The sequence below is a fragment of the Arthrobacter sp. 01N444 genome, assembly GCF_056399305.1.
Genome location: NZ_JBFTRB010000011.1, coordinates 56778 through 141296, shown reverse-complemented (window position 1 = coordinate 141296; position 84519 = coordinate 56778). Strand labels below are relative to the sequence as shown.

75 protein-coding genes, 3 tRNA genes and 2 riboswitches (1 of these 80 cut by a window edge) are annotated in these 84519 nt (G+C 67.9%); of the genes, 51 read left to right on the top strand and 27 right to left on the bottom strand.

From position 1 onward, the window contains the following. Positions 1–573 (top strand): HNH endonuclease (locus AC1DKN_RS13965; RefSeq protein ID WP_476871596.1); only part of this gene is annotated, 573 nt, incomplete at its 5' end. Positions 574–675: 102 nt separating this feature from the next. Here AC1DKN_RS13965 and AC1DKN_RS13960 read toward each other — a convergent pair. The 3 genes from AC1DKN_RS13960 to AC1DKN_RS13950 all read right to left on the bottom strand — a co-directional run bounded on the left by AC1DKN_RS13960 (position 676) and on the right by AC1DKN_RS13950 (position 4398). After that, entirely contained in the window at positions 676–3222 is a 2547-nt protein-coding gene (locus tag AC1DKN_RS13960; RefSeq protein ID WP_476871595.1) for an MMPL family transporter, read from the bottom strand. 1 nt (position 3223) lies between these two features. Beyond that, positions 3224–3925, bottom strand: coding sequence for a TetR/AcrR family transcriptional regulator (locus AC1DKN_RS13955; RefSeq protein ID WP_476871594.1), 702 nt, complete (start codon positions 3923–3925; stop codon positions 3224–3226). 74 nt (positions 3926–3999) lie between these two features. Beyond that, the gene (locus AC1DKN_RS13950; protein ID WP_476871593.1) at positions 4000–4398 is read right to left on the bottom strand and encodes a YbjQ family protein; all 399 of its coding nucleotides are present in this window, start codon (positions 4396–4398) and stop codon (positions 4000–4002) included. A gap of 205 nt (positions 4399–4603) precedes the next feature. Here AC1DKN_RS13950 and AC1DKN_RS13945 point away from each other — a divergent pair, with 205 nt between their 5' ends. Beyond that, positions 4604–5158, top strand: a complete 555-nt coding sequence (locus AC1DKN_RS13945) for a Clp protease N-terminal domain-containing protein (RefSeq protein WP_230008431.1) — start codon at positions 4604–4606, stop codon at positions 5156–5158. A gap of 103 nt (positions 5159–5261) precedes the next feature. Here the strand turns inward: AC1DKN_RS13945 and AC1DKN_RS13940 are convergent, their stop codons facing one another. The 4 genes from AC1DKN_RS13940 to AC1DKN_RS13925 all read right to left on the bottom strand — a co-directional run bounded on the left by AC1DKN_RS13940 (position 5262) and on the right by AC1DKN_RS13925 (position 10696). Beyond that, the gene (locus tag AC1DKN_RS13940) at positions 5262–6716 is read right to left on the bottom strand and encodes a dicarboxylate/amino acid:cation symporter (protein ID WP_476871592.1); all 1455 of its coding nucleotides are present in this window, start codon (positions 6714–6716) and stop codon (positions 5262–5264) included. Between the two features lie 264 nt (positions 6717–6980). Then, positions 6981–8681, bottom strand: coding sequence for a DUF885 domain-containing protein (locus AC1DKN_RS13935; protein ID WP_476849348.1), 1701 nt, complete (start codon positions 8679–8681; stop codon positions 6981–6983). A 120-nt stretch (positions 8682–8801) separates the two neighbouring features. Then, entirely contained in the window at positions 8802–9035 is a 234-nt protein-coding gene (locus AC1DKN_RS13930) for an acyl-CoA carboxylase subunit epsilon (protein WP_459385969.1), read from the bottom strand. Positions 9036–9112: 77 nt separating this feature from the next. Continuing rightward, the gene (locus tag AC1DKN_RS13925) at positions 9113–10696 is read right to left on the bottom strand and encodes an acyl-CoA carboxylase subunit beta (RefSeq protein ID WP_079551557.1); all 1584 of its coding nucleotides are present in this window, start codon (positions 10694–10696) and stop codon (positions 9113–9115) included. Positions 10697–10900: 204 nt separating this feature from the next. Between AC1DKN_RS13925 and AC1DKN_RS13920 the strand changes: the two genes are divergently transcribed. The 11 genes from AC1DKN_RS13920 to AC1DKN_RS13870 all read left to right on the top strand — a co-directional run bounded on the left by AC1DKN_RS13920 (position 10901) and on the right by AC1DKN_RS13870 (position 23118). Further along, entirely contained in the window at positions 10901–11791 is an 891-nt protein-coding gene (locus AC1DKN_RS13920) for an SDR family oxidoreductase (protein WP_476871591.1), read from the top strand. Positions 11792–11976: 185 nt separating this feature from the next. Further along, positions 11977–12915: a biotin--[acetyl-CoA-carboxylase] ligase gene (locus AC1DKN_RS13915; RefSeq protein ID WP_476859096.1), complete on the top strand. Its 939-nt coding sequence runs from the start codon at positions 11977–11979 to the stop codon at positions 12913–12915. Next, entirely contained in the window at positions 12908–13507 is a 600-nt protein-coding gene (locus tag AC1DKN_RS13910) for a PH domain-containing protein (protein ID WP_230007961.1), read from the top strand. The genes AC1DKN_RS13915 and AC1DKN_RS13910 overlap by 8 nt, the downstream gene beginning before the upstream one ends. Then, entirely contained in the window at positions 13497–14807 is a 1311-nt protein-coding gene (locus AC1DKN_RS13905) for an adenylate/guanylate cyclase domain-containing protein (protein ID WP_476871590.1), read from the top strand. The genes AC1DKN_RS13910 and AC1DKN_RS13905 overlap by 11 nt, the downstream gene beginning before the upstream one ends. 154 nt (positions 14808–14961) lie before the next feature. Then, positions 14962–15750, top strand: a complete 789-nt coding sequence (locus AC1DKN_RS13900) for a PP2C family protein-serine/threonine phosphatase (protein WP_476859093.1) — start codon at positions 14962–14964, stop codon at positions 15748–15750. Positions 15751–15803: 53 nt separating this feature from the next. Next, positions 15804–16985 carry an MFS transporter gene (locus AC1DKN_RS13895; RefSeq protein WP_476871589.1) on the top strand — a complete coding sequence of 394 codons (1182 nt, stop codon included), beginning with the start codon at positions 15804–15806 and terminating at the stop codon, positions 16983–16985. Between the two features lie 132 nt (positions 16986–17117). Then, positions 17118–19373, top strand: coding sequence for an NAD-dependent DNA ligase LigA (gene ligA, locus AC1DKN_RS13890; RefSeq protein WP_476871588.1), 2256 nt, complete (start codon positions 17118–17120; stop codon positions 19371–19373). After that, a complete protein-coding gene (locus AC1DKN_RS13885) occupies positions 19370–20206 on the top strand; it encodes an inositol monophosphatase family protein (RefSeq protein WP_476849357.1) in 837 nt (278 codons plus the stop codon). Before ligA ends, AC1DKN_RS13885 begins: the two co-directional genes overlap by 4 nt. Before the next feature lie 112 nt (positions 20207–20318). Beyond that, a complete protein-coding gene (locus tag AC1DKN_RS13880) occupies positions 20319–20822 on the top strand; it encodes a GNAT family N-acetyltransferase (RefSeq protein ID WP_223914089.1) in 504 nt (167 codons plus the stop codon). A 114-nt stretch (positions 20823–20936) separates the two neighbouring features. Beyond that, positions 20937–21320 (top strand): RidA family protein, encoded by a 384-nt coding sequence (locus tag AC1DKN_RS13875; protein ID WP_476849359.1) that lies wholly within the window; start codon positions 20937–20939, stop codon positions 21318–21320. 82 nt (positions 21321–21402) lie between these two features. After that, positions 21403–23118: a SulP family inorganic anion transporter gene (locus AC1DKN_RS13870; protein WP_476871587.1), complete on the top strand. Its 1716-nt coding sequence runs from the start codon at positions 21403–21405 to the stop codon at positions 23116–23118. Here the strand turns inward: AC1DKN_RS13870 and AC1DKN_RS13865 are convergent. Continuing rightward, a complete protein-coding gene (locus tag AC1DKN_RS13865) occupies positions 23115–23786 on the bottom strand; it encodes a response regulator (protein WP_223914086.1) in 672 nt (223 codons plus the stop codon). The two genes, AC1DKN_RS13870 and AC1DKN_RS13865, sit on opposite strands and share 4 nt — an antisense overlap. Further along, entirely contained in the window at positions 23779–25533 is a 1755-nt protein-coding gene (locus AC1DKN_RS13860) for a sensor histidine kinase (protein WP_476871586.1), read from the bottom strand. Before AC1DKN_RS13860 ends, AC1DKN_RS13865 begins: the two co-directional genes overlap by 8 nt. A 169-nt stretch (positions 25534–25702) precedes the next feature. Between AC1DKN_RS13860 and AC1DKN_RS13855 the strand changes: the two genes are divergently transcribed. The 4 genes from AC1DKN_RS13855 to gatB all read left to right on the top strand — a co-directional run bounded on the left by AC1DKN_RS13855 (position 25703) and on the right by gatB (position 30731). Further along, positions 25703–27184 (top strand): CitMHS family transporter, encoded by a 1482-nt coding sequence (locus AC1DKN_RS13855; RefSeq protein WP_476871585.1) that lies wholly within the window; start codon positions 25703–25705, stop codon positions 27182–27184. 175 nt (positions 27185–27359) lie between these two features. Beyond that, positions 27360–27656 carry an Asp-tRNA(Asn)/Glu-tRNA(Gln) amidotransferase subunit GatC gene (gene gatC, locus AC1DKN_RS13850; protein ID WP_026537696.1) on the top strand — a complete coding sequence of 99 codons (297 nt, stop codon included), beginning with the start codon at positions 27360–27362 and terminating at the stop codon, positions 27654–27656. 4 nt (positions 27657–27660) lie between these two features. After that, positions 27661–29226 carry an Asp-tRNA(Asn)/Glu-tRNA(Gln) amidotransferase subunit GatA gene (gene gatA, locus AC1DKN_RS13845; RefSeq protein WP_476859089.1) on the top strand — a complete coding sequence of 522 codons (1566 nt, stop codon included), beginning with the start codon at positions 27661–27663 and terminating at the stop codon, positions 29224–29226. Continuing rightward, positions 29226–30731, top strand: coding sequence for an Asp-tRNA(Asn)/Glu-tRNA(Gln) amidotransferase subunit GatB (gene gatB / locus AC1DKN_RS13840; protein ID WP_476871584.1), 1506 nt, complete (start codon positions 29226–29228; stop codon positions 30729–30731). The genes gatA and gatB overlap by 1 nt, the downstream gene beginning before the upstream one ends. A 3-nt stretch (positions 30732–30734) precedes the next feature. On the opposite strand, the gene AC1DKN_RS13835 is transcribed toward gatB, so the two are convergent. After that, positions 30735–31643, bottom strand: coding sequence for a LysR family transcriptional regulator (locus tag AC1DKN_RS13835; RefSeq protein WP_018774590.1), 909 nt, complete (start codon positions 31641–31643; stop codon positions 30735–30737). 180 nt (positions 31644–31823) lie between these two features. Here AC1DKN_RS13835 and tdh point away from each other — a divergent pair, with 180 nt between their 5' ends. From tdh to AC1DKN_RS13815, 4 genes are all read left to right on the top strand, one after another. After that, positions 31824–32870 carry an L-threonine 3-dehydrogenase gene (gene tdh, locus AC1DKN_RS13830; RefSeq protein WP_476871583.1) on the top strand — a complete coding sequence of 349 codons (1047 nt, stop codon included), beginning with the start codon at positions 31824–31826 and terminating at the stop codon, positions 32868–32870. 97 nt (positions 32871–32967) lie between these two features. Continuing rightward, entirely contained in the window at positions 32968–34179 is a 1212-nt protein-coding gene (locus AC1DKN_RS13825; protein ID WP_230008568.1) for a glycine C-acetyltransferase, read from the top strand. Positions 34180–34942: 763 nt separating this feature from the next. Continuing rightward, positions 34943–36091: an NAD(P)/FAD-dependent oxidoreductase gene (locus tag AC1DKN_RS13820; protein ID WP_476871582.1), complete on the top strand. Its 1149-nt coding sequence runs from the start codon at positions 34943–34945 to the stop codon at positions 36089–36091. 11 nt (positions 36092–36102) lie between these two features. After that, the gene (locus AC1DKN_RS13815; RefSeq protein WP_476871581.1) at positions 36103–37335 is read left to right on the top strand and encodes an amidohydrolase family protein; all 1233 of its coding nucleotides are present in this window, start codon (positions 36103–36105) and stop codon (positions 37333–37335) included. A 47-nt stretch (positions 37336–37382) separates the two neighbouring features. Here the strand turns inward: AC1DKN_RS13815 and AC1DKN_RS13810 are convergent, their stop codons facing one another. After that, a complete protein-coding gene (locus AC1DKN_RS13810; RefSeq protein WP_028278302.1) occupies positions 37383–38063 on the bottom strand; it encodes a histidine phosphatase family protein in 681 nt (226 codons plus the stop codon). Between the two features lie 100 nt (positions 38064–38163). On the opposite strand from AC1DKN_RS13810, the gene AC1DKN_RS13805 reads away from it, so the two are divergent. After that, positions 38164–38931 carry a CPBP family intramembrane glutamic endopeptidase gene (locus AC1DKN_RS13805; protein WP_028278301.1) on the top strand — a complete coding sequence of 256 codons (768 nt, stop codon included), beginning with the start codon at positions 38164–38166 and terminating at the stop codon, positions 38929–38931. Positions 38932–39105: 174 nt separating this feature from the next. Here AC1DKN_RS13805 and AC1DKN_RS13800 read toward each other — a convergent pair whose 3' ends face one another. After that, a complete protein-coding gene (locus AC1DKN_RS13800) occupies positions 39106–39744 on the bottom strand; it encodes a VOC family protein (RefSeq protein ID WP_223914077.1) in 639 nt (212 codons plus the stop codon). 169 nt (positions 39745–39913) lie between these two features. Then, positions 39914–40029: riboswitch (SAM riboswitch) on the top strand. 61 nt (positions 40030–40090) lie between these two features. On the opposite strand from AC1DKN_RS13800, the gene AC1DKN_RS13795 reads away from it, so the two are divergent. The 3 genes from AC1DKN_RS13795 (at position 40091) to AC1DKN_RS13785 (ending at position 44406) form a co-directional block, all read left to right on the top strand. Beyond that, entirely contained in the window at positions 40091–41407 is a 1317-nt protein-coding gene (locus tag AC1DKN_RS13795; protein WP_476871580.1) for a bifunctional o-acetylhomoserine/o-acetylserine sulfhydrylase, read from the top strand. Positions 41408–41590: 183 nt separating this feature from the next. Then, a riboswitch (SAM riboswitch) is annotated at positions 41591–41706 on the top strand. A gap of 11 nt (positions 41707–41717) precedes the next feature. Beyond that, positions 41718–42857 (top strand): homoserine O-acetyltransferase MetX, encoded by a 1140-nt coding sequence (gene metX / locus AC1DKN_RS13790; protein ID WP_476871579.1) that lies wholly within the window; start codon positions 41718–41720, stop codon positions 42855–42857. Between the two features lie 166 nt (positions 42858–43023). Next, a complete protein-coding gene (locus AC1DKN_RS13785) occupies positions 43024–44406 on the top strand; it encodes an MFS transporter (protein WP_476849373.1) in 1383 nt (460 codons plus the stop codon). Positions 44407–44545: 139 nt separating this feature from the next. Here AC1DKN_RS13785 and AC1DKN_RS13780 read toward each other — a convergent pair whose 3' ends face one another. After that, positions 44546–45445: a LysR family transcriptional regulator gene (locus AC1DKN_RS13780; RefSeq protein WP_476871599.1), complete on the bottom strand. Its 900-nt coding sequence runs from the start codon at positions 45443–45445 to the stop codon at positions 44546–44548. A 201-nt stretch (positions 45446–45646) separates the two neighbouring features. On the opposite strand from AC1DKN_RS13780, the gene mmsB reads away from it, so the two are divergent. From mmsB to AC1DKN_RS13765, 3 genes are all read left to right on the top strand, one after another. After that, entirely contained in the window at positions 45647–46549 is a 903-nt protein-coding gene (gene mmsB / locus AC1DKN_RS13775; RefSeq protein WP_243179644.1) for a 3-hydroxyisobutyrate dehydrogenase, read from the top strand. A 53-nt stretch (positions 46550–46602) separates the two neighbouring features. Then, on the top strand, positions 46603–48087 hold the full coding sequence (locus tag AC1DKN_RS13770; RefSeq protein ID WP_476871578.1) for a CoA-acylating methylmalonate-semialdehyde dehydrogenase: 1485 nt from the start codon (positions 46603–46605) through the stop codon (positions 48085–48087). Positions 48088–48222: 135 nt separating this feature from the next. Further along, on the top strand, positions 48223–48789 hold the full coding sequence (locus tag AC1DKN_RS13765; RefSeq protein ID WP_476856486.1) for an isochorismatase family protein: 567 nt from the start codon (positions 48223–48225) through the stop codon (positions 48787–48789). Here AC1DKN_RS13765 and AC1DKN_RS13760 read toward each other — a convergent pair. Beyond that, the gene (locus tag AC1DKN_RS13760; protein WP_476871598.1) at positions 48786–49412 is read right to left on the bottom strand and encodes a hypothetical protein; all 627 of its coding nucleotides are present in this window, start codon (positions 49410–49412) and stop codon (positions 48786–48788) included. The genes AC1DKN_RS13765 and AC1DKN_RS13760 overlap by 4 nt on opposite strands. Positions 49413–49525: 113 nt before the next feature. Further along, positions 49526–50398: an SGNH/GDSL hydrolase family protein gene (locus AC1DKN_RS13755; RefSeq protein WP_476871597.1), complete on the bottom strand. Its 873-nt coding sequence runs from the start codon at positions 50396–50398 to the stop codon at positions 49526–49528. 94 nt (positions 50399–50492) lie between these two features. Here AC1DKN_RS13755 and AC1DKN_RS13750 point away from each other — a divergent pair, with 94 nt between their 5' ends. After that, positions 50493–51149, top strand: a complete 657-nt coding sequence (locus AC1DKN_RS13750) for an alpha/beta hydrolase (protein WP_476871577.1) — start codon at positions 50493–50495, stop codon at positions 51147–51149. 47 nt (positions 51150–51196) lie between these two features. On the opposite strand, the gene AC1DKN_RS13745 is transcribed toward AC1DKN_RS13750, so the two are convergent. Further along, positions 51197–51433 carry an RNA-binding S4 domain-containing protein gene (locus tag AC1DKN_RS13745; protein WP_018774572.1) on the bottom strand — a complete coding sequence of 79 codons (237 nt, stop codon included), beginning with the start codon at positions 51431–51433 and terminating at the stop codon, positions 51197–51199. Positions 51434–51466: 33 nt separating this feature from the next. On the opposite strand from AC1DKN_RS13745, the gene AC1DKN_RS13740 reads away from it, so the two are divergent. From AC1DKN_RS13740 to AC1DKN_RS13730, 3 genes are all read left to right on the top strand, one after another. Continuing rightward, positions 51467–52432 (top strand): DMT family transporter, encoded by a 966-nt coding sequence (locus AC1DKN_RS13740; RefSeq protein WP_476871576.1) that lies wholly within the window; start codon positions 51467–51469, stop codon positions 52430–52432. Between the two features lie 136 nt (positions 52433–52568). Continuing rightward, on the top strand, positions 52569–53954 hold the full coding sequence (locus tag AC1DKN_RS13735) for a glycine--tRNA ligase (RefSeq protein ID WP_028278290.1): 1386 nt from the start codon (positions 52569–52571) through the stop codon (positions 53952–53954). Between the two features lie 2 nt (positions 53955–53956). Further along, positions 53957–54964, top strand: a complete 1008-nt coding sequence (locus tag AC1DKN_RS13730; protein WP_476871575.1) for a GNAT family N-acetyltransferase — start codon at positions 53957–53959, stop codon at positions 54962–54964. A gap of 82 nt (positions 54965–55046) precedes the next feature. On the opposite strand, the gene AC1DKN_RS13725 is transcribed toward AC1DKN_RS13730, so the two are convergent. The 4 genes from AC1DKN_RS13725 to AC1DKN_RS13710 all read right to left on the bottom strand — a co-directional run bounded on the left by AC1DKN_RS13725 (position 55047) and on the right by AC1DKN_RS13710 (position 59037). Beyond that, the gene (locus AC1DKN_RS13725; protein WP_476871574.1) at positions 55047–56486 is read right to left on the bottom strand and encodes a short-chain fatty acid transporter; all 1440 of its coding nucleotides are present in this window, start codon (positions 56484–56486) and stop codon (positions 55047–55049) included. 70 nt (positions 56487–56556) lie between these two features. Then, the gene (locus AC1DKN_RS13720; RefSeq protein WP_476871573.1) at positions 56557–57414 is read right to left on the bottom strand and encodes a lysophospholipid acyltransferase family protein; all 858 of its coding nucleotides are present in this window, start codon (positions 57412–57414) and stop codon (positions 56557–56559) included. Positions 57415–57460: 46 nt separating this feature from the next. Next, positions 57461–58273, bottom strand: a complete 813-nt coding sequence (locus AC1DKN_RS13715; RefSeq protein ID WP_230008912.1) for a DUF1295 domain-containing protein — start codon at positions 58271–58273, stop codon at positions 57461–57463. Continuing rightward, a complete protein-coding gene (locus AC1DKN_RS13710; protein WP_476856520.1) occupies positions 58273–59037 on the bottom strand; it encodes an alpha/beta hydrolase in 765 nt (254 codons plus the stop codon). Before AC1DKN_RS13710 ends, AC1DKN_RS13715 begins: the two co-directional genes overlap by 1 nt. Before the next feature lie 269 nt (positions 59038–59306). Here AC1DKN_RS13710 and AC1DKN_RS13705 point away from each other — a divergent pair, with 269 nt between their 5' ends. The 7 genes from AC1DKN_RS13705 (at position 59307) to AC1DKN_RS13675 (ending at position 67132) form a co-directional block, all read left to right on the top strand. Then, positions 59307–60680 (top strand): FAD-binding oxidoreductase, encoded by a 1374-nt coding sequence (locus tag AC1DKN_RS13705; protein ID WP_476849383.1) that lies wholly within the window; start codon positions 59307–59309, stop codon positions 60678–60680. A 123-nt stretch (positions 60681–60803) separates the two neighbouring features. Continuing rightward, positions 60804–62225, top strand: a complete 1422-nt coding sequence (locus tag AC1DKN_RS13700) for a YibE/F family protein (RefSeq protein ID WP_476871572.1) — start codon at positions 60804–60806, stop codon at positions 62223–62225. A 101-nt stretch (positions 62226–62326) separates the two neighbouring features. Then, positions 62327–63505 carry a tRNA dihydrouridine synthase DusB gene (gene dusB / locus AC1DKN_RS13695; protein WP_018774562.1) on the top strand — a complete coding sequence of 393 codons (1179 nt, stop codon included), beginning with the start codon at positions 62327–62329 and terminating at the stop codon, positions 63503–63505. Next, the gene (locus AC1DKN_RS13690; RefSeq protein ID WP_476871571.1) at positions 63489–64790 is read left to right on the top strand and encodes a deoxyguanosinetriphosphate triphosphohydrolase; all 1302 of its coding nucleotides are present in this window, start codon (positions 63489–63491) and stop codon (positions 64788–64790) included. Before dusB ends, AC1DKN_RS13690 begins: the two co-directional genes overlap by 17 nt. Positions 64791–64842: 52 nt before the next feature. After that, positions 64843–66798 carry a DNA primase gene (dnaG, locus tag AC1DKN_RS13685; RefSeq protein WP_476871570.1) on the top strand — a complete coding sequence of 652 codons (1956 nt, stop codon included), beginning with the start codon at positions 64843–64845 and terminating at the stop codon, positions 66796–66798. 53 nt (positions 66799–66851) lie between these two features. Continuing rightward, positions 66852–66924, top strand: a tRNA-Asn gene (locus tag AC1DKN_RS13680). A gap of 135 nt (positions 66925–67059) precedes the next feature. Beyond that, a tRNA-Asn gene (locus tag AC1DKN_RS13675) sits at positions 67060–67132 on the top strand. Between the two features lie 126 nt (positions 67133–67258). Here AC1DKN_RS13675 and AC1DKN_RS13670 read toward each other — a convergent pair. Both AC1DKN_RS13670 and AC1DKN_RS13665 read right to left on the bottom strand, forming a co-directional pair. Beyond that, positions 67259–67666, bottom strand: a complete 408-nt coding sequence (locus tag AC1DKN_RS13670) for a hypothetical protein (RefSeq protein WP_476849386.1) — start codon at positions 67664–67666, stop codon at positions 67259–67261. A 613-nt stretch (positions 67667–68279) separates the two neighbouring features. Continuing rightward, positions 68280–69503 carry a multidrug effflux MFS transporter gene (locus AC1DKN_RS13665; RefSeq protein ID WP_476871569.1) on the bottom strand — a complete coding sequence of 408 codons (1224 nt, stop codon included), beginning with the start codon at positions 69501–69503 and terminating at the stop codon, positions 68280–68282. 184 nt (positions 69504–69687) lie between these two features. Between AC1DKN_RS13665 and AC1DKN_RS13660 the strand changes: the two genes are divergently transcribed. The 6 genes from AC1DKN_RS13660 to AC1DKN_RS13635 all read left to right on the top strand — a co-directional run bounded on the left by AC1DKN_RS13660 (position 69688) and on the right by AC1DKN_RS13635 (position 75119). Then, on the top strand, positions 69688–70566 hold the full coding sequence (locus AC1DKN_RS13660) for a phage holin family protein (RefSeq protein ID WP_476856480.1): 879 nt from the start codon (positions 69688–69690) through the stop codon (positions 70564–70566). Positions 70567–70621: 55 nt separating this feature from the next. Next, a complete protein-coding gene (locus tag AC1DKN_RS13655; protein WP_476871568.1) occupies positions 70622–71245 on the top strand; it encodes a CDP-alcohol phosphatidyltransferase family protein in 624 nt (207 codons plus the stop codon). Further along, on the top strand, positions 71245–72147 hold the full coding sequence (locus AC1DKN_RS13650; RefSeq protein WP_223914060.1) for a DMT family transporter: 903 nt from the start codon (positions 71245–71247) through the stop codon (positions 72145–72147). Before AC1DKN_RS13655 ends, AC1DKN_RS13650 begins: the two co-directional genes overlap by 1 nt. A 105-nt stretch (positions 72148–72252) precedes the next feature. Further along, positions 72253–73449 carry a glycosyltransferase gene (locus AC1DKN_RS13645; RefSeq protein WP_476849390.1) on the top strand — a complete coding sequence of 399 codons (1197 nt, stop codon included), beginning with the start codon at positions 72253–72255 and terminating at the stop codon, positions 73447–73449. A 194-nt stretch (positions 73450–73643) separates the two neighbouring features. Then, a tRNA-Ile gene (locus AC1DKN_RS13640) sits at positions 73644–73717 on the top strand. Positions 73718–73928: 211 nt separating this feature from the next. Next, complete coding sequence (locus AC1DKN_RS13635; protein ID WP_476871567.1) at positions 73929–75119, top strand: acyl-CoA dehydrogenase family protein; 1191 nt, start codon at positions 73929–73931, stop codon at positions 75117–75119. A gap of 79 nt (positions 75120–75198) precedes the next feature. On the opposite strand, the gene AC1DKN_RS13630 is transcribed toward AC1DKN_RS13635, so the two are convergent. Continuing rightward, positions 75199–75852 (bottom strand): M23 family metallopeptidase, encoded by a 654-nt coding sequence (locus AC1DKN_RS13630; RefSeq protein WP_476871566.1) that lies wholly within the window; start codon positions 75850–75852, stop codon positions 75199–75201. A gap of 475 nt (positions 75853–76327) precedes the next feature. Here AC1DKN_RS13630 and rpsB point away from each other — a divergent pair, with 475 nt between their 5' ends. The 6 genes from rpsB to AC1DKN_RS13600 all read left to right on the top strand — a co-directional run bounded on the left by rpsB (position 76328) and on the right by AC1DKN_RS13600 (position 81379). Beyond that, positions 76328–77227, top strand: a complete 900-nt coding sequence (rpsB, locus tag AC1DKN_RS13625; RefSeq protein WP_476849393.1) for a 30S ribosomal protein S2 — start codon at positions 76328–76330, stop codon at positions 77225–77227. Positions 77228–77360: 133 nt separating this feature from the next. Next, positions 77361–78197 (top strand): translation elongation factor Ts, encoded by an 837-nt coding sequence (gene tsf / locus AC1DKN_RS13620; protein WP_476871565.1) that lies wholly within the window; start codon positions 77361–77363, stop codon positions 78195–78197. A 174-nt stretch (positions 78198–78371) separates the two neighbouring features. Further along, positions 78372–79109: a UMP kinase gene (pyrH, locus tag AC1DKN_RS13615; protein WP_018774549.1), complete on the top strand. Its 738-nt coding sequence runs from the start codon at positions 78372–78374 to the stop codon at positions 79107–79109. Positions 79110–79243: 134 nt separating this feature from the next. Next, positions 79244–79801, top strand: a complete 558-nt coding sequence (gene frr / locus AC1DKN_RS13610) for a ribosome recycling factor (RefSeq protein ID WP_018774548.1) — start codon at positions 79244–79246, stop codon at positions 79799–79801. Continuing rightward, complete coding sequence (locus AC1DKN_RS13605; protein ID WP_079551459.1) at positions 79801–80721, top strand: phosphatidate cytidylyltransferase; 921 nt, start codon at positions 79801–79803, stop codon at positions 80719–80721. The genes frr and AC1DKN_RS13605 overlap by 1 nt, the downstream gene beginning before the upstream one ends. A gap of 31 nt (positions 80722–80752) precedes the next feature. Further along, a complete protein-coding gene (locus tag AC1DKN_RS13600) occupies positions 80753–81379 on the top strand; it encodes a DivIVA domain-containing protein (protein ID WP_476849395.1) in 627 nt (208 codons plus the stop codon). Positions 81380–81407: 28 nt separating this feature from the next. Here AC1DKN_RS13600 and AC1DKN_RS13595 read toward each other — a convergent pair whose 3' ends face one another. From AC1DKN_RS13595 to AC1DKN_RS13580, 4 genes are all read right to left on the bottom strand, one after another. Next, a complete protein-coding gene (locus AC1DKN_RS13595) occupies positions 81408–82874 on the bottom strand; it encodes a sodium/solute symporter (protein ID WP_476871564.1) in 1467 nt (488 codons plus the stop codon). 91 nt (positions 82875–82965) lie between these two features. Then, positions 82966–83388 (bottom strand): DUF485 domain-containing protein, encoded by a 423-nt coding sequence (locus tag AC1DKN_RS13590; RefSeq protein ID WP_476871563.1) that lies wholly within the window; start codon positions 83386–83388, stop codon positions 82966–82968. Then, the gene (locus AC1DKN_RS13585; protein WP_476871562.1) at positions 83385–84104 is read right to left on the bottom strand and encodes a LytR/AlgR family response regulator transcription factor; all 720 of its coding nucleotides are present in this window, start codon (positions 84102–84104) and stop codon (positions 83385–83387) included. Before AC1DKN_RS13585 ends, AC1DKN_RS13590 begins: the two co-directional genes overlap by 4 nt. Positions 84105–84145: 41 nt before the next feature. Then, a protein-coding gene (locus AC1DKN_RS13580) for a sensor histidine kinase (protein WP_476871561.1) crosses the window boundary here: on the bottom strand, positions 84146–84519 show its 3' end. 844 nt of this gene lie beyond the right edge of the window; the window shows 374 of its 1218 coding nt (coding positions 845–1218); its start codon lies off the right edge, out of view; it ends in the stop codon at positions 84146–84148.

Genomic DNA, 84519 nt, shown 5'->3' with positions numbered 1-84519 from the left:
GTCCTGCCCGGCTACGGCACCGTCCCCGCCGGCTGGGCCCGGGAACGCATCGGCGCCGGGACGAACGCCGAGGACCGGAACTTCAACCTCTGGCTCCGCCGGGTCTACACCCACCCCGGCGCCGGCGAGCTCGTCGCCATGGACTCCCGCGCCCGGCTCTTCCCGCCCGGGCACCGCCGCTTCATCCAGGCCCGCGACGATACCTGCCGCACCCCGTACTGCGACGCGCCCATCCGCCACCTGGACCACATCATTCCCTGGCACACCGGCGGCCCGACCACCACGGACAACGCCGCCGGACTTTGCGAAGCCTGCAACCACACCAAAGAAAACCCCGGCTGGAAAGCACGCCCCAGCCCTGAAGCCGCACCCGGATCCGCCTTGAGCATCGGCGCGAGGCACACCCTCGAACTCACCACCCCCACCGGCCACACGTACCGTTCCACAGCGCCGCCCCTGCCCGGAACGCCTGCCGGCGAAGCGAGCGCGGATTCCCGCCGCCAGCGCCGCGACGAGCGGCATCGCGCGAAGACGCTCAAGCGTATGCGGCACTCAGGCTCACTGGCGGCCTGAGCGTCGAACGGATCTCAAGCTGTCCAGGCTTGCACGTACAAAAAAGCCGCCCGCCGATCAGAATGATCAGCGGGCGGCTTTAGGGCAACTCGTCGGCGGGCTTTAGCGCGCGCCGATCTCCTCCGGCTCGGGCTCGCTGTCGGCCGAAGCTGAGGCTGAAGCCGCGGGCCGGAGCTTGGCGCCCTCGACATCGACGTCCGGCAGGATCCGGTCCAGCCAGCGGGGCAGCCACCACGCCTTCTCGCCGAGCAGGTACATCACGGCAGGAACAATCGTCATGCGGACCACAAACGCGTCCACCAGGACACCGAAGGCCATCGCGAAGCCAAGCGGCCGGACCATGTTCAGGTGCGAGAAGATGAAGCCGGCGAACACGCTGACCATGATGATGGCGGCGGCGGTGACTACGGACGCGGCATGGCTGAAGCCGGTGCGGACCGCATGCCGGGCCGATTCCCCGTGCATGAAGGACTCACGCATGCCCGAGGTGATGAACACCTGGTAGTCCATGGCCAGCCCGAACAGCACGCCGATCAGGATGATTGGCAGGAAGCTCAGCACGGCGCCCGGGTTTTCGACGCCGAACACCGTTCCCAGCCAGCCCCACTGGTAGACCGCGACGACGGCTCCGAAGGCGGCCGCGAGCGAGAGCAGGAAACCGCCCGTGGCCAGCAGCGGCACCACGATGGAGCGGAACACGAGCAACAGCAGGATCAGGGACAGCCCGACGACGATGGCCAGGTACGGGGGCAGGGCATCGCCGAGTTTGGCGGAGACGTCGACGTTGCCGGCGGTCTGGCCCGTGAGGCCGATGCTGACCCCGGTGGAATCCTTGATGCGGTCCTTTTCGGCGCGCAGCTCGGAGACAACCTGGACAGTGCTCGCGCTGGCCGGGCCCTCCCGCGGGATGACCTGGAACACCGCGGTGCGGCGGTCCTCGCTCAGCGCCACAGGAATGGCGGCGGTGACGTTGCCAGTGCCGCGGAGGATGTCGGCGACGTCGAGCTGCTTGGCGGTGGCTTCCTCCGCGCTCAGGCCGGCCGGGAAGTCGCCCACCACCACGATCGGGCCTGTCATGCCTTCGCCGAAGCTGCGGCCGGTGACGTCATAGGCCTTGAACGCCTGCGACTCCACAGGCTCGGACCCGCCGTCGGGCAGGGCCAGCCGCAACTGGCTGGCCGGCAGCGCCACGATGCCCAGCAGCAGGACGCCGGCCAGCAGTGCCAGGACCGGGTGCCGGGTGACGAGTCCGCCCCAGCCCTGTTTGCTGCGGCGTTCGTCGCGGGCACGGTCCGCGCTCTCGTGGCCGGGGGCGGCGTTGTGCTTTTCCGCCTTGGCCCAGACCCGGCGGGAGATGAGCCGGGGCCCGATCAGGGACAGCACGGCGGGGGTGAGGGTCAGGGCGACAACGACGGCGACTGCCACCGTTGCGGCGGCGGACAGGCCCATCACGGCCAGGAAGGGAAGGCCCGGGATCACGAGGGCCGCGAGGGCGATGATGACGGTCAGGCCCGCGAACAGCACCGCGTTGCCCGAGGTGCCGGTGGCGAGGGCGACGGATTCCTCGCCGTCCATGCCGGCCAGGAGCTGGCCGCGGTGACGATTGACGATGAACAGGGAGTAGTCGATGCCGACGGCGAGGCCCAGCATAAGCGCCAACATCGGGGAGATGGAACTCATGTTGACGGCGCCGCTGAGGGCAAAGGTGCCGCCGACGCCCACCGCCACACCGACCAGGGCCATCAGCAGGGGGAGCCCGGCGGCGATCAGGGTTCCCAGCATGACGATGAGCACCAGCGCCGCGATGGCGATGCCGAGGATCTCCGAGATGCCGAACAACTCCGAAACATCCTCCGTAATTTCCTTGCTGGCCAGGGCGGTCACGCCGGCGGAGGAGACTTCGTGGGCGATGTCCTGGACCTGCTGGCGCACGGCGGGGGCCAGCCCGTTGATCGAGGTCTTGAACTGGACCTGGGCGATTGCCGCAGTGCCGTCCTCGGACACGAACCGCATGCCCTGCGAGGCCTCCAACTGGCGTTTGGCCAGGGCCAGCTTGGCCGCGCCGGCCTCGAGTTCCTTGGTCCCGGCGTCGAGCTTCTCCTGGCCCGCGGCGAGGGCAGCCTTCTGCTGGCCAAGCTGGGCGTCGATGGCCCCGGCGGACATGCCGGCCGCGGTCATCTGCTGCTCGGCGGCGGCCAGCTGGGCCTTGCCGGCGGCCAGTCGGGCGGCCGATGCGTCCAGCTGCGCCTGTCCAGCGGATGCCTGCTGCTCGCCGGCGGCAAGGTCCGTGACGGCCTTGTCCAGCTGGGCCTGGGTGACGAACGGGTCCACGGTGCCCTGAACATCGGGGAGGGCTTTCAGCTTGGTCAGCGCAGCCGAGACCGCGTCCTTGCCGGCCTGCGTGAACTGGCCGTTCTGCGACTCGAACACGATGCCGGCCGAGCCGCCGGAGGACTTGGGCAGCTCCTGCTTCAGCTTGTCCGCCATCTGCTGGGTTTCAGTGCCGGGGATCTGGAAGTTGTTGGACATGGTGCCGTGGAAGGCCGCAGCCGCGCCGCCGACGGCCATCAGGACGGCGAGCCAGAGGGAGATGACGAGCCAGCGGTGGCGGTAGGAGAACTTGCCGAGACGGTAGAGCAACAGGGCCATGTCAGTGCCGATCTGGGGAAGGGGTGGCGGGGGAGTGGGACGCGAATCCGGAGCCGAGGAGGCCCATGGAATCGATCAGGAGCTGGCGCAGGACGGACAGGGACTCGGGGGCCAGGTCGCCGCCGCAGCGGGCAAACCAGACATCCATGGCGGCTTTTCCGCACGAGATGACGGAGCCGGCGAGGGCGCGGAGGTAGAGCTCGTCGACGTCGCCGGCCGCCGTCAGCGCAAAGCGTTCGCGGGCGGCGTCGATGATCTGTTCGGTGCAGTGGTCCCAGGCTTCCAGCTCGGAGCGGCTGAGCTGGGGGTTGGTCTGGCCCAGGCTGTAGAGCTCGGCCACCGGTGCGACGGTCATGGGATCGGCCAGTTCAACGAGGGCAGCGCGGGCCGATTCCAGGATGGGCTCGCCTGCCGGGCGGAGCCGGAACTGCTGAAGTGCCGTGTCCAGGAAGCCGAACGTCACCGAGGCGAGCGCCGCCTCGGTGCTGCCGAAGTAGTTGAAGAACGTGCGCCGGGAGATCCCGGCGGCGTCAGCGATGTCCTCCACCGTGAAGTTTCCGGGTCCCCGCGTGCGGAGCAGGTCCATGGCGGCGTCCGTGATGGCCTGCCGGGTAGCGGCCTTGTTCAGTTCGCGGCGCGAGGGGACACCGAGGTCGCCGGATGCGGCGGCGTGGGCGGCGGAGGGGGAGGGCGATGGGGACACGCGCTTACACTACGTGCATGTTTGCACTCTGGGCAAGTATTTTCCAGGGGCGGTGGGGCTGGCAGGATCGGCGCTCAAGGCTTGAGCTGGGCTGCCGCGTCGCCGGAATTGGTCAGGTAGATCGACTGGCCCGTTGCCCCGGGCTCATTCTGCGAGAGCGGCATGGCAAAAACGGCTGTGCCGTAAGCGCAGATCTCCGTCCAGTTCTGCCCGATCGCCGATGTATCGAAGCGCATGGCAACGATGGCGTTCGCGCCGCGCTGCTCGGCCTCGGCCACCATCCGGGCCATGACATCCTGCCGGCTGTCGTAGAGGGCCCTCGTCATTTCCAGCACCTCGCCGCCGCCCAGGGAACGGAAGCCCGCCATGAGCTGGGCCGTGATGTCCCGGGAGCGGACGGTCAGGCCCATGACTTCGCCGAAGACGGCGTCGATCCGGTGGCCCGGGATGTCATTCGAAGTGACGATCAGCATGCCCAGAGCCTATCCACCTTTGCCGCCATTTTGCCCTCTTTTTGCCCTCTGAGCGTCCCTGCCGGATTCACAGGAAAGTGAAAGCTGGGAAACAGCTATCTCTGCTGGGTCAGGTGCAGACTGAAGATGCTCGTGGAGCAGCCTTCCCCGGACGAACCATCAGCTTCAAGCGCCGTCACCGCGCGGCAGATCCAGGAGACAGCAGATGTCACGCACAACGAAAATCGCGCTCGGCCTCGGGGCGGCGGCCGTGGCACTGGGCGCAGGGCTCGGAGTCGCCGGGATGGCCTCCGCCACCACGACGCCGACGCCCGCCCCGACACCCAGCTCGAGTGCTCCCGGGAACAACTTCGCCGACGGCTACGGCATGCGCGGTGGACATCGCGGCCACGGCGGTGCGGAGTTCGGCTCCCGCGCCAAAGAACTCGCCGCCAAGCTCGGCGTCGACGAGGCGAAGGTCACCGACGCCCTGAAGACTTTCCGCGAAGCCAACAGGCCGGCCACCCCGCCGGCCCCAGGGCAGAAGCCGGACCGCGCCGCGATGGAGAAGGCCCTGGCCGCGTCCCTGGCGAAGTCGCTCGGCATCGATGAAGCCAAGGTCACCGCTGCCCTGGAGGAATTGCGTACCGCGGAACAGGCCAATCACGCCGCGGCACTGAAGCCCCGGCTGGACCAGGCCGTCAAGGACGGCACCCTGACCCAGGCAGAAGCGGACGCAGTCACCAAGGCCGCCGAAAAGGGAGTGATCGGCGGACACTAGGTCCGGGCGGACTCGGGCCGAGGCCGATTAAAGCCGAAGCCGGTAAACCAGAGAAGTCCCCGGGGATTCCCGGGGACTTCTCTGGTGAACACTCGTTCTGTTGTTACGCCCTGGCGTCAGCCAGTTCCCGCTCGTCCCGTCCTGCCGCGGGAGTGGCGGCGGCGGAGGGGTCGACGGCCGCGGTGCCATCGACGTCGTCGACGTCGTCGCTAAACGGATCGCCGTTCCGCGGCGCGTTGTACAGCGTTTCGTCCAGGATGCCCTGGCGCTTGGCCACGATCGCCGGGATCAATGCCTGCCCGGCCACGTTGACGGCGGTGCGTCCCATGTCCAGGATCGGGTCGATGGCCAGCAGCAGGCCGACGCCGGCCAGCGGCAGTCCCAGCGTGGAGAGCGTCAGCGTCAGCATCACGACGGCGCCCGTAGTGCCGGCGGTCGCGGCAGAGCCGAGCACGGACACCAGTGCGATCAGCAGGTACTGGGTGAAGTCGAGCTGGATGCCGAAGAACTGGGCCACGAAAATCGCCGCCACGGCCGGGTAGATCGCCGCGCAGCCGTCCATCTTGGTGGTCGCGCCGAGCGGCACGGCGAAGGAGGCGTAGGCGCGGGGGACACCCAGGCTTCGTTCGGTCACGCGCTGGGTCAGCGGCAGGGTGCCGATCGAGGAGCGGGAGACGAAGGCCAGCTGCACGGCCGGCCACACGCCGGAGTAGTACTGCTTGATGGACAGTCCGTGGCTGCGGATCAGCACGGGGTAGACCACGAACAGCACGAGCGCCAGGCCGATGTAGATCGCCACGGTGAACTTGCCGAGCGAGCCGATGGTGTCCCAGCCGTAGACGGCCACGGCGTTGCCGATCAGGCCGATCGTGCCCAGCGGCGCGATCCGGATGATCCACCAGAGGACCTTCTGGATGACGGCGAGGGCGGAGGCGTTCAGGGCCAGGAACGGCTCGGCCGCCTTGCCCACTTTCAGCGCGGCGATGCCGACGGCGATCGCGATTACCAGGATCTGGAGGACGTTGAAGCTCACGGCGGTGGTGGCGACGCCGTCAGTGACGGTGGTGGTCGCGCCGAGGCCCAGGAAGTTCTTCGGGAACAGCCCGGTCAGGAAGGCCCACCAGTCACCGGACTTGCCGGCGTACTTCGCTTCCTGGCTGATGCCGGTTCCGGCGCCGGGCTGCAGCAGCACGCCCAGGCCGATGCCGATCAGCACGGCGATTAGCGAGGTGATCGCGAACCAGAGCAGCGTGTTCCAAGCCAGCCGGGCCGCGTTGGAAACGGCGCGCAGGTTGGAAATTGAGCTGACGACGGCGGTGAAGATCAGGGGGACCACGGCGGTCTGCAGCAGCGAGACGTAGCTCGAGCCGATGGTCTGCAGCGTGGTGCCGAGGGCGTTGGGGTTGGCCTTGGTGCTGCCGGTGTACTTGGCCAGCAGGCCAAGGCCCAGGCCGACGATCAGGGCGGCAATGATCTGGAAGCCGAACGAGCCGGCCCATTTGGGCAGCTGGAACCCGGTCTTTCCAGCGGGTGCGGGGGTGCTTGTCTGAGTGGTCACCGGAACACGCTAGGACCGTTGCCAATAGCATGACGAACGGATGTTGAGAAATGTTACGGCGCCACGGGTGGCCCCGCGCCGCGGAATGCCCGGGCTTGCCGCGCCGGCAGGGGCTTTTGTGAAGTTATTCCGGCAAGCGGTGTGGTGATTGTCTCGTCGCCGGGCGGCCCGGGCCGCCCGGTGAGGCGCGAGATGACGGTTCGCGGCAGTGCTCTGGAGACACACTGCCGCGAACTGCCATCCCGACAGCCCCCGGAATCCGGCTTACCCCAGGAGCGCGCGCTTGAGAGTGTCCAAGCCCACCGAACCGATGTTCAGGGCCTTCGTGTGGAAGGCCTTGAGGTCGAAGCCGGGGCGGGATTCCAGCTCTTCCCGGATCTGCTCCCACAGCCGCTGGCCCACCTTGTAGGACGGGGCCTGTCCCGGCCAGCCCAGGTAGCGGGTGAACTCGAACTTCAGCTGCCCCTCGCTGATCGGCAGGTTGGCGCGGAGGAAGTCAAAGCCCTTCTCCGAGGTCCAGATGCCGCTGCCCCAGCGCTCGGGGACTTCGAGTTCCAGGTGCACGCCGATGTCGAACACCACGCGGGCCGCACGCATGCGCTGCATGTCCAGCATGCCCATGTGGTCGCCGGGATCATTGAGGTAGCCGAGCTCCTGCATGAGCTTCTCCGCGTAGAGTGCCCAGCCTTCGCCATGGCCCGAGGTCCAGCACACGCTGCGGCGCCACTTGTTCAGCAGCTCCCGGCGGTAGGTGGCGGTGGCGACCTGGAGGTGGTGGCCGGGCACGCCCTCGTGGTACACGGTGGTGGTTTCGGCCCACGTGGTGAAGGTGTCTTCACCGGCCGGCACGGACCACCACATGCGGCCCGGGCGGCTGAAGTCCTCCGAGGGTCCCGTGTAGTAGATGCCGCCTTCATCGGTGGGCGCGATCCGGCACTCCAGCGTTTTCATGACGTCCGGGATCTCGAAGTGGACGCCGGCGAGCTCCGCGACGGCTTTGTCGGACAGTTCCTGCATCCAGGCCTGGAGGGCGTCAGTGCCCTTGAGCTGGCGGGCGGGATCGTTGTTGAGGATCTCTTTCGCTTCCTCCACCGTGGCGCCGGACCGGATTTCGCCTGCCACCCGTTCCTGTTCGGCGATGAGGCGGTCGAGTTCCTGGACGCCCCATGCGTAGGTTTCCTCCAGGTCCACGGTGGCGCCGAGGAAGTCCCGGGAGGCCAGGGCGTAGCGGGTGCGGCCCACAGCGTCCTTGGCCGGGGCGACGGGCAGGAGCTCGGACTCGAGGAAACCTGCGAGCCGGGAGTACGCCACCCGGGCAGCTGCCGCGCCGGCGTCGAGCCGGGACTGCAGTTCCGCCGGGAGTGGGCCGTCCGCGGTCTTGGCGCCGGCGGCGAGCTTGGCGAAGAAGCCGTCGTCCGCGGCGTGCTTGGTGGCCTGCTCGATCACGATCGAAACCTGGCGGGCCGCGGCCACTTTGCCGTCCTGCATCGCCGAACGCAGCGACTCGATGTAGCCGTCGATGGCGGCGGTGACATTGTGGGCCCGGCCCGCGATGTGCTCCCACTGCCCGGCGGTATCCGTCGGCATGAGGTCAAAGATTGCGCGGATGTCCTGGGACGGGGAGGCGATGTTGTTCAGATCGGCCGTGGCCCAGCCCGATTCGTGGATTTCCAGCTGCAGGCCCAGCCGCTCGCGCATGGCGTCGAGCGTGACGGCGTCGACGTCGTCAACCGGCTCCAGCCCGTCCAGCGCCGCAAGTGCCTCGCGGGCGGCGGCCGCGAATTCCTCGTGGCCGGCGGGGGAGAAGTCCTGGTACTCCGTCTCGTGCCCGGGCAGGCCGAGTTCGGTGGCGAAGCTCGGGTTAAGCCGGATCAGGGTGTCCGTGTAGGCGTCGGCGACGGCGTCAATGGCCGTCTGCTGGCGCGCGGGGGCAGTGTTGTCTGAGGCGATGATTTCGGTAGTCACCCGACGAGACTAGCCCGGCCGCCGCGGTTATGAAAGAGTCACTGAACTTTTTCGCGCGCAACTCTCCCGTGCAGATTTCGGCTGCGGGCAGGCCTTGCCAGGACGCTGAACCGCGTCGGCTCAGCCCAGGCTGCGGCGCCAGGCCTGCGGACCGGGCCTCGGCGCCAGCCGAAGCTGCTGCCGGCGGACCCAGTGCCGGACGCCGGGGCTTTCCGGTGCCGCCTGCTGGGTCTGCCCCAGGGACAGCACGACGGCGGTCAGCGCCGCCAGCTCTTCCGGCGTCGGTTCGCCCTTCACGACTGAGAGAAGCGGCGAGTCGAGGCTGTCGGCGGGTCCTTCTGGCCGTGGGCCCACGCCGGCGAGGGACCCGGCCTGAGCTTGCGAAGGCTGGGAGCCGGTGGGGACTTGCGAGGTTAGGGGGCGGGTGGGGATCACAGCGGGATGTTCCCGTGCTTCTTGGCGGGCAGGGCTGCCCGCTTGTCCCGGAGGGCGCGCAGGCCCTTGATGATCTGCAGCCGGGTCTCGGACGGTGCGATGACGGCGTCCACGTAGCCGAGCTGGGCGGCCTGGTAGGGGTTGAGCAGCTCTTCCTCGTACTGGCGGATCACCTCGGCGCGCTTGGCCTCGACGTCGCCGCCGTCCTCGGCCACCGCGGCGAGTTCGCGGCGGTACAGGATGTTCACGGCACCCTGGGCGCCCATGACGCCGATCTGGGCGGTGGGCCAGGCCAGGTTGAGGTCCGCGCCGAGCTTCTTGGAGCCCATCACGATGTAGGCCCCGCCGTAGGCCTTGCGGGTGATCACGGTCAGCTTGGGCACGGTGGCCTCGGCATACGCGTAGAGCAGCTTGGCGCCGCGGCGGATGATGCCCTGGAACTCCTGGTCCTTGCCCGGCAGGAAGCCCGGCACGTCCACGAGCGTGATGATGGGGATGTTGAAGGCATCGCAGTGCCGGACGAAGCGGGCGGCCTTTTCCGAGGCCGCAATGTCCAGGGTGCCGGCGAACTGCATGGGCTGGTTGGCCACGATGCCCACCGTGTGGCCCTCGACCCGGCCGTAGCCGATGATCACGTTCGGGGCATAGAGGGACTGCATCTCGAGGAAGTGGGCGTCGTCGACAATTTGCTCGATGACCTTGCGCATGTCGTACGGTTGGTTGGCCGAGTCCGGGATCAGCGCGTCCAGGGCGAGGTCGTCGTCGTCGACCTCCAGTTCCTGCTGGTGCTCCAGCACCGGGGCCTCGGCGAGGTTGTTGGAGGGCAGGAAGTCGAGCAGTTCGCGGACGAACTCGACGGCGTCGGCCTCGTCGGAGGCCAGGTAAGTCGAGGTGCCGGTGTTGGCGTTGTGCTGCCGGGCGCCGCCGAGGGTTTCCATGTCCACGTCTTCGCCGGTGACGGTCTTGATGACGTCCGGGCCGGTGATGAACATGTGCGAGGTCTTGTCCACCATGACCACATAGTCGGTCAGGGCGGGGGAGTAGGCCGCGCCGCCGGCGGAGGGGCCCATGATCAGCGAGATCTGCGGGACGACGCCGGAGGCGTGGACGTTGTTGCGGAAGATGTCCGCGAACATCGCCAGGGAGGCGACACCCTCCTGGATGCGGGCACCGCCGCCGTCGAGGATGCCCACCACGGGGCAGCCGTTGCGCAGCGCGAACTCCTGGACCTTGACGATCTTTTCGCCGTTGACCTGGCTCAGCGAGCCGCCGTAGACGGAGAAATCCTGGCTGTAGACCGCAACCGGGCGGCCGTCCACCGTGCCGTAGCCGGAGACGAGGCCGTCGCCGAGGGGCTTCTTCTTCTCCATGCCGAACGCGGTGGAGCGGTGCACGGCCAGCGCATCGAATTCGACGAAGGAGCCGGCGTCCAGCAACAGGTCGATGCGCTCGCGGGCGGTGTTCTTGCCGCGCGCGTGCTGCTTGGCGATCGCTTCCGGGCCGGAGGGCTGTTCGGCACGGGCCTGGCGGTCGCGGAAATCTGCAATCTTTCCCGCAGTCGTGGTCAGATCGTGGCTCATCAAGTTTCTCCGGCTCTGTCGCAAGGTTGTACGGCGCCCGTCGCGTGGGGTCCTTTGGCTGGAATCCACAAAAGCAGGGCTCTGCTGGCAAGTCTAGTGACGGTATTGGCCCGTGCCGCTGTAGGGAACCTACAATTTTCCCGCCGCGAAACTCCCTCACCGCTTTGTTACCCGCCAGTAACATTGGTCGGCTAGAGTGTGGGCATGACTTCAAGCAACGATGCTTCGGGCACCGCCGCAGGGCCGTACCAGGCCGCCGGTTCCCTCCAGGGCCGCACTGTCCTCATCTCCGGGGGCAGCCGTGGCATCGGCCTGGCCATCGCGCTCCGCGCGGCCCGGGACGGCGCCAACATCGTCCTGATGGCCAAGACCGGTCAGCCCCACGCCAGGCTGGAGGGCACCGTGTATACCGCCGCCGAACAGATCGAGGCCGCCGGCGGCCAGGCCCTGCCGCTGGTCGGCGACGTGCGCAACGACGCCGACGTCGCCGGTGCAGTCGGCGCCGCCGTGGACCACTTTGGCGGGATCGACGTCGTCATCAACAATGCGTCGGCGATCGACCTCTCCACCACCGACGATGTGGACATGAAACGCTACGACCTCATGCAGGACATCAACGTGCGCGGGACGTTCCTGCTCTCGAAGATGGCGCTGCCGGCCCTGCGCGCCTCCGGGGCCGGGCACATCCTCACGCTCTCCCCGCCCTTGAACCTGGATCCGAAGTGGGCCGGCCTGCACCTGGCCTACACCATGGCCAAGTACGGCATGAGCCTGACCACGCTGGGGCTGGCCGAGGAGCTCAAGGCCGACGGCGTCGCCGTGAACTCACTCTGGCCGTGTACCTTGATCGACACCGCGGCGATCCGCAACATGCCCGGCGGCGACATGATCGTTAAGGGCGCCCGCAGCCCCGAAATCATGGCCGACGCCGCCCACGCCGTGCTGACCGGCGGCAACGCTGTCCCCGCCCACGGCAGCCGGAGCGGTAACTTCTACACCGATGAACAGGTTCTCGCGGCGGCAGGGGTGACGGACTTCAGCCCGTACAGCCTCGGCGCGCCGGAGGCCCTGCTGGTCCCGGACATCTTCCTCTGAACTTGCTGGGTGTTTTGCGGCCGTCTGCCCCGCGGAATTTCCCCTCATTTCGCGGCCGGGCGCCGGAATCAGCGGTGTGTCCGGCCGACACGCCGGACATCCCGGCCAAAGGTGGGGAGTTTCGGCGGAGGCATGTGAGGCAGACGGCCGGGGCCCCGGTGCGCTTTCCTCGGTAGGATTCAAGGATGGAAACCGCGCAGGAAACCCCGGACCGTCCGCCCCTGGACCTGAGTGCCCTCAGCGATGAGGCGTTCCTGTCCGCGAACGGAATTCCGCGCCTGACGGTGCTTGAGTCCACCGGCTCCACCAACGCTGATCTCCTCCGCGGGGTGACCGAGGATCCCGGCGCGTGGCCGGACCTGTCAGTGCTGACCGCCGAGTACCAGAGCGACGCGCGCGGCCGGCTCGACCGCCGGTGGGAGGCGCCGGCCCGCAGTTCGGTCTCCGTCTCCCTGGTGCTCCTGCCAGTCAACGCGGCCGGCCGGCCGCTGCCGACCCACAGGTACTCCTGGCTCTCCCTCCTGGCCGCCCTCGCCCTGCGTGAGGCCCTGACGGAAACGGCAGGCCTTCCGGCGGAACTCAAATGGCCCAACGACGTCCTGGTCCGGGGCCGGAAAATCGCCGGCATCCTGGCCCAGCTCGGCCCGCTCGGCGCCGGCGGCGCGCCGCCGGTCATCCTCGGCACCGGCCTGAACGTCACGCTGACGGAGCCCGAACTCCCGGTTCCCACCGCCACCTCCGTGCTGCTGGAGAATCCCGACACAGTGGACCGGACGGAGCTCCTGAAGAGCTACCTGTCCCGCTTCGCCACCCTGTACCGGAGTTTCTGCAACGCCGACGGCGACCCCACCGCCGGCATGGCCGGTGGCCCGTCGCTGCACAAACGCGTGGAGCACCTCCTCTCAACCCTCGGCAAGCAGGTCCGGGCCCAACTCCCGGGCGACCACGAGATCATTGGCCACGCCACGCGCCTGGACGAATACGGCTCACTCCTGGTGGTCGATGCCGCGGGCCATGAACATGTGGTGACCGCCGGCGACGTCGTGCACCTGAGGCCGTGGAACCCGGCCGGGACCGGCGGCCAGGGCACCGGCAGCGGCGGAGCAGAAAGCGGCTATGCGTAGAGTGCTCCTGCCGGGAGAGCAAGTGATTGTGGTGACCCGGCCCCAGCCCAGGATGCTCATTGTCCCGGCGCTGATGTTCATTGTTGTTCCGGCCTTGGCCGCGTACGCCTGCGCCTGGGTTGTCAAAGGCGGTCCGGCGCGGCTCGTCCCCCTCGTCCCGAAAGAGTGGACGCCCTGGCTCCTCGCCGTGTGCCTGGCGTTGGCGGCGTGGGTGCTGCTGGGCTATTGCCTCCCGCGGGTCATTGCGTGGCACGCCACCCGCTACATCCTCACCAGCCAGCGCATAGTTGCCCGATACGGCATGTTACGGCGGCGCGATGAACAGATACCCCTCGCCGCCGTCCGGCATGTGGCCATTGAGCAATCCTTGTTGCAGCGCCTATTGCACTCCGGGAATATATCCTTGGAGACCGGGTACCCCCTTGGAACGGTGGTCCCCGATGTCCCGGAGGTCGCGACATTCCGTAATTTCCTGCTGGACGCCATCGACGACCTCCCGCAGGGCGAGGCGTCCGGCGCCGATGGCATGACCTACAACCCGGGCGAGGCCTGGCCGTGGGAGACGAGAGAAGGTGGAAGAGATGAACGCTGAGAACGTCCACCAGGACATCGATCTCGCTGCCCCGGATTTGCCCCGGGAGCCCGAGGACGCCGCCGGTTCGGCTGCCGCCGACAGCGACGCCGGGACCGCCTTCGGCGCCCAAGCCGGCGCGCTCATCGAACCCGCCGCCGAACCCGAACTCGAACCCGACGAAGTCGAGCCCAACGAACCCGCCGCCGAACCTGAACCCGACGAAGTCGAGCCCGACGAACCCGCCGCCGAACCCGTGGCACCGCCCACCGGCACGATGTCCGCTGAACGGCTTGCTGCCAAGGCCCTGGAAGCGCGGCTGCTGGGCGGAGAACGCAAGCTTCGGCGTCGTGAAGTCGCCGCCGGTGCGGGGCTCTCGCTGCTCTCTGCCCGGAAACTTTGGCGCGCCCTGGGTTTTCCCAACCTCGGGGATGAAGATGTCGCCTTCACCGAGCGTGACCAGGCCGCCCTGTCCACCATCGTGGACCTGGTGCGCGACGGCAAGCTCACCGAGGAAGCCGCAATCTCCATCACCCGGGCCATCGGCCAGATGACCGACCGGATGGTGGTGTGGCAGATCGAGGCCCTCGTGGAGGACATGGTCCAGGAACATGGCGTGACTGACGCCGTCGCCCGCAAGCGGCTCGTCAGCGAGTTGCCGAACCTGATCGACCCCCTCGAGGAGATGCTCGCCTACTCCTGGCGCCGCCAGCTCAACGCCGGTGTGCAGCGCCTGGCCGTCCGGGCCGAAGCCGGGCTGCAGTCCAGCGAAGAGGGCCGCGAAGGCGACGAGGACGATGCGCCCCTGCCGTTGGCCCGGGCGGTCGGCTTCGCCGACCTTGTCTCGTACACCAGCCTGTCCCGCCGGATGAACGAGAAGACGCTCGCCCAGCTGGTGCAGCGCTTCGAGAACAAGTGCGCCGAAATCATCTCGGTCGGCGGCGGCCGGCTGGTCAAGACCGTCGGCGACGAGGTCCTGTACATTGCCGAGACTCCGGCGGCCGGCGCCGAGATTTCCCTGGCCCTGTCCCGCGCCTTCACCGACGACGAGATCCTGCCCCAGGCCCGCGTGGCCATGGTCTGGGGCCGCATCCTCTCCCGCCTCGGCGACATCTACGGACCCACCGTCAACCTCGCCGCCCGCCTGACGGCTCTCGCGGACCCTGGAACCGTGCTGGTGGATTCGATGACCGCGGCCGCGCTGGAGCAGGACGAACGCTTCGTCCTGGTGCCCCGGCCGGCCGAGGACGTCCGCGGGTTCGGTGAAATCCACCCGGTGCAGCTGCAGCCCGGCAGCGGCCGGGGCCTGATCCTGGACTGAACGCCGGATCAGCCCGGCGGCAGGCCGTGGCGGGCTTCTCAGCTGAGCGGCGCATATGCAATAGTCGGACCGGCAGTTGCGATCCGGCCGGGTTGTGAACGCCGTCAACCCCCGCGCACCAGTGAAGCCGCGCACCACTGTATTGAGGACCGCCATGAACCCATCGCCAGACGCCCCCATCCCGCCCTCGGACGGAAAACAGGGACCGCTACTGCGCTGCGGGTACGGCACGGACCGGGGACTGCGCCGCGAGGCGAACGAGGACTCCTTCATTGCCGCGGACCCCGTCTTCGCCGTGGCGGATGGCATGGGCGGGCACGAGGCCGGCGAAGTTGCCAGCAGCATCTGCGTGCGCACCCTGGCCGAGCTGCCACAGTCCAAGACCGGCAGCCGGGATGCGACGGCGGACATCCTGCAGGAGTACCTGCTCATGGCCGATGCGGGCATCCGTCACGCCACCGGATCGCGTGCCGGAACCACACTGTCCGGCGTCGTGGTGGTGGAACAACAGGACGTTCCGTACTGGCTTGTCCTCAACATCGGAGACTCCCGCACGTACCGGTACAGCCACGGCCAGCTCGCACAGATCAGCGTGGACCATTCCGAAGTCCAGGAACTCCTCGACACCGGCCAGATCACCGAGGCCGAGGCCGCCGTGTACCCCCGCAGGCACGTGGTGACACGGGCGCTGGGAACCGGGGATGACTCCGAGGCCGACTTCTGGCTGGTTCCCCTTGAAGACGGCGACCGGATGCTGGTCTGCTCCGACGGCCTCAACGGCGAACTCAGCGATGAGAAGATCGCCGGCATCCTCGCGGCCGAGGCCGACCCCCAGGCGGCCGTGGACGAACTGATCCAGGCGGCCTTGCGCAGCGGCGGCCGGGACAACATCACGGCGATCGTGGTCGACGCCCGGACTGCAAACGTGGACGAGCCAGCCTGACCTCGCGGTCAGCGTCAGACCGAATTCGCGGTTCGTCCCTTAGGATCGCGGGCATGGGGACTAAGCCGGATCGAAGGAAAGCAGCGGGCACTGCCGCAACCCTGATTGGAGGGTCCGCGGAAATAATGGACTTCCTGATCCCGCTCTGGGGCGGCATTGAACTCGGCATCGGGCCAAGCGCGATCGGAGCCCTCGTCGCCGTCGAGCTCGTCGTCTCGGTGATCGCACGTCCGATTTCCGGCTGGCTGGTGGACACCCGGGTGCGAACGACAGCGGCTGCGGCCGGAGCCGTGCTCTACGCGGTGAGCTGCGTCGGCTACGCCGTCGCGACGTCGCTGCCGCTCGCCTTCGCCGCTGCAATTGTTGGCGGTATCGGCGGCGCGTTCTTTTGGATTGCGGTCCGGGCCATCGCGGCCGAGTTCCTCGATCGCGACTCCGGCTCGCTGGCCGGGCTGCTGTCCTCCGAAGCACTAGGATCGTGGTTCTTCTGGATTCCAGCGATGGTTCTGCTGCCTCTGACCGGCTTCAGCGGGGTCTTCGGGACCCTCGCCGTTGCCTGTATTATCGCGGCGGTCCTGCTGCTCCGCGTGCCAAAGTTCCTGGCGCCACCGCAGGAGGAGCCGTTGGACGGGTTCCGGGGCGGCGGCAGGCGCCTCGCCCCGCTGCTGCTGATCGCGCTGATGACCGCAGTCGCCGAGGCCGGTGTGTCGCTGCTCCTGCTGCTTCACCTGCAGAAGGCGCTTGAGCTGGAGGTCTACCAGATTGCACTCATCTACCTGCCGGGCGGCATCGTGCTTACGGTTATGCCACGAGCGCTGCACCGGTTCGTTGAACGGCGGGGCCGGCGTACGGGATACGTCCTCGCGTCCGTCGCGTCGGCACTGACTGCGGCCGGCCTCGCGTTCACGCCCAGCCCGCTCGTGATCGCCGCGCTCTGGGTGCTCACGAGTGCCTCATGGGCGATCTTGCAGCCGATCCAGCGGGCAGTCGTAGCTGAGGTCAACCGGCACCGCGTGGGCCGCGGCATGAGCCTGCTGACCAACTCCGAGATGCTCGGGGCAGCAGCCGGGTCGCTGCTGGCGGGTCTGCTGTACGACGGTGGATCGTGGCAGCTCTCATGCCTGATCTTCGCGGGCATCATCCTCAGCGGAACCGTCCTTGGCCCACTCGCGCTCACGAAACTGGGCGTTCGCGACCGCCCGGCCGCCGATCTGGCCGCCGTCAACAGCGGCTAGCACGGCTCTCCACCGGCGCAGAATTCGTCCCCGGGCCGGGCGAGGTGTTCACCCGTTCGATCTGTGGCCGGACCGGACCCCGAACCGGACCCTGGACCGGACAATGTCGGGGATCTAGGGCAGGATAGGTCTGTGAGCACAGGGAAGACCGCAGCAGAGACCGCAGCAGGGACTGAAGAAGCAGCCGAAGCAGCCCCCGGGCACGTCACGGACCCTCAAGGCCCCGACGGGCAGGTCCCGTCCGGGGACATCCGCGCGGAGTATGAAGACCTTGTGGAGCAGGTCCGCAAGCACCGCTTTGCGTACTACCAGCAGGACGCGCCGATCATCTCCGACGCCGAGTTCGACGAGCTCTACCGTCGGCTGGAAACGCTCGAAGCCATGCATCCGGAACTGGTGGCCAACGATTCGCCCACGCAGGAAGTCGGCGGCGAGGTGTCAGCGGCGTTTGCCGCCGTGCAGCATTTGCAGCGCATGTACAGCCTGGAGGATGTCTTCTCGCTCGAGGAGCTGGAGGCCTGGATGGTCAAGGCCGAGGCGGGCGTCGCCAAGCTCGGCAACGGCGGGAACCCGCCGTCGTGGCTCACCGAACTGAAGATCGACGGCCTGGCCGTCAACCTGCTCTACCGCGACGGCGCCCTGGTCCGGGCCGCAACCCGCGGGGACGGCACCACCGGCGAGGACATCACGCACAACGTCCTGACCATCAAGGAAATCCCGCAGCAGCTCAGCGGCACCGGCTTCCCGGCGGAGGTGGAAGTCCGCGGCGAAGTCTTCATCCCGTCGCAGGCCTTCGCGGAATTCAACGAAGCCCTGATCGAGGCCGGCAAGGCGCCGCTGGCCAACCCGCGCAACGCCGCCGCGGGTTCGCTGCGGCAGAAGGACCCCGCGGAAACCGCCAAGCGGCCGCTGCGGATGTACGTCCACGGCATCGGCGCCCGCGAGGGTCTCGACACCGCCAGCCAGTCCGAGACCTACCGCAAGCTGGCCGAGTGGGGACTGCCGACGAGCCCGTATTTCGAGGTCCTGGCCGGGCTGTCCGACGTCCTCGAATTCATCAAGCGCTACGGCGACAAGCGGCACAGCCTCACCCACGAGATCGACGGCATTGTGATCAAGGTGGACGACTTCGCCACCCAGCGGGCCCTGGGCTACACCACCCGGGTGCCGCGCTGGGCCGTGGCCTACAAGTACCCGCCCGAAGAGGTCCACACCAAGCTGCTCGACATCGCCGTCAACGTCGGCCGCACCGGCCGGGTCACCCCGTACGGCGTGATGGAACCGGTCAAGGTTGCCGGCTCCACCGTGGAAATGGCCACCCTGCACAACCAGGAAGTGGTCAAGGCCAAGGGCGTGAAGATCGGCGACATTGTGGTGCTGCGCAAGGCCGGAGACGTGATACCGGAAATTGTGGGCCCGGTGCTGGCGCTGCGGGACCAGCAGGACCCTCCCGTCCGCGACTTCATCATGCCCACCGAATGCCCCGCGTGCGGCACGCCGTTGGCCCCCGGGAAGGAAGGGGACGTGGACATCCGCTGCCCCAACTCCCGGTCCTGCCCGGCGCAGCTGCGCGAACGCGTCTTCCACCTTGCCGGCCGCGGCGCCTTCGACATCGAGGCCCTCGGTTGGGAAGCCGCCATCGCACTGACCCAGCCGGCCGAGCCCGCGGAGCCGCCGCTGACCACCGAGGCGACATTGTTCGACCTCACTCCGGAGCAGCTCGCGGACGTCCGTGTCCGCCGGGAGAAGCGCTCCAAGGGCGCCGGCACAGGGGAATTCGAGCTGGTGCCCTACTTCTTCACCAAGGCCACCACCAAGACCCCGTCCAAGCCCACGGCCACGACGGACAAGCTCTTCCGGGAGCTGGAAAAAGCGAAATCCCAGCCGCTGTGGCGGATCCTGGTGGCTTTGTCCATCCGGCACGTCGGCCCGCGGGCCTCACGCGCCCTCGCCACCGCGTTCGGCAGCATGGACGCCATCCGGCAGGCCTCCGAGGAGGAGCTCGCCCACGTGGACGGCGTGGGCCCGGTCATCGCCCAGGCGCTGACTGAATGGTTCGCCGAGGACTGGCACCGCGACATCGTGGACCGCTGGGCGGACGCCGGCGTCCGGATGGCGGACGAACGCGACGAGTCGACGCCCAGGACGCTGGAGGGGCTGACCGTGGTGGTGACCGGGAGCCTCGAGGGCTTCAGCCGCGATGAGGCCAAGGAAGCCATCCTGATTCGCGGCGGCAAGGCGGCCGGATCGGTGTCGAAGAACACCAGTTACGTGGTGGCGGGCGAGAACGCCGGCACCAAACTGGACAAGGCCGAACAGCTTGGCGTCCCGGTCCTGGATGAGGACGGCTTCCGTGCCCTGCTGGCGAACGGGCCGGCCGGCGAATGAGTTCCCACTCCGCGGGTCCTCCCGCACCTGGCGTTCCGGGGCTGCTCGAACTGGCCAAATCGGCCGCCGCGGCGGGGGCCGCCGTCCTGGCCACCCGGAAGACTGCGGCCCTGGACGTCAGCAACAAGGGCGACTCAGGAGACTGGGTGACCGCCTTCGACCTCGCCGCCGAAGCCGCCGTCCGGGACGTCATCACCGCCGCCCGGCCGTGGGACATCATCACGGGGGAGGAGGGCGGCACCGTCCTGCCGGCGGAGCCCAGCGGCTACCGCTGGTCCATCGACCCGCTCGATGGCACCACCAATTTCATCCGCAACATCGTCTACTACGCCACCTCCGTGGCGGTGGCCGACGCCGACGGCGTCTGGCTGGCCGGCGTCGTCAGCGCACCGGCGCTGGGACGCACCTACTACGCGTCCCGCGGCGAGGGCGCCTGGCTCCAGGAACAGGGCCAGGTGACCGCCCTGTTCGGCCCGGTCCCCGGACGGACCGGCCAGATCCTGGCCACGGGTTTCAACTACGATCCCGGCGTGCGGGCGGAACAGGCCGCAGGCCTCGGCAGCCTGATGGACGGCTTCGCCGACATGCGCCGGCTCGGGTCCGCGGCGCTGGACCTGTGCCTCGTGGCGGACGGCACGCACGACGCCTACGGTGAGCGCGGGCTCAACGAACACGACTTCGCCGCCGGAGCCCTGATCGCCGAGGAGGCAGGCTGCTGGGTGCGCCGGCCGCGGCTCACCAGCCCCCTGGCCGGCGGCCCCTCCGACGACGAGCGCCTGGCCGCATGGACGTGCGCCGGTCCGCTGGAACTCTCCGGCAAATTCCCGCTCTAACGTCGTCCCGCTGGGCCGGCTCTACGCCTGTCAGATGCGCCTGAGTGATAGTTCAGTCACGGAAACGGCCTTTCCGGGCATGGCCCGGGGCGGGCGCCCGTACCATTGACAGGTGCCTTCGCAGATCCTCATTCGCCCCGCCGTTCCGGCCGACTTCGACGCCATAGCGCGCATCACCCGGGACGCCTACCTGGCGGCGGGCTACTTTGAGAGCGCCGACCACCCCTACATGCAGCAGATCCAGAACGTCGGGCAGCGCGCGGCGGCCGCGACGGTTTGGGTCGCCGAGCGTGAGGGCCGGATCCTCGGCTCCGTGACGCTGGCGGTCGCCGGCGAGCCCTACGCGGACATCGCCTTCAGCGACGAGCTCGAGTTCAGGATGCTCGTGGTGGACCCCTCCGTGCAGCGCAGCGGCGCCGGCAAGGCCATGGTCCAGGCCATCATGGAGCACGCCAGGGCCCTGCCCGGTATTCACGCCGTGGCCCTCACCACGGGCGAGAGCTGGGAAAGCGCCCACGGCCTTTACCTGAAGACCGGCTTCGTCCGGGCGCCGGAGCGCGACTGGCTCGTGCCGGGCACGGACATCAAACTGCTCGTTTACCGCCAGGAACTCTAGCCGGGGCGGTGGCCCCGCGCAGGTCCGCCGACACAAAGCAACCCGGTTTGGCGGCCCGGCCGTCCGGCGCCCTACAGTTGTGCCGATCCCTGCGGCAACTGCGAAAGGCCCACCATGCGCAAGACCTTCGGTACCGGCTCCACCTGGGAACAGACCCTCGGCTATTCCCGGGCTGTCCAGGTGGACAACACCCTCTACATCTCCGCGACCGCCGCCAGCGGCGAGGACGGAATCGTGGGCGAAGACTTCTATACCCAGACCAGCTACATCCTGCAGAAGCTCGGCGCCGTGCTGGCCGACGCCGGCTTCGGCTTCGAGGACGTGGTGCAGTCCAAGCTGTACCTGACGGACATCAGCCAGTGGGAAGAGGCCGGCCGGGCCCACGGCGAGGTCTTCGGCGACATCCGCCCCACGCTCTCCCTCGTTCACGTGCTGCCGTTCCTGGATCCCAAGATGCTCGTCGAGATCGAACTCGTCGCCCAAAAGAGCGCCGCCTAGGGCCAAAGCGACGCTTGCCTGGGGCGTTGCGGGGGCCGGGGGGACTCTGGCGGAACCGCCGGACTTGGAGTATGAAGAGCGCATGACCAAGGCACCCGGGCAGGGGCCCACCAGGATCCCCCTCATCGGCCAGTTCCGCTCCTATGACCGCTCGTGGCTGCGCGGCGATCTGATTGCCGGGGTCACCGTCGCGGCCCTGATCGTTCCGAAGAACCTTGGGTACGCAGGCATCGCCGGGATTCCGCTGCAGAACGGGCTGTATGCCGCGGCCGCCGGCGCCATCGTGTACGCGATCTTCGGCACGTGCCGGCAGATCTCGATGGGCCCGAGCTCGGGCCTGGCGGCGGTGGCCGCGAGCGCCGTGCTCGCGGCAGGCATCACGGGCGAGCAGGATATCGCCTCGTTCGTTGCCGGAATCACCCTCGCCTCCGGGATCCTGTTCCTGATTCTTGCCGTCTTCAAGATGGGCTGGATCGCGCAGTTCCTCTCGAAGGCCGTGGTCACCGGCTTCCTTTTCGGCGCGGCGATCGACGTCGTGATCGGCGAGCTCCCCAAACTCACCGGGACCGAGGTCACCGGCTCCAACCCGCTCCAGGAGCTGTGGTCCTGGCTGGGCACCCTGGGCGAGGCGCAGCCGACCACCGTGGTGGTGGGGGCCATCGCGCTGGCTGTCGTCTTCGGGCTGAAAGCCATCGCTCCCCAAGTCCCCGGCGCCCTGGTCCTGGTGGTGGGCGGACTGGCGGCGGAGGCGCTCTTCGGTCTCGGGGCCAAAGGCGTGGCCCTGGTAGGCGACGTACCCAGCGGGCTGCCCTCGCTGCAGGTCCCGGACGGTCAGCTCATGTGGGACCACGTCGGCACCGTGGCGCTCGCGGCGGTGGCGCTGGTCCTGATCGGTTTCTCCCAGACCGCCGGGGATGCGAGGGCGTTCGCTGCCAAACACCGCTACCAGATCGACATCAACCAGGAATCCATTGCCCAGTCAATGGCCAACATCGCCTCGGGTCTCTTCAAGGGGATGCCCGTCTCGACGAGCCTGTCCGCGAGCTCGCTGAACGACCACTCGGGGGCGAAGACCGGACTGGCCTCCCTCACCTCGGGCATCACCGTGCTGCTCACGCTGCTCTTCCTGGCGCCGCTGTTCTCGATCCTCCCCAAACCGGTTTTGGCGGCGCTGATTATCGAGGCCGTCGTCATGGGCATGATGAACGTGCCCGAGCTGCGGCGGCTGGCCCGCGTGCAGAAGTTCGACTTCTGGATTGCGGTCGCGGCGATCATCGGGACCCTCATCTTCGGCGTGCTGGCGGGCGTCGTCATTGGAATCGGACTCTCGCTCATCTGGCTCGTCCGGGTGGCGACCCATCCGGAGATGCCCGACCTGGGCCGCGAGCCCGGCACTCAGGTCTTCCGCGACGCCGGTGAGCACCCCGGCGACGAGACCGTTCCCGGCATTGCCGTGATCCGGTTCGACGGCGGCCTGTTCTTCGCCACGGCCGATGCACTGGAGGACCGCCTGCGCGACGTCATCCAGTCGACGCCGGGGCTCACCGGGATCGTGCTCGACTGCGGCGGGATCAACTTCGTCGACTCGCAGGGGGCGGCAAAGGTGGCGGACATCGTCATCCTCGCCCGGGAGGCCGGGGTCAACCTGCGCCTGACCCGGCTGAAGCCCGCGGTCCGGGCGGTCCTGGAGCGCGACGGCGTGATCGAGCGCATCGGGGCGGACATGATCCACGGCAACATCCACAGGGCCGTGCAGGCGGAGCAGGCGGCGGCACAGAAGGAGCCCGACGGCGCCTAGTGGCCGGCCGGGGCGGGGATTCCGTAACGGTGCTCGGGCCGCCCGGTGGTGCCGTAGCGCAGCTGGATGTCGACGGCGCCGTCGTCCGCCAGCGCGGACAGATACCGCTGGGCGGTGGCCCGGGACACGCCGACCCGGGCGGCGACGTCGGCGGCCGAATACTGCTCGCCGGGCACCAGGGATTCCAGCACCGCGGCCTCGGTGGCGGAGCGGGGACGTGCCGAGGCGACGACGTCGCCCGGGATCAGGGCGCGCTTGGCGCGCTCCACCGTCTCCTGGCTGACGGAGCCCGGCTGGGCCAGGATCCGGCGGTAGCGTGCATAGGAGCGCAGCTGCTGCGAAAGGGATTCGGCCGTGAAGGGCTTGAGCAGGTAGCCCAGTGCCCCGCGGCGGAACGCGAGGCGCAGCGAGGCCGTGTCCGAGGCGGCGCTGAGGATCACGGTGTCGACGTCCAGCTGGTGCAGCAGGTCCAGGCCCGAAGCGTCCGGCAGGTAGACGTCCAGCAGCACCAGGTCCGGGCGGAGGCTGTGGATGGCCTGCAGCGCCTGGGACGCCGAGCCGGCCGGCGGCAGCGCCAGGAAGCCGGCCACCGAATCCACATAGGCGGCATGCAGCTTGGCGACGTGGAAATCATCGTCGACAATCAGCACCCTGAAATCTTCAGACATCGTTGTCCTCCCGGTTTGCTTCAGTGATTCCAGATTCGGTATTTCCCGGCAGCGTTGGCCCCGGTTCGGTGGTTCCCGGCAGCGTGGCGACGAAAACGGCGCCCGGGCCGCCGGGGGAGCCGGCTTCGAGCACCCGCACGTCTCCGCCGCGGCGGCGCGCGAGCTGCCGGGACAGCGCCAGCCCCAGGCCCTGCCCTCCGCCAGGGCGCGCTGGCCGGACCGAGGTCGTGTAGCCCTCCGCGAAGACGCCCTCGGCCTCGGCGGCTGTCATTCCAACGCCCAGGCCGTCGCCGGAATCGGCCACCACAATGTGGAGTGTGCCGGCGCCTCCGTTGATGCCCGGTTCGTCCAGCACTTCGACTTCCACCCAGCGCTCGGCCGCGGATCCGGCGACGGCGGCGTTCACGGCGTTGTCGATCAGGTTCCCCAGGACGGTGGTGACGTCCTGGGGTTCGGTGACGTGGCCGCGGACCACAGATTCCGGGCCGAGGCGGAGGCTCACGCCGCGCTCGTCCGCCTCGACGCCCTTGGCACCGAGGAAGGCCTGCAGGTAGGGGTCCTGGAGCAGCTCGGCCTGGTCCACCGGGAATGCCAGCGGCCCGGTGCCGGCCAGTTTGGCGAGATAGTCTTGGGCCTGCTGGGGCTCCCCGATGCTCATGAACCCGGCGATCGTGTGCAGCTGGTTGGCAAACTCGTGGCGCTGCGCCCGCAATGCCGCGGACATCGTGCCGACGGCGTCGAGCTGGCGGGTCAGCTGCTGCAGCTCGGTCCGGTCCCGCAGCATCACCACCCAGCCCAGGTCCTCGCGGCCGTGCAGGGCCTTGCGGGCGCTCACCACCAGCACCTGGCCGCCGGCCACGAGTTCCACCGCCTCGCCCTCGGCCGCATCGGCCCGGGTCAGGGCCTTGAGCTGCTCCGGGACCGGCGCGGCGGCCCAGGCCGTGCCCGCGAGGTCCGGGACACCGAGCAGCCGCTGGGCGGCGGCGTTGAAAACGCTGACCCTGCCGTCGGCCGAAACGCCGATCACGCCGTCGTCGACGCCCTGCAACACGGCCACCTGGTCGTGCACCAGGGTGCTGATCTCCTCGGGTTCCAGCCCGAGGGTCAGCCGGTGGAGCCGACGCCGCAGCAGGAAGGAGGCGAGCACGCCGGCCAGCAGCGCGCCGGCGGCCGTGACGGCGATGGGGATGATGTCCCGGGCCAGGCTTTGGCTGATCGTCTCGGTGGAGTAGCCCACGCTCACCTCGCCCACCACCGCCGTCGAGTCCGGGGCATACACCGGGACCTTGGCGCCGGCGGACGGGCCCAGCGTGCCCGTGTTCCGCGTGGTGACCTCCCGGCCCGCGAGGGCGTCCGAGGGGTCGGTACTGACCTTTTCGCCCAGCCGCTCCGCGTCGGGGTGCGCCAGCCGGATGCCGGTCTCGTCCGTAATGACCACGAACAGGGCCCCGGTGCGGGTGCGGGCACCCTCCGCGGCAGCCATCAACGGACCGGCCAACAGCTCGGCGGCCGGGGGAGCGGCGGGAAGAGCGCTGATGGACTGGACCTGAGCCCGTACGGAGGGGTCAGAGGCCACGGTCCGGGCCAGGGTCAGCGCCTGGTTCTCCGCCTCGCGGCCCAGCCGGTCATAGCTCAGCCAGGCGTGGACGGCGCTGCTCAGCAGCACCACCAGCGCAACGACGCCGAGCTGCAGCAGCAGCGTCTGGGTCGAAAAGCGCAGTGCCGGCAGAGCTGTGCGGCGCTTCATCGGGCTCCTGCCTGGGGTTGGTACGGACGTGAGCAAAATGCGCAAAATGCATCCAATAAGCAGTATGCCAATCAATTGAGCCAAAGGCCCAGTCGTGACGGGCGCCACTCTAACGTCTGTAGTGCGCATCACACCGGAGTGGTGTCATTCAACGAAGAAGGAGCCGGCCGTGCTGGTATTACTAGGATTCGCCATGATCGCGGTATTCATGGTGCTGATCATGACGAAGAAGTTGACGCCGGTGCTGGCGCTCATCATTGTTCCCACAGTCTTCGGGCTTTTCGCCGGCGCGGGCCTCGGGATCGGCCCGATGGTCATGGACTCCATGAAATCCATGACCTCCACCGCCGCGCTGCTGATGTTCGCGATCATCTACTTCGGGCTGATGATCGACGTCGGGCTCTTTGACCCCCTGGTCCGGTTCATCCTGCGCAAGCTCGGCAACGACCCCGCCAAGGTGGTCCTGGGCACGGCCATCCTCGCGGCAGCGGTCTCCCTCGACGGTGACGGCTCCACCACCTTCATCCTCACCACCGCGGCGATGCTGCCGGTCTACCTGCGGCTGAAGATGAGCCCCGTGGTCCTGACCTGCGTGGCCGGCCTGGCCAACGGCACCATGAACATCCTGCCCTGGGGCGGCCCGACCGCCCGCGCCGCCTCCGCGCTGAAGCTCGACGTCAATGATGTCTTCGTGCCCATGGTCCCGTCCCTCATCGCCGGGCTCATCGTCGTGCTGGTCTTCTCCTGGCTGCTCGGCCTGCAGGAACGCAACCGCCTCCGCGCCGTCGCCCCCGAGATCTGGGGTGTCCCGGATACAGCCGCAGCCTTCGACGGCGACGCAGACGGCGCAGCCGGCGGCAGCGCGGCCGGCGGTACCGGAATCCGCCGCGGCCGCAAGGGCCCCGGCGCCTCGCCCGCCGGGCTCTCCCCGGAAGGATCGTCCGTTGCAGTGCTGGAGCGCGCCGATTCCCTCGTTGACGACCGCGACTCCGCCATGGCCGACACCGCCCTGGACCCCAACCGCAAGACCCTCCGTCCCAAGCTGTTCTGGTTCAACCTCGGCCTCACGGTCGCGGTCATGGTGACGCTCGTCGCCAACGTCATTCCGCTCCCGTTCGTCTTCATGGTCGGCTCCGCCATCGCCCTGCTGGTCAACTTCCCCAAGGTCAAGGACCAGAGCGCCCAGCTGATCGCGCACGCTCCCTCGATCGTCGCCGTCGTCAGCATGGTCATGGCCGCCTCGGTCCTGACCGGCGTCCTCAACGGCACGGGCATGGTCAAGGCCATGTCGGAATGGCTGGTCCAGATCATCCCGTCCGACATGGGTCCGCTGATGGCCGTGATCACCGGCGTCCTGAGCATCCCGATGACGTTCTTCATGAGCAACGACGCCTTCTACTTCGGCGTCCTGCCGGTCCTGAGCGAAACGGCGGCCCACTACGGCGTCAGCGCTGCCGACATGGCCCGTGCTTCCATCACCGGCCAGCCCTTCCACCTCCAGAGCCCCCTGGTCCCGGCCATCCTGCTCCTGGTCTCCCTCGCGAAGGTGGACCTGGGCGACCACCACAAGAAGGTCCTGTGGCGCACGGCCGTGATCTCCCTGGTGATGCTCGGCGTCGGAGTGCTCACCGGAGCCATCGGCATCGGCTAACCACTCCCAACAACACCAACCAACGCGGGGTCACTTACGGCCCATTCGGGACCTCCGGATGGACCGTAAGTGACCCCGCGTTGTTTGTGGTCGTCGTTCCAGGCGGCGGACAGTAACCACCGTCCAACCCACGTAGACTGGGACGGAAAATATCCATACCTTGCAGGGGAGATCCATGGCTGCGATCAACCGCGACGACGTCGCGCATCTCGCGCAACTCGCGCACATCGAGATGAGTGCTGAAGAGCTGGACAGGATGGCCGGCGAACTCGCTGTCATCGTGGATTCAGTGAAGTCCGTCAGTGAAGCCGCCGGTGATGACGTCCCGGCCACGTCCCACCCGATTCCGCTGACCAATGTGTTCCGCGAGGACGTCGTGGGCCACACGTTTACGGCCGAGCAATCCCTCTCCGGTGCCCCCGACGCGTACGAAGGCCGTTTCAAGGTCCCGGCAATCCTGGATGAGGACTAAGACCATGACTGAGAACAACGAACTGATCCGCCTCTCCGCCGCCGCGCTCGCCGAGAAGCTGGCCGCCCGCGAGATCACCGCCGTCGAGGTCACCCAGGCCTACCTGGACCGCATCGCCGCCGTCGACGGCAAGGTCCACGCCTTCCTCCACGTCAACACCGACGAGGCGCTCGCCGTCGCCGCCGAAGTGGATGCGATCCGCGCCGCCGGCGGTGCCGCCGCCGAAGAGCTCCACGTCCTCGCGGGCGTCCCGATCGCCGTCAAGGACCTCATCGTCACGATCGGCCAGCCCACCACGGCCGGCTCGAAGATCCTCGAAGGCTGGCACAGCCCCTACGACGCCACCGTCGTCGAGCGCCTGCGCGCCGCCAAGATGCCGATCCTGGGCAAGACGAACCTCGACGAATTCGCGATGGGCTCCTCCACCGAACACTCCGCCTACGGGCCCACGCACAACCCGTGGGACCTGGACCGCATCCCCGGCGGTTCCGGCGGCGGCTCCGCTGCCGCCGTCGCGGCCTTCGAAGCCCCGCTGGCACTCGGCACGGACACCGGCGGTTCCATCCGCCAGCCCGGCGCCGTCACCGGCACGGTCGGCGTCAAGCCCACCTACGGCGGCGTTTCCCGCTACGGCGCCATCGCCATGGCCTCCTCGCTGGACCAGATCGGCCCGGTCTCGCGCACGGTTCTCGACTCGGCCCTGCTGCACCAGGTGATTGGCGGGCACGATCCGCGCGACTCCACCTCGCTGCCGGACCCGCTCGAGGACCTCGTGGCCGCGGCCAGGACCGGCAACGTCGAGGGCATGAAGATCGGCATCATCAAGGAGCTCCACGGCGAGGGCTACCAGGCCGGCGTCGAGAACCGCTTCAACGAATCCCTCGAGCTGCTCAAGGGCGCGGGCGCCGAGATCGTCGAGGTCTCCTGCCCCAACTTCAAGTACGCCCTGGGCGCCTACTACCTGATCATGCCGTCGGAGGCGTCCTCCAACCTGGCCAAGTTCGACGGCGTCCGCTACGGCCTGCGGGTCCTGCCCAAGGACGGTCCCATGACCATCGAGCGGGTCATGGGCGCCACCCGCGCCGCCGGCTTCGGCGACGAGGTCAAGCGCCGCATCATCCTGGGCACCTACGCCCTGAGCGCCGGCTACTACGACGCCTACTACGGCTCGGCCCAGAAGGTGCGCACCCTGATCCAGCGCGACTTCGACGCCGCCTTCGAAAAGGCCGACGTGCTGATTTCCCCGACGGCGCCGACCACGGCGTTCAAGCTCGGCGAGAAGCTCAACGACCCGCTGGCGATGTACCTCAACGACGTCGCCACCATCCCGGCGAACATGGCAGGCGTCCCCGGCCTGTCCCTGCCCGGCGGCCTGGCCGACGAAGACGGACTGCCCGTGGGCATCCAGCTCCTGGCCCCGGCCCGCCAGGATGCCCGCCTGTACCGCGTCGGCGCGGTCCTGGAATCCCTGCTCGAGGCGCAGTGGGGCGGCCCGCTGCTGGAAAAGGCCCCCTCGCTCACTGCTACTTCTGCGGCTGCCGCCGCCTCAAGCCACGGAGGCTCACACTAATGACTGACGCAACCCTTAGCTTCGAAGAGGCGATGGACAAGTACGATCCCGTCCTGGGGTTCGAGGTCCACGTGGAGCTCAACACCAAGACCAAGATGTTCTCCTCCGCGCCGAACGTCTTCGGCGATGAGCCGAACACCAACGTCAACGAGGTGGATCTCGGCATGCCCGGCGTGCTGCCGGTGGTGAACAAGACCGCGATCGAGTCCTCGATCAAGATCGGCCTGGCGCTGAACTGCAAGATCGCCGAGAAGTGCCGCTTCGCCCGGAAGAACTACTTCTACCCGGACACCCCGAAGAACTTCCAGACCTCCCAGTACGACGAACCCATCGCTTACGACGGGTACCTGGACATCGAGCTCTCCGACGGCACCGTCTTCCGGGTCGAGATTGAACGCGCGCACATGGAGGAGGACGCCGGCAAGCTGACCCACATGGGCGGCGCCACCGGCCGCATCCAGGGCGCGGACTACTCCCTGGTGGACTACAACCGTTCCGGCGTGCCGCTGGTCGAGATCGTCACCAAGCCGATCGAGGGCGCCGGCAGCCGCGCCCCCGAACTCGCCAAGGCCTACGTGGCCGCCGTCCGCGAGATCGTCAAGAACCTCGGGGTTTCGGACGCGAAGATGGAGCGCGGCAACGTCCGCTGCGACGCCAACGTCTCGCTGCGCCCGCACGGCCGCGAACGTTTCGGCATCCGTTCGGAGACCAAGAACGTCAACTCGCTGCGCGCCGTCGAACACGCGGTCCGCTACGAGATCCAGCGGCACGCCGCCGTGCTGGACTCCGGCGAGCCGGTCATCCAGGAAACCCGCCACTGGCACGAGGACACGCGGACCACGACGTCGGGCCGGGCCAAGTCCGACGCCGACGACTACCGCTACTTCCCGGAACCTGACCTGGTCCCGATCACCGCGTCCCGCGAATGGGTCGAGGAGCTCCGGGCCACCCTGCCCGAGCCGCCGGCCGCGCGCCGCAAGCGGCTGCAGGCCGACTGGGGCTACTCGGACCTGGAGTTCCGCGACGTCGTCAACGCCGGCGTCATGGACGAGATCGAGGAAACCATCGCAGCCGGCGCCACCGCCACCGTGGCCCGCAAATGGTGGATGGGCGAGATCGTCGGCCGCGCCAAGAACGCCGACGTCGATCCCGGCCAGCTGGGCGTCAACCCGGCCACCATCGTGGAACTGAACAAGATGGTTGAGGACGGCAAGATCAACAACAAGATGGCCTCCGAGGTCCTGGACGGCGTGCTCGCCGGCGAAGGCACCCCGGCGGAAATCGTCGAGAAACGCGGCCTCGCCGTGGTCTCCGACGACGGCCCGCTTCTCGAAGCGATCGACGCGGCCCTCGCCGCGCAGCCCGGCGTCGCGGACAAGATCCGCGGCGGCAAGATCCAGGCGATCGGCGCGATCGTCGGCGGGGTCATGAAGGCCACCCGCGGGCAGGCCGACGCCGGCCGCGTGCGCGAGCTGATCCTCCAGCGCCTCGGCGTCGAGGGCTAGCCCCTAGCCACCCACTAGATCGGTCATGATGGTCTGCAGTGCTTCGCAGACCATCATGACCGATGTGCGTTTAAGGTTCTCCGGCCGGGCCAGGACGTCGATCCGGCGCCGGGTGCTGATGCCCTCCAGCGGCCGCAGCACAATGTCCGGGTTCAGCACAGGCCGCGCGGTGTGCCGCGGCAGCAGGCCGATCACGCCGCCGGCCGCCACGAGCGCCGCCACGGTCGAGTAGTCGTTGATGCGGTGCACGATGTTCAGCTCACGGCTGGAGACCGCCGCGACGGCGGAAAGCACGTCGGCGGGGGAGTAGCCGGCGCGGCTCGTCACCCACGGTTCGCCCACGACGTCGTCCGCCGTCACCGCCCGCTGGCCGGCCAGCCGGTGCCCGGCCGGCAGCGCCACGTCCAGCGGCTCATGCGCGAGCGGGATCACCGCGACGCGTTCCTCGGGCCAACGCGGGCTGTGGTCCATCCGGTGCGCCAGGACCAGGTCGTAGCGCGCCGTCAGGGCCGGGAAATCCTGTTGCGCGACGTCCTCGTCGGAGAGCAGGATCCGCGGTTGGCCGGGGCCGTCCAGCAGCCGGGCCAGCGGCGCGAACAATGCCTGCCCGGCGCTGTGGAAACCGCTGAGCGTCACCGGCGCCACCGGCGAGCCGTGGTAGGCGCCGATCGCCATCTTCGCATCCGCCATCGCGCTGACCACCGCGGCCCCGGCGTCCGCCAGCACCTGCCCGGCCTCCGTGAGCACCAGGTTCCGGCCCTCCTTGCGGGTCAGCGGCACCTCCACGGTCTTCTGCAGCGCGGCCAGCTGCTGGGACACGGCCGACGGCGTCACCAGGAGGGTTTCGGCGACGGCCTTGACGCTGCCCAGAGCTCCGAGTTCGCGCAACATCTCCAGCTGGTGGATTTCCATGCCAGCCATTCTATGCAACAGCAATTGCTAATTCGTCGATTGAGAAAAATTCGGTTGTGCTAATGCTTTCTGGTGGGTCTAATGGGGTGAGTTGACCCACACGCCCGCCCCGCATGCGGAACAGAACACGCGGAACAGAACGCGCGGAGCAGGACCCCAAAAGCACAGTTAGGAAGGCCCATGAAGGCTCTCTACAAAGCCGGCGCCCACGCAGGATTCGAGCTCGTCGACCGTCCCGAGCCGAAGACCGGCCCCGGCGACGTCAAGATCCGCGTCATGACCACCGGCATCTGCGGCACGGACCTGCACATCCAGGCCTGGGACGCCTGGGCGCAGGGCATCATCAACGCCCCCCTGATCGCTGGCCACGAGTTCTACGGCGAGGTCGTGGAGACCGGCGAGGACGTCCTGGACGTCAAGGTGGGGGACCGGGTCTCCGGCGAAGGCCACATTGTCTGCGGAATCTGCCGCAACTGCCGCGCCGGCCGCCGGCAGATGTGCATCAACACCGTCAGCGTCGGCGTCCAGCGCGACGGCGCCTTCGCCGAGTACGTGGTGATCCCCGAGACCAACGTCTGGGTCCACCAGGACCCCTCGGTCACCCCGGAACTCGGCGCCATCTTCGACCCCTTCGGCAACGCCGTCCACACCGCCCTGAGCTTCCCGCTGGTCGGCGAGGACGTGCTGATCACCGGCGCCGGACCCATCGGCCTGATGGCGATCGCCGTCGCCCGGCACGCGGGCGCCCGCAAGATCGCGATCACCGACGTCTCCGCGCCCCGGCTGGAACTGGCCCGCAGGCTCGGCGTCGACCTCGCGATCGATGTCTCGAAAATGCGGGTCAAGGACGCCCAGCGCGAACTCGGCATGCGCGAAGGCTTCGACATCGGCATGGAAATGTCGGGACACCCCACCGCGCTGCCTGAGATGATCGACAACATGAACCACGGCGGCCGGATCGCGATGCTGGGACTGCCCAGCCAGTCCATTGACATCAACTGGGGCAAGGTGGTCACGCACATGCTGACCATGAAGGGCATCTACGGCCGCGAAATGTTCGAGACCTGGTACGCGATGAGCGCCATGCTCTCCTCCAACCCTGCCCTGCACGCAAACATCTCGGCCGTGGTCACGGACACGCTGCCGGCCACCGACTGGGAAAAGGGTTTCGAGGTGGCCCGCGCCGGCGTCGGCGGCAAGGTGGTCCTCGACTGGACCGTTTTCTAGGCCCCTTTCCTGACCGCACGCTTCCGGGCCCCTGCCCGACACAGCATTCCACGCACAGCATTCCGCCCCCGCATCCAACCAGCCGAGGAGCCAACCCATGTATTCAGCCATCAAGGACCAGCTGCAGCACGAACTCGATGAGATCCGCAGCGCCGGTCTGTTCAAGACCGAGCGGCACATCGACTCGCCGCAGGCCAACCGCATCAAGGCCGGGCAGATCGGTGAGACCGGCGCCGACGTGCTGAACTTCTGCGCCAACAACTACCTGGGCCTCGCCGACCACCCGGACATCATCGCCGCGGCGAAGACCGCCATGGACGAGCGCGGCTTCGGCATGGCCAGCGTGCGCTTCATCTGCGGCACCCAGGACCTGCACCTGGCACTGGAAAAACGTGTCTCGGCGTTCCTCGGCACCGAGGACACCATCCTGTTCTCCAGCTGCTTCGACGCCAACGGCGGCGTGTTCGAGTCCCTCTTCGGCCCGGACGACGCCGTCATCTCGGACGCCCTGAACCACGCGTCCATCATTGACGGCATCCGGCTCTGCAAGGCCCAGCGCTTCCGCTACGCCAACCAGGACATGGCGGACCTCGAATCGAAGCTGATCGAGGCCACCACGCAGGAGAACCCGGCCCGCCGCAAGATCATCGTCACGGACGGCGTCTTCTCGATGGACGGCTTCCTGGCCCCGCTCGAAGCGATCTGCGACCTCGCCGACAAGTACGACGCCCTGGTCATGGTGGACGATTCACACGCGGTGGGCTTCATGGGAGCCACCGGTGCCGGCACGCCGGAACACGCCGGCGTCTCGGACCGCGTGGACATCTACACCGGCACGTTCGGCAAGGCCCTCGGCGGCGCCTCCGGCGGCTATGTCTCGGGCCGCGGTGAGGTGGTGGCGATGCTCCGCCAGAAGGCCCGCCCCTACCTGTTCTCCAACTCGCTGGCCCCGGCGATCGTCGCGGCCACGCTCAAGGCCCTGGACCTCGTGGAAAACTCCGGCGAACTGCGCGGCAAGCTCTTCGCCAACGCGGAGCTCTTCCGGAACCGCATGAGCGAGGAAGGCTTCGACCTGCTCCCCGGCGAGCACGCCATTGTCCCGGTGATGTTCGGCGACGCCGTCATGGCCGCCAAGGTGGCCGATGCCATGCTCCACAACGGCGTCTTCGTCACGGCGTTCAGCTACCCGGTGGTGCCCAAGGGCGCCGCCCGGATCCGCGTCCAGCTTTCGGCCGCACACAGCGCCGACGACGTCGAGGCCTGCGTCCAGGCGTTCGTGCGCAGCCGCGCGGCGGTGGCAGCAGCCTAGTCCGCCTGATCGCCGGGCCGGACCCCCGCTTTCAGCACGGGGTCCGGCCCCACCCCAGGGCCCGGCCCGGCCTTGCTCGTTCATCCCGGCTTCCTCCTCTGGCTTGTCCGCGGGACATGCCCAGCCCCGGCAGCGAGGACTGGACATAATGCCACTCTGTCCAACGGCCACGACCAACGAGGGGCATGTCCCGGGCCTGCCCGCCGCAACGGGGGGACATGTCCAGGCGCGCGGACCAGGGAAGTGCCTGTCCCGGGCCTGCACGCGGCAACGGGGGACATGTCCAGCTCCGGCAGCGAGGACTGGACATAATGCCACTCTGTCCAACGGCCACGACCAACGAAGGGCATGTCCCGTGCCGGTACGCCGCAACGGGGGACATGTCCAACTCGGGCAGCGAGGACTGGACATAATGCCACCATGTCCAACGGCCACGACCAACGAGGGGCATGTCCCGGGCCGGCCCGGGGCAACGAGGGACATGTCCAGTCGCGCGGACCATGGCAGGGCATGTCCCGGGGCGGTGTGCACAATTTGTCCAAGCAGCCGGGGTTCCAAGAAGGTTGCCGCCAAACTCGGAATCGTGGAGAGGGCATGTGCCGAGAACGCCGTGAGCCCTGGACATTTCAACGCCCTGGGACCCAACAACGGCGCAGGTGATGACTGTGGAACCGATTGACGCCGCTCGCCCGGGCGCAGGTTGCGGTAAACGCCGGATACCGGGACGTGATCACCTGACCCGACGATCTGCAAGGATGGGATCATGTCAGCTCATTACGATGTCGTAATTGTCGGCGGCGGGATCGCCGGCCTGTCCCTTGCCTCCGCCTTGGCCGGGCACTGCAGCGTGGCCCTGATCGAAGCCGAGCAGACCCTGGCCTACCACACCTCGGCCCGCTCCGCCCGGCAACTGATTCCCAGCTACGGCCCGCCCGTGGTCCAGGAGCTCACCGTCCGGACGCTCGACCTCATCGCGGCCCAGGACGCCGAACGTCCGGAACCGGTGCTCACCCCGCGCAGCTTCATGCTGATCGGGGACGACGCCACCGTCCGGGCGGAGGCAAGCGGACACATGCAGCGGATCACCCACGCCGAGGCACTGGATCTGTGCCCGGCCCTGGTCCCGGATTCGTTCAGCGCCGCCGGGCTGGACACCGGGTCCTTCGCCTGCAACGCCCCCGTGCTGCTCGAGGACCACCGGCGGCTCGCCGTGGCCGGCGGCGTGGACATCATTACCGGCGCCAGGGTCCATTCCGCCCAGCGGCTGGGCACCGGCTGGGAACTGGGCGCCGGGCAGGAAGGCTTCCAGTCCGCCGTCGTGGTCAATGCCGCCGGTGCCTGGGCCGACGAGCTCGCCGTCCTCAGCGGCGTCGAGAAGCTCGGCCTGCAGCCGTACCGGCGCACCGCGGCGATCGTCGACGTCGAGAATCCCCTCCCGGAAGCTAGCCCGATGGTGGCGGCGGCCGATGACAGCTTCTACTTCCGGCCGGACAACGGCCAGGTCCTGATCTCGCCCGCCGAACACGTGCCGAGCGGACCCGAGGACGCCCGGCCCTATCCCGGCGACGTCGAACGGGTCATCGCCCGGCTCAACGAGATCACGACGCTCGGGATCCGCAACGTCCGCACGGCCTGGACGGGGCTGCGGACGGAGGCGGCCGACGGCGTCCCGGTGGTGGGGTTCGACGCCGAGGCCACCGGATTCTTCTGGCTCGCCGGCCAGGGCGGGTACGGATTCCAGACCTCATCCGGCGTCGCGGAACTGGCCGCCGGGCTGATCCTCGCCGGCCAGGGCACCGCCCCGGCCCTGGCCCCGGCTGTGCCCCTGGCTGTGCCCCCGTCCACCGAGGCCAGTCCGGCATCCCGGACAGCGGAGGCGCTGGCCGCGACCCGCTGGTCCATCCGGCGCTGAAGAATGGATCCATGAGTACCCTCATCACCAATATCGCCGAACTGATGACCCAGGACGCGGAACACCGCGTCCTCCGCGACGCGGCGGTGGTAATAGAGGGGGAGCGGATTTCCTGGCTCGGGCCCGCGGCCGACGCCCCGGCCGCGGACGAACGGGTGGATGCCGGTGGCCGGGCGCTCCTCCCGGGCTGGGTCGACTCGCACACGCACCTGATCTTCGCGGGGGACCGCACTGCCGAGTTCGAGGCGCGGATGGCGGGAGAAAGCTACAGCGCCGGCGGGATCGCCGTCACCACCGGCGCCACCCGGAGCACGAGCGACTTCGACCTGACCCGGCTGGCGATGGGCCGCGTCGCTGAGGCCGTGTCGCAGGGCACCACCTACCTGGAGACCAAAACCGGCTACGGCCTGGACCTCGAGAACGAGGCCCGCAGCGCCCGCATCGCCTCCACCGTGGCGGACGAGGTGACTTACCTGGGGGCGCACCTTGTGCCCGCCGGGATGGATGCGGAGGAATACACGGAGCTGGTCTGCGGGCCGATGCTCACCGCGGTCCTGCCCTACGTCCGCTGGGCCGACGTCTTTTGCGAGCAGGGCGCGTTCAACGAGGACCAGTCCCGCCGGGTGCTGCTGGCCTGCAAGGCCGCCGGGCTGGGGCTGCGCGTCCACGGCAACCAGCTCGGCGAGGGCCCCGGCGTCAGGCTGGCCGTCGAAGTCGGCGCCGCGAGCGTGGACCACGTGAACTACCTTTCGGCCGCGGATGTCGATGCCCTTGCCGGCAGCTGGTCCGGCTGGGACGCCGCCGGCGGCAGCGGCACGCCCGGATCCGGGCAGCGCGGCACGGTCGCCACGTGCCTGCCGGCCTGCGATCTCTCCACCCGGCAGCCGCTGGCCCCCGGCCGTGAACTGCTCGACGCCGGTGTGCAGCTGGCGCTGGCCTCCAACTGCAACCCCGGCACGTCCTACACCAGCTCCATGGCGTTCTGCGTCACCACCGCCGTGCTGCAGATGCGGCTCAGCGTCCACGAGGCGGTGCGCGCCGCGACCTACGGCGGCGCGCTGGCCCTGGGCCGGGAGTCCGGGAACGACGCCGACGGCGAACGCGCGGTGGGCTCGATCGCCGTCGGACACCGCGCGGACCTGCACCTGCTCAACGCGCCTTCCGCCACGCATCTGGCCTACCGGCCAGGCATCCCCCTGACGCACGCGGTGTGGCGCGCCGGTGTGGCGCAGCCGGTCCGTTAGCGGGCCGGTCCGCTGACCTGGCTGGCTCCGGCTCCGGACGGGCCGCCCTAGAACATCATGGGCGGTGCGTCGAGGACGGTCTCGTCCACGCGCCTCTTCTCCCACTGCGTGAAGGGCTTGTCGAGCTCGTACTTGCCGTGCGAAGTGCGCAGCAGGGTGCGGACCTCGGCGTTCTCGGGGTTATTCAGGGACTCGAAATATTCCACCGACCAGTGGAACCAGCGCATGCAGAACAGCCGCATGGTCAATCCGTGCGTCACAAACAGCGCGTTCGGGGCATAGCCGGGCCGGGACCAGTGCCGGTGCAGGGTTTCCATGAAGGAAGAAATCCTGTCATACACATCGGAACCGGACTCGCCCTCGCGGAAGCGGTAGAAGAAGTGCCCGTAGGCGTTGCGGAGCTCCTTCTGGTCCTCGATGTCGCCGGCGATCTGAAAGTTGGCCCAGTCCTGTTCGCGCAGGCGCGGTTCCTCGATCACCCGCTCCACGAGCGGGCCGAGATTCAGCGCCTCGAGGGTCTGGTAGGCGCGCAGGTAGGGGGAGACGTAGACGCACACCGGGCGGCCGTCCAGCTGGCGCCGGACCTCCTCCCCGGCCGCGGTGGCCTGCTCCAGGCCCAGCGCGGTCAACGGGATCCGGTAGTCCGGAACACGGTTGTAGATCGAGGTGTCGGCATTGGCGGCAGACTGGCCGTGCCGGATCATGATGATTTTCCGGGGCGCACTCATAATCCCCAAGCATAGGGCTCCCAAAAAGCCGGGGGTGCCGGCGCGGCCGGCACCACGCGGGCACCAGCAAACTATCGGCAAGTGCAGGCAAGATAGAACCATGTTGGTTCCCTCCCGCCGTCGGTTGCGGTTCGAAGTGTTGATTGTCCTGGGGTTGTCGCTCGGGCAGTCCGCGATCTACTCCCTGGTGCAGTTGCTGGACAAGATGACCACGGCGCCGCTGGCCCAGGGGACATCCACCCTGAACCGCTCACAGAGCGCACGCGAATACTTCGACCTCACCTACCAGTTGCTGGACATCATCTTCGCCCTGGTCCCGGTGGCCCTCGTGATCTATTTCCTCACCGAACACTGGCCGGCCGGTGAGCGCGGAACCTCGGCGTTCCGAAGGATCGGCTTCGACTTCGCCCGGCCCGGCAAGGACCTCCTGCAGGGTCTCGGACTCGCCGCGCTCATCGGCATTCCGTCCCTGGGGCTCTACGCCGCCGGCCGGGCGCTGGGGATCACGACGGCGATCATCCCCAGTGCCCTGGACGCGTACTGGTGGACCGTGCCGGTGCTGGTCCTGTCCGCGATCCGGCACGCGGTGGTCGAGGAAGTGATTGTGGTGGCGTACCTGCTGGACCGGCTCGGGAAACTGGGCTGGAGCGTGCCGGCGGCCATCGCCGCCAGCGCCCTGCTCCGCGGCAGCTATCACCTGTACCAGGGGTTCGGGCCGTTCATCGGCAACGCGGTGATGGGCGTCGTCTTCGCGCTGGTCTACATCCGGACCAAACGGGTGATGCCGCTGGTGATCGCCCACGCCATCCTGGACACCGTGGCGTTCGTGGGGTTCAGCCTGTTCGGCAAGGCCGTGGGCTTGGGCTGAGTTCCCCGCAAAGCAAGGCGGGGTCCCTTCGGGCCCATCCGGAGCCCCCGGACGGGCGCGAAGTGGCCTCGCGTTGCTTTTAGGAGCAGGCCTTAAATGATCTCGGCCGCCGTCTCCTAGGTGACATCGTTGGCACCTAAGAGATGGCGGCCGAAGCGTGGGGCAGGTGGAGCGTTAGATCGTGACCGCTCCGGAGGCGGTCTCGAAGGTGACAGAGAGGATGCCGGGAGTACCGTGCGGCGCGATCCAGTTCACGGCGACGTCTTCGAGCGGCTTTTCAACCGGTTCGCCCAGCCACTCCGTGACGCGCTCGGCCGAACCGGCAATGGTCAGTGCGGACATCTTGACATCGCTCGCGTAGGCGTTGGACGGGTGCAACTCCGGGTCGCCCTCCCACTTGAGCATGTATGGCACCTGGGGGTCGGCGATGAGCCCCAGGATGCCGATCTGCTTCCAGACCAATTCGCGGCCGTCGGGAAACTTCCGGTTGCCGTTGACGGCGGCGCGGCCGAGCCGCTCCTCGAACGGGGCCAGGTCGTCAACCTCGACGCACCAGCCCATCCAGCCGCCGCCGGCCTCGGAGCGTGCCCGGACGGCCTGGCCGAACGGGGCCTTGTCGGAGGCCGGGTGGTTCAGGACCTCCACGACTTCCAGGTACTTGTGTCCCGCGAGCGGGATAATCATGTTGCGTGTCCCGAAACGGGGGTGCACTCCACCCTTCACGGCTTCAACGCCGAGGGCAGACGCAATACGTTCAGTGGTGGCTGCCAAGCCATCGTGTTCACAGGCGTAAGAGACGTGATCCATGCGCATGCCATCATCTTGGCACTTTGTGATGGACCTCTCAGCTTAGGCTCCCCTAACCGTCATGGGACGTCCTGGGGCGCGGAACGCGGCGCCCCGGATGCTCCGTCACGGCGGCCGTCTTCATCTTCGTCACAAAGCTATCCAGGGCTCCGCCGCCATTCCTACACTGAAGTCAGGTCATGAGTGCCAGTGCACAGCCCCGGCTTGCTGGCCGGCAACCCTCGTATCGCGGTGGGGTGCCCCGGGTGAAGACCTGGCCGTCCGGCGCCCGCCGGAGGGCAAGCGCGGCGCCTGTTCCGGTTCGGGCCGAAAGCCCAGGCCGGTGCTGTGCCCAGTGACTCGAGGAGCACCAATGTCCAACGCCTGGTCCTTTGAAACCCGCCAGATCCACGCCGGCCAGGAGCCGGACAGCGCCACCGGCGCGCGTTCCCTGCCTATCTACCAGACGACGTCGTTCGTGTTCCCCAGCGCCGAAAGCGCCGCGAACCGCTTTGCGCTCGCCGAGCTCGCGCCCATCTACACCCGGATCGGCAACCCGACCCAGGACGCCGTCGAACAGCGCGTCGCCAGCCTGGAAGGCGGTCTCGCGGCGCTGCTGCTCAGCTCCGGCCAGGCCGCCGAGACGTTCGCCATCCTCAATATCGCCGAGGCCGGGGACCATGTGGTGGCCAGCCCCAGCCTCTATGGCGGAACCTACAACCTGCTCGCGCACACGCTGAAGAAGTTCGGCATCTCCGTGACCTTCGTGGCGGACCCGGACAACCTGGACCAGTGGCGGGACGCCGTCCAGCCCAACACCAAGCTGTTCTTCGGCGAAGTGGTCTCCAACCCCCGCCAGGACGTCCTGGACATCGAGGGCGTCTCCCGGGTGGCGCACGAGGCCGGCGTGCCGCTGGTTGTCGACAACACGCTCTCCACCCCCTACCTGATCCGGCCGATCGAGTGGGGCGCGGACATCGTGGTCCATTCCGCCACCAAGTACCTGGGCGGGCACGGCGCCGCGATCGCCGGCGTGATCGTGGACTCCGGCAACTTCGACTTCGGGAAGGACCCGGAGCGGTTCCCCGGCTTCAACACCCCCGACCCCACCTACAACGGCCTGGTCTACGCCCGCGACCTCGGAGCGGGCGGCGCGCTGGGCGCGAATCTCTCCTACATCCTCAAGGCCCGGGTCCAGCTCCTGCGCGACCTCGGCTCCGCGGTGTCCCCGTTCAACGCGTTCCTCATCGCCCAGGGCATCGAAACGCTGAGCCTGCGCGTCGAGCGCCACGTGGCCAACGCCACGAAGGTGGCGCAATGGCTGGAGGGGCGGGACGACGTCGAATCGGTCGCCTACGCCGGGCTGCCGTCCAGCCCCTGGTACGAGCGCGGCCGCAAGTACGGGCCCAAGGGGACCGGCGCCGTCGTGGCGTTCAACATTGCCGGGGGAGCGGAGGCCGGCAAGCGGTTCGTCGATGCCCTCGAACTGCACTCGCACGTCGCGAACATCGGCGATGTCCGGTCGCTCGTGATCCATCCGGCGTCGACCACACACAGCCAGCTCTCGCCCGAACAGCAGGTGATCGCCGGGGTGAACCCCGGGCTGGTGAGGCTTTCGGTGGGACTGGAGCACATTGACGACATCCTCGCGGACCTCGACGCCGGATTCCGCGCGGCCAAGTCCGTCTAGGCCGAAGCCCACGCCGAATTTCCCCACCTTTGCGGGCATGACACCGGGAATCGCCGGCACTTCGGGGCGACCCGCCGGCCACGGCTGTCAAAGGTGGGGAGTCTGCGGTGCTGACGGGTCCGGCTGTCACATGGAAGTCATAATCTTCGTCATTTCCGCACCCCGTTTCGTAGACTCGTACCAGGTCATGAGTGCCAGCGACAGCCCCGGCTTGCTGGCCGGCAACCCTCCTTTTGCGGCGGGGTGCCCCGGGTGAAGACCTGGCCTGCCGGTCAGCTGACGGCGGGCAAGCGCGAAGATAGGTCCTCACATGACGATTGCCGTCACCCGCACGGGTGTTCCCGAAACCAAACCATCCCGGACCCCTGACGGGACCGTCCAGTTCGTCAGGATCGGTGATCTGCAGCTCGAATCCGGGACTCCGTTGCCGGATGTGGTGCTCGCCTACGAGACGTGGGGGACCCTGAACGCGGAGGCCTCCAACGCCGTGCTCATTGAACACGCCCTGACCGGCGATACACACGTGACCCGCGGCGAGAGCGGGGAGCCCGGCTGGTGGGAACAGCTCGCCGGACCCGGGGCTCCCGTGGACACGGACAAGTATTTCGTCGTTTCGATCAACATCCTGGGCGGCTGCTACGGATCCACCGGACCTTCCACCCCGGCCCCCGACGGGCGCCCTTGGGGATCGCGGTTCCCGCTGGTCACCCTGCGGGACACCGCCGCCGCCGAGGCGCGGCTGGCCGATGCCCTGGGCATCGGCAGCTGGTACGCGGTGCTGGGCGGCTCGCTCGGCGGCGCGCGCGCCCTTGAATGGGCCGTCACGTTTCCCGGCCGGGTCCGGCGCTGCGCCGTGATTTCCGTCGGCGCCAGCAGCACCGCCGAACAGATTGCCTTCGCGCAGGCGCAGACGCTGGCTATCCGCCAGGACCCCCACTTCAAGGGCGGGGACTACTACGGCGGCCCGGAACCCGAGGCAGGGCTCGCCCTCGCCCGGCGCATCGCGCACATCACCTACCGCTCAGCGGCCGAACTGGACGGCCGGTTTGGCCGCAACGCCCAGGAGTCCGAGACGCCCCTGGAAGCCGGATCGCTGGCCGGACGCGGGCGCTACCAGGTGGAAAGCTACCTGGACCACCAGGGCAGCAAACTGGCCCGGCGTTTCGACGCGAACAGCTACATCGCGATCACCGAAGCCCTCATGAGCCACGATGTGTGCCGGGGGCGCGGAAGCCTCGGGGAGGCACTGGCCCCGGCCACCGCCGAATTCCTGGTGGCGGCCGTGGACTCGGACCGCCTGTATTTCCCGGCCCAGTCCCGTCAACTGGCAGAGGCCCTGCCGGGCGGCCCGGAACTGCACATCATTGAAGCGCCGATCGGCCACGACGGCTTCCTGACCGAAATCGGCCAGCTCAGCGGGCAGCTCCGGGAGACCTTCTTCGGCCACTAGGCCGGCCCGCTTGTGCATTTTTGCAGATGCGCTCTGCACTAATGGCCGTTGAGGCTCAGGGCGGGAGCGTCCATACTCATGGGGAATGACGCCATGTGCCCTACATCACGGGCGTCCTCAGTCCAATGGTCCGCAGGGTGTCGAAGGCGACACCGAAGGAGTTCACATGAGCACGGAAAACGCCGCGACAACGCGCGCAGACGAGCCGGACGTCAAAACGTCCGGACTGAAGAAGGTAGTAACGGCCTCCATGGCCGGCACGGTGGTGGAGTGGTATGAATTCTTCCTCTACGCCTCCGCCGCCACGCTGGTCTTCGGCAAGACGTTCTTCCCCAATTCGGGCACGGAACTCGACGGCATTATCGCCGCGTTCCTGACCTACGCCGTCGGATTCGTCGCCCGCCCGATCGGCGGCATCGTCTTCGGCCACTTCGGCGACAAGTTCGGCCGCAAGCAGCTGCTCCAGGTCAGCATCCTCCTGGTGGGCGTTTCCACCTTCCTGATGGGCTGCCTGCCCACCTTCGCGCAGATCGGCTACTGGGCCCCGGCGCTGCTGGTCTTCCTGCGCTTCGCCCAGGGCTTCGCCGTCGGCGGCGAATGGGGCGGCGCCGTCCTCCTCGTCGCCGAGCACAGCCCCAGCAAGTCCCGCGGGTTCTGGGCCAGCTGGCCCCAGTCGGCCGTTCCGCTCGGCAACCTGCTCGCCACCGCCGTGCTGTTCACGCTGTCCTCCGTGCTGTCCTCCGCCGACTTCCTCAGCTGGGGCTGGCGCGTCGCCTTCTGGCTCTCCGCCGTGATCGTGCTGGTCGGCTACTACATCCGCACCAAGGTCCAGGACGCCCCCATCTTCCTGGAGGCCCAAAAAGAAGTCGAGGTTGAGAACAAGGGCTACGGCGTGGCCGAAGTCTTCCGCCGCTACCCGCGCGGCGTCTTCACCGCGATGGGCCTGCGCTTCGCCGAGAACATCCTCTACTACCTCGTGGTCACGTTCTCGATCACGTACCTGAAGGTCGTCGTCCAGACGGATACCTCGCGGATCCTGCTGCTGCTGCTCGTGGCGCACTTCGTCCACTTCGCCGTGATTCCGATGGTCGGCAGGCTCTCGGACAACGTCGGCCGCAAGCCCGTCTACATGGCCGGCGCCATCCTCGGCGGCACGTGGGGCTTCTTCGCCTTCCCGATGATGGATACCAAGAACGACTTCATCATCCTCGCCGCGATCACCATCGGCCTGCTGTTCCACTCCCTGATGTACGCCGGCCAGCCGGCGCTCATGGCTGAAATGTTCCCGACCCGGATGCGCTACTCCGGTGTCTCGCTGGGCTACCAGGTCACCTCGATTGTGGCCGGTTCGCTGGCTCCGATCATCGCCGTCGCGCTCCTGAGTCAGTACAAGTCCTCGGTCCCGGTCGCCATCTACCTCCTCGGCGCCTGTGTGGTCACTTTGGTTGCGGTGTTCTTCCTGAAGGAAACCCGCGGCATTTCGCTCCGCGACGTCGACGCCGCCGATGCCCGGGGCACGGCCGATCTCCTCGCCGCCAGCAAGCGGTAATCCTCACCGGCCTCACCAGACCCGGTGGGGGCAGACTGCCCGGATCCGCGCACCGCGCGGACCCGGGCAGTCTGCGTTAACGCGGCAGGTTAACGCGGCAGGCTAACGCCGCAGGCACCAGTCCGGCTGCGCTGGCGCCTCAGGCGGACAGCACATCCTGCCGCTCCCGGATTTCGCCGCGAATCGCCTCCAGCACGGCACGGACCGGGGCCGAACGCAGCGCCTCGGGCCGGGCCACAGCCCAGATGGGCAGCTGGCGCTGGAAGTCGTCCGGCAGGACGGGCAGAAATTCCGGCCGGCCCGCCACGAGGAAATTGGGGAGCAGGCCTATCCCGGCGCCCCGCCGGACGGCCTCCAGCTGGGCGAAGACGCTTGTGGCCTGGAAGCTGGACCGCGGCACCGGCAGCTGCGTTGAACGGTGGCCCAGCTCGGCGACCTGGAGCGCCGATTCCACGTAGGAGACAAAGCCGTGTTGCCGGACGTCGTCGAGCGTTGCCGGAAGCCCGTGCTCCTGCGCATAGCCGGGACTGGCGTACAGCCTGAGGAAATAGTTGCTCAGGAAGATCGCGCGGGCGGTGGTGGTGTCCATGTTGCCCACCACCACTTCCAGGTCCACACCGGAGCGGTTTTGGCTCACCTTGCGGGTGGCGCTGAGCAGTTCGACGTTGAGCAGCGGATTCGCCCGCTGCAGCCGGACGAGGGCCGGGGCCAGGAATTCGGCGCCGAAGCCGTCCGGGGTGCTGATCCGGACCAGGCCGGAGACCACGTCGCCGGAGCGGGCAATGCTGCTGGAGAGGGCACCGAGAGTGCCCTCGATAGCTTCCGCCGCCGCGACCGCCTGGCTGCCGAGCTCGGTCAGCTCCCAGCCGTGCGGGTTGCGTTCGAGCGTCCGGCCGCCGAGCTGTTTGTCGAGGGCCAGGACGCGGCGGGAAATGGTGGTGTGGGTGGTGCCGAGCGTCTCGGCCACGGCGTTGAACCGGCCCAGGCGTGCCACGGTCAGCAGGATCAGCAGGTCGTCGGGGCTCGGGAGCCGGCGCAAGTCCACTATTGTCCCCCTCTGCAGCGAGTGTGGCGGAGCCAGAGCCATGATTGTGCATCTGTGCACATGGCATCTGTGATTTTTTACCTTGATTGCACTCTAACAGGGTGTGATGGTGGACACCGGGGCGCCGGAGTTTCGGCTTTCACGCCGGAGCGCGTCGAGGCGCCCGGCAGCACATCAAGCAAAGGAGCTTAAGCCATGGCAGTCATCGCCTGGATCGGACTCGGAAACATGGGCGGATCCATGTCCGTCAACCTCTCAAACGCCGGACACGAAGTCCGTGGCTTCGACCTCAACAGCGCAGCCGTTGCCGCCGCCGAGGCCGGGGGAGTCAAGGCCGCCGGCAGCATCGCCGAGGCCGTCGCCGGCGCCGACGTCGTCTTCACCATGCTCCCCAAAGGTGAGCACGCCCGCGCCGTGTACCTCGGCCAGGACGGCGTCCTTGCCCACGCGGACACCCGGACCCTCCTGGTGGATTCCTCCACCATTGACATCGCCTCCGCGCAGGCCCTGCACGACGCCGCCGCTGCCGCCGGCTTCCGCTTCGTCGACGCACCCGTCTCCGGCGGCATGAGCGGCGCGAAGGCCGCCACGCTGACGTTCATGATCGGCGGCGAGGCCGGCGCCGTCGCCGACGCCACCGAATACATCCGCCCCATGGCCGCGAACATCATCCCCACCGGCGGCGCCACCACCGGCCAGGCCGCGAAGATCTGCAACAACCTCATGCTCTTCATCAACCTCGCCTCCACCGCCGAGGGCGCGGTCCTGGCCGAGCGGCTCGGCTTGGACAAGCAGGTCTTCTGGGACATTGCGTCGGTCTCCTCCGGCGACAGCTGGGCGCTGCGCACCTGGTACCCCGTGGCCGGCGTCGTGCCGACCGCCGCGTCCAACAACGACTTCGCCCCGACATTCACCACCGAACTGGCCAACAAGGACATCGGCCTGGCCATCAGCGCCGCGCGGGACACCGGCACCCCGCTGGAACTCGGCGAGCACGTCCAGCAGCTTTTCCAGCGCCTCATCGACTCCGGCCAGTCCGGCCAGGACTGCTCGATGATCGTCAAGCTCGTCGACGGCACCCTCGAGTCCGCCAACTAGCCCCCCACGGCCCTGCCCTTCACGGCCCTGCCCCTCACGAAAGAGACCCACCCATGGAACGCATCCCGCACTTCATCAACGGCGCCCTGATCTCCGACGCCGAGCGCTTCGGCCCCGTGTTCAACCCGGCCACCGGCGAGCAGGAGAAAGAGGTCGCCCTGGCCTCCGCCGCCCGCGTCGAGGAGGCCATCGAGGCCGCCCGCGCCGCCCTGCCCGGCTGGCGCGCCACGAGCCTGGCCAGGCGCACCGCCATCTTCTTCAAGGTCCGTGAACTGCTCATGCAGCGCCGGCCCGAACTCGCGGCCCTGCTCACCAGCGAGCACGGCAAGGTCCTCTCGGATGCGGAAGGTGAAATCACCCGCGGCCTGGAGAACATCGAATTCGCCACCGGGCTCTCCCACATGCTCAAAGGCGAACGCTCCGAGCAGGTCTCCGGCGGCGTCGATGTCCACTCGGTCCGCCAGCCGGTCGGCGTCGTCGCCTGCATCACGCCGTTCAACTTCCCCGCCATGGTGCCGCTGTGGATGATCGGCAGCGCCCTGGCCTGCGGGAACACCGTGCTGCTCAAGCCGAGTGAAAAGGACCCGTCCTCCGCCATCTTCATCGCCGGCGTCTTCGCCGAGGCCGGCCTGCCGGCAGGGGTGCTCAACGTGGTCCACGGGGACAAGGAAGCCGTGGATGTCCTGCTGGAACACCCGGCGGTCAAGGCCATCAGCTTTGTCGGCTCGACGCCGATCGCGCAGTCCATCTACAAGCGCGCCGCCGATCACGGCAAGCGCGTCCAGGCCCTGGGTGGGGCGAAGAACCACATGGTGGTCCTGCCGGACGCGGACCTCAACATGGCCGCGGACGCCGCCGTCTCGGCCGCCTACGGCTCCGCCGGGGAGCGCTGCATGGCAGTCAGCGTCCTCGTCGCGGTCGGCAGCATCGCCGACGACCTCGTGGAGGCGATCAGCACCCGCATGGCTGCCCTCACGATCGGCCCGGGCACAGACCCGGCCTCCCAGATGGGTCCGCTCATCACGGCCGAGCACCGCGACAAAGTGGCCTCCTACGTTGCCGGAGCGGCCAACGAGGGCGCCACCGTGGTGGTGGACGGCCGCGAACACGATTTCGACTCCAACGGCTTCTTCATCGGCGTCAGCCTGATCGACCACGTCAAGCCCGGAATGAAGGTCTACGACGACGAGATCTTCGGGCCCGTCCTCTCCGTGGTCCGCGTCGAGACCTACGCCGACGCCGTGAAGCTGGTCAACGACAACGAGTTCGGCAACGGCGTGGCCATCTTTACCCGCGACGGCGGCGCCGCCCGCCAGTTCGAGTTCGACGTCGAGGCCGGTATGGTGGGCGTCAACGTGCCCATCCCGGTGCCGGTGGGCACCTTCTCCTTCGGCGGCTGGAAGAATTCGCTGTTCGGCGACACCCACATGTACGGCCCGGAAAGCATCCGCTTCTACACCCGCGGCAAGGTGGTCACCACCCGCTGGCCGGACCCGTCCACCTCGGTGATCGACCTCGGCTTCCCCCAGGTCGACTGACGCCGCAACCCCCAACAAAGGCAACGCGGGGTCACTTATCGCCCATCCGGCACCGGATCATGGGCCGCAAGTGACCCCGCGTTGTTTGCTGCCTCGGGATTAGAGTGGGCAGACACCGGGAATGCAGGAGGCATTGTGACCACGCTCGTCAACCGTCCCAACACGGCATTGCTCGTCGTCGATATGCAGATCGGCGTCGTCGCCGAGGCATACCGCCGCGACGACGTCGTCGCAACAATCGCCGCGCTCGTGGACAAGGCCCGCGACGCCGGGGTGGACGTCGTCTGGGTGCAGCACAGCGGTGAGGAACTCCCGCGCGGCAGCGACGGCTGGCAGTACGTGCCGGAGCTCGCGCGCCGCAGTTCGGAGCCGCTCGTGGCCAAGGAGTACAGCGACGCCTTCGAGGCCACCGACCTCGAATCCGTGCTGGCCGGGCGCGGCATAGGGCGCTTCTTCCTGGCCGGTGCGCAGACCGACGAGTGCATCCGCTCGACCCTGCACGGCGCGATCACCCGCGGCTACGACGTCACGCTGGTCGCCGACGCCCACACCACCGAGGACCTGACCGAGTACGGCGCCCCGCCGCCGGCTCTGGTGGTCGCGCACACCAATCTGTACTGGCAGTACCACAAGGCGCCGGGGCGGACGGCAGGAACGGTCAACGCGGCCGACGTCGAGTTCGCCGGCCCAGCAGGGTCCTAGCCCTTCATGATTTCCGCGCGCTGGGCCATGTAGTCCTCCATGGACAGCTTGCCGTCGGTGTACTGCTGGTCGAGCTCGGCCAGCTTGCGGGCCCGGTAGCCCTGCCCGGCCGACGGCGGCGGCGGAGACTGCGGCGCCTGCGCCTGTCCCGCGCCCGGCGCCGGGAAAGTTTGCGATGCCTGCGGCCGTTGCGGTTGCGGCGGGTTGTTCAGGTACTCGGGGCTGTCCTCGTAGGGGACGGGCGACTGGTAGCCGACCGGGTTCGGGTACTGCTGGCCGGGGTACGGCTGGTTCGGGAACGGCTGGTCCGGAAACCGGGGACTGGGGTTCTGCGGGTTCGGGTACTCCGCGCTGGGGTACTCCGGGCTGGGGTATTGCGGGTTGGGATACGGCTCGTTGGCCGGACCCGACTGCTTCGGGGCGCCCAGCTGGCCAAAGCCGCCGAAGTAGTCCTGCTGGGTGTAACCATCACGCGGCTGGTTGCCCTGGCCGGGGTTGTTCTGGCTGCCCGGGAACCGGCCGAATTGTCCCGGAGTGCCCTGGTTCCGGCCGCGGGCAGACCTGCGGTAGAGGCGCATCGCCACGGGAACCAGGAAGGACAACACGATGATCCAGAAGAACATACTGCTCACGATACTGGGCCTTTCAGCTGCTGGGCCTTCTCATCTGCGGGCTCATCTGTAGGGCCGGAGAAGTGTCCCTCCAGCTTATGCCCCGCAGGCTCAGGCCCGAAGCCTCAGGACCGGACAGCGTCCTCGGCGCCGGGCGGGCCCTCGCCGGAACCAAGCGGAACGCCGGGACCGAACACCGGGCCTGCCAGCGGCCGCTTGGCCGTCATGCCGTCGCCGGAGGAGCGGTGCCGCAGCCGGCGGACCACCCAGGGGACAAAATACTCCCTGGCCCACACCAGGTCCCCGCTGCGCGCCTCGCGCCAACTGCGCTGCGGCAGCGGTTTGGGGGAGAGGGGCTGGAGCGTGTGCTCGACGTTCAGCGAGTCCAGCACCATGGCCGCGATCGTGTGGTGGCCCAGCGGTGAGAAATGCAGCCGGTCGACATTCCACATCTGCGGGTCATTGAGCTGGCGCAGCGACCACATGTCCGCGATCACGGCGTCGTGGCGCGCGGCGATCGTGCGCAGGTTCTCGTTGTAAATGGCCACCTTGCTGCGGATCCGGCCCAGCACCGTGGAGCCGGTATCCGGGCCGTTGAACAGGACGACGGTGGCGCCGCCCAGGCTCAGGATCTGCACCACCGAATCCAGCTTTTCGGCCAGCACGTCCGGATCGCCGCCCGGGCGGATGAGGTCGTTTCCGCCTGCGGAGAGCGTGATGAGGTCCGGTTTGAGGGACAGGCAGTGAGCCATTTGCTGGTCCACGATCTGCTGCAGGAGCCGGCCGCGGACGGCCAGGTTCGCGTAGGCGAAGTCGTTGTGCCCACGGCTGAGTTCCTCGGCCACGCGGTCCGCCCAGCCCCGATGGCCGCCCGGACTGGCCGGTTCCGGGTCGCCGATGCCCTCCGTGAATGAGTCGCCCATCGCCACATACCGGGTCCACGGGTGGGTGACGGTGTCAACGGTGGTCTCGGCTGGGGTGCCCGGTGAATTTTCCATGGGATCGGTATTGCTCACCCCCTTATCCTGCACTGTTCCCGTTTAGCTGCGCCACCGTAATTTGTTACCGCCGGGTAACTGTAAGAATAGTTCCATGACTCACGCTGACGCCTTCCCCGCCCCTGTCGTCCAATGGTCCCAGCCGGAGCAGGAACGGGCCGGCAAGCCGCTTCTTGTCCTGTTGCACGGCTACGGCGCCAACGAACAGGATCTGCTCAGCCTGGCCGGGATGCTGCCGCAGGAATTCGCGGTGGCCTCGTTGCGCGCCCCGATCGCCATGGGACCGGGCTTCACCTGGTTCCCGCTGACAGGGTCCATTGACTACTCGCTCGACGCCGTCAAGGTCGCGGCAGGCTACGTTCAGGACTGGCTCGACGGCGTCAAAGCCAACCACCCGTCGGTGACGCTGTTGGGGTTCTCGATGGGCATGGCCATGGCCACCACGCTGCTGCGGCAGCGGCCGGCGGACTTTGCCGCCGTCGTCGGGCTGTCAGGTTTTGTCGTCGATGCCGGCGATGACCCCAGCTTCCGCGACGGCGAACTGGACGGCACTGTGCCGCTGTTCTGGGGGCGGGACCAGCAGGACCCCGTGATCACCGAGGACAAGATCGACTACACCGTCGGCTGGGTGCGCAAGCACGTGTTGCTCACCAAGGTCCTCTACACGGGCATGTGGCACGGCATCAACCAGCAGGAGATCGGCCACGTCTCGGAGTTCCTCACGCACGTGGTGCTCAACGCCAAGAAGTAGGCGCGCCGGGGAAGTTGTGCGCCGGGAAGCGACGCCGGGACAGGCGGCTAGGCGGCCGGGGGCGCGCTGATCCGCACGGTCCGGCCGTTCACGGTGACGGTGTCGCCGTCGTGCAGCTGGCGGCCGCGGCGCTCGTCGATTTCGCCGTTGACCTTCACCAGCCCGTTCTTGATCAGTTCCGCGGCCTCCACCCCGTCCTCGACCAGATTCGCAAGTTTCAGCAGCTGGCCCAGCCGGATCATGCTGTCGCGGATAGTGATGTCTTCGAATTCCGGATTGCTCATACAAGCAATAATGCCTGACCTAAGGTGGCACCTATGACCCATCACCGCCGTCTTCCGCTGATCGTCGGCCTGCCCATGGCCGTCGCGACGGGACTTTTCATCCCGATCCAGGGCCGGATCAACGGCGCCCTCGGGGTGGCGCTGGGGGACGGAATCGGTGCCGCCGTCGTCAGCTTCAGCACCGGACTGCTGGTCATGACGGTCATTTCCCTGGCCTTGCCCCGGGGCCGGGCAGGGCTGGCGCGGATCCTGCCGGCCGTGCGCGAACGGCAGTTTCCGCCGTACTACGTCCTGGCCGGCTGCATCGGTGCCCTCTTCGTCTTCGCCCAGTCCTTCACCGTGGGACTGCTCGGCGTCGCCCTCTTCACGGTGGCCGCCGTGACGGGGCAGACCCTCAGCGGCCTGCTGGTGGACCGGATGGGGATCGGACCGGCGGGGAAGAGGCCCATTACCGGCATCCGGGTGATCGGCAGTGTGCTCACCGTCGCCGCCGTCGCCTGGGCGGTGTCGCCCAGGTTCAGCGCCGGGGAATCCGGGCTGCAGTTGCTGGTCCCAGTGATGCTTCCGCTCCTGGCCGGGTTCCTGATGAGTTTCCAGCAGGCCATGAACGGCACAGCCACCGTGCACTACGGCACCCCCATCGCCGCGACACTCGTGAACTTCATCGCCGGAGCGGCCCTGCTGTGGGTGGCATGGCTGATCAAACTCGCCGTGGCCGGGGCCGGCAGCCCCCTCCCGGCGCAGTGGTGGTACTACCTTGGCGGCCCGCTCGGCTGCATCTTCATCGGCATCGGCGCCCTCCTGGTCCGCAGCCTGGGCGTGCTGGTCACCGGCCTCGGCATGATCGCCGGCCAGCTTCTGGGGTCCCTCGGACTGGACCTCATATTGCCGGTGCCCGGAACGGTGATCGCCCTCCCGACGGTCCTCGGCACCATCCTGACGCTCGGCGCCATCGTCCTGGCCACCCTGCCCTGGCCCAAGGGCGCGCTGAAGCGGTAGCGGGCCGGTAGGCTTGGAGTTTGCATTGCACTGTTCGTATCGCTTTGTTCGTATTGTCCCGGCCGGCAACCAGCCGGCGTCCCGGGGCCAACACCACGGACCGCACCCAGCGGCCCTGTAGAAAATTGGAGTTCCCATGGCAGCAAAATCCGTCCTCGACCAGATCATTTCCCTCGCCAAGCGCCGGGGATTCGTTTTCCAGGCCGGTGAAATCTATGGTGGCTCCCGTTCTGCGTGGGACTACGGCCCGCTCGGCGCCGAGCTCAAGGAAAACATCAAGCGCCAGTGGTGGCAGTCCGTGGTCCGCGGCCGCGACGACGTCGTAGGCCTGGATTCCTCCGTCATCCTGCCCCGTCAGGTGTGGGAGGCCTCCGGCCACGTCGACGTGTTCTCCGATCCGCTGGTGGAGTGCCTGTCCTGCCATAAGCGCTACCGCGCGGACCACCTCGAGGAAGAGTACGAGGAGAAGAAGGGCCGTCCCGCCGAGAACGGCCTCAAGGACATCGCCTGCGCCAACTGCGGCACCCGCGGCCAGTGGACTGAACCGCATGAATTCTCCGGGCTGCTCAAGACCTACCTTGGCCCCGTCGCCAGCGAAGAAGGCCTGCACTACCTGAGGCCCGAAACGGCCCAGGGCATCTTCGTGAACTTTTCCAACGTCCTGACCACCTCGCGGAAGAAGCCGCCCTTCGGCATCGGCCAGATCGGCAAGTCCTTCCGCAACGAGATCACGCCCGGCAACTTCATCTTCCGCACCCGCGAGTTCGAGCAGATGGAGATGGAATTCTTCGTCGAGCCCGGCACCGACGAGCAGTGGCACGAGTACTGGATGAAGGAACGCATGTCCTGGTACACGGGCCTGGGCATCCGCGAAGAGAACCTGCGCTTCTTCGAGCACCCGCTGGACAAGCTCAGCCACTACTCCAAGGGCACCACGGACATCGAATACCGTTTCGGATTCCAGGGCTCGGAGTGGGGCGAGCTCGAGGGCATCGCCAACCGCACCGACTTTGACCTCTCCACCCACGCCAAGGCCTCCGGCGCGGACCTGAGCTACTTCAACCAGGCCACCAACGAACGCTACACCCCGTATGTGATCGAGCCCGCGGCCGGCCTCACCCGTTCGTTCATGGCCTTCATGATCGATGCCTACACCGAGGACGAGGCCCCCAACGCCAAGGGCGGGGTGGACATCCGCACGGTGCTCAAGCTCGATCCGCGCCTGGCGCCGGTGAAGGCGGCCGTGCTGCCGCTGAGCCGCAACGAGGACCTGTCCCCGAAGGCCAAGGACCTCGCAGCGCAGCTGCGCAAGAGCTGGAACATCGAGTTCGACGACGCCGGCGCCATCGGCCGCCGCTACCGCCGCCAGGACGAGATCGGCACCCCGTTCTGCATCACCGTGGACTTCGACACGCTCGAGGACCAGGCCGTCACCATCCGCGAACGCGACACCATGAGCCAGGAACGCGTCTCCCTGGACAAGGTGGAGGGTTACCTGGCCGCACGGCTGATTGGCGCCTGATCATGGCCATCGCATACCGGGAATGGCGGGAAGGCGACGACCTCGCGCTGCTGGAAATCTGGGGCGGCCCTGAGACCGTCCAGGCCGGACAGTTCCGCGGGACGCTGTCGCACTCGGGCAATTCCCCGTGGCGCCGCTGCATCGTGGCCGAGGACGTTGTGGACGGTGTCGCCATTCCGGTGGCGGCCGCCGTGGTCCACGAGGCCTCGCTGCACCCTGAACGGCTCTGGGCGTATGTCGAGGTCGCCCGGGACCACCGCCGCGCCGGCCTCGGGTCCACACTGCTGACCATGCTGCGGCACGAGGCCGCCCAGGCGCCGTCGGGCGTGTCCAGACTGCGCTGCAAAGTGGAGCCGGGCACCCCCGGTGCGGCGTTTGCCGAGGCCGCGGGCCTGGCCCCGATCCAGCGCTCCCGCCTCGTCGTCGTTGACCCGGCTCCGCTCAAGCTGCCGGTGTTCGGCGACGGTTCGGAGTCCGCGGCCACCGATCAGGTCGAAGACCTGGCCACGGGCTCGGTGGAGCTCAGCGACGTCGTGGGACGCTACTACACCGCCGTGCACGGCTGGGACAGCCCGGGGGAGCTGAGCGTCGCCGCGGTGCAGCGCCTGTTCCTGGATGACCTCAGCGGCGCCCACGGAGCGATCGTGCTGCGGGCGCCCAAGGCCAGCGCCTTCGGACACGGCATCGCGGCCAGCCGCAAGGGCCGGCTGGAGGGGTTCGCCGTCAGCTACGCCCAGGGAATTCCGGGAGCCGACGGCGGCGCCGATGCCGGCGCGGCCTCGACCACTGAGCCAACTGAGGTGTTCCTCGGGCACGAGCCCAAGCTTGGCGCGGACGAGGCCAAGGCCGCCGTCCGGGACCTGTTGGCCCTGATCGCTTACCAGCACCCGGTGATGCTCGAACTGGACGACGCAATGACCGCCCTGCGCACCGTCGTCGAACCGCTGCTCGAGAGCGGCAAGGCCCATGTCCAGGGCTCGGAAACGCTCGTCGTCTCCGACCCGGCCTAGGCCTTAACCCGACTGACCCGCAGCTGTAGCCGTATAAAGCTTGATAACGGCCACGGCTGCGGGTCAGTTTGCGTTAAAGCAGCTATTTGGGCATCACCGGCGGCACGAAGTCGAAGGTCATGCCCAGCAGCCAGACGAGCAGCAGGACCACCGGCAGGTGGAAGACGAACTGCAGGAAGGTGAAGCCCACCAGGTCGCGGGCGCGCAGCCTCAGTACCGCGAGCAGCGGCAGCATGAAGAACGGGTTGACCAGGTTCGGCAGCGCCTCGGCGATGTTGTAGATCTGCACGGTCCAGCCGAGGTTCATCTGCACGTCGGTGGCCGACTGCATCACGTAGGGCGCCTCCACCAGCCATTTTCCGCCTCCGGAGGGGACCAGGATGCCCAGTGCAGCCGTGTACAGGGCAATGACGACGGCGAAGCCGCCGCCGCTGCCGATGTCCGAGAAGAACGCCGCGAGGTGGGTGGAGAGGCTCATGCCGCCGGTTCCCGTGGCCTTGGTCAGGATGGCCGCCATCGCCGCATACAGCGGGAACTGCACGAGGATGCCCGCGGTGGCCGGGACGGCCTTCGTCACGGCCTGCAGGAAGTTCCGCGGCGTCCCGTGCAGGACCAGGCCCAGGATGAGGAACACCAGCAGGTAGCCGTTGAGGCTGCTGACCACGCTGAGGAACGGCTTGGTGAGGAACTGCGAGACGAGCCAGCCGAGCGTGAGGACGCCCGCCAGGATCGGCAGGACCCGGCTGTATTCGAGCCATTCGCCCGGCCGGGAACGCGGCGCGGACTCGGCCGGCTCGTCGTCCAGGTCCACACCCAGGTCCTCTGCGGTGCGGATCGAGCCGCCCTGGGGTGCGGAGAAGTGCGCAATCACGGTGGTCAGGGCCATCAGGATGGCCAGCGTCAGCAGCGACTGCCAGGTAAAGATCGTGGTGCCGAAGTCCAGGATGCCCGTGATCTTCAGCAGCGCCGGCGGCAGCGAAGCGGCCGTGGCCTGCAGCTGCGCGGCAGAGGAGGACAGCCCCAGGGCCCAGACGGCGCCGAGGCCCATGAACGCCGCCGCGCCCAAGGCACGGTAATCCACCGTCAGGTCCTTGCGGCGGGCAATCGCGCGGGCCAGCAGCCCGCCGAAGATCAGGCTGAGCCCCCAGTTGAGGAAGGACACGGACATGGCGAGCACGGCCACGAAGCTCACCGCGGTCCGCGCCGTTGACGGCACGAGCGCCAGCCTGTTGATCAGTCCCGCCACGGGCGGGGAGGTGGCCACGACGTAGCCGGTGAGGACCACCATGGCCATCTGCAGGGTAAAGGCCGTCAGGTCCCAGAAGCCGTTGCCGAACGAGTCGGCGATTGCCTGGGGCGTGGCGCCGATGGCGAGTGCGGCCACCGCGATGATGACGACGCCGGCGAGGGCGAAGATGTAGGCGTCCGGGAACCACCGCTCCGTGCACGCCGCCATTCGTTGGGCTATCCGTGCGAGACCGCGTTCTTCGGTACCGCTCTTGGTCACGACTGTGCTTGCCACAGGTGTCCCTCTCCATTGAGTGCTTTTTGTACCCCATGGAGTTTAGTCAAGACGATGGCGGAAGTAGGGCTTATCGGCGCTTGGCACCTGCGCGCCGGGGGCCGTCGGCCTCGTCGAGCCGGCGTCTTTCCTCCTCAGTCGGGGCGCCGCCGCCGAGACCGGCCGGCATCCACCAGGCCCCGGGGGCCGGTCGCAGGGGGAAGTCGGCGATGCCGGCGTCGATCCCGTCCTGCAGGGTCTTGGCCAGGCGCGCCGTCGCGGTCCGGGCGTCGTCGGACGGGTCCGAGAGCGAGCCCGGAAGGATCGGCTCGCCGACGTGGATGCGGACCGGGGCGCGCCAGGCGCGCCGCGGCGAGAAGGCATGGTGGCGGGTCATCAGCCGGTGGGCGCCCCAGATGGAGACCGGGATGATCGGCACGCCGGCCTCAGCGGCCATCCGCACCGCACCGGTCTTGCATTCGCGCACCGTGAAGCTTCGGCTCACGCCGGCCTCGGGCAGGACGGCGACGTATTCGCCCTCCCTCAGCCGGGCTACGGCGGCGTCGTAAGCGTGTGCTCCCGATCCGTACCCGACCACCACATGCCCGGCGGCGCTGACCGCGGGGCCGGCAAACCAGTGGTCGGCGGCGCCCTGCGTGATGAGGAAACGCAGTTGGGCCCGGTTGTGCCACCACAGCAGCATCTCGGCAAAGGCAAAGTCGAGGTAGCCGAAGTGCGTGATCGCGACCACGGCGCCCTGGCCGGGCACCACCGGGCGGGACGGGAGGCGGGTTGATGCGCTTCGGGTTGAGGCAGTGGGCGGCCCGGGCTGGGGCAGGTGCTCCCGCCCCGTGACGAGGACGCGGATCCGGAACAGCCAGCGCAGCGCCAGCCCGGTGCGGACAATGAAACGGTAGAACCGGTCGCTGGGCTCCGGCCGCCACTTCACGGGCCGCCAGCTCAGCCCGTGCCGGGCACCTGCCGGGCCGCGCACGTCAGTGTCCGCCCACCCGCCGCCGGGGCGGCCAGGGCAGGAAGCCGGAGGTGGAGTCGATGTATTCCTTGTACCCGGGACGCGCGGACATTGCCTTTTCCGTCAGCGGCTTCCCCGTCTTGCCGGCGAGCGTCCAGATCATCAGGGCGGGGGAGAGAACGGTCAGGACACCCGGCCAGGAATCGGCCGCCACCAGGAACAGCCCTGCCCAGACGGCGGCGTCACCGAAATAGTTGGGGTGGCGGGTGTAGCGCCACAGGCCGGTGTTGAGGACGGTGCCGCGCCTGGCGGGATCGGATTTGAACTGCGTCAGCTGCCAGTCGCCGACCGTCTCGAACACGAAGCCAAGGATCCAGAGCAGGACGCCGGCGAACGCCAGCCAGCCCAGGCTTCCCGTGGCGAACATGCCGACCTGGATAGTGAGCGAGACGAAGAACATCACCAGCCCCTGGGGCAGGTAGACCCGCCGCAGGGCATAGACGTGGCGTGATCCGGGCGCTCCGGCGAGCATGTCCACGTAGCGCGGGTCCTCGTGGCCGCCGCGTGCGCGTGCCCCGATGTGGACGGCGAGGCGGATGCCCCACACGGCGACCAGGGCTAGCAGCAGCAGCCGCCTGCCGGCGTCGCCGTATCCGGCCGAAAGCACCCAGGAGATGCCGGCCACCACCACGAAGCCCAGACCCCAGACGGTGTCGATGACGGAGTGCCGGTTCTGCCGCACGGCAACCGCGAAAGTCACCCCGAGCAGCACCACGAGTCCCGCGATGACCCAGGGCAGGCTTCCAAGGAAGGCATCGAGCGGGAACGGCGGCATCACAACACCACCGGCATACGCGTTCCGGCCGCCGGCGGGGCTCCGCCGAGGGCGCTGCGCAATGCGTCCCTGGCGCCGGAAACATCGGCCTCCGTTGCCTCGCCGAAGGCGTCCAGGACGAAGCCGTTCGCAAGCACGTTCCACAGTGCCAGCCGGCGGATCATGAAATGGCCGGCTTCCTTGAGCGAGACGTAGTCAACGGACGCGGCGACGCCCTCGGCGCGCCGGGCGTAGTCCAGTGAGTTCGCCGGGCTGGTCCAGCGGTCGTCGGTCCCGTGAACGATCAGGACGCGGCGGCCCGCGACAGGCTGGACCGAAGTCTTGTGGTTCACCCACGGGGCGAGCGCGACGACGGCTTCGACCTGCGGGTCGTCGGCCACGCACAGCGCCGTGAGACCGCCCATGGAGTGGCCCAGCAGGTACACCGGCACGCCGGGATGTTCCTGACTGATCCGGGCGAGCGCCCAGCGGGCATCGTGAACGGGGGACATGTCCTCCCCGTTCCAGCCGCGGTAGCGGTTGCGCAGGGTCCACGCGGCCAGCCCGTGCGGGCCGCCCTGCCTGTGCAGCGCCCGGGCGAAGGGCAGCATCCGGGCCGGACTCAGGTGCCGGCCGCGGACTGCATCAAAACTGTCGGCCCGCCCGCCGTGCAGGATCAACACGACTCCGCGGGTCTCCCCGGCGGCTTCGGCGATGGTCAGCACGGCTTTGGCGGCGGGCCCGGAACGGCCCGCCTCCGGCTCGCGGTCGTCGAGTTTGCGCATTGCCACGTATGTGTCCTTCCGGTCCTTCGTCCGTCAATTACCAACCATAGGTTGCGGCCCGGTCCCGTCAAGGCCGGTGGTCCCTAGTGTGGATTCGGAGCCGGCGCCCCCGGCGATGGGTGCGGCCGGCATGCGTGCATTTGCTGGCGCCCTTGACGGGGAAATGCGGGAAGAGTAGGCATGAGCAGGTAAACCTCCGGGCGCCACGCCGGCTGGGAGCGCAGAGAACCGTCCGGTCGAATCTCACGACGAAATCGACGGTATACAAAATGAACGGAACACAGTTCGATAGCCTGCGCGGGCAAGTCCGCGGGCAGATCATCACGCCCGGCGACGCCGGCTACGACGCGGCACGGGCAGTCTTCAACGGCATGATCGATAAGAGGCCGGCAGCGGTGGCCCAGGTATCCCAGGTGGCCGATGTCATCTCCTGCGTCAACTTCGCCCGGGACAACTCCCTGGACCTGGCGGTCCGCGGTGGAGGACACAGTGCCCCGGGCTTTGGCACGTGGGATGACGCCCTGGTCATCGATTTCTCCAACATGACCGGCGTCCGGGTTAATCCGGCAGCCGCGACGGCGCGCGCGGAGCCGGGTGCGACGTGGGCCGACTTCAACCACGCGACCCATGCCTTCGGGCTGGCAACTCCCGGCGGCATTGTCGGCTCGACCGGTATCGCCGGGTTGACCCTCGGCGGCGGCATCGGATACCTGAGCCGCAAGTATGGCCTCAGCTGCGACAACCTCCTCTCTGCCGACGTCGTCACGGCCGAGGGAAGATTCCTTACCGCCAGCGAAAGCGAGAACGAGGACCTGTTCTGGGCGTTGCGCGGCGGCGGCGGGAACTTCGGCGTCGTGACGTCGTTCGAGTACCGGATGCACCCTGTGGACATGGTCCACGCCGGCATCATCATTTACCCCATCGAGCATGCGGAGACGGTGGCGCGGTTTTACCGGGACTACATGGCCACCGCCCCTGAAGAGTTTGGCGCGTTCCTGGGCTTCCACCAGGGTCCTCCTGTTCCGTTCCTGCCCGAGGAATGGCATGGCAAACCGGTGTGCGTCATCGTCGGCATGTGGACCGGTGATCCGGCGGAAGGTCCGGCACGCTGGCAGCCGTTCCTGGACGCCGCGCCGGCGGCGGGATCCATGGTGGGACCAATGCCGTACCCCGCCTTGAACTCGGCCTTCGACCCGCTGCAGCCCCCTGGCATGCAGGCCTACTGGAAAGCGGATTTTCTGGCGGAACTGAACGACGGTGCCATCGCGGCGCACATCGAACACGGCAGCAAGGTCCCCAGCGTGCAGACCGCGGTACACATCTACCCCATCGATGGTGCGGTCCAGCGGGTGGGCGCGACGGACACAGCGTTCGCCAACCGGAACGTGAAGTTTTCGCCCGTGATCGCGGCGCAGTGGATGGACCCCGCGGAAAACGAGGCAAACATCGCGTGGGTGCGGGACTACGCGGCCGCCCTGCGGCCCTATTCTGCCCCCGGCGGCTACATCAACTTCATGGATGGCGATGATCTGCCCAGGGTTGCGGAGAACTACGGGGAGAACTACAAGCGGCTGAGGGAGGTCAAAGCCAAATACGATCCGCAGAACCTCTTCCACGTCAACCAGAACATCGCGCCGGTGTAAGCGCGGCGTCATCGGTCCTGAGCGGAACCGCCCACGCCGTAAAGTTTTCGGCATGAGGTTGAACTGCTGATGGGCGCCGGACACTCGCACTCCCACAACGAACATCCGGAGCCGACGCCTCAAATGTTGGCTGCGCGGAAGAAGGCCAACTGGATCCTGGCTGCCATCCTGATCCCGCTGACGCTGCTGACCCTGGCGGCCATGGCCTTCATGTGGCCGTCGGGAAGCAAGGAAGGCATCACGCTGGCCAGCCCGTACGCGGCGGCCCCGGGGGTGACGTTTGACACCGGCAAGATCCAGCGGGTCGTCGTCGGCAGCTGTTCGGATATCCAGGCCGGCGGTGACGCCGCCCAGCAGGGCACCTCCGGTTCCGGCGCCGCGCCGCAGCCGCCGAACGAGGGCTCTCAATGCACGTTCGCCTACACTGAGCCGGACAAGGGCGGCAACCCGGTGAAAGTGGTCATCAACCCTGACGTCGCGAAGTCCCACGGCGTGAAGCCCGGGGACGGGATCCGCTACCTGAACCTCTCGAAGGTGCAGGACGCCGCGGGCCAGGGCGCGCCGGCCTATGTCTTCGTCGACTTTGTCCGGACCCTGCCCATCATCTTCCTGGCCGTGCTCTACGCCGTCGTGGTGATCGCCGTGGCGCGCTGGCGCGGACTGCGGGCCCTGATCGGGCTTGTCGGCGCGTACGTTGTGCTTGTCTCGTTCATGCTGCCCGGGCTGGTCGAGGGCAAGCCGCCGCTGCTGCTGGCTCTCGTGGGATCCACGGTGATCATGATCGGGGTGCTCTACTTCGCCCACGGCTTCTCCGCCCGCACGTCGACGGCGCTGCTCGGGACGATGTTCGGCCTCGCTATTACGGCGCTGCTGGCGGCCTGGGCCACCGACGCCGCCAACCTCGCCGGTGTGGGCAGCCACGACGCTGCCACCCTGACCAACATCTCGGACAATATCTCGATCTCCGGCATCATCCTTTGCGGACTGATCATTTCCGGGCTGGGCGTGCTCAATGACGTCACCATCACGCAGTCCTCGGCCGTCTGGGAACTGTGGGAACTCGCCCCCGAAACCAGCGCCCGGCAGCTCTTCACGTCCGCCATGCGGATCGGCCGGGACCACATCGCCTCCACCGTGTACACCATCGCGTTTGCCTACGCCGGCGCGGCCCTGCCGGTGCTGATCCTGGTCATGCTCTACGAGCGGCCGCTCGGGGACGCCCTGACCAGCGCCGAACTCTCCGAGGAAGTCATCCGCACCCTCGTCGGCTCCGTGGGACTCGTCCTGGCCGTGCCGGTCACCACCCTCATCGCCGTGCTGGTGGTCAAGGCCACCGGCATCAGGGGTGGTGCGGTGGCAGGGCCGGCGTCGGAACGGACTGCGTCGGAACGGACTCCGTCGGATCGGGGCCGGCCGGAAGGGCCCGCGTCGGACCGGATCGCGCCGGATGGGGCCGCCCCGGATTGGGGCGGGTCCGACCCGGGCGGGACCGACGGCGCCGGTGCTGCCACGCGCCGCGGGCGGCGGGCCGCACTGCGGGGCTGACGAGGAATCTGCAGGCACCCGGGACGCCGCCAGATCGGGAAGATTTCCACATAGCCGGAGCGGGACCGGGCCGATTTGCCCGTCTTTGAGACAATGGTCGGGTGACTGTTGTAGCAACCCCTCCCGCCCCCAAGCTGGAACTCCCGCCCCTGAAGCTGGGCCCGATCACGGTGGACACCCCCGTGATCCTGGCTCCCATGGCGGGCATCACCAACTCCGCCTTCCGCAGACTGTGCCGTGAATACGGCGGCGGCCTGTACGTGGCGGAGATGGTTACCTCGCGGGCCCTCGTCGAGCGCACGCCGGAGTCGCTGCGCATCATTTCGCACGACGACGACGAAAAAGTCCGTTCCGTCCAGCTGTACGGCGTGGACCCCGTCACCGTCGGCCAGGCCGTCCGGATGCTGGTGGAGGAGGACCGGGCGGACCACATCGACCTCAACTTCGGCTGCCCCGTGCCCAAGGTCACCCGGCGCGGCGGCGGATCGGCCTTGCCGTGGAAGATCGACCTCTTCACCTCCATCGTCCAGACCGCGGTGAAGGAAGCCTCCAAGGGCAATGTCCCGTTGACCATCAAGATGCGCAAGGGCATCGACGAGGACCACCTGACCTACCTCGATGCCGGCCGGATTGCCCGCGATTCCGGCGTCGCAGCCGTCGCCCTTCATGGCCGCACGGCCGCCCAGTTCTATTCCGGCCAGGCCGACTGGTCCGCCATCGCCCGGCTGCGCGAGGCCCTGCCGGACATTCCCGTTCTCGGCAACGGAGATATCTGGTCCGCGGAGGACGCGGTCCGGATGGTCCGCGAAACGGGTGTGGACGGCGTCGTCGTCGGCCGTGGCTGCCAGGGCAGGCCCTGGTTGTTCGGCGACCTCATGGCCGCGTTCGAAGGCAGCGACCAGCGGCACCGGCCGGACCTGCGCCAGGTTGCCGAGAGCGTGTACCGGCACGCTGAGCTCATGGTCGAGACGTTCGGGGACGAGGGCAAAGCCCTGCGCGAAATCCGCAAGCACATTGCCTGGTACTTCAAGGGCTACGTGGTCGGCAGCGAACTGCGGACCAAGCTGGCGCTCGTCACCAGCCTGGAGGTGCTGCGCGGCACCCTGGACCAGCTGGACCTCGACTCGCCGTATCCCGGAGGCGACGCCGAGGGTCCGCGCGGCCGCGCTGGTTCGCCCAAAAAACCGGCCCTGCCAAAGGACTGGCTGCTGAACCGGACGCTGGATGACGCCCAGACCCGCGATATTTCCTTCGCCGAACTGGATGTCTCCGGTGGCTGAGACCCGGACCACCGCGCCCGTCCTGGACGGGTATACGTCCCGCGACTGGGCCCGCTGGGTCGAGGAGCCGCCCAAGAGCACCTACCGCTCGGACTTCGAGCGTGACCGTGCAAGGGTCCTGCACTCCTCGGCGCTGCGCCGGCTCGGCGCGAAGACCCAGGTGGTGGCCCCGGATACCGACGACTTCGTCCGGACCCGGCTCACGCACAGCCTCGAAGTTGCCCAGGTGGGCCGCGAACTGGGCCGTGCGCTGGGCTGTGACCCCGACGTCGTGGACACCGCATGCCTCAGCCACGACCTCGGCCACCCGCCTTTCGGCCACAATGGCGAAGCCGCCCTCAACGAGGTGGCGCACGGGATCGGCGGCTTCGAAGGCAACGCCCAGACGCTGCGGCTGCTGACCCGGCTGGAGCCAAAGGTCCTCGCCGCCGCCGACGGCCGGCCGGCCGGCCTGAACCTGACCCGGGCCAGTCTCGATGCCGCCGCCAAATACCCGTGGTCCGCGGTAAACGCCCCGGTCATCCACGGGGAGCGGACCAGCAAGTTCGGTGCCTACGAGGACGACCTCCCCATCTTCGACTGGATCCGCGACGGCGCCCCGGAACGCCGGTCCTGCCTCGAAGCGCAGGTCATGGACCTGGCGGACGATATCTCCTACTCGGTGCACGACGTCGAGGACGCGATCGTGGCAGGGCATTTCCAGCTGCGCTGGATGGACAACCCGGACCACCGCGCCCGCGTCGTCGGCTACGCCAAGCAGTGGTACCTGCCGCACAACGATCCCGCCGCGATCGACGCCGCCCTGGCCCGGCTGGAGGCCACGGATGTCTGGGTGCGCGAGGCCGACGGCAGCCGCAAAGCCATGGCGGCGCTCAAGGACATGACCAGCCAGCTCATCGGCCGCTTCTGCCAGAGCGCGCTGGAGGCCACCCGCACGGTCTACGGTCCGGAAAACCTGACCCGCTACAACGCGGAGCTGATCGTTCCGGATGAAACCGTGATGGAAATCGCGGTCATGAAGGGCCTGGCCACCACCTTCGTGATGACCACCGAACACCGGCAGCCCATCTACGAGCGTCAGCGTGAGGTCCTGCATGCCCTCGTCACCGCGCTCAGCGCCACGGGGGACCGCCATCTGGAACCGATGTTCGCCGCCGACTGGCTCGACGCGGGCGACGACGCCGCGCGGCTGCGTGTCGTCATCGACCAGGTCGCGTCGCTGACGGACGGCTCGGCGCTGGCCATGTACGAGCGTCTCGTGGGCAGCCTGCCGTCGCTGTGGTGAGGGCCGCCATGGCCGGCCCGTCGGCGTCGTACCCGGGGACTAGGATGGCAATGTGGCCGGCCTGATCAAACGCGAAGACATCGATGAAGTACGCCAGCGCACCGACATCAAGGAAGTCGTCGACGGTTACGTGACGCTCAAGGGAGCCGGGCTCGGGTCCTACAAGGGTCTGTGCCCCTTCCACGACGAGCGTTCTCCATCTTTCACCGTTCGACCCCAGGTTGGCCGGTACCACTGCTTTGGCTGCGGCGAGGACGGCGACGTCATCTCCTTCGTCCAAAAGCTGGACCACATCTCCTTCCACGAGGCCGTCGAGAAGCTGGCCCACCGGATCGGCTTCGAGCTCCATTACGAGGACGGCGGCTCCGGGCCCAACCGGGAGGACATCGGCCGGCGCCAGCGGCTGCTGGACGCGCACAAGGTGGCCGACGAGTTCTTCCGTGCCCAGCTGCTCACCCCCGGCGCCGCTGAGGGCCGCAACTTCCTCTACGGGCGCGGCTTCGACCGTGCGGCGGCCGAACAGTTCGGTGTGGGCTACGCGCCGCAGGGCTGGGACTCGCTTCTCAAGCACCTCCGTGGCCGCGGCTACACGGACCCGGAACTCAAGCTGACCGGCATGTTCTCTGAAGGCGGCCGGGGGATCTATGACCGTTTCCGCGGCCGGCTGATCTGGCCCATCCGGGATATCGCCGGCGACACCATCGGCTTCGGTGCCCGCAAGCTCTACGAGGACGATCAGGGCCCGAAGTACCTGAACACCCCCGAAACCGCGCTCTACAAGAAGTCCCAGGTCCTTTACGGAATCGACCTCGCCAAGCGCAACATCGCCAAAGACCGCCAGCTCGTGGTCGTGGAAGGCTACACCGACGTCATGGCCTGCCACCTGGCCGGCATTCCGACGGCGGTAGCCACGTGCGGGACCGCCTTCGGCACCGAGCACATCAAGATCGCCCGCCGGTTGCTCTCCGACGACGGCAGCGGGGGAGAGGTCATCTTTACGTTCGACGGCGACGCTGCCGGGCAGAAGGCGGCCCTGCGCGCCTTCGAAGAAGACCAGCGGTTTGTCGCACAAACCTTCGTGGCGGTCGAACCCAACGGCGCGGACCCCTGCGAACTGCGCCAGTCCAAGGGCGACTCCGCCGTCCGGGATTTGATCGGTAGCCGCCGCCCGCTGTTTGAGTTCGCCATCCGGGCCACCCTGAAGCGGCACAATCTGGACACGGTCGAGGGCCGGATCGCGGCCCTGCGTGAATCCGCGCCCGTGGTGGCGCAGATTCGCGACGCCGGAATCCGGCCGGCCTATGCCCGGGAGCTCGCCGGCTGGCTTGGGATGCCGGTCGAGGAGGTCAGCAGGGCCGTCGGCGCGGCGACCAAGCGCGCCGCACAGGCTGCATCGGCTCCGCCGGGCGGCGGCCAGGCCCAGAGTCACGGGCAAGGGGGCGGGCAGGGGTATGCAGGGTCCGGCCGCGGCTTTGCCGGGACCGCGCCCGGCGTTGCCCCCTTGCCGCCGTCGGCCGTACTCCCGTCCTTCAACCGCCCTGATCCCCGGGACCCCGTGGCCGCGATGGAGCGCCAGGCGCTCGAGGTCGCGCTGCAGGAACCCGGCATGCTCGAGGGCGAGACGTGGCAGCGCTTCTCGGAGGCGCGGTTCTCCACACCCGCCTATCTCGCCATCCACGAGGCCATCCGGGCCACCGGACTCGGGTTTTCGGGGGATCCGGTGCGCTGGGTCGAGCAGCTGCTGCAGGAGGTCCCCGAGCCCCTGCGCCCGCTCGTGTCCGAGCTCTCCGTGGTGCCCCTGCCGGCCAACACCCCCGAAGGCGTCCTGCGCTACTGCAAGGACATCCTCGCCCGCTTGTTCGAGCTCCAGATCACCCGGGTCAAGGCCGAGAAGATGGGCCAGCTGCAGCGTCTGGACGCCTCGGCCGACCCTGAGGAATTCCAGCGGCTGAATCGCGAACTCATGCAACTTGAGATGCAGCGGCGGTCCCTGCGCTCGGACGCCTGAGCCGCCGATTTCGTTTCCCGGGCTGGTGTTTGCTAGGCTTATACCCGCTTCATTCCTCCTTAGCTCAATTGGCAGAGCATTCGACTGTTAATCGAAGGGTTGCTGGTTCAAGTCCAGCAGGAGGAGCGCGCAGTCCCCGTTCCGGGTTCCGGAACGGGGACTTTTTTATACCCGGAGGGGGTATTTCGCGACTGGCAGGCGCTGGCCCCGTGGCCGATTTCCCTACCGGCAAAACCTTTGCTAATGTCGTACCTGCTTCATTCCTCCTTAGCTCAATTGGCAGAGCATTCGACTGTTAATCGAAGGGTTGCTGGTTCAAGTCCAGCAGGAGGAGCGGACAGGTCCCGCGGCCGGTGAAAACCAGCCGCGGGACCTTTTTTTATTTCCTCTTTTTTGTTGCCCCGTCAATGGCCAGGGCTTTCCGCCGGGCAACGCAGTGGCGGGCAGTTCAGGTGGAGGTTCAGACGAAGTACATTTCCACCTGAAGGAAGCGCTGGGCCTCGGCGACCGCTGCCTGGAAGGCCTCCAGCTCCGTGGGGGATTTCCGAGGTTCCCGCGGGTGCCATTCATGCGGCGCCGAGTGCACCTGGGTGAATCCGCCGCCCGGGGGCGCATAGAAGATGCCGAACCGTTGCACCGGCCATTCCGGGGAAGATTCCGGTGCCACGAGGAGGGCGGAGTCATATGCGGGGTTGTACCACTGGGCGATTGGGCGGCGGCGGTCTTCGGTGAACAGGCCGGCGGCGAACAGGGCGGCCGACTGCGGACTGGTCTGAGCGCACAAGCGATCCCACCACAGGGGCAGGATTCCGGCGTCACACCGCTGCCAAGTGGCCGGAAGGGGCTGGTGATCCTGCCTGTCGGGCATGAAATAACTTTATCGCCCGGCGCGGACGTCGAACAGGGCGCGAGGGGGGCGCAAGGGCTGCAGGCCACGGACAGGGCTGCGTGGGCGGGTGGGCGGGGCCATAGGGCAGAGGCCAGAGTGCAGGCCATGTTGGCGGAGCGACGGGCCAGAGGACAAGAGCTGCAGGGTCGCAGGGATGCGCGGGCGTGCGGGTTTACTGGTGCAGGGTTGCAAGGTGTGGCTGGGCAGCGCCACAGGCACAGGGGTGCAGGGGTGCAGAGTACGGCTGGGCAGTGCCACAGGCACGGGGCCGGGCCACGGTGTCCGCTGTACTGGGGCTGTCCGGGGGACATGCTCAGTGCTGGCGGGATGCCCTTGGGGACATGTCCAGTGGTGGTCCTGGCGGATGGACATAGTGCAATATGTCCAGCCCCGGGCGCCAAGAATGGGCATGTCCCGTGGGGGAGGCCGTGAAGAATGGGCATGTCCCGTGGGGGAGGCCGTGAAGAATGGGCATGTCCCGTGGGGGAGGCCGTGAAGAATGGGCATGTCCCGTGGGGGAGGCCGTGAAGAATGGGCATGTCCCGTGGGAGAGGCCGCGATGAATGGGCATGTCCCCCCGGGGAGGGCCCGGCTACTGGATCGGTGGCACCGTACTGGGCCGAACAACCAGCCACAGCGCAGCGGCCGCCAGAAGGATGCAGACGGCCTGGACGGCGCCCATCGGGGTTGCGGAGCTGACGCCGAGCCAGCCGACCACCGGCGAGACCAGGCCAGCCATCAAAAAGGTCGCCGCGCCGAGAAGTGAAGCCGCGGTTCCGGCTTGGGCTCCGTGTTTGGCCAGGGCCAGGACCTGCACGGTGGGGAAGGTGAAACCGGCGCCCAGGATGTAGAACCACAGCGGCACCAGGACGCCCCACAGCCCGAACCCCAGCTGGTCGAAGACGACAATCAGGACGGCCATGACGAACATCCAGGCCGTGGAACAAGCCAGGATCCACTGCGGCGGGACGCGCTTGATGAGCCGCGCGCTGGTCTGCACGCCTGCCACGATGCCCAGCGAGTTGACGCCAAAGAGCAGGCCGTACTGCTGGGGCGTGAACCCGTAGACATTCTGGAACAGGAACGGCGAGGCGGAGAGGTAGGTGAAGAGGCCCGCGAAGTTCATCCCGCCCACCAGCAGCAGGCCTACGAAGATCCGGTCGGAGAACAGCACTTTGTAACGCTGGCCCATGGTCATCCCGGTTTTGCCGCGCTGTTCCGGCGGCAGGGTTTCCCGGATCACGAAGAGGGCCGCGATGATGACGCAGGTCCCGTAGGCGGCCAGGAACAGGAAGATGCCGGGCCAGGGCATCAGCAACAGCAGCTGGGAGCCGATGACCGGGGCGAGGATCGGCGCCAGCCCGTTGACCAGAGCCATCCTCGCGAACATCCGCACCATCGCGTAGCCGCTGAACAGGTCACGGACCATGGCCATGGCCACCACGCCGCCCCCTGCAGCCCCGACACCCATGAGGACGCGGAAAAAACCCAGCGTGGCGATGTCCGTGGACTGCGCTGCGCCCAGGGACGCCGCGATGTGGACCGCTGTCGCCACGATCAGGGGCAGGCGCCGGCCGAACTTGTCGCTCAGCGGGCCCACGACCAGCTGTCCCAGCGCGAAACCGATGGTCGTCCCCGTGAGCGTCAGCTGCACCGCGGCCGCGGAGACGCCAAGGCTGTCTTCCAGGGCCGGGAATGCGGGCAAGTAGAGGTCGACCGTGAACGGCCCGAGGGCGGTCAAAGCGCCGAGCGTCAGGATGTAGAGGAATTTACGACGGCGGCTCAGGGAATCACCGGGATTGTGGGGTGTGCTCACAGTGGTCCATCCTAGGGCCCGCCGGGGTGGCCGGCCGGTGGCTGGGCGGGCGCGCCACACCTTGCCCGAAAAGGCCTCCCAAGAGCCTAAATGATAGTTTTGACACCGGGGTCTGTGCGAAGCTGTCCAGACCCGGCAAGCCCGCGCGAGCGGATCGACGGATGGCACCAGTTAGGCGGGACCGATGAGCGGACGTCACAGCGGCGGCACAGGCAGCGGGTTGCGGATTTCCGCGCTGCCGCAAACCCTGAAGATGATCTTCAAGCTGGCGCCCCGGCAGCTCAATGACGAGATTGCCCTGGCCAAGGCCGAAATCAAGCGCAAGGGGGCACAGCTCGGCGTCGCCGGCGCCTTCTTCGCCGTCGCCTTGGTCTTCGTTGGACTCCTGGTGATCGGACTCTTCGTTGCAGCGATCATGGGACTGGCCACCATCATGCCCGCGTGGCTCGCCGCCTTGTTGGTCTCTGCCGTCTGCCTGATTATCGCCGCGATCGGGGCGCTCATCGGGCAGAACAAGTTCAAGAAGCTCATGCCGTTGGTCCCCGAGAACACGATCCGTGGGCTCAAGTACGATCTCGGCATCGCCAAGGAAGGCTCCGCCTTCGACGCCAGGATCCTGGACCCGAGCACCGAGCAGTACAAAGCAGCGAAGGCCGCCAAGGAAGCCGCCGCCGCCAAGGCGACGGCGGAAAAGGAAGCAAAGGCTGCCGCCAAGCCCGACTTCGGGCCGCCGCCCACAGAGGCTGAACTCCGACGCCGGCTGGACCTGCGGCGCACGCACCTTACCGGCGTCCGCGACGACCTCGGCCGCGAACTCGATGTCAAGACCCAGGCCCAAACCCTGCTGGCGGCCGCCCAGGTACGGCTCCAGGACGGAAAGGAGCAGCTCAGCGACAAGATCGCAGGCTTCCGCGCCTCAGCCCGATCCTCGGCGGGGTCGGCCGCATCCGCTGACGGGCAGGGCCTGGCCGACACGATCAAGCGGCGCTGGAAGCCCCTGGCTGTGCTCGCCGCCTCTGGGGCCGCCCTCGCGGTCCTGGTGCGCAGGCTGATAAAGGGCTAGACAGATCCCTGAACCTAAACGCCAAACCGTTGCCGTCCACGGAAAGGGGGAATCGATGAAGTTCATCGGCGCCGGCGCCCGCCCCGGGCAGCCCCTCGTCCACCGCGACGCGGTCTTCACGGTTCCCAATGTCCTGACTGTGGTGCGCTTCCTCGGCGTTCCGCTATTCATCTGGCTGGTCCTCTCGGAGCACAAGTACGGCTACGGTGCCCTCGTGCTCGCCGTCATGGCCAGTACCGACTGGGTGGACGGCTACATCGCCCGCCGCTTCAATCAGATGTCCAACCTCGGACGGGTCATGGACCCGATTGCGGACAGGCTCTCCCTGATCGCCGTCGCCGTGACCCTCGTGATCGCAGGCGTCGTCGAGTGGTGGTATCTCGCCGCGCTGCTGGTCCCGGACGCAGTCCTGCTGGCTCTGTCAGTGTTCTATTTCCACGGCCACCCGGATCTGCCGGTGAGCCGCATCGGAAAGATCCGGACGGGCCTGCTGCTGGTGGGCACGCCGCTGCTGGTGCTCTCCAAGCTTCCGGTGCCCGCCGCGGAGGTCTATGCCACGGTCGCGTGGATCTTCCTGGGCCTGGGCCTCGTGGGGCACTGGATCGCGGCCTACAACTACGTCTGGGCCATCATCGGCAAGGGCAGGCAGCTTCGGGCGCACGACGGCGGCTCCCGCTGATGGTCTGGGTTGCGGTTTTGCTTGCGGTCCTCGGCGCCTTCTGCCTGGCGTTTGGGGCACAGCGCCAGGGCAGTGCGGTCAAGGCCGATACCGGCGGCCTGGCGCTGAGCACCCACGGCCTGCTGCGGCTCGTGCGTAACCCCCGCTGGGTATTCGGGTTCCTTCTGCTGTGCGCCGGGATGGGAATGAACGCGATCGCCCTCGTCATGGCGCCCTTGACCGTGGTGCAGCCGATCGGCGCGATCGCCCTGGTCATCACCACCGTGGTCAACACCAAGGACCAGGGCCTGAGCATGAACCGGGCAACCGTCGTGGCCATCTCGCTCTGCGTGACCGGCTCAGCGCTGTTCGTGCTGCTGGCCGTCACCGCCACGCAGGAGAATCACAACGTCAGCAGCGAGGACGAGCTGACAATCGTGCTGCTTCTGGCCATTGCGGTTGCGGCCTTTGGCACGCTCGCGGTTCTGTTCAGGCACCGCATGAGCGCCTTCGTCTACATCCTCGGCGCCGGCGTCCTGTTCGGCTTCGTTGCTGTGCTGACCCGCATCATTGGCAGGCATCTGCTCGATCCAAATGGGCAGTTCCTGCTGAATGTGCCGTGGTACAGCGTCGTTGCGATTATTGCTGCAGGCGCTCTGGGATCGTGGTTTGTCCAAAACGCCTACTCCAGCGGACCGCCTGACCTCGTGATCGCCGGATTGACGGTGATCGACCCCATCGTGGGCATCGCGATTGGCATCGTGATTCTGGGAGAACTGCGTCCGGATGTCCAACCCGTGACGGCTATTGCCATGGGGACGGCCGCATTGCTTGCTATCGTGGGAGTCATAGCCCTCTCCAGGCACCACCCGGAAGTCACCAAGCGCAAGAAGGACGCGCGGAAGGCAGCGGGCAGGTCCTAGGGCGTCAGTCCAGACTTCGGCTGCAGGCCCGGCGCGCCTGTGCCGACTGCCAGCCGGCCGCCATTGATCCAGCTGTCCGCACAGCGACCACCAGGAGCTCTTCACGTGACTACGTCCGACAACCAGCCCCCGCTGACCATCCTGATTGCCGCTGACACTTACCCGCCCCACGTCAACGGCGCCGCCCAGTTCGGCTACCGCCTCGCCAAGGGCATGACAGCCCGGGGTCACGATGTCCACGTCCTGGCGTGCCGCCCGGGCAGGGGCCCGAGCTACAGCGAGTTCAGCGACGAGGCTACCGTCCACCGCCTGCGCTCCCACTCGGTGCCCACGCACGAGTACTTCCGGGTCACCTTCCCCTGGGAGATCAAGAAGGAAATCGGGCTGTTGTTCGACCGCATCCAGCCGGACGTGGTGCACATCCAGAGCCACTACATGATCGGCGAGCACGTCCTGTACGAGGCCGTGAAGCGCGGCATCCGGGTGGTGGCGACGAACCACTTCATGCCCGAAAACCTGAACCCCTTCCTGCCGTTCCCGCAGTGGTTCAAAGACATTGTGGGCCGGATCTCCTGGCGGGACATGGGCAAGGTCATGGGCCAAGCCGACGTCGTGACCACACCCACGCCGCTTGCCGCCAAAGCCATGCACCAGCACGCCTTCCTCCGCCAGGTCCTGCCCCTTTCCAACGGCATCGACGCCGCAGCCTACGAGCTGCATCCCGACGAAACGGTGGAACGCCACGCCAGCCCAACGGTCCTCTTCGCCGGCCGGCTGGCGGAGGAGAAGCACGTGGACGTCCTGATCGATGCCGTCGCCAAGACGCCCAAAGAACTGGACATCCACCTCGAAATCGTCGGCGGCGGAGAAGTCCGCCCTGCCCTGGAGGCGCAGGTCGCCCGGCTCGGACTGAAGGACAGGGTCAGGTTCCTCGGCCTGGCCAGTGACGCCGAACTTCGCACGGCCTACATCACGGCCGATGTGTTCTGCATGCCCGGCACGGCAGAACTTCAGTCCCTCGTGACCCTGGAGGCGATGTCGGCGTCCACGCCAGTCCTGCTGGCCGACGCCATGGCGCTGCCGCACCTGGTCCGCGACGGGGAAAATGGCTATCTCTTTATCCCCAACGACAGCGATGACCTCGCGGCCAAGCTGACGCGCGTGTTCTCGCTGCCCGACCACGAGCGTGATGCGATGGGCAAGACCAGCCGCGAAATGGTGGAAAGCCACGGTATCGCGCGCACGCTGCAGACGTTTGAGGACATCTACCGGGGCGCGAGCTACGACGACCTGGTCCTCTAGGCACATCGCCTGGCAGAACTGCAGCCCCTCCGAACGCTGCAGGTTCCACGGCGTCCAGTCCAAGAGCACCCGGGGCAGCACCGGCAGGCCGCCTGCCGGTGGCGGCATGCACGTGTGATGCGTCTACTATTGCTAGAGTATTTTTGCCCGGAACCAATCCGGCCCCCGCGGGCCAGGTCTGGCTCCGGGCGCAGGGGGCTATAGCTCAGCTGGTTAGAGCGCGGGACTCATAATCCTAAGGTCCTCGGTTCAAGTCCGAGTAGCCCTACTTTCAATTCTGCGGCGGCCTCCTCATCCGGGGTCCGCAACCACGGGAGCCGTGGCTGACGTCCGACGTCGGCCGCGGCTCCCTTTTTGTCGGGTTTCGTTGGGCCGGCACTTGCAGGCGTCCCGACACTGAGATAAGTTACTGATCAGTAACATATTGCCGGCGCGAAGCCCGCGCCCTTTGGTCCCCGCTGATCGAGTGAAGGAACACCATGTCCAAAGCTGCCATCGACATTCACAACCTGCCCTACGCCGATGGCGATTTCTTTGCGTTCGAGCAGCTGCTCAGCGCCAAGGAGCAGGACAGGCTGGCCGAAGTCCGCGAGTTCCTCACCCGCGAAGTCCGGCCGATCGCCGTCGATTGCTGGAATCGCGCGGAGTTCCCCATGGATTTGATCCCGAAGCTCGCCGAAATCGACCTGGTCAGCCCCGTCCGGAGGCAGGGCTACTCGAACCTCTTCGCAGGCATTCTGCACGCGGAGGCCACCCGCGCCGACACGTCGATCGCGACGTTTATGGGCGTCCATGACGGGCTCTTCACGGGCTCCATCGAAGCCCTTGCCTCCCAGGAGCAGCAGGACGCGTGGCTTCCCGAGATCTACTCGCTCAAGAAGATCGGCGCCTTCGGCCTCACCGAACCCCTGGGCGGCTCCGACGTCGCCGGCGGTACGCGCACCACGGCACGGCGCGACGGCGATAACTGGATACTCAATGGAGCCAAGCGCTGGATCGGCAACGCGACTTTCTCCGATTGGGTGGTCATCTACGCCCGCGATGTCGACGACAACCAGGTCAAAGGGTTCCTCGTGGACACCAAGACCGAGGGGTACAGTGCCGTGAAAATCGAGAACAAGATCTCGCTGCGCACGGTGCAGAACGCTGACATTACGCTCGACAACGTTGTGGTGCCGGAGTTCTTCAAGCTCGCCAACGCCAACAGCTTCCGCGACACCAACAAGGTCCTGAAAGTCACCCGCCTGGCCGTGGCCTGGCAAGCGGTGGGCCAGCAGCTCGCGGCCTTCGACGTCGCCCGGCGCTACGCCGTGGAACGCAGCCAGTTCGGCCGTCCGATTGCCTCCTTCCAGCTGATCCAGCACCAGCTCGTGCAGATCCTCGGCAATGCGGTCAGCTCCATGGGCATGATGGTGAGGCTTTCCCAGCTGGAGGACGCGGGGGAGGCGAAGGACGAGCAGTCCGCGCTGGCCAAGGCGTTCACCACCGCGCGGATGCGCGAAAGCGTGGCCCTGGGCCGGAGCATCCTCGGCGGGAACGGGATCGTGACGGACTTCGAGATGGCCAAAGTCTTTGCGGACGCCGAAGCCATCTACTCCTATGAGGGCACGCACGAAATCAACACCCTCGTCACCGGCCGGGCTATCACGGGCATTTCAGCGATCGTCTGACGGGCGCCAAACGGTCGCCGCGGCTGCCCGCGGGCGTCAATGGACGATCCGCGCATCAAAGACGGCGCCAAATGCTGCATCACGGACCCGGATTCAGGGGCGGGAGCAGAACCGACGGCCGAAGGTCCATCACGAAAGCCAGCGGGTTGACGTAGTCTTCGCCGCGGCGGACGCCCCAGTGGAGGCAGGGCGGGGCCGGGCCGCAGTGGCCGGTCTGCACCTGCCCCAGGACATCGCCCTCTGCCACGGCGGACCCTGCCCTCAGTGAACTCGCTACCGGCTCGAAACTGCTGCGCAGCCCGTTGCCGTGATCGATCGTGATGACCGGCCGGTCCACCACCGTCCCGACAAAGCTCACCGTCCCGGCGGCGGGCGACTTGAGCGGGGCGTCATCGAAGGCCGCCTCAAGATCGACGCCGCGGTGACCGCTGAGCCACGGCTTGGCCGGGGGATCGAAGGCGCGGAGCACCGCCGGCCGCGGGCTCAGCGGCCAGCTCCAGGCAGACGCAGGGACCGGTCCCGCCCTCGGGGAGCCCCGGCCGGAGGAAACCGCAGCCCGGGCGGCGGCGTAGCCGGCGTCTGTAGCGTCGGCGTCGGCGGCGGAGACATGGGCAGCGGCGGAGACATCGGCGTCGGCGGTGATGGGGGGAGGTGCCAGGAACGTGGCCAGGAACAATGCCGCCAGGAGCTGTGCTGCCAGGAGCAATGCCCGCAGGCCAAGTGGGAGCTTCATGGCCCCAGCCTGCCAAGGCGGCACCCCGGGCGGAATCTCCCGCCATGGCTATGTGGATAAGGTGCCCGCCGGCCCCGCCAAAGCCCCCGAACCCCGCACCGCTGCCGTGGCAAAACCGTCCTCCTGGGCGGGGTCGCTGTAGTACACTTGGTGGAGCAGTTTGCTGTGCCCTCACGCTTGTAAGTCGCGATATTCGTGATTGCCGAAGCCGGCACGCCTCATTCAGGGGTGCGGGGGAGCAGCAGCTGACTACGCGTATCCAGCCCTCCTCAAAAGAAGCCTGAAACTTCTGATGCGGAGGACTGCGCCTCCTGCGGTCCGTTCCACATGGCATGTCCATATGGCGCGGATGGGAAGCGCGGTGGATGCCAGGAGCAACGCCCGCCCCGGGCGAATGCTAAACAACCGTCAACTATTGGCAGGGTAAGAGGGCCATGGGCTCTCTCATGAATGACCTGCCGGAAGGAGCGTCGGCATGCCCGTCGTAACTATGCGCCAGCTGCTTGACAGCGGCGTCCACTTTGGACACCAGACCCGCCGTTGGAACCCGAAGATGAAGCGCTTCATCTTCACGGAGCGCAACGGTATCTACATCATTGACCTGCAGCAGTCGCTGTCCTACATCGACCGTGCCTACGAGTTCGTGAAGGCCACCGTTGCACACGGCGGCACCGTTCTCTTCGTCGGCACCAAGAAGCAGGCGCAGGAATCCATCGCCGAGCAGGCCACCCGCGTTGGCCAGCCGTACGTCAACCAGCGTTGGCTCGGCGGTATGCTGACCAACTTCCAGACGGTCTCCAAGCGCATCCAGCGCATGAAGGAACTCGAAGAGATCGACTTCGACGACGTCGCCGGTTCGGCTTACACCAAGAAGGAACTGCTGCTCCTTCGCCGCGAACTCACCAAGCTGGAAACCAACCTCGGTGGTATCCGCAACCTGACCAAGGCGCCGTCCGCGCTGTGGATCGTCGACACCAAGAAGGAACACCTTGCTGTCGACGAGGCCAAGAAGCTGAACATCCCGGTTGTGGCCATCCTGGACACCAACTGCGATCCCGACGAAGTCGACTTCCCGATCCCGGGTAACGACGACGCCATCCGCTCCGTCAACCTGCTGACCCGCGTTGTCGCCGACGCCGTTGCTGAGGGCCTCATCGCCCGTAACCAGCGCGCCACCGGCACCACGGAAGCTCCGGAAGAGCCGCTGGCCGAGTGGGAGCGCGAGCTCCTCGAAGGCAACAAGGCTGAAGCTGCTGCAGCGCCCGCCGCTGAGGCTGCACCGGCTGCTGACGAAGCACCGGCCGCCGAAGCTGCTCCGGCCGCTGAGGACGCACCGGCTGCTGAAGAAGCACCGGCCGCCGACGAAGCCAAGTAGTCAGACAAGTAAATCTGGATCTCCCCACATGCGCTCAGCTGCATAGGGGGTACCGACAGGATGGCCGCTCACTCGGTGAGCAGCCGTCCTGTCGGTCCGTACACCACATAAATTTCTAGACAGAGGGGTTCACATGGCGAACTACACTGCCGCTGATATCAAGGCTCTGCGCGAGCGCACTGGCGCCGGCATGATGGATGTCAAGAAGGCTCTTGACGAAGCCAACGGTGACGCCGAGAAGGCCATCGAAATCATCCGCATCAAGGGCCTGAAGGGCGCCACCAAGCGCGAAGGCCGCTCCACCGCCGAAGGCCTGGTTGCCGCCAAGGTCGCCAACGGCGTCGGCGTGATGATCGAAGTCAACTGCGAGACCGACTTCGTCGCGAAGGCTGACAAGTTCATCCAGCTGGCCGACAAGGTCCTGGCTGTGGCCGTCGAGTCCGGCGCTGCCGACCTCGAGACCCTGCTCGCCACCGAGGTCAACGGCAAGCCGCTGTCCGAGGTCGTCATCGAAGAGGGCGCCGTTCTGGGCGAGAAGGTTGTTGTCCGCCGCATCTCCCGCATCGAGGGCGCCACGGTCGACGCTTACCTGCACAAGACCTCCAAGGACCTCCCGGCCCAGGTCGGCGTGCTGTTCGCTGTTGACGGCGAAGGCGAAGCGGCTGCCACCGCAGCCCACGACGTCGCCGTTCACGTCGCCGCCATGGCTCCGAACTATCTCACCCGTGAGGACGTTCCGGCCGAGCTCGTCGAGTCCGAGCGCCGCATCGCCGAGGAAACGGCCAAGGCCGAGGGCAAGCCCGAAGCCGCGATGACCAAGATCGTCGAAGGCCGCGTTACCGGCTTCTACAAGGGCGAGGTCCTCGTTGACCAGGCATTCGCTAAGGATGCCAAGAAGTCTGTCGCACAGGTCCTCGAAGAAGCCGGCGTCAAGGCAACTGCCTTCACGCGCTTCCGCGTCGGTTCCTAGTCAGACTGGCCAGACACCAGTCAGGCACTAGCCAGACACGCTAAGGGGGTGGTCACCACGGTGGCCACCCCTTTTGCATGCACCCGTGAGGCGCCGTTTCCGGCCACGGCCGGAATGCCGCCTTGGGCGCCCAGCACGATAACCTAACTCAGAGTTCACCAACGGGAAGGCACCATGGAAACCGTCACCACTTCAGCCCAGCCAAAGAAGAACAGGCGCCGCGTCCTCTTGAAGCTCTCCGGCGAGGTCTTCGGCGGTGGAAAACTGGGCGTCGACCCGGATACCGTCCGCGGCGTGGCCAAGCAGATCGCCGCAGCAGTTCCCGACGTGGAGGTCGCAATCGTCGTCGGCGGAGGCAACTTCTTCCGCGGAGCCGAACTGTCCCAGAGCGGCATGGACCGCTCCCGCGCCGACTACATGGGCATGCTCGGAACCGTCATGAACTGCCTCGCGCTCCAGGACTTCCTTGAGCAGGCCGGGGTGGAAACGCGCGTGCAGAGCGCCATCACCATGGGCCAGGTTGCCGAGGCCTACATCCCCCGCCGCGCCATCCGCCACATGGAAAAGGGCCGGGTTGTCATCTTCGGCGCCGGCGCCGGCCTGCCGTACTTCTCCACGGACACCGTGGCCGCCCAGCGCGCCATGGAGGTCCACGCCGACGTCGTCCTGATGGCCAAGAGCGGGGTCGACGGCGTCTACACCGCCGACCCGAAGAAGGACCCGACGGCGGAGAAACTGCACCGCCTCAGCTACGACGACGCGCTCCGCCGCGACATCCGCGTGATGGACCAGACCGCGATGACCATGTGCAAGGACAACAACCTCACAATGGTGGTCTTCGGCATGGAAGGCGAGGGCAACGTCACCCGCGCCATCCGGGGCGAAGACCTGGGCACCGTCGTCACCCCCTAGCAGCGGCTAGGATGTTTTCAGGACCTTTCCGCCGCCAGGCGGAAGACAAAAGCGCCCGGCGGAATACGGCAGGCGCACAAAGAAGACGTGCCGCGCCCCGGCCCCCGGGACGCACCAATTTCTGAGGAGAGACCGTGATCGAAGAAACCTTGCTCGAAGCCGGGGACAAGATGGACAAGGCAGTTGAGGTAGCCAAGGAAGACTTCGCCTCGATCCGGACCGGCCGCGCGACGCCTGGCCTGTACAACAAGGTCATCGTCGAGTACTACGGCACGCCGACGCCGCTGCAGCAGCTGGCCTCCTTCGCGGTCCCGGATGCCCGCACCATCCTCGTCACCCCGTACGACAAGACGGCCCTGCGCGACATCGAACGTGCCCTCAGCGACTCCGAGGTCGGCGCCAACCCGTCCAACGACGGCAACGTCATCCGGATCACCATTCCCGAGCTGACGTCCGAACGGCGCAAGGAATACGTCAAGATCGTCAAGTCCAAGGGTGAGGACGCGAAGGTGTCCATCCGCAACATCCGCCGTAAAGCGAAGGAAACGCTGGACAAGCTCGTCAAGGACGGCGACGCCGGCGAAGACGAAGGCGCGCGCGGTGAGAAGGAACTCGACGCCATGACCAAGGCACACGTGGACGGGATCGACGAGCTGCTCAAGCGCAAGGAAGCTGAGCTGCTCGAGGTCTGATGAATCAGGCACAGGAGGCCTCCGGGCCGCGCGCCCGGAGGCGGGGGAAGCAGCGCGAGAACCCAACGCCCAAAGCGGGCCGGAACCTGCCCGCCGCTACCGTGGTGGGCGTTGGCATGCTGGTGTGCGTCCTCGGCGGCCTGCTGTTCCTTCCGCTGGGCTTCGTCCTGGTGACCGCCACCTTTGCGATCTTCGGCGTCTGGGAGATCTTCCGTGCGCTGGAGGCCGCAGGCACCCGCCTGCCGATCGTGCCGGTGATGGTCGGCACGGTCGCCATGCCGATCGCCGCCTACTTCGGCGGCCTCGAAAGCCTGCTCTTCGCCATGCTCGTCAGCAGCGTGGCGGTGCTGTTGTGGCGGACCCTGGAGGGCGCCGCCGGTTCGGCGCGGAGCATTTTCGCAGGGGTCTTCACCCTGTCCTGGGTGCCGTTCCTGATCAGCTTTGCGGCGCTGCTGCTGCACACCGCCGACGGCGAGACGCCGGTAGGCCTGTGGCCTGACGGGGTGATTCCGGCGGGTGCGTGGGAAATCGCGACCCTGCTGCTTTTGGTGGTGGCCAACGACACCTTCGGTTACCTCGTGGGCGCATCCCTGGGCAAGCATCCGATGGCCCCCAAGATCAGCCCCAAGAAGACCTGGGAAGGCTTCGCCGGCTCGATCGCCGGGGCCGTCGTCGTGGGCGTGCTCGCCATGATCTTCGTGCTGGGCGAACCGTGGTGGTTCGGCGTCGTGCTCGCCGTGGGCATGGTGGCAGCCGCCACCGCCGGCGACCTCGCCGAATCCATGGTCAAGCGCGAGCTCGGCATCAAGGACATGAGCAGCATCCTCCCCGGACACGGAGGCGTCATGGACCGGCTGGACTCGATTGTCTTCGCCTCGCCGGTGGCGTTCATCCTGTTCTCGGCCCTCACCGCCGCCTAGAAGCACCGGACCAGCACTTCCGGCGCCTAGAATGGTGCCGAGCAAACCAGCCGAACGGCATCAAAGGAACAAAGTAACAGTGGACATTCAACGGCAGATTCCTGCGTCTTTTGACCGCGTGCAGCGGAACCAGTATGGCTACAACGCCAGGCAGGTCGACGATTTCCTGCAGCGCGCACGGGTGTCATTCGAAGCTCCGTCCTCGGCCTCCCGCGCCATCAAGAGCTCGGACGTCCGCGTCGTGTCCTTCGATCCCGTGAAGGGCGGCTACGCCGCCGCCGGCGTGGACGCCGCGCTGGACCGGCTCGAAGACGCCCTCGCCCGGCGTGAGCGCGATGAGCTCGTTGCCGAACGCGGCGAAGATGCCTGGCTGCGCGAAATCGGCCGGCTCGCGGGCGTCCTGCGCGGCCGCCTGCACCGCCCGGACGGCCAACGCTTCCGGCGCCCGTCCAAGCCCAAGGCCCGCAGCTACAACACCACCGACGTCGACGACCTCTGCCACGAGCTGATCGGCTACCTCGAGGAGGACCAGCCGCTGAGCGTGGACAACGTCCGGCGCGCCGTGTTCCGTCCCGCCGTGGGCCGGGAGGGCTACGAGGAAAGCCAGGTCGACGCATTCCTGGAGCGCGCCGTCGAGCTCATGGCGGCCATCGACTAGTCACACCCCGCCCGGAGCCCCGCCAGGGTCACCGTTCCGTCGCGAGCGGCCGTTCCGGGGTGTGCAGCCGGGTCATCAGCCGCGTCATTGTCCGCGGCACCCGGCCCCGCGTGGCCCGCGACACCAGGATCGTGACGGCGAACGCGGCCGGTACCGTCCACGCGGCCGGTTGCGCCAGCCACGACGGCGTCTCTGCCGCCCCCAGCACCGAACCGGCCACCATCGCGCTGCCGCAGAGCACGCCGCCGGTCGCCATGCCCGCGATTGCCCCGGCGTCCGTCAGTCCCCGCCACCAAATGCCCAGCAGCAGGACAGGGCAGATCGTGGACGCGGTAAAGGCAAACACGAGCCCCACGCTGCCGGCCAGTGCCAGCGACTCGGTCATCGACGCGATTCCCAGAGGCACCAGCGCCGAGATCAGCGCTGCCAGCCGGAAGCCCCGCACGCTGCCGCCGAACACGTCCTGGCTGATAACGCCGGCCAGAGAGACCACCAGGCCCGACGTCGTCGACAGGAACGCCCCAAACGCCCCCGCCACCACCAGCGCAGAGAGCAGGTCGCCGGCCGCCCCGCCCACCAGGCGGCCAGGCAGCAGCAGCACCAGGGCATCGGCCGGCCCGCTTTGGGCGAGGTCGGGGGCGTAGGCCCGGCCGATCATGCCGTAGGCCGTGGGGAACAGATAGAAGACCGAGAGCAGGCCCAAGACAATCAGAGTGGTGCGGCGGGCCGACTGTCCGTCCGGATTTGTGTAGAACCGGACCAGCACGTGCGGCAGGCCGAGGGTTCCGAAGAGCAGGGCCACGAGCAGCGAAATGACCTGATAGGGGCCCGAGGGTGCCAGCGCCGTCGGATTCACCGCGGGGGCTGCCTCCGCCGGGGAGCTGTTGCCGCCCAGCACCAGCAGCATGAACACGATGGGCACCGCCACCGCCGTCAGTTTCAGCCAGTACTGGAACGCCTGGACAAACGTGATGGAGCGCATCCCGCCCGCCACCACGGTGATGCAGACGACGGCGACCACCGCCACCGGGCCTACCCACGCCGGCAGCCCGGTGGTGATCCTGATGGCCAGGGCGGCGCCGTGGAGTTGCGGGACGATGTAGAGCCAGCCGACCAGGACCACCACCACGCTTGTGACGCGGCGGACGGCACGCGAATCGAGGCGCGCCTCGGTGAAGTCAGGGATCGTGTAGGCGCCCGAGCGGCGCAGGGGAGCGGCGACGAACAAGAGCAGCATCAGGTATCCGGCCGTGTACCCCACCGGATACCACAGGGCGTCGGTACCGGAGAGCAGGATGAGCCCGGCGACCCCCAGGAAGCTCGCGGCCGAGAGGTACTCCCCCCCGATTGCTGAGGCGTTCCACCACGGCTTGACCGTCCGGGACGCCACGTAGAAGTCCCCGGTGGTGCGCGAGATCCGCAACCCGTAGAAACCAATCACAGCCGTGGCGAGGGAGACGGCGGCGAACGCCGCGACGCCGACGACGGGGTTCACCGGCCGTTCACCCGGCCGCGTGGGTGGCCGCCCACCGGGCCCCGTACGTGGCCGCCCGCCGGGCCGTTCACGTGGGTCCTCACCTGTTCGGTCATTTGTCGCCGGCGAGGTCCCGGTAGCGGGCCTCGTTCCTGGCCGCGGTCCGCACGTACAGCCAGGCACTGAGGCCGATCACGGGATAGATCCCGGCCCCCAGCAGGACCCAGTCGAAGGGAAGGCCGGCAATCGTGGAGTCCGCCAGGCCGGGGACCAGCCCCAGCATCAGCGGGAAGGCGAGCATGATCAGCAGGAATCCCAGGGCCACCACGAGGCCCAGCCGGAGCTGGGACCGGATGAGCGAACGGACGAACAACTGCCCGGCGTCGGTCTCCTCCTCCGCTTCGCGGGAGGCTGCCGCGGAGCGCCCGCCGTTCAGGGCGGCGCTGTTTGCTGCGGTGCTGTTTGGTGTGGCGCTGTTTGGTGTGACGCTGTTTGGTGTGACGCTGCGCGGCGCCGTGACCCGGACCCTTGTCATGCCTGCGGCCGGATACGGGTTGCGCCGAGCTTTTCCCGGACAGCAGGCAGGTGCCGGCGGCTGATAGGCAGTTCGGCTCCACCCACGGTGACGCTGGGCCGCGCTGCGGCGAGCTTCAAGTGGCTGACGTGGCTCAGCGCGATCAGGTAGGAGCGGTGGATGCGGACGAATCCGGCGTCGGCCCACTGCTGTTCGAGGTCCGCCAGCGGAACCCTGATGAGGTAGCTGGCATCGGCGGTGTGCAGCCGGGCGTAATCACCCTGCGCCTGGACGTAGGTCACGTCCTCGCGACGGATCATTTTGGTGGTCCCGCCCAGGTCCACGGTGATCATTTCGGGTGCAGGGGCACCATCCTTGAGCAGTTCGCTGATGCGTCCGATCGACTTTGCCAGCCTTTCGGCCCGCACGGGCTTGAGGAGGTAGTCCACGGCCGCGAGCTCGAAGGCCTCCAGCGCGCAGTCCTCGTCGGCAGTGACGAAAACGACGGCGGGCGGGCGGGCGCTGCGGGAGATGGCCCGCGCAATGTCCAGCCCGGACAGCGCCGGCATGTGGATGTCGAGGAACACGGCGTCGACGTCTTCGGCCTCGAGGGCACGCAGGGCCTCGGCGCCCGAGGAAGCCCGGTGGATGGCGCCGATCCGGTCATCCCGGCCGAGCAGGAAGGCCAGTTCCTCAACGGCGGGGAGCTCGTCGTCGGCGACGAGGACGTTAATCATGGCTCTAGCGTACTGCCGCAGGCATTCTTGCCCGACCGGAATCAGGCATCGTGCCGGGGCTGGGACTTGGGGACGCGCATCGTGATCAGGGTGCCTTCGCCGGGCGCGGTCTCGATCACGAGGCCGTTGTCGTCGCCGTACACCTGGCGCAGGCGGGCGTCGACGTTGCGCAGCCCGACGTGGTCGCCGTCGCTGTGCCCGGCAAGGACGGAGCGCAGCTGGTCGGGGTCCATGCCCACGCCGTCGTCCTCGATCGTCACCTCCGCGAAGGCACCGGAGTCATTCGCAGTGATGGAGATGTGGCCCGGGCCCTCCTTGGCCTCCAGCCCGTGCCGGACCGCGTTTTCCACGAGCGGCTGCAGGCTCAGGAAGGGGATCACGGTGCTGAGCACCTCGGGAGCGATCCGCAGGCTGA

Bases quoted from the DNA above. Each gene is read 5' to 3' on its own strand.
- AC1DKN_RS13805 (WP_028278301.1), top strand. From the start codon at position 38,164: ATGTTGGTTCCCTCCCGCCGTCGGTTGCGGTTCGAAGTGTTGATTGTC.
- AC1DKN_RS13715 (WP_230008912.1), bottom strand. From the start codon at position 58,273: ATGCCGCCGTTCCCGCTCGATGCCTTCCTTGGAAGCCTGCCCTGGGTC.
- AC1DKN_RS13710 (WP_476856520.1), bottom strand. From the start codon at position 59,037: ATGCGCAAACTCGACGACCGCGAGCCGGAGGCGGGCCGTTCCGGGCCC.
- tsf (WP_476871565.1), top strand. From the start codon at position 77,361: ATGGCGAACTACACTGCCGCTGATATCAAGGCTCTGCGCGAGCGCACT.
- AC1DKN_RS13865 (WP_223914086.1), bottom strand. From the start codon at position 23,786: ATGTCTGAAGATTTCAGGGTGCTGATTGTCGACGATGATTTCCACGTC.
- AC1DKN_RS13660 (WP_476856480.1), top strand. From the start codon at position 69,688: ATGAGCGGACGTCACAGCGGCGGCACAGGCAGCGGGTTGCGGATTTCC.
- AC1DKN_RS13945 (WP_230008431.1), top strand. From the start codon at position 4,604: ATGTCACGCACAACGAAAATCGCGCTCGGCCTCGGGGCGGCGGCCGTG.
- AC1DKN_RS13590 (WP_476871563.1), bottom strand. From the start codon at position 83,388: ATGACAAGGGTCCGGGTCACGGCGCCGCGCAGCGTCACACCAAACAGC.
- AC1DKN_RS13705 (WP_476849383.1), top strand. From the start codon at position 59,307: ATGAACGGAACACAGTTCGATAGCCTGCGCGGGCAAGTCCGCGGGCAG.
- AC1DKN_RS13795 (WP_476871580.1), top strand. From the start codon at position 40,091: ATGTCCAACGCCTGGTCCTTTGAAACCCGCCAGATCCACGCCGGCCAG.
- AC1DKN_RS13835 (WP_018774590.1), bottom strand. From the start codon at position 31,643: ATGGAAATCCACCAGCTGGAGATGTTGCGCGAACTCGGAGCTCTGGGC.
- AC1DKN_RS13605 (WP_079551459.1), top strand. From the start codon at position 79,801: ATGAATCAGGCACAGGAGGCCTCCGGGCCGCGCGCCCGGAGGCGGGGG.
- AC1DKN_RS13755 (WP_476871597.1), bottom strand. From the start codon at position 50,398: ATGGAAAATTCACCGGGCACCCCAGCCGAGACCACCGTTGACACCGTC.
- AC1DKN_RS13910 (WP_230007961.1), top strand. From the start codon at position 12,908: ATGCGTAGAGTGCTCCTGCCGGGAGAGCAAGTGATTGTGGTGACCCGG.
- AC1DKN_RS13630 (WP_476871566.1), bottom strand. From the start codon at position 75,852: ATGAAGCTCCCACTTGGCCTGCGGGCATTGCTCCTGGCAGCACAGCTC.
- AC1DKN_RS13670 (WP_476849386.1), bottom strand. From the start codon at position 67,666: ATGCCCGACAGGCAGGATCACCAGCCCCTTCCGGCCACTTGGCAGCGG.
- AC1DKN_RS13810 (WP_028278302.1), bottom strand. From the start codon at position 38,063: ATGAGTGCGCCCCGGAAAATCATCATGATCCGGCACGGCCAGTCTGCC.
- AC1DKN_RS13960 (WP_476871595.1), bottom strand. From the start codon at position 3,222: ATGGCCCTGTTGCTCTACCGTCTCGGCAAGTTCTCCTACCGCCACCGC.
- gatC (WP_026537696.1), top strand. From the start codon at position 27,360: ATGGCTGCGATCAACCGCGACGACGTCGCGCATCTCGCGCAACTCGCG.
- AC1DKN_RS13900 (WP_476859093.1), top strand. From the start codon at position 14,962: ATGAACCCATCGCCAGACGCCCCCATCCCGCCCTCGGACGGAAAACAG.
- AC1DKN_RS13800 (WP_223914077.1), bottom strand. From the start codon at position 39,744: ATGCGCATGGATCACGTCTCTTACGCCTGTGAACACGATGGCTTGGCA.
- AC1DKN_RS13895 (WP_476871589.1), top strand. From the start codon at position 15,804: ATGGGGACTAAGCCGGATCGAAGGAAAGCAGCGGGCACTGCCGCAACC.
- AC1DKN_RS13785 (WP_476849373.1), top strand. From the start codon at position 43,024: ATGAGCACGGAAAACGCCGCGACAACGCGCGCAGACGAGCCGGACGTC.
- AC1DKN_RS13875 (WP_476849359.1), top strand. From the start codon at position 20,937: ATGCGCAAGACCTTCGGTACCGGCTCCACCTGGGAACAGACCCTCGGC.
- AC1DKN_RS13700 (WP_476871572.1), top strand. From the start codon at position 60,804: ATGTTGGCTGCGCGGAAGAAGGCCAACTGGATCCTGGCTGCCATCCTG.
- AC1DKN_RS13735 (WP_028278290.1), top strand. From the start codon at position 52,569: ATGGCAGCAAAATCCGTCCTCGACCAGATCATTTCCCTCGCCAAGCGC.
- AC1DKN_RS13745 (WP_018774572.1), bottom strand. From the start codon at position 51,433: ATGAGCAATCCGGAATTCGAAGACATCACTATCCGCGACAGCATGATC.
- AC1DKN_RS13950 (WP_476871593.1), bottom strand. From the start codon at position 4,398: ATGCTGATCGTCACTTCGAATGACATCCCGGGCCACCGGATCGACGCC.
- AC1DKN_RS13750 (WP_476871577.1), top strand. From the start codon at position 50,493: ATGACTCACGCTGACGCCTTCCCCGCCCCTGTCGTCCAATGGTCCCAG.
- AC1DKN_RS13860 (WP_476871586.1), bottom strand. From the start codon at position 25,533: ATGAAGCGCCGCACAGCTCTGCCGGCACTGCGCTTTTCGACCCAGACG.
- AC1DKN_RS13635 (WP_476871567.1), top strand. From the start codon at position 73,929: ATGTCCAAAGCTGCCATCGACATTCACAACCTGCCCTACGCCGATGGC.
- gatB (WP_476871584.1), top strand. From the start codon at position 29,226: ATGACTGACGCAACCCTTAGCTTCGAAGAGGCGATGGACAAGTACGAT.
- AC1DKN_RS13915 (WP_476859096.1), top strand. From the start codon at position 11,977: ATGGAAACCGCGCAGGAAACCCCGGACCGTCCGCCCCTGGACCTGAGT.
- rpsB (WP_476849393.1), top strand. From the start codon at position 76,328: ATGCCCGTCGTAACTATGCGCCAGCTGCTTGACAGCGGCGTCCACTTT.
- tdh (WP_476871583.1), top strand. From the start codon at position 31,824: ATGAAGGCTCTCTACAAAGCCGGCGCCCACGCAGGATTCGAGCTCGTC.
- AC1DKN_RS13730 (WP_476871575.1), top strand. From the start codon at position 53,957: ATGGCCATCGCATACCGGGAATGGCGGGAAGGCGACGACCTCGCGCTG.
- AC1DKN_RS13920 (WP_476871591.1), top strand. From the start codon at position 10,901: ATGACTTCAAGCAACGATGCTTCGGGCACCGCCGCAGGGCCGTACCAG.
- metX (WP_476871579.1), top strand. From the start codon at position 41,718: ATGACGATTGCCGTCACCCGCACGGGTGTTCCCGAAACCAAACCATCC.
- AC1DKN_RS13825 (WP_230008568.1), top strand. From the start codon at position 32,968: ATGTATTCAGCCATCAAGGACCAGCTGCAGCACGAACTCGATGAGATC.
- AC1DKN_RS13815 (WP_476871581.1), top strand. From the start codon at position 36,103: ATGAGTACCCTCATCACCAATATCGCCGAACTGATGACCCAGGACGCG.
- AC1DKN_RS13655 (WP_476871568.1), top strand. From the start codon at position 70,622: ATGAAGTTCATCGGCGCCGGCGCCCGCCCCGGGCAGCCCCTCGTCCAC.
- pyrH (WP_018774549.1), top strand. From the start codon at position 78,372: ATGGAAACCGTCACCACTTCAGCCCAGCCAAAGAAGAACAGGCGCCGC.
- AC1DKN_RS13870 (WP_476871587.1), top strand. From the start codon at position 21,403: ATGACCAAGGCACCCGGGCAGGGGCCCACCAGGATCCCCCTCATCGGC.
- AC1DKN_RS13585 (WP_476871562.1), bottom strand. From the start codon at position 84,104: ATGATTAACGTCCTCGTCGCCGACGACGAGCTCCCCGCCGTTGAGGAA.
- AC1DKN_RS13650 (WP_223914060.1), top strand. From the start codon at position 71,245: ATGGTCTGGGTTGCGGTTTTGCTTGCGGTCCTCGGCGCCTTCTGCCTG.
- AC1DKN_RS13885 (WP_476849357.1), top strand. From the start codon at position 19,370: ATGAGTTCCCACTCCGCGGGTCCTCCCGCACCTGGCGTTCCGGGGCTG.
- AC1DKN_RS13690 (WP_476871571.1), top strand. From the start codon at position 63,489: ATGTCTCCGGTGGCTGAGACCCGGACCACCGCGCCCGTCCTGGACGGG.
- AC1DKN_RS13925 (WP_079551557.1), bottom strand. From the start codon at position 10,696: ATGAGCCACGATCTGACCACGACTGCGGGAAAGATTGCAGATTTCCGC.
- mmsB (WP_243179644.1), top strand. From the start codon at position 45,647: ATGGCAGTCATCGCCTGGATCGGACTCGGAAACATGGGCGGATCCATG.
- AC1DKN_RS13905 (WP_476871590.1), top strand. From the start codon at position 13,497: ATGAACGCTGAGAACGTCCACCAGGACATCGATCTCGCTGCCCCGGAT.
- gatA (WP_476859089.1), top strand. From the start codon at position 27,661: ATGACTGAGAACAACGAACTGATCCGCCTCTCCGCCGCCGCGCTCGCC.
- AC1DKN_RS13770 (WP_476871578.1), top strand. From the start codon at position 46,603: ATGGAACGCATCCCGCACTTCATCAACGGCGCCCTGATCTCCGACGCC.
- AC1DKN_RS13740 (WP_476871576.1), top strand. From the start codon at position 51,467: ATGACCCATCACCGCCGTCTTCCGCTGATCGTCGGCCTGCCCATGGCC.
- AC1DKN_RS13600 (WP_476849395.1), top strand. From the start codon at position 80,753: ATGGTGCCGAGCAAACCAGCCGAACGGCATCAAAGGAACAAAGTAACA.
- AC1DKN_RS13760 (WP_476871598.1), bottom strand. From the start codon at position 49,412: ATGTTCTTCTGGATCATCGTGTTGTCCTTCCTGGTTCCCGTGGCGATG.
- AC1DKN_RS13820 (WP_476871582.1), top strand. From the start codon at position 34,943: ATGTCAGCTCATTACGATGTCGTAATTGTCGGCGGCGGGATCGCCGGC.